The 110,188-nt window shown below is 71.9% G+C and carries 92 protein-coding genes, 2 pseudogenes and 1 riboswitch; of the genes and pseudogenes, 61 read left to right on the forward strand and 33 right to left on the reverse strand.

Annotation, left to right across the window (positions count from 1 at the left end):
- Window positions 1-2: 2 nt before the first annotated feature.
- Window positions 3-443 (reverse strand): annotated as a pseudogene (gene bldD / locus ACZ6I3_RS32710) (transcriptional regulator BldD); the annotation flags it as partial.
- Between the two features lie 266 nt (window positions 444-709).
- On the opposite strand from bldD, the gene pyrR reads away from it, so the two are divergent.
- The 14 genes from pyrR to ACZ6I3_RS32780 all read left to right on the forward strand — a co-directional run bounded on the left by pyrR (window position 710) and on the right by ACZ6I3_RS32780 (window position 17,303).
- Entirely contained in the window at window positions 710-1,276 is a 567-nt protein-coding gene (gene pyrR / locus ACZ6I3_RS32715; RefSeq protein WP_184597184.1) for a bifunctional pyr operon transcriptional regulator/uracil phosphoribosyltransferase PyrR, read from the forward strand.
- Window positions 1,277-1,374: 98 nt separating this feature from the next.
- A complete protein-coding gene (locus ACZ6I3_RS32720) occupies window positions 1,375-2,352 on the forward strand; it encodes an aspartate carbamoyltransferase catalytic subunit (protein ID WP_469419591.1) in 978 nt (325 codons plus the stop codon).
- Between the two features lie 5 nt (window positions 2,353-2,357).
- Entirely contained in the window at window positions 2,358-3,644 is a 1,287-nt protein-coding gene (locus tag ACZ6I3_RS32725; protein ID WP_469419592.1) for a dihydroorotase, read from the forward strand.
- The gene (locus ACZ6I3_RS32730) at window positions 3,641-4,210 is read left to right on the forward strand and encodes a PH-like domain-containing protein (protein ID WP_469419594.1); all 570 of its coding nucleotides are present in this window, start codon (window positions 3,641-3,643) and stop codon (window positions 4,208-4,210) included. Before ACZ6I3_RS32725 ends, ACZ6I3_RS32730 begins: the two co-directional genes overlap by 4 nt.
- Entirely contained in the window at window positions 4,207-5,349 is a 1,143-nt protein-coding gene (gene carA / locus ACZ6I3_RS32735; RefSeq protein ID WP_469419595.1) for a glutamine-hydrolyzing carbamoyl-phosphate synthase small subunit, read from the forward strand. Before ACZ6I3_RS32730 ends, carA begins: the two co-directional genes overlap by 4 nt.
- Window positions 5,342-8,650: a carbamoyl-phosphate synthase large subunit gene (gene carB, locus ACZ6I3_RS32740; protein ID WP_469419597.1), complete on the forward strand. Its 3,309-nt coding sequence runs from the start codon at window positions 5,342-5,344 to the stop codon at window positions 8,648-8,650. Before carA ends, carB begins: the two co-directional genes overlap by 8 nt.
- 70 nt (window positions 8,651-8,720) lie before the next feature.
- A complete protein-coding gene (locus ACZ6I3_RS32745; RefSeq protein WP_469419598.1) occupies window positions 8,721-9,827 on the forward strand; it encodes a quinone-dependent dihydroorotate dehydrogenase in 1,107 nt (368 codons plus the stop codon).
- Window positions 9,824-10,669, forward strand: a complete 846-nt coding sequence (gene pyrF / locus ACZ6I3_RS32750; RefSeq protein ID WP_469419600.1) for an orotidine-5'-phosphate decarboxylase — start codon at window positions 9,824-9,826, stop codon at window positions 10,667-10,669. The genes ACZ6I3_RS32745 and pyrF overlap by 4 nt, the downstream gene beginning before the upstream one ends.
- Before the next feature lie 277 nt (window positions 10,670-10,946).
- Window positions 10,947-11,270, forward strand: a complete 324-nt coding sequence (locus ACZ6I3_RS32755) for an integration host factor (RefSeq protein ID WP_003977346.1) — start codon at window positions 10,947-10,949, stop codon at window positions 11,268-11,270.
- 58 nt (window positions 11,271-11,328) lie between these two features.
- Window positions 11,329-11,922 (forward strand): guanylate kinase, encoded by a 594-nt coding sequence (gene gmk, locus ACZ6I3_RS32760; protein ID WP_382841061.1) that lies wholly within the window; start codon window positions 11,329-11,331, stop codon window positions 11,920-11,922.
- 70 nt (window positions 11,923-11,992) lie between these two features.
- Entirely contained in the window at window positions 11,993-12,265 is a 273-nt protein-coding gene (rpoZ, locus tag ACZ6I3_RS32765; protein ID WP_003988945.1) for a DNA-directed RNA polymerase subunit omega, read from the forward strand.
- A gap of 114 nt (window positions 12,266-12,379) precedes the next feature.
- Window positions 12,380-13,582 carry a bifunctional phosphopantothenoylcysteine decarboxylase/phosphopantothenate--cysteine ligase CoaBC gene (gene coaBC / locus ACZ6I3_RS32770; RefSeq protein WP_469419602.1) on the forward strand — a complete coding sequence of 401 codons (1,203 nt, stop codon included), beginning with the start codon at window positions 12,380-12,382 and terminating at the stop codon, window positions 13,580-13,582.
- A gap of 237 nt (window positions 13,583-13,819) precedes the next feature.
- Window positions 13,820-15,028 carry a methionine adenosyltransferase gene (metK, locus tag ACZ6I3_RS32775; RefSeq protein ID WP_469419603.1) on the forward strand — a complete coding sequence of 403 codons (1,209 nt, stop codon included), beginning with the start codon at window positions 13,820-13,822 and terminating at the stop codon, window positions 15,026-15,028.
- A gap of 121 nt (window positions 15,029-15,149) precedes the next feature.
- Window positions 15,150-17,303: a primosomal protein N' gene (locus ACZ6I3_RS32780; protein WP_469419605.1), complete on the forward strand. Its 2,154-nt coding sequence runs from the start codon at window positions 15,150-15,152 to the stop codon at window positions 17,301-17,303.
- Between the two features lie 87 nt (window positions 17,304-17,390).
- On the opposite strand, the gene ACZ6I3_RS32785 is transcribed toward ACZ6I3_RS32780, so the two are convergent.
- Window positions 17,391-17,942: a hypothetical protein gene (locus tag ACZ6I3_RS32785; RefSeq protein ID WP_469419607.1), complete on the reverse strand. Its 552-nt coding sequence runs from the start codon at window positions 17,940-17,942 to the stop codon at window positions 17,391-17,393.
- 325 nt (window positions 17,943-18,267) lie between these two features.
- Between ACZ6I3_RS32785 and fmt the strand changes: the two genes are divergently transcribed.
- Window positions 18,268-19,200: a methionyl-tRNA formyltransferase gene (fmt, locus tag ACZ6I3_RS32790; RefSeq protein ID WP_469419608.1), complete on the forward strand. Its 933-nt coding sequence runs from the start codon at window positions 18,268-18,270 to the stop codon at window positions 19,198-19,200.
- Between the two features lie 64 nt (window positions 19,201-19,264).
- Complete coding sequence (locus ACZ6I3_RS32795; protein WP_469419610.1) at window positions 19,265-20,692, forward strand: RsmB/NOP family class I SAM-dependent RNA methyltransferase; 1,428 nt, start codon at window positions 19,265-19,267, stop codon at window positions 20,690-20,692.
- Here the strand turns inward: ACZ6I3_RS32795 and ACZ6I3_RS32800 are convergent.
- Window positions 20,673-22,820 carry an MMPL family transporter gene (locus tag ACZ6I3_RS32800; protein WP_469419612.1) on the reverse strand — a complete coding sequence of 716 codons (2,148 nt, stop codon included), beginning with the start codon at window positions 22,818-22,820 and terminating at the stop codon, window positions 20,673-20,675. The two genes, ACZ6I3_RS32795 and ACZ6I3_RS32800, sit on opposite strands and share 20 nt — an antisense overlap.
- A gap of 161 nt (window positions 22,821-22,981) precedes the next feature.
- Here ACZ6I3_RS32800 and rpe point away from each other — a divergent pair, with 161 nt between their 5' ends.
- The 7 genes from rpe (at window position 22,982) to ACZ6I3_RS32835 (ending at window position 30,224) form a co-directional block, all read left to right on the forward strand.
- Window positions 22,982-23,668 (forward strand): ribulose-phosphate 3-epimerase, encoded by a 687-nt coding sequence (gene rpe, locus ACZ6I3_RS32805; RefSeq protein ID WP_189726416.1) that lies wholly within the window; start codon window positions 22,982-22,984, stop codon window positions 23,666-23,668.
- Window positions 23,669-23,746: 78 nt separating this feature from the next.
- Window positions 23,747-24,790 (forward strand): sugar-binding transcriptional regulator, encoded by a 1,044-nt coding sequence (locus ACZ6I3_RS32810; RefSeq protein ID WP_184597159.1) that lies wholly within the window; start codon window positions 23,747-23,749, stop codon window positions 24,788-24,790.
- Between the two features lie 24 nt (window positions 24,791-24,814).
- Window positions 24,815-25,168, forward strand: a complete 354-nt coding sequence (locus ACZ6I3_RS32815; RefSeq protein ID WP_469419614.1) for a barstar family protein — start codon at window positions 24,815-24,817, stop codon at window positions 25,166-25,168.
- A gap of 108 nt (window positions 25,169-25,276) precedes the next feature.
- The gene (locus tag ACZ6I3_RS32820; protein WP_469419615.1) at window positions 25,277-26,719 is read left to right on the forward strand and encodes a GuaB1 family IMP dehydrogenase-related protein; all 1,443 of its coding nucleotides are present in this window, start codon (window positions 25,277-25,279) and stop codon (window positions 26,717-26,719) included.
- A 307-nt stretch (window positions 26,720-27,026) separates the two neighbouring features.
- On the forward strand, window positions 27,027-28,493 hold the full coding sequence (locus ACZ6I3_RS32825; protein WP_469419617.1) for an amino acid permease: 1,467 nt from the start codon (window positions 27,027-27,029) through the stop codon (window positions 28,491-28,493).
- Window positions 28,494-28,503: 10 nt separating this feature from the next.
- Complete coding sequence (locus tag ACZ6I3_RS32830; RefSeq protein WP_003988931.1) at window positions 28,504-28,956, forward strand: Lrp/AsnC family transcriptional regulator; 453 nt, start codon at window positions 28,504-28,506, stop codon at window positions 28,954-28,956.
- A 116-nt stretch (window positions 28,957-29,072) separates the two neighbouring features.
- Complete coding sequence (locus tag ACZ6I3_RS32835) at window positions 29,073-30,224, forward strand: MFS transporter (protein ID WP_469419725.1); 1,152 nt, start codon at window positions 29,073-29,075, stop codon at window positions 30,222-30,224.
- Here the strand turns inward: ACZ6I3_RS32835 and ACZ6I3_RS32840 are convergent.
- Window positions 30,196-30,420: pseudogene (locus tag ACZ6I3_RS32840) on the reverse strand (Repetin); the annotation flags it as partial. The gene ACZ6I3_RS32835 and the pseudogene ACZ6I3_RS32840 sit on opposite strands and share 29 nt — an antisense overlap.
- Before the next feature lie 398 nt (window positions 30,421-30,818).
- Between ACZ6I3_RS32840 and ACZ6I3_RS32845 the strand changes: the two are divergent.
- Both ACZ6I3_RS32845 and ACZ6I3_RS32850 read left to right on the forward strand, forming a co-directional pair.
- Window positions 30,819-31,607 (forward strand): carbon-nitrogen hydrolase family protein, encoded by a 789-nt coding sequence (locus ACZ6I3_RS32845; RefSeq protein WP_469419619.1) that lies wholly within the window; start codon window positions 30,819-30,821, stop codon window positions 31,605-31,607.
- A gap of 44 nt (window positions 31,608-31,651) precedes the next feature.
- On the forward strand, window positions 31,652-33,364 hold the full coding sequence (locus ACZ6I3_RS32850; RefSeq protein WP_469419621.1) for a flavin monoamine oxidase family protein: 1,713 nt from the start codon (window positions 31,652-31,654) through the stop codon (window positions 33,362-33,364).
- Here ACZ6I3_RS32850 and ACZ6I3_RS32855 read toward each other — a convergent pair.
- Window positions 33,361-34,095 carry a DUF5995 family protein gene (locus ACZ6I3_RS32855; RefSeq protein WP_469419622.1) on the reverse strand — a complete coding sequence of 245 codons (735 nt, stop codon included), beginning with the start codon at window positions 34,093-34,095 and terminating at the stop codon, window positions 33,361-33,363. The two genes, ACZ6I3_RS32850 and ACZ6I3_RS32855, sit on opposite strands and share 4 nt — an antisense overlap.
- A 175-nt stretch (window positions 34,096-34,270) precedes the next feature.
- On the opposite strand from ACZ6I3_RS32855, the gene ACZ6I3_RS32860 reads away from it, so the two are divergent.
- Window positions 34,271-35,401 (forward strand): glycoside hydrolase family 6 protein, encoded by a 1,131-nt coding sequence (locus tag ACZ6I3_RS32860; RefSeq protein WP_469419726.1) that lies wholly within the window; start codon window positions 34,271-34,273, stop codon window positions 35,399-35,401.
- 20 nt (window positions 35,402-35,421) lie between these two features.
- Here ACZ6I3_RS32860 and ACZ6I3_RS32865 read toward each other — a convergent pair whose 3' ends face one another.
- A complete protein-coding gene (locus ACZ6I3_RS32865) occupies window positions 35,422-36,804 on the reverse strand; it encodes a uracil-xanthine permease family protein (protein ID WP_469419624.1) in 1,383 nt (460 codons plus the stop codon).
- 119 nt (window positions 36,805-36,923) lie between these two features.
- A complete protein-coding gene (locus ACZ6I3_RS32870) occupies window positions 36,924-38,135 on the reverse strand; it encodes an MFS transporter (protein ID WP_469419626.1) in 1,212 nt (403 codons plus the stop codon).
- A gap of 133 nt (window positions 38,136-38,268) precedes the next feature.
- On the opposite strand from ACZ6I3_RS32870, the gene ACZ6I3_RS32875 reads away from it, so the two are divergent.
- Window positions 38,269-39,648: an ROK family transcriptional regulator gene (locus ACZ6I3_RS32875; RefSeq protein ID WP_469419628.1), complete on the forward strand. Its 1,380-nt coding sequence runs from the start codon at window positions 38,269-38,271 to the stop codon at window positions 39,646-39,648.
- A gap of 16 nt (window positions 39,649-39,664) precedes the next feature.
- Here the strand turns inward: ACZ6I3_RS32875 and ACZ6I3_RS32880 are convergent, their stop codons facing one another.
- Both ACZ6I3_RS32880 and ACZ6I3_RS32885 read right to left on the reverse strand, forming a co-directional pair.
- On the reverse strand, window positions 39,665-40,441 hold the full coding sequence (locus ACZ6I3_RS32880) for an SDR family oxidoreductase (RefSeq protein ID WP_469419630.1): 777 nt from the start codon (window positions 40,439-40,441) through the stop codon (window positions 39,665-39,667).
- A gap of 125 nt (window positions 40,442-40,566) precedes the next feature.
- Complete coding sequence (locus ACZ6I3_RS32885) at window positions 40,567-41,454, reverse strand: RNA polymerase sigma-70 factor (protein ID WP_469419631.1); 888 nt, start codon at window positions 41,452-41,454, stop codon at window positions 40,567-40,569.
- Between the two features lie 253 nt (window positions 41,455-41,707).
- Window positions 41,708-41,838: riboswitch (FMN riboswitch) on the forward strand.
- Between the two features lie 145 nt (window positions 41,839-41,983).
- On the opposite strand from ACZ6I3_RS32885, the gene ACZ6I3_RS32890 reads away from it, so the two are divergent.
- The 9 genes from ACZ6I3_RS32890 (at window position 41,984) to ACZ6I3_RS32930 (ending at window position 49,358) form a co-directional block, all read left to right on the forward strand.
- A complete protein-coding gene (locus tag ACZ6I3_RS32890; RefSeq protein WP_469419633.1) occupies window positions 41,984-42,592 on the forward strand; it encodes a riboflavin synthase in 609 nt (202 codons plus the stop codon).
- Window positions 42,589-43,233: a nicotinamide mononucleotide transporter family protein gene (locus ACZ6I3_RS32895; protein WP_469419635.1), complete on the forward strand. Its 645-nt coding sequence runs from the start codon at window positions 42,589-42,591 to the stop codon at window positions 43,231-43,233. The genes ACZ6I3_RS32890 and ACZ6I3_RS32895 overlap by 4 nt, the downstream gene beginning before the upstream one ends.
- Window positions 43,230-44,522 carry a bifunctional 3,4-dihydroxy-2-butanone-4-phosphate synthase/GTP cyclohydrolase II gene (locus tag ACZ6I3_RS32900; protein WP_469419638.1) on the forward strand — a complete coding sequence of 431 codons (1,293 nt, stop codon included), beginning with the start codon at window positions 43,230-43,232 and terminating at the stop codon, window positions 44,520-44,522. Before ACZ6I3_RS32895 ends, ACZ6I3_RS32900 begins: the two co-directional genes overlap by 4 nt.
- 19 nt (window positions 44,523-44,541) lie before the next feature.
- Window positions 44,542-45,027: a 6,7-dimethyl-8-ribityllumazine synthase gene (gene ribH, locus ACZ6I3_RS32905; RefSeq protein ID WP_215122671.1), complete on the forward strand. Its 486-nt coding sequence runs from the start codon at window positions 44,542-44,544 to the stop codon at window positions 45,025-45,027.
- Window positions 45,028-45,061: 34 nt separating this feature from the next.
- Window positions 45,062-45,334: a phosphoribosyl-ATP diphosphatase gene (locus ACZ6I3_RS32910; RefSeq protein WP_003988914.1), complete on the forward strand. Its 273-nt coding sequence runs from the start codon at window positions 45,062-45,064 to the stop codon at window positions 45,332-45,334.
- Between the two features lie 55 nt (window positions 45,335-45,389).
- The gene (gene hisG / locus ACZ6I3_RS32915) at window positions 45,390-46,238 is read left to right on the forward strand and encodes an ATP phosphoribosyltransferase (RefSeq protein ID WP_469419639.1); all 849 of its coding nucleotides are present in this window, start codon (window positions 45,390-45,392) and stop codon (window positions 46,236-46,238) included.
- A 13-nt stretch (window positions 46,239-46,251) separates the two neighbouring features.
- Complete coding sequence (locus ACZ6I3_RS32920) at window positions 46,252-46,704, forward strand: PH domain-containing protein (RefSeq protein WP_469419641.1); 453 nt, start codon at window positions 46,252-46,254, stop codon at window positions 46,702-46,704.
- A gap of 246 nt (window positions 46,705-46,950) precedes the next feature.
- Complete coding sequence (locus ACZ6I3_RS32925) at window positions 46,951-48,285, forward strand: hemolysin family protein (protein ID WP_469419643.1); 1,335 nt, start codon at window positions 46,951-46,953, stop codon at window positions 48,283-48,285.
- The gene (locus ACZ6I3_RS32930; RefSeq protein WP_469419644.1) at window positions 48,282-49,358 is read left to right on the forward strand and encodes a hemolysin family protein; all 1,077 of its coding nucleotides are present in this window, start codon (window positions 48,282-48,284) and stop codon (window positions 49,356-49,358) included. Before ACZ6I3_RS32925 ends, ACZ6I3_RS32930 begins: the two co-directional genes overlap by 4 nt.
- Window positions 49,359-49,380: 22 nt before the next feature.
- On the opposite strand, the gene ACZ6I3_RS32935 is transcribed toward ACZ6I3_RS32930, so the two are convergent.
- Window positions 49,381-51,243 carry an AAA family ATPase gene (locus ACZ6I3_RS32935; protein WP_469419728.1) on the reverse strand — a complete coding sequence of 621 codons (1,863 nt, stop codon included), beginning with the start codon at window positions 51,241-51,243 and terminating at the stop codon, window positions 49,381-49,383.
- A 433-nt stretch (window positions 51,244-51,676) separates the two neighbouring features.
- Window positions 51,677-52,333: a uridine kinase family protein gene (locus ACZ6I3_RS32940; RefSeq protein ID WP_469419729.1), complete on the reverse strand. Its 657-nt coding sequence runs from the start codon at window positions 52,331-52,333 to the stop codon at window positions 51,677-51,679.
- Between the two features lie 195 nt (window positions 52,334-52,528).
- On the opposite strand from ACZ6I3_RS32940, the gene ACZ6I3_RS32945 reads away from it, so the two are divergent.
- From ACZ6I3_RS32945 to ACZ6I3_RS32955, 3 genes are all read left to right on the forward strand, one after another.
- Window positions 52,529-53,914, forward strand: coding sequence for a peptidase C39 family protein (locus tag ACZ6I3_RS32945; RefSeq protein ID WP_469419646.1), 1,386 nt, complete (start codon window positions 52,529-52,531; stop codon window positions 53,912-53,914).
- A 91-nt stretch (window positions 53,915-54,005) separates the two neighbouring features.
- Window positions 54,006-54,146, forward strand: a complete 141-nt coding sequence (locus tag ACZ6I3_RS32950; protein WP_469419648.1) for an SCO1431 family membrane protein — start codon at window positions 54,006-54,008, stop codon at window positions 54,144-54,146.
- 97 nt (window positions 54,147-54,243) lie between these two features.
- Window positions 54,244-54,903 (forward strand): TetR/AcrR family transcriptional regulator, encoded by a 660-nt coding sequence (locus ACZ6I3_RS32955; RefSeq protein WP_469419650.1) that lies wholly within the window; start codon window positions 54,244-54,246, stop codon window positions 54,901-54,903.
- Between the two features lie 57 nt (window positions 54,904-54,960).
- Here ACZ6I3_RS32955 and ACZ6I3_RS32960 read toward each other — a convergent pair whose 3' ends face one another.
- The gene (locus ACZ6I3_RS32960; protein WP_469419652.1) at window positions 54,961-56,193 is read right to left on the reverse strand and encodes a glycoside hydrolase family 18 protein; all 1,233 of its coding nucleotides are present in this window, start codon (window positions 56,191-56,193) and stop codon (window positions 54,961-54,963) included.
- Window positions 56,194-56,524: 331 nt separating this feature from the next.
- On the opposite strand from ACZ6I3_RS32960, the gene ACZ6I3_RS32965 reads away from it, so the two are divergent.
- Window positions 56,525-57,697, forward strand: a complete 1,173-nt coding sequence (locus ACZ6I3_RS32965; protein ID WP_469419654.1) for an acyl-CoA dehydrogenase family protein — start codon at window positions 56,525-56,527, stop codon at window positions 57,695-57,697.
- Here ACZ6I3_RS32965 and ACZ6I3_RS32970 read toward each other — a convergent pair.
- Both ACZ6I3_RS32970 and ACZ6I3_RS32975 read right to left on the reverse strand, forming a co-directional pair.
- Window positions 57,660-57,908: a hypothetical protein gene (locus ACZ6I3_RS32970; RefSeq protein ID WP_382840741.1), complete on the reverse strand. Its 249-nt coding sequence runs from the start codon at window positions 57,906-57,908 to the stop codon at window positions 57,660-57,662. The genes ACZ6I3_RS32965 and ACZ6I3_RS32970 overlap by 38 nt on opposite strands.
- A 207-nt stretch (window positions 57,909-58,115) precedes the next feature.
- A complete protein-coding gene (locus ACZ6I3_RS32975) occupies window positions 58,116-58,550 on the reverse strand; it encodes a hypothetical protein (RefSeq protein ID WP_469419655.1) in 435 nt (144 codons plus the stop codon).
- Window positions 58,551-58,818: 268 nt separating this feature from the next.
- Between ACZ6I3_RS32975 and ACZ6I3_RS32980 the strand changes: the two genes are divergently transcribed.
- The 4 genes from ACZ6I3_RS32980 to fxsA all read left to right on the forward strand — a co-directional run bounded on the left by ACZ6I3_RS32980 (window position 58,819) and on the right by fxsA (window position 62,920).
- Window positions 58,819-59,259, forward strand: coding sequence for an Lrp/AsnC family transcriptional regulator (locus tag ACZ6I3_RS32980; protein WP_039932055.1), 441 nt, complete (start codon window positions 58,819-58,821; stop codon window positions 59,257-59,259).
- A gap of 66 nt (window positions 59,260-59,325) precedes the next feature.
- Complete coding sequence (locus tag ACZ6I3_RS32985) at window positions 59,326-60,930, forward strand: amidohydrolase (protein WP_469419656.1); 1,605 nt, start codon at window positions 59,326-59,328, stop codon at window positions 60,928-60,930.
- 533 nt (window positions 60,931-61,463) lie between these two features.
- Window positions 61,464-62,267 (forward strand): polyprenol monophosphomannose synthase, encoded by an 804-nt coding sequence (locus tag ACZ6I3_RS32990; protein ID WP_469419658.1) that lies wholly within the window; start codon window positions 61,464-61,466, stop codon window positions 62,265-62,267.
- Between the two features lie 77 nt (window positions 62,268-62,344).
- A complete protein-coding gene (fxsA, locus tag ACZ6I3_RS32995; RefSeq protein WP_469419660.1) occupies window positions 62,345-62,920 on the forward strand; it encodes an FxsA family membrane protein in 576 nt (191 codons plus the stop codon).
- A 134-nt stretch (window positions 62,921-63,054) separates the two neighbouring features.
- On the opposite strand, the gene ACZ6I3_RS33000 is transcribed toward fxsA, so the two are convergent.
- The 4 genes from ACZ6I3_RS33000 to yczE all read right to left on the reverse strand — a co-directional run bounded on the left by ACZ6I3_RS33000 (window position 63,055) and on the right by yczE (window position 66,524).
- Window positions 63,055-63,432: an RNA polymerase-binding protein RbpA gene (locus tag ACZ6I3_RS33000; protein WP_184597099.1), complete on the reverse strand. Its 378-nt coding sequence runs from the start codon at window positions 63,430-63,432 to the stop codon at window positions 63,055-63,057.
- Window positions 63,433-63,710: 278 nt separating this feature from the next.
- Window positions 63,711-65,057, reverse strand: a complete 1,347-nt coding sequence (locus ACZ6I3_RS33005; RefSeq protein ID WP_469419661.1) for an MFS transporter — start codon at window positions 65,055-65,057, stop codon at window positions 63,711-63,713.
- A gap of 49 nt (window positions 65,058-65,106) precedes the next feature.
- Complete coding sequence (locus ACZ6I3_RS33010; protein ID WP_469419663.1) at window positions 65,107-65,874, reverse strand: glycerophosphodiester phosphodiesterase; 768 nt, start codon at window positions 65,872-65,874, stop codon at window positions 65,107-65,109.
- Entirely contained in the window at window positions 65,871-66,524 is a 654-nt protein-coding gene (gene yczE, locus ACZ6I3_RS33015; protein ID WP_469419665.1) for a membrane protein YczE, read from the reverse strand. The genes ACZ6I3_RS33010 and yczE overlap by 4 nt, the downstream gene beginning before the upstream one ends.
- A gap of 100 nt (window positions 66,525-66,624) precedes the next feature.
- On the opposite strand from yczE, the gene ACZ6I3_RS33020 reads away from it, so the two are divergent.
- Window positions 66,625-68,124: an SCO1417 family PLP biosynthesis transcription factor gene (locus ACZ6I3_RS33020; protein WP_469419667.1), complete on the forward strand. Its 1,500-nt coding sequence runs from the start codon at window positions 66,625-66,627 to the stop codon at window positions 68,122-68,124.
- A gap of 105 nt (window positions 68,125-68,229) precedes the next feature.
- On the opposite strand, the gene ACZ6I3_RS33025 is transcribed toward ACZ6I3_RS33020, so the two are convergent.
- Window positions 68,230-69,915 carry a hypothetical protein gene (locus ACZ6I3_RS33025; RefSeq protein ID WP_469419668.1) on the reverse strand — a complete coding sequence of 562 codons (1,686 nt, stop codon included), beginning with the start codon at window positions 69,913-69,915 and terminating at the stop codon, window positions 68,230-68,232.
- Between the two features lie 52 nt (window positions 69,916-69,967).
- Window positions 69,968-70,162, reverse strand: coding sequence for a hypothetical protein (locus ACZ6I3_RS33030; protein ID WP_030843336.1), 195 nt, complete (start codon window positions 70,160-70,162; stop codon window positions 69,968-69,970).
- A 298-nt stretch (window positions 70,163-70,460) separates the two neighbouring features.
- Here ACZ6I3_RS33030 and ACZ6I3_RS33035 point away from each other — a divergent pair, with 298 nt between their 5' ends.
- From ACZ6I3_RS33035 to ACZ6I3_RS33055, 5 genes are all read left to right on the forward strand, one after another.
- Window positions 70,461-70,853: an ankyrin repeat domain-containing protein gene (locus ACZ6I3_RS33035; RefSeq protein WP_184597089.1), complete on the forward strand. Its 393-nt coding sequence runs from the start codon at window positions 70,461-70,463 to the stop codon at window positions 70,851-70,853.
- 300 nt (window positions 70,854-71,153) lie between these two features.
- Window positions 71,154-72,572, forward strand: coding sequence for a HEAT repeat domain-containing protein (locus tag ACZ6I3_RS33040; RefSeq protein WP_469419671.1), 1,419 nt, complete (start codon window positions 71,154-71,156; stop codon window positions 72,570-72,572).
- Window positions 72,573-72,758: 186 nt separating this feature from the next.
- A complete protein-coding gene (locus ACZ6I3_RS33045; RefSeq protein ID WP_469419672.1) occupies window positions 72,759-73,886 on the forward strand; it encodes a glycosyltransferase family 4 protein in 1,128 nt (375 codons plus the stop codon).
- Window positions 73,883-75,061, forward strand: coding sequence for a glycosyltransferase (locus ACZ6I3_RS33050; RefSeq protein ID WP_469419673.1), 1,179 nt, complete (start codon window positions 73,883-73,885; stop codon window positions 75,059-75,061). The genes ACZ6I3_RS33045 and ACZ6I3_RS33050 overlap by 4 nt, the downstream gene beginning before the upstream one ends.
- Complete coding sequence (locus tag ACZ6I3_RS33055) at window positions 75,058-75,924, forward strand: SGNH/GDSL hydrolase family protein (protein ID WP_469419674.1); 867 nt, start codon at window positions 75,058-75,060, stop codon at window positions 75,922-75,924. The genes ACZ6I3_RS33050 and ACZ6I3_RS33055 overlap by 4 nt, the downstream gene beginning before the upstream one ends.
- A gap of 27 nt (window positions 75,925-75,951) precedes the next feature.
- Here ACZ6I3_RS33055 and ACZ6I3_RS33060 read toward each other — a convergent pair whose 3' ends face one another.
- The 5 genes from ACZ6I3_RS33060 to ACZ6I3_RS33080 are packed head-to-tail and all read right to left on the reverse strand — an operon-like array spanning window position 75,952 to window position 80,340.
- The gene (locus tag ACZ6I3_RS33060) at window positions 75,952-76,821 is read right to left on the reverse strand and encodes a 5-oxoprolinase subunit C family protein (RefSeq protein ID WP_469419676.1); all 870 of its coding nucleotides are present in this window, start codon (window positions 76,819-76,821) and stop codon (window positions 75,952-75,954) included.
- Window positions 76,818-77,435, reverse strand: coding sequence for a 5-oxoprolinase subunit B family protein (locus tag ACZ6I3_RS33065; protein WP_469419677.1), 618 nt, complete (start codon window positions 77,433-77,435; stop codon window positions 76,818-76,820). The genes ACZ6I3_RS33060 and ACZ6I3_RS33065 overlap by 4 nt, the downstream gene beginning before the upstream one ends.
- Window positions 77,432-78,190 carry a LamB/YcsF family protein gene (locus ACZ6I3_RS33070; RefSeq protein ID WP_469419679.1) on the reverse strand — a complete coding sequence of 253 codons (759 nt, stop codon included), beginning with the start codon at window positions 78,188-78,190 and terminating at the stop codon, window positions 77,432-77,434. The genes ACZ6I3_RS33065 and ACZ6I3_RS33070 overlap by 4 nt, the downstream gene beginning before the upstream one ends.
- Before the next feature lie 15 nt (window positions 78,191-78,205).
- Complete coding sequence (locus tag ACZ6I3_RS33075; RefSeq protein WP_469419681.1) at window positions 78,206-79,042, reverse strand: putative hydro-lyase; 837 nt, start codon at window positions 79,040-79,042, stop codon at window positions 78,206-78,208.
- Window positions 79,039-80,340, reverse strand: coding sequence for an MFS transporter (locus ACZ6I3_RS33080; protein WP_469419683.1), 1,302 nt, complete (start codon window positions 80,338-80,340; stop codon window positions 79,039-79,041). Before ACZ6I3_RS33080 ends, ACZ6I3_RS33075 begins: the two co-directional genes overlap by 4 nt.
- Before the next feature lie 126 nt (window positions 80,341-80,466).
- Here ACZ6I3_RS33080 and ACZ6I3_RS33085 point away from each other — a divergent pair, with 126 nt between their 5' ends.
- The 4 genes from ACZ6I3_RS33085 (at window position 80,467) to ACZ6I3_RS33100 (ending at window position 88,363) form a co-directional block, all read left to right on the forward strand.
- A complete protein-coding gene (locus ACZ6I3_RS33085; RefSeq protein ID WP_469419684.1) occupies window positions 80,467-81,162 on the forward strand; it encodes a GntR family transcriptional regulator in 696 nt (231 codons plus the stop codon).
- Between the two features lie 80 nt (window positions 81,163-81,242).
- Window positions 81,243-82,769, forward strand: coding sequence for a hypothetical protein (locus ACZ6I3_RS33090; RefSeq protein WP_469419685.1), 1,527 nt, complete (start codon window positions 81,243-81,245; stop codon window positions 82,767-82,769).
- A gap of 40 nt (window positions 82,770-82,809) precedes the next feature.
- On the forward strand, window positions 82,810-83,688 hold the full coding sequence (locus ACZ6I3_RS33095) for a hypothetical protein (protein ID WP_469419687.1): 879 nt from the start codon (window positions 82,810-82,812) through the stop codon (window positions 83,686-83,688).
- A 37-nt stretch (window positions 83,689-83,725) separates the two neighbouring features.
- Window positions 83,726-88,363, forward strand: coding sequence for a hypothetical protein (locus ACZ6I3_RS33100; RefSeq protein WP_469419688.1), 4,638 nt, complete (start codon window positions 83,726-83,728; stop codon window positions 88,361-88,363).
- A gap of 51 nt (window positions 88,364-88,414) precedes the next feature.
- Here ACZ6I3_RS33100 and ACZ6I3_RS33105 read toward each other — a convergent pair whose 3' ends face one another.
- The 7 genes from ACZ6I3_RS33105 to ACZ6I3_RS33135 all read right to left on the reverse strand — a co-directional run bounded on the left by ACZ6I3_RS33105 (window position 88,415) and on the right by ACZ6I3_RS33135 (window position 98,861).
- Window positions 88,415-89,965, reverse strand: a complete 1,551-nt coding sequence (locus ACZ6I3_RS33105; protein WP_469419690.1) for a GMC family oxidoreductase — start codon at window positions 89,963-89,965, stop codon at window positions 88,415-88,417.
- A gap of 10 nt (window positions 89,966-89,975) precedes the next feature.
- Window positions 89,976-91,538: an APC family permease gene (locus ACZ6I3_RS33110; protein ID WP_469419691.1), complete on the reverse strand. Its 1,563-nt coding sequence runs from the start codon at window positions 91,536-91,538 to the stop codon at window positions 89,976-89,978.
- 39 nt (window positions 91,539-91,577) lie between these two features.
- On the reverse strand, window positions 91,578-93,044 hold the full coding sequence (locus ACZ6I3_RS33115; RefSeq protein WP_469419692.1) for an aldehyde dehydrogenase family protein: 1,467 nt from the start codon (window positions 93,042-93,044) through the stop codon (window positions 91,578-91,580).
- Window positions 93,025-94,167: an aromatic ring-hydroxylating oxygenase subunit alpha gene (locus ACZ6I3_RS33120; RefSeq protein ID WP_469419694.1), complete on the reverse strand. Its 1,143-nt coding sequence runs from the start codon at window positions 94,165-94,167 to the stop codon at window positions 93,025-93,027. Before ACZ6I3_RS33120 ends, ACZ6I3_RS33115 begins: the two co-directional genes overlap by 20 nt.
- A gap of 34 nt (window positions 94,168-94,201) precedes the next feature.
- On the reverse strand, window positions 94,202-96,652 hold the full coding sequence (locus tag ACZ6I3_RS33125) for a GcvT family protein (protein ID WP_469419696.1): 2,451 nt from the start codon (window positions 96,650-96,652) through the stop codon (window positions 94,202-94,204).
- 64 nt (window positions 96,653-96,716) lie between these two features.
- Window positions 96,717-97,802, reverse strand: a complete 1,086-nt coding sequence (locus ACZ6I3_RS33130; protein ID WP_469419697.1) for an S-(hydroxymethyl)mycothiol dehydrogenase — start codon at window positions 97,800-97,802, stop codon at window positions 96,717-96,719.
- Between the two features lie 216 nt (window positions 97,803-98,018).
- Window positions 98,019-98,861 (reverse strand): IclR family transcriptional regulator, encoded by an 843-nt coding sequence (locus ACZ6I3_RS33135; protein WP_468198867.1) that lies wholly within the window; start codon window positions 98,859-98,861, stop codon window positions 98,019-98,021.
- 316 nt (window positions 98,862-99,177) lie between these two features.
- Between ACZ6I3_RS33135 and ACZ6I3_RS33140 the strand changes: the two genes are divergently transcribed.
- Window positions 99,178-99,501: a bifunctional 3-phenylpropionate/cinnamic acid dioxygenase ferredoxin subunit gene (locus ACZ6I3_RS33140; protein ID WP_469419699.1), complete on the forward strand. Its 324-nt coding sequence runs from the start codon at window positions 99,178-99,180 to the stop codon at window positions 99,499-99,501.
- Window positions 99,502-99,700: 199 nt separating this feature from the next.
- Window positions 99,701-100,891, forward strand: a complete 1,191-nt coding sequence (locus ACZ6I3_RS33145) for an NAD(P)/FAD-dependent oxidoreductase (RefSeq protein ID WP_469419700.1) — start codon at window positions 99,701-99,703, stop codon at window positions 100,889-100,891.
- Window positions 100,892-100,969: 78 nt separating this feature from the next.
- Here ACZ6I3_RS33145 and ACZ6I3_RS33150 read toward each other — a convergent pair whose 3' ends face one another.
- Complete coding sequence (locus ACZ6I3_RS33150; protein ID WP_469419701.1) at window positions 100,970-101,575, reverse strand: hypothetical protein; 606 nt, start codon at window positions 101,573-101,575, stop codon at window positions 100,970-100,972.
- A gap of 378 nt (window positions 101,576-101,953) precedes the next feature.
- On the opposite strand from ACZ6I3_RS33150, the gene ACZ6I3_RS33155 reads away from it, so the two are divergent.
- From ACZ6I3_RS33155 to ACZ6I3_RS33175, 5 genes are read left to right on the forward strand one after another with little or no spacing between them, the layout of a single operon-like run.
- Entirely contained in the window at window positions 101,954-105,004 is a 3,051-nt protein-coding gene (locus ACZ6I3_RS33155; protein WP_469419703.1) for a sensor histidine kinase, read from the forward strand.
- Window positions 105,001-105,435, forward strand: a complete 435-nt coding sequence (locus tag ACZ6I3_RS33160; protein ID WP_468198859.1) for a roadblock/LC7 domain-containing protein — start codon at window positions 105,001-105,003, stop codon at window positions 105,433-105,435. Before ACZ6I3_RS33155 ends, ACZ6I3_RS33160 begins: the two co-directional genes overlap by 4 nt.
- 9 nt (window positions 105,436-105,444) lie before the next feature.
- Window positions 105,445-105,840 (forward strand): DUF742 domain-containing protein, encoded by a 396-nt coding sequence (locus ACZ6I3_RS33165; protein ID WP_469419704.1) that lies wholly within the window; start codon window positions 105,445-105,447, stop codon window positions 105,838-105,840.
- A gap of 24 nt (window positions 105,841-105,864) precedes the next feature.
- Entirely contained in the window at window positions 105,865-109,515 is a 3,651-nt protein-coding gene (locus tag ACZ6I3_RS33170; protein ID WP_469419706.1) for a hydantoinase B/oxoprolinase family protein, read from the forward strand.
- Complete coding sequence (locus ACZ6I3_RS33175) at window positions 109,496-110,101, forward strand: GTP-binding protein (protein ID WP_469419707.1); 606 nt, start codon at window positions 109,496-109,498, stop codon at window positions 110,099-110,101. The genes ACZ6I3_RS33170 and ACZ6I3_RS33175 overlap by 20 nt, the downstream gene beginning before the upstream one ends.
- Window positions 110,102-110,188: the final 87 nt, after the last annotated feature.

A 110,188-nucleotide genomic window follows, 5' to 3' on the forward strand; every position in this document is an offset into this window, starting at 1 on the left:
ATCAGCTGCTCGGTGAGGACGGACGGCGACTGGTCGTAAATGACGGCGAGGGTGCGCAGGTCGTCCTGGCGGATCGAGAGCACCTTGCCGTTGTAGTCACCGCGCTGCGACTGGATCGTGGCCGCGTAGCGCTGCAGGGGGCCCGCCTTCTCGGCCGGCACCGTGGCCAGCCGCTCCAGGTCGAGGACCAGCTTCGGCGGCGGCTCGGCGGCGCCGCCCGGGGTGGTGCCCGGGAGCAGCTCCTGCACGGGGACGCCGTAGAAGTCCGCCAGCTCGGCGAGGCGCTGTACGGTCACGGCGCGGTCGCCGCGCTCGTACGAACCGACCACGACCGCCTTCCAGCGTCCCTGGGACTTCTCCTCGACACCGTGGAGGGAAAGGCCCTGCTGGGTGCGGATCGCCCGGAGCTTGGCCCCGAGCTGTTTGGCGTATTCGCTGGACATATAGCTCCCCGGCACTGTGTCGACGCGGTCAGCTGTGTTGCCGGACCGCGCGGCTGGTAACTCACTGTGAGGTTACGCAGCGTTACTCTGCCGCGTCAAGCCGAATGGTCCGCACCGACTCTTCCGTGGTATCAGCACTCGGTTAGGCCGAACGGGTGATCCGAAGGGGCTGTCGGAATGATCGCGGGGGCCTGCTACCGTGTATGGCGCAATCCCGACGTCCTTTAAGGTCCGTCCCGTGAGGCGGAGAAGGAGGTCCGTTTCATATGGACACGCACGACACGCAGTCCGATGCCCGGCCCGTTCTCGAAGGGCCCGACATCGCGCGGGTGCTGACCCGCATCGCCCATGAGATCGTCGAGCGCGCCAAGGGCGCCGACGACGTGGTGCTCCTCGGCATTCCGACCCGGGGCGTCTTCCTCGCCCGGCGGCTCGCCGACAAGCTCGAGCAGATCACCGAGCGCAAGGTTCCGTGCGGCTCGCTCGACATCACCATGTACCGCGACGACCTGCGCATGCACCCACCGCGCGCGCTGGCCCGCACCGAGATCCCCGGTGACGGCATCGACGGCAAGCTGGTCGTCCTCGTCGACGACGTGCTCTTCTCCGGCCGCACCATCCGGGCCGCCCTCGACGCGCTGAACGACATCGGGCGCCCGCGCGCGGTGCAGCTCGCCGTCCTCGTCGACCGCGGTCACCGCGAACTGCCCATCCGCGCCGACTACGTCGGCAAGAACCTCCCCACGTCGTTGCGGGAGACGGTCAAGGTCCAGCTCGCCGAGGAGGACGGTCGCGACACCGTGCTGCTCGGTGCCAAGCAGACCTCCCAGTAGCGCCTCAGGCGTACGCCGCTGTCGTACGCCGGCTCAGTGCGCCCCCGAGCGCACCCGTCTGCCCGAATTCTCCTGAACTGCCTTACGGAGCCTGACAGATGCAGCGTCATCTCATCTCGGCCGCCGACCTCACCCGCGACGACGCCGTCCTGATCCTCGACACCGCCGAGGAGATGGCCCGGGTCGCCGACCGGCCGATCAAAAAGCTGCCGACCCTGCGCGGCCGCACGATCGTCAACCTCTTCTTCGAGGACTCCACCCGGACCCGGATCTCCTTCGAGGCCGCCGAGAAGCGGCTGTCGGCGGACGTCATCAACTTCTCCGCCAAGGGCTCCAGCGTCTCCAAGGGCGAGTCCCTGAAGGACACCGCCCAGACCCTGGAGGCCATGGGCGTCGACGCCGTGGTCATCCGGCACGGCGCCTCCGGAGCCCCGTACCGGCTGGCCAACTCAGGCTGGATCGACGCGGCCGTGGTCAACGCGGGCGACGGCACCCACCAGCACCCCACGCAGGCCCTGCTGGACGCCTTCACCATGCGCCGCCGTCTGGTCGGCCCGGACGCCGGGCTCGGCCAGGACCTCGCCGGCCGGCGCATCACGATCGTCGGCGACATCCTGCACAGCCGGGTCGCCCGCTCCAACGTCGACCTGCTGCACACCCTGGGCGCCGAGGTCACCCTCGTCGCCCCGCCGACCCTGGTGCCCGTCGGCATCGAGACCTGGCCCTGCGAGGTGTCGTACGACCTCGACAGCACGCTGACCAAGTCCGACGCGGTGATGATGCTGCGCGTGCAGCGCGAGCGCATGAACGCCGCCTTCTTCCCGACCGAGCGCGAGTACTCCCGCCGCTACGGCCTCGACGGCGACCGCATGGCGCGGATGCCCGAGCACGCCGTCGTGATGCACCCGGGCCCGATGGTCCGCGGCATGGAGATCACCGCCGAGGTCGCCGACTCCGACCGCTGCACCGTCGTCGAGCAGGTCGCGAACGGAGTGTCCATCCGGATGGCCGTCCTGTACCTGCTGCTCGGTGGCAACGAACCCGCCGTCACCCAGTCCCGTACCGAGGAGAAGTAAGACCCATGAGCAAGATCCTGATCCGTGGTGCGAAGGTGCTGGGCGGCGAGCCGCAGGACGTGCTGATCGACGGCGGGACCATCGCCGAGGTGGGGGCCGGGCTGAGCGCCGAGGGCGCCGAGATCGTCGAGGCCGACGGCAAGGTGCTGCTGCCGGGCCTGGTCGATCTGCACACCCATCTGCGCGAGCCCGGCCGCGAGGACTCCGAGACCGTCCTGACCGGCACGCGGGCGGCGGCGAGCGGCGGCTACACCACCGTGTTCGCCATGGCCAACACCTTCCCGGTCGCCGACACCGCCGGTGTCGTCGAGCAGGTCTGGCGGCTCGGCAAGGAGCACGGCTACTGCGACGTCCAGCCGATCGGTGCCGTCACCGTCGGCCTGGAGGGCAGGAAGCTCGCCGAGCTGGGCGCCATGCACGAGTCGGCCGCCGGCGTCACCGTCTTCTCCGACGACGGCAAGTGCGTCCACGACGCCGTGATCATGCGCCGCGCCCTGGAGTACGTGAAGGCCTTCGGCGGTGTCGTCGCGCAGCACGCGCAGGAGCCGCGGCTGACCGAGGGCGCCGAGATGAACGAGGGCATCGTCTCCGCCGAGCTGGGGCTCGGGGGCTGGCCCGCGGTGGCCGAAGAATCGATCATCGCCCGGGATGTCCTGCTCGCCGACCATGTCGGCTCCCGCGTCCACATCTGCCACCTCTCGACCGCCGGGTCCGTCGAGATCGTCCGCTGGGCCAAGTCGCGCGGCATCGCGGTCACCGCCGAGGTCACCCCGCACCACCTCCTCCTCACGGATGAGCTGGTGCGCACCTACAACCCGGTCTACAAGGTCAACCCGCCGCTGCGCACCGAGCGCGATGTGCTGGCCCTGCGCGAGGCGCTCGCCGACGGCACGATCGACATCGTCGCCACCGACCACGCCCCGCACCCGCACGAGGACAAGGACTGCGAGTGGGCCGCGGCCGCCATGGGCATGGTCGGCCTGGAGACCGCGCTGTCAGTGGTGCAGGAGACCATGGTCGACACGGGTCTGCTGGACTGGGCCGGCGTCGCCGACCGGATGTCCGTCAAGCCCGCGCAGATCGGACAGGCCACGGGCCACGGACGTCCCGTCTCGGCAGGTGAGCCCGCCAACCTCACCCTGGTCGACACGGCATACCGTGGGCTCGTGGAACCCGCGGGCTTCGCCTCGCGCAGCCGCAACACCCCCTACGAGGGGCGCGAGCTGCCGGGCCGTGTGACGCACACGTGGCTGCGGGGCAAGGCCACGCTCGTCGACGGGAAGCTCACGTGACACCTGCACTCCTGCTGGCCGCCGAGAAGGAATCGGCGCAAGTGACCGACTGGGCCGCCCGCATCGGCTGGGTCGTCGGCCTCGCCCTGTTCGTCGCGCTCGTCTACTGGCTGATGCGCGAGGGCTGGAAGTGGCGCGGCACCCTCCAGGGCGACCTGCCCGAGCTGCCCACCGCCCCGGACGACCCGGGCCCCGGGAAGCTGGCCATGAGCGGCCGCTACCACGGCTCCACCACGGCCGGTCAGTGGCTCGACCGCATCGTGGCCCAGGGCCTGGGCACCCGCAGCCGTGCCGAGCTCACCCTCACGGACGCCGGCCTCGACGTCGTACGCCCCGGGGCGAGCGACTTTTTCGTCCCGGCCGCGCAGCTCCGTGAGGCCCGGCTCGACAAGGGCATCGCCGGCAAGGTCCTCACCGAGGGCGGCCTGCTGATCGTCACCTGGGCGCACGGCGACCGGCTGATCGACTCCGGGTTCCGCTCCGACCACGCGGCCGAGCACAACGAGTGGGTCGAAGCCCTCAACTCCATGATCGAAACGAACACCAGGGAAGGCGTCGAACGATGACCACCTCCACAAGGGGAGCAGCCAGGACTCCCGCCGTACTCGTCCTGGAGGACGGCCGGATCTTCCGCGGCCGTGCCTACGGGGCCGTGGGGGAGACCTTCGGCGAAGCGGTGTTCTCCACCGGTATGACCGGCTACCAGGAGACCCTCACCGACCCGTCGTACCACCGCCAGGTCGTGGTGATGACCGCCCCGCACGTCGGCAACACCGGCGTCAACGACGAGGACCCCGAGTCGAAGAAGATCTGGGTCTCCGGATACGTCGTGCGCGACCCCGCGCGCGTGCCGTCCAACTGGCGCTCCCGGCGCTCGCTGGACGAGGAGCTGGCGAAGCAGGGCGTCGTCGGCATCTCCGGCATCGACACCCGGGCCCTCACGCGTCACCTGCGCGAGCGCGGCGCCATGCGCGTCGGCATCTTCAGCGGGGAGGCCGTGGGGGAGGACGGCGCACTGCTGGCCCGCGTCCAGGAAGCCCCCCAGATGAAGGGCGCGAACCTCTCCGCCGAGGTCGCCACCACCGAGCCGTACGTCGTGCCCGCGATCGGCGAGAAGAAGTTCACCGTCGCCGCCGTCGACCTCGGCATCAAGGGCATGACCCCGCACCGCATGGCCGAGCGCGGCATAGAGGTGCACGTGCTCCCGGCCACCGCGACCGTCGAGGACGTCTACGCGGTGAACCCGGACGGCGTGTTCTTCTCCAACGGCCCGGGTGACCCGGCCACCGCCGATCACCCCGTCTCCGTGATGCGGGGCGTCCTGGAGCGCGGCACCCCGCTCTTCGGCATCTGCTTCGGCAACCAGATCCTGGGCCGCGCGCTCGGCTTCGGCACCTTCAAGCTGAAGTACGGCCACCGCGGCATCAACCAGCCGGTGCAGGACCGTACGACCGGCAAGGTCGAGGTCACCGCGCACAACCACGGCTTCGCCGTCGACGCACCGCTCGACCAGGTCTCCGAGACCCCGTTCGGCCGCGCCGAGGTGTCGCACGTCTGCCTGAACGACAACGTGGTGGAGGGGCTGCGGCTTCTCGACCGCCCCGCCTTCAGCGTCCAGTACCACCCCGAAGCGGCAGCCGGCCCGCACGACGCCGCCTACCTGTTCGACCGCTTCGTATCCCTGATGGAGGGCCAGCGTGCCTAAGCGCACCGATATCCAGTCCGTCCTGGTCATCGGCTCCGGCCCGATCGTCATCGGCCAGGCCGCCGAGTTCGACTACTCCGGCACCCAGGCGTGCCGCATCCTGCGCGCCGAGGGTCTGAGGGTCATCCTCGTCAACTCCAACCCGGCGACGATCATGACCGACCCGGAGATCGCCGACGCCACCTACGTCGAGCCGATCACCCCCGAGTTCGTCGAGAAGATCATCGCCAAGGAGCGCCCGGACGCCCTGCTGCCCACCCTGGGCGGCCAGACGGCCCTCAACACGGCCATCTCGCTGCACGAGGCGGGGACCCTCGACAAGTACGGCGTCGAGCTCATCGGCGCCAACGTCGAGGCGATCAACAAGGGCGAGGACCGCGACCTCTTCAAGGAGGTCGTCGAGGCCGTACGCCAGAAGATCGGTCACGGCGAGTCCGCCCGCTCGGTGATCTGCCACTCGATGGAGGACGTCCTCGGCGGCGTCGAGACGCTCGGCGGCTACCCGGTCGTCGTCCGCCCCTCCTTCACCATGGGCGGCGCCGGCTCCGGCTTCGCCCACGACGAGGAGGAGCTGCGCCGCATCGCCGGCCAGGGCCTCACCCTCTCGCCGACCACCGAGGTGCTCCTGGAGGAGTCCATCCTCGGCTGGAAGGAGTACGAGCTGGAGCTGATGCGCGACAAGCACGACAACGTCGTGGTCGTCTGCTCCATCGAGAACTTCGACCCCATGGGCGTGCACACCGGCGACTCGATCACCGTCGCCCCGGCGATGACGCTGACCGACCGCGAGTACCAGACCCTGCGCGACGTCGGCATCGCCGTCATCCGCGAGGTCGGCGTCGACACCGGCGGCTGCAACATCCAGTTCGCGGTGAACCCCGAAGACGGTCGCGTGATCGTCATCGAGATGAACCCGCGCGTGTCGCGTTCCTCGGCGCTCGCCTCCAAGGCGACCGGCTTCCCGATCGCCAAGATCGCCGCCAAGCTCGCCGTCGGCTACACGCTCGACGAGATCCCGAACGACATCACGCAGGAGACCCCGGCCTCCTTCGAGCCGACGCTCGACTACGTGGTCGTGAAGGCCCCGCGCTTCGCCTTCGAGAAGTTCCCCCAGGCCGACTCCACCCTCACGACCACCATGAAGTCGGTCGGCGAGGCCATGGCCATCGGCCGCAACTTCACCGAGGCCTTCCAGAAGGCCCTGCGCTCGCTGGAGAAGAAGGGCAGCCAGTTCACGTTCGTCGGCGAGCCCGGCGACAAGGCTCTCCTCCTGGAAGAGGCCGTCCGTCCCACCGACGGCCGTATCAACACCGTCATGCAGGCCATCCGCGCGGGCGCCACCCCCGAGGAGGTCTTCGAGTACACGAAGATCGACCCGTGGTTCGTCGACCAGCTCTTCCTGATCAAGGAGATCGCGGACGAGCTGGCCGAGGCGCCCGAGCTGACCGCCGACCTGCTCGCCGAGGCCAAGCGGCACGGCTTCTCCGACACGCAGATCGGCGAGATCCGCGGTCTGCGCGAGGACGTCGTCCGCGAGGTCCGGCACGCGCTGGGCATCCGCCCGGTCTACAAGACGGTCGACACCTGCGCCGCCGAGTTCGCCGCGAAGACGCCGTACTTCTACTCCTCCTACGACGAGGAGAGCGAGGTCGCGCCCCGCGAGAAGCCGGCCGTCATCATCCTGGGCTCCGGCCCGAACCGCATCGGCCAGGGCATCGAGTTCGACTACTCCTGCGTCCACGCCTCCTTCGCGCTGAGCGACGCGGGCTACGAGACCGTGATGGTCAACTGCAACCCGGAGACCGTCTCCACGGACTACGACACCTCCGACCGCCTGTACTTCGAGCCGCTGACGCTCGAGGACGTGCTGGAGATCGTCCACGCCGAGCAGCAGGCCGGACCCGTCGCGGGCGTCGTCGTCCAGCTCGGCGGCCAGACCCCGCTGGGCCTGTCGCAGGCGCTCAAGGACAACGGCGTGCCGATCGTCGGCACCTCCCCGGAGGCCATCCACGCCGCCGAGGACCGGGGCGCCTTCGGACGGGTCCTGGCGGAGGCCGGCCTCCCGGCCCCCAAGCACGGCACTGCCACCACCTTCGCCGAGGCCAAGGCCATCGCCGACGAGATCGGCTACCCGGTCCTGGTCCGCCCGTCGTACGTCCTCGGCGGGCGCGGCATGGAGATCGTCTACGACGAGACGCGCCTGGAGGCGTACATCGCCGAGTCGACCGAGATCAGCCCGTCCCGGCCGGTCCTGGTCGACCGGTTCCTCGACGACGCGATCGAGATCGACGTCGACGCGCTCTACGACGGCCAGGAGCTCTACCTCGGCGGCGTCATGGAGCACATCGAGGAGGCCGGCATCCACTCCGGCGACTCGGCGTGCGCCCTGCCCCCGATCACGCTCGGCGGCTTCGACGTCAAGCGCCTGCGGGCCTCCACGGAGGGCATCGCGAAGGGCGTCGGCGTCCGCGGTCTGATCAACATCCAGTTCGCGCTCGCCGGCGACATCCTCTACGTCCTGGAGGCCAACCCGCGCGCGTCGCGGACCGTGCCCTTCACCTCGAAGGCGACGGCGGTGCCGCTGGCCAAGGCCGCCGCCCGGATCTCGCTGGGCGCGACCATCGCCGAGCTGCGCGCCGAGGGCCTGCTCCCGGCCACCGGCGACGGCGGCGAGCTCCCGCTCGACGCGCCGATCTCCGTCAAGGAGGCCGTCATGCCGTGGTCGCGCTTCCGCGACATCCACGGCCGCGGCGTCGACACGGTCCTCGGCCCGGAGATGCGCTCCACGGGCGAGGTCATGGGCATCGACTCCGTCTTCGGCACGGCGTACGCCAAGTCGCAGGCGGGCGCCTACGGCCCGCTGCCCACCAAGGGCCGCGCCTTCATCTCGGTCGCCAACCGCGACAAGCGCTCGATGATCTTCCCGGCGCGCGAGCTGGTCGCCCACGGCTTCGAGCTGATGGCCACGTCCGGCACGGCCGAGGTGCTCAAGCGCAACGGCATCAACGCCACCGTCGTGCGCAAGCAGTCCGAGGGCACCGGCCCGAACGGCGAGAAGACCATCGTCCAGCTCATCCACGACGGCGAGGTCGACCTCATCGTCAACACCCCGTACGGCACGGGCGGCCGCCTCGACGGCTACGACATCCGTACGGCGGCCGTGGCACGGTCCGTGCCCTGCCTGACGACGGTCCAGGCGCTCGCGGCGGCGGTCCAGGGCATCGACGCCCTCAACCGCGGCGACGTGAGCGTCCGGTCGCTCCAGGAACACGCGGAACATCTGACCGCGGCCCGCGACTAGCAGCCCCGAGGGGGACACCGGAAACGGTGTCCCCCTCTTCGTGAGGACGCCACGTCTTCGTGAGGACAACATGTACAAGATCTTCTTCAGTCTCGTCTTCAAGCGGCTGGACCCGGAGCAGGCGCACCACCTCGCCTTCCGCTGGATCCGCCTGGCCGCCCGCGTCCCCGTGCTGCGCACCTTCCTCGCGGCCGCCCTCGCGCCCCGCCACAAGGAGCTGCGCACGGAGGCCCTCGGGCTGCGCATGCACGGCCCCTTCGGGCTCGCCGCGGGCTTCGACAAGAACGCCGTGGGCATCGACGGCATGGCGATGCTCGGCTTCGACCACGTCGAGATCGGCACCGTGACCGGCGAGCCGCAGCCCGGCAATCCCAAGCAGCGGCTGTTCCGCCTGGTCAAGGACCGGGCGCTGATCAACCGCATGGGCTTCAACAACGACGGCTCGCTCCGCGTCGCCGCCCGTCTGGCCTCCCGTACGCCGGTCCTCAGGACCGTCGTCGGCGTCAACATCGGCAAGACCAAGGTCGTACCCGAGGAGGAGGCCGTCGCGGACTACGTGAAGTCCGCCGAGCGGCTGGCTCCCTACGCCGACTACCTCGTGGTCAACGTCTCCTCCCCGAACACCCCCGGTCTGCGCAATCTGCAGGCCACGGAGGCGCTGCGCCCGCTGCTGAGCGCGGTCCGCGAGGCCGCCGACGGCGCGGTGTCCGCACGGCGCGTCCCGCTCCTGGTCAAGATCGCGCCGGACCTCGCCGACGAGGACATCGACGCGGTCGCCGACCTCGCCGTGGAACTCGGCCTGGACGGTATCATCGCCACCAACACCACCATCGCGCGCGACGGACTCGGCCTGAAGTCCGACCCCGCCCTGGTCAAGGAGACCGGCGGCCTGTCCGGGGCACCCCTGAAGGAACGCTCCCTGGAGGTCCTGCGCCGCCTCTACGCGCGCGTGGGCGACCGGATCACCCTGGTGGGCGTGGGCGGCGTCGAGAACGCCGAGGACGCCTGGCAGCGCATCCTGGCCGGTGCCACGCTGGTCCAGGGCTACAGCGCCTTCATCTACGAGGGGCCCTTCTGGGGCCGCGCGATCCACAAGGGGCTCGCCGCGCGCCTGCGCACCAGCCCGTACGCCACGCTCGCCGACGCGGTGGGCGCCGACGTGAGGAAGACGGCATGAGCGGTCTCGAACCCTTCGGCGCGCGTCTGCGCCGGGCCATGGACGAGCGCGGCCCGCTCTGCGTCGGCATCGACCCGCACGCCTCCCTGCTCGCCGAGTGGGGCCTGAACGACGACGTGGCGGGCCTGGAGCGGTTCAGCCGCACGGTCGTCGAGGCGCTGGCCGACCGGGTCGCCGTGCTCAAGCCGCAGAGCGCGTTCTTCGAGCGGTTCGGCTCGCGCGGCCTTGCCGTCCTGGAGGCGTCGGTGGCCGAGGCGCGGGCGGCGGGCGCCCTGGTCGTGACGGACGCCAAGCGCGGCGACATCGGCTCGACCATGGCCGCGTACGCCGAGTCGTTCCTGCACAAGGACGCGCCGCTGTTCTCCGACGCGCTGACCGTCTCGCCCTACCTCGGCTACGGCTCGCTCAGCCCGGCCGTCGCACTGGCCCGGGAGAACGGCGCCGGGCTGTTCGTGCTGGCGCTCACCTCCAACCCGGAGGGCGGCGAGGTCCAGCACGCCGTACGGTCCGACGGCCGGAACATCGGAGCGACGATGCTCGCGCACCTGTCCGCCGAGAACGCGGGGGAGGAGCCCCTGGGGTCCTTCGGCGCGGTCGTCGGTGCCACCCTCGGTGACCTGTCGTCGTACGACCTGGACATCAACGGCCCGCTCCTCGCGCCCGGCATCGGCGCCCAGGGGGCCACGCCGGCCGATCTTCCGGCGGTCTTCGGGGCGGCGGTGCGCAATGTCGTGCCGAACGTCAGCCGGGGAGTGCTACGCCACGGTCCCGACGCGGTCGCGCTGCGTGACGCCGCGGAACGTTTCGCTCAGGAGATCCGTCACGCTGTGACCTCCTCCTGACCACTTCCTGACCTTCTTGTGAGTCCTCCGATGAGTGGCCGGGGACGGGCTTGAGTCTGAATACATCCTCAAATCCGGGGCAGTATGTCCTAAATGTCTGTTCAGATGAAGGCTGACCAGGACTTTTCCGCTGTTCTCGCTGACTCTGGCGGACTTGCCCGCTAGTCTCCGACGAGAGTCACCGGGCAAGCGTGTTGCTCGTGGCTCCCCAGGTGTGGGGCGACTAGGTTCCTCACCGGTCCGTATCCGACAGTTCGACATCCGAGGTGACGTAGGCGTGGCTCTTCCGCCCCTTACCCCTGAACAGCGCGCAGCCGCGCTCGAAAAGGCCGCCGCGGCTCGCCGGGAGCGGGCCGAGGTCAAGAATCGACTCAAGCACTCCGGCGCCTCCCTTCACGAGGTCATCAAGCAGGGCCAGGAGAACGACGTCATCGGCAAGATGAAGGTCTCCGCTCTTCTTGAGTCCCTGCCGGGCGTGGGCAAGGTCCGCGCCAAGCAGATCATGGAGCGACTCGGCATCTCCGAGAGCCGTCGTGTGCGCGGCCTCGGGTCCAACCAGATCGCCTCCCTGGAGCGCGAGTTCGGCAGCACCGGTTCCTGAACCGGGCACTCCGGGGTAGCGAGTCCCGGGCACTCCGGGATTGCTGGATAATCGCTGCATGGCTGCAACACCCCGGGGGACGTCCCCCGTACCCCCGGACGTACGTCCGCGGCTGACCGTGCTCTCCGGCCCCTCCGGGGTCGGCAAGAGCACGGTCGTCGCCCATATGCGCAAGGAACATCCCGAGGTCTGGCTCTCCGTGTCGGCGACGACCCGCAAGCCCCGCCCCGGCGAGAAGCACGGAGTCCACTACTTCTTCGTCACCGACGACGAGATGGACAAGCTGATCGCCAACGGCGAACTGCTGGAGTGGGCCGAGTTCGCCGGCAATCGCTACGGCACGCCGCGTGCGGCCGTGCAGGAGCGCCTGGAGGCCGGTGAGCCGGTCCTCCTCGAGATCGATCTGCAGGGCGCCCGTCTGGTCCGGGAGTCGATGCCCGAGGCCCAGCTGGTGTTCCTGGCTCCTCCCTCCTGGGAGGAGCTGGTGCGCAGACTCACCGGGCGGGGTACCGAACCGCCCGAGGTGATCGAGCGCCGGCTCGAGGCTGCGAAGATCGAACTCGCCGCCGAGCCGGAGTTCGACACCACCCTGGTCAACACCTCCGTCGAGGACGTGGCTCGCGAGCTGCTAGCCTTGATGGACGTGGTGTGACCATCGCTGATCGATCCGATCCTCGCTGATCACCCCGACAGACTCTTTCCCACCCATCGGAAGGTAGAGCGTGTCCTCTTCCATCTCCGCGCCCGAGGGCATCATCAACCCGCCGATCGACGAGCTCCTCGAGGCCACCGACTCGAAGTACAGCCTCGTGATCTACGCGGCCAAGCGGGCCCGCCAGATCAACGCGTACTACTCGCAGCTCGGCGAGGGCCTCCTCGAGTACGTCGGTCCCCTCGTCGACACCCACGTCCACGAGAAGCCGCTCTCGATCGCCCTCCGCGAGATCAACGCGGGGCTGCTCACGTCCGAGGCCGTCGAGGGCCCGGCGCAGTAAGTAGTATTTCCAGCTTGACGCTGACTTTTCCACAGGCCCGGCAGGTCGACTGCCGGGCCTGTGGTGTGTCATGGAGTCGTACGTCGTGCCCGTTGCCGAGGTCCGGGGAGAAGCGTGGACAAGCCGAAGGTCGTTCTGGGGGTCAGTGGCGGCATCGCCGCGTACAAGGCCTGTGAGCTGCTGCGGCGGCTGACGGAGTCGGGCCATGACGTGCGCGTGGTGCCCACGGCCTCCGCGCTGCACTTCGTCGGCGCCGCCACCTGGTCCGCGCTCTCCGGGCACCCGGTCTCCACCGAGGTGTGGGACGACGTGCACGAGGTCCCGCACGTCCGCATCGGACAGCAGGCCGACCTGGTCGTCGTCGCCCCTGCCACGGCCGACCTGCTCGCCAAGGCGGCCCACGGCCTCGCCGACGACCTCCTCACCAACACCCTGCTCACCGCCCGCTGCCCGGTCGTCTTCGCCCCCGCCATGCACACCGAGATGTGGGAGCACCCGGCCACCCGGGAGAACGTGGCGACGCTGCGCCGCCGCGGTGCCCTCGTCATCGAACCGGCCGTGGGCCGACTCACCGGCGTCGACACCGGCAAGGGCCGGCTGCCCGACCCCGGCGAGATCTTCGAGGTGTGCCGCCGGGTGCTGGCCCGGGGCGTGGCCGAGCCGGACCTCAAGGGGCGGCATGTAGTGGTGAGCGCCGGCGGCACCCGCGAGCCCCTGGACCCGGTCCGGTTCCTGGGCAACCGCTCCTCCGGCAAGCAGGGCTACGCCCTCGCCCGCACCGCTGCCGCCCGCGGCGCCCGCGTCACACTGATCGCGGCCAACAGCACCCTGCCGGACCCGGCCGGGGTGGACGTCGTCCCCGTAGGCACGGCCGCGCACCTGCGCGAGGCGGTGCTGACAGCCGCCGCCGACGCCGACGCCGTGGTCATGGCGGCGGCGGTGGCGGACTTCCGTCCGGTGGCCTACGCGGCCGGGAAGATCAAGAAGAAGGACGACCAGGAGCCGGAGCCGATCGCCCTGGTGCGGAATCCGGACATCCTCGCGGAGATCTCCACCGACCGGGTCCGCCCCGGACAGGTGATCGTCGGCTTCGCCGCGGAGACGGACGACGTGCTCGCCAACGGCCGCGCCAAACTGAAGCGCAAGGGCTGCGATCTGCTGGTGGTGAACGAGGTCGGAGAGCGCAAGACCTTCGGCTCCGAGGAGAACGAGGCCGTCGTGCTCGGTACCGACGGCAGCGAGACCGCCGTGGCGCACGGCCCCAAAGAAGCCCTGGCCGAAACCGTATGGGACCTGGTGGCCGGGCGCCTGCGCTGACGGTCCAGTCGCTGTGCGTCCCCTCGAATCCCGCCTGATCCAGGCGTGGCGCCTCTGGTCAACGCCGCTCCGTATTGGGCAGAATGCCCGTGCCGCAGGTCACAGCTCTCCCGAGTGGCGAGACAGGGGGACCGTGTCCGAAGCGTGACCCGTAAACTGTTCCACGGACGGCGCGAGGTGCAGCCCCCGCCGTCCGCCAATGATCAGACAGCAGCCGCTGCAACCCCAGGGAGCGTTGTGTCCCGTCGCCTGTTCACCTCGGAGTCCGTGACCGAGGGTCACCCCGACAAGATCGCTGACCAGATCAGCGACACCATTCTCGACGCGTTGCTCCGCGAGGACCCGACCTCTCGGGTCGCCGTCGAGACTCTGATCACCACCGGCCTGGTTCACGTGGCCGGCGAGGTCACGACCAAGACGTACGCGGACATCGCGACGCTGGTCCGGAACAAGATCCTCGAAATCGGCTACGACTCCTCGAAGAAGGGCTTTGACGGCGCCTCCTGCGGCGTCTCGGTGTCGATCGGCGCACAGTCCCCGGACATCGCCCAGGGCGTCGACACGGCGTACGAGTCCCGTGTCGAGGGCGACGAGGACGAGCTCGACAAGCAGGGCGCGGGCGACCAGGGCCTGATGTTCGGCTACGCGACGGACGAGACCCCGACGCTCATGCCGCTGCCGATCTTCCTGGCCCACCGCCTGTCCAAGCGCCTGTCCGAGGTGCGCAAGAACGGCACCATCCCCTACCTGCGCCCGGACGGCAAGACCCAGGTCACCATCGAGTACGACGGTGACAAGGCGGTCCGCCTGGACACCGTCGTGGTCTCCTCCCAGCACGCCTCCGACATCGACCTGGACTCGCTGCTGGCTCCGGACATCAAGGAGTTCGTCGTCGAGCCGGAGCTCAAGGCGCTGCTCGACGAGGGCATCAAGATCGACACGGAGAACTACCGTCTCCTGGTCAACCCCACCGGCCGCTTCGAGATCGGCGGCCCGATGGGCGACGCCGGCCTGACCGGCCGCAAGATCATCATCGACACCTACGGCGGCATGGCCCGCCACGGCGGCGGTGCCTTCTCCGGCAAGGACCCGTCCAAGGTCGACCGCTCCGCCGCGTACGCGATGCGCTGGGTCGCCAAGAACGTCGTCGCCGCGGGCCTCGCCACCCGCTGCGAGGTCCAGGTGGCGTACGCGATCGGCAAGGCCGAGCCGGTGGGCCTGTTCGTCGAGACCTTCGGCACCGCCAAGATCGACGCCGAGAAGATCGAGAAGGCGATCGACGAGGTCTTCGACCTCCGTCCGGCCGCCATCATCCGCGACCTCGACCTGCTCCGCCCGATCTACGCCCAGACCGCGGCGTACGGCCACTTCGGCCGTGAGCTTCCCGAGTTCACGTGGGAGCAGGCGGACCGGGTGGACGCGCTGCGCAAGGCGGCGGGCCTGTAGGTCCGACGCCCTTACGGCACCGAGCGAGGCCCGGCACCCTTCGGGGAGCCGGGCCTCGTCGTGTCCCCAGGGACCTCGCCGGGGCCGCCGGGTGTCAGTGGTGTTTGGTAAGAATGCAAGCGTGAGCAGCGAGAACGGACAGGCGGACGGCGGTGCGGAGAGTGCGCCGCCCGAGCAGCTCGCGCTCATCCGGGAGAGCGTGCGGAAGGCCAAGACGCCCCGGGCCAAGCCGCGGACCTGGCGGGGAGCCGCGCTCGCCAAGGAGCGGCCCGTCGCGCGCGTCCTCGTCGACAAGGGCGTGCTCCATCTCGACCGGTACTTCGACTACGCGGTGCCCGAGGAGCTGGACGCCGAGGCGCAGCCGGGCGTGCGGGTGCGGGTGCGGTTCGGGGCCGGGCGGCACCGGGTGCGGGACGGGCGGCGTGAGGGCGGCGGGCTGATCGACGGGTTCCTCGTCGAGCGACTGGCCGAGTCCGAGTACTCCGGGCCGCTGGCCGCCCTGGCCCAGGTCGTGTCGCCCGAGCGGGTGCTGAGCGAGGAACTGCTGGGGCTGGCCCGGGCGGTCGCCGACCGGTACGCGGGCAGCCTCGCGGACGTCCTGCAACTCGCGGTGCCACCACGTAACGCGCGCGCCGAGCAGCGCGCCTCGCCCGCCCCCCTGCCGCCGCCCCCGGCCCCCGAGCCGGGATCCTGGCAGCGGTACGAGCGGGGAGCGGCCTTCGTGGAGTCCCTGGCGTCCGGCGGCGCGCCACGGGCCGTGTGGAACGCCCTGCCGGGGCCGCAGTGGAGCGAGGAACTGGCCCGGGCCGTCGCGGCGACCCTGGCCTCCGGGCGCGGGGCGCTCGCCGTCCTGCCCGACGGGCGGGCCGTGGCGCGGGCCGACGCCGCACTGACCGCCCTGCTGGGGGAGGGGCGGCACGCGGTGCTCACCGCCGACGCGGGTCCCGAGAAGCGGTACGCGCAGTGGCTCGCGGTGCGACGCGGTTCCGTACGGGCCGTGATCGGGACCCGGGCCGCGATGTTCGCGCCGGTCCAGGACCTCGGGCTCGTGGCCCTGTGGGACGACGGGGACGACAGCCACAGTGAGCAGCACGCCCCGCAGCCCCACGCACGGGAGGTGCTCCTGCTGCGGGCGGCCCAGGACAAGTGCGGCTTCTTGCTGGGCAGCTGGGGCTGCACCGTGGAGGCCGCACAGCTCGTCGAGAGCGGGTGGGCCCGGCCGCTCGTCGCCGCGCGGGAGCAGGTGCGGGGAGCCGCTCCGCTCGTGCGCACCGTGGGGGACGGCGACCTCGCCCGGGACGAGGCCGCCCGGGCCGCCCGGCTGCCGACCCTCGCCTGGCAGGCCGTCAGGGAGGGCTTGAAGCACGGACCGGTGCTGGTGCAGGTGCCCCGGCGGGGATATGTGCCCCGCATGGCGTGCGCCAACTGCCGGGCGCCCGCGCGGTGCCGGCAATGCTCCGGGCCGATGGAGACGAGGGACGGCGGGGCCCTGTGCTGCGGGTGGTGCGGCCGCGAGGAGAGCGGCTGGCACTGCCCGGAGTGCGGTGCCTTCCGGCTGCGCGCCTCGGTGGTGGGCGCCCGGCGGACCGCCGAGGAACTCGGGCGCGCCTTCCCGGCGGTCCCGGTGCGGACCTCGGGGCGTGAACACGTGCTCGACACGGTTCCGGGGGCGCCCGCGCTGGTGGTGAGTACGCCGGGGGCCGAGCCCGTCGCCGAGGGCGGGTATGCGGCGGCGCTGCTGCTGGACGGCTGGGCCATGCTCGGGCGGCCCGACCTGAGGGCCGGGGAGGACGCGTTGCGGCGGTGGATCGCGGCCGGGGCACTCGTCCGGCCGCAGTCGGCCGGCGGCACGGTGGTGGTCGTCGCCGAGCCGACGCTGCGGCCCGTCCAGGCGCTCGTACGGTGGGATCCCGTGGGTCACGCGGTGCGGGAACTGGCGGAGCGGGCCGAGCTGGGGTTTCCGCCGGTGTCGCGGATGGCGGCCGTGTCGGGGCCGGCGGAGGCGGTGGCCGAGTTTCTCCGTACGGCCGAACTGCCGCCGGAGGCCGAGGTGCTGGGGCCGGTGCCGTTGCCCGTCCCGGCCGCGGGGCGACCGCGGCGGGTGGGGGCGCCGCCGCCGGGCGAGCAGTGGGAGCGCGCGTTGCTGCGGGTGCCGCCGGGGAAGGGGGCCGCGCTGGCCGCCGCGCTCAAGGCGGCGCAGGCCGCGCGGATGGCCCGGGGGAGCGCGAACGGGGCCGGGGTCTGGGTGCGGATCGATCCGGCCGACATCGGGTGAGCCGCCGCGGAAGGTCCGGCGGGCGGCGCCCGGATGTGCGGCTGCCCTCCCGAAGGCGTCCCGGGAGGGCAGGGCAAGGGGAGCGGTTCAGCCGTTGCGCGGGCCGGGGAACGCCGTCGGCCGTGCCTCGTCGCGGAGTGCCGGGCTGCCTGCCGTCGGCTGCGTGGGCATGGAGCGGGCCGCGGGGACCGTCGGGACCGTGGGCAGACCGGTGGGCATACCGACCGTGCGACTGCCTGTCGGCTCCGGTGTGCGCTCCGGCTCGGGCGCCGGCGACTGGGCCGTGGCGGCGGCACGGCGTGCGCCGTAACGGCGGTGCACCGCCTGTTTGGTGACTCCGAGCGCGGAGCCCACCGCGTCCCAGGAGAAGCCGAGCGAGCGGTCGAAGTCCACGGCCGCGGTGACCAGGGTCTCGACACTGTCCCGCAGCTCCTGGGCGAGACGTACCGTCGGGGCGGGGGCGCGTCCGTAGACGACGAAGCCCGTGGAGGGGCCGGAGCGGCGCGGGCGGTAGACATTGCCCAACTGGGCGGTGAGTGTGCGCAGTGCGTCCACCTGCCGGCGGACCCGCTCGATGTCCCGCACCAGCAAGTGCAGGCTGGCCCGAGCCTGGGCGTCGTGGGTTGCGTGGTCGGCCATGAACAAGCCTCTCGAACCGGCGTTGAAAGGAATGGGCCGTGATCACGGCCCGTTGTGGTCAACTCTGTCTTGACCAACGCGGATTCGCTCCGCGGGTCACGGTGTGGGGGCGTGGGGGCATATGCGTGCGCCCGTTTGCGCGGGGTGTGCGCCTCGGCCTTCGGCCTTTGCTTTGGTCTCCCACCCGCGCACCGCCCGTAGCTGTTGGTCGAGAGGCTGAGCTCTCCTGTGGGGGCTGGGCGCCGTCGGCGGCTTTCCCCGGCGGGGCTCATAGACTTGTGTGCTGCCCGTCGTTCATCACCGCCCGAGAGGCCCCCACCACCCCATGAAGCTCGTCTTCGCCGGTACACCCGAGGTCGCCGTTCCCGCTCTGGACGCTCTTCTCGCCTCCGGGCGGCACGAGGTGGCCGCCGTCGTCACGCGGCCCGACGCGCCGGCCGGGCGCGGGCGCAGGCTGGTCGCGTCGCCAGTCGCCGAGCGGGCTGAGGAGGCCGGGATCGAGGTGCTGAAGCCCGCGAAGCCGAAGGACCCCGAGTTCCTGGAGCGGCTGCGGGAGATCGCGCCGGACTGCTGTCCCGTCGTCGCGTACGGGGCGCTGCTGCCGCGCGTCGCCCTCGACATCCCCGCCCACGGCTGGGTCAACCTGCACTTCTCCCTGCTGCCCGCCTGGCGCGGGGCCGCGCCCGTGCAGCACTCCATCATGGCCGGGGACGAGATCACCGGGGCTTCGACCTTCCTGATCGAGGAGGGGCTCGACTCGGGGCCGGTGTACGGGACGGTGACCGAGGAGATCCGGGCCACCGACACCAGCGGGGACCTGCTGACGCGGCTCGCCTTCGCCGGTGCCGGGCTGCTCGCGGCGACCATGGACGGGATCGAGGACGGCACGCTGAAGGCCGTACCGCAGCCGGCCGACGGCATCAGCCAGGCCCCGAAGGTCAACGTCGAGGACGCCCACCTCGACTGGGGCGCTCCCGCGCTGCGCGTCGACCGGATGGTGCGGGGCTGCACCCCGGCTCCCGGTGCCTGGACCACGTTCCGGGGTGAGCGGCTCAAGCTCATCCAGGTCGCCCCCGTGCCCGACCGGGGGGACCTCGCCCCGGGGCAGATCTCGGCGGGGAAGAACAACGTGTACGTCGGCACCGGTTCGTACGGTGTCGAGCTGCTGTGGGTGCAGGCCCAGGGCAAGAAGCCGATGAGGGCGGCGGACTGGGCGCGCGGCGTGCGGATCAGCGAGGGGGAGCGGCTCGGGGGCTGATGCCCCCGCTCCGGCGGCGTAGGCTGGACGGCGCACTTCTTCTCACACCCGGAGCACCTTTTTCGTGAGCGAACAGCCCCGTCGGCCGCGCCCGTCCGGCAAGCCCTACCGCCGGCCCAAGAAGGACCCCGTCCGCGTCCTCGCCTTCGAGGCGCTGAGGGCCGTGGACGAGCGGGACGCCTACGCCAACCTCGTCCTGCCGCCGCTGCTGCGCAAAGCGCGGGAGAACGAGGGACCCGAGAAGTTCGACGCGCGGGACGCGGCGCTCGCCACCGAACTGGTCTACGGGACGCTGCGCCGGCAGGGGACGTACGACGCGGTCATCGCGACCTGCGTGGACCGGCCGCTCGGGGACGTCGACCCGCCGGTGCTGGACGTGCTGAGCCTCGGTGCGCACCAGTTGCTCGGGACGCGGATCCCGACCCACGCGGCCGTGTCCGCCACCGTCGAACTCGCGCGGGTCGTGCTCGGCGACGGGCGGGCCAAGTTCGTCAACGCCGTGCTGCGGAAGATCGCGCAGGACGATCTGGACGGCTGGATCGAGCGGGTCGCGCCGCCCTACGACGAGGATCCCGAGGACAACCTCGCCGTCGTCCATTCGCATCCGCGGTGGGTCGTGTCCGCGCTGTGGGACTCCCTCGGCGGCGGGCGCGCCGGCATCGAGGAGTTGCTGCGCGCCGACAACGAGCGGCCCGAGGTGACCCTGGTGGCGCGGCCCGGACGGGCCACCGCCGAGGAACTGCTCGACGAGGACGCCGCCGTGCCGGGGCGCTGGTCGCCGTATGCCGTGCGGCTGACCGAGGGCGGCGAGCCGGGCGCCATCGAGGCCGTCCGGGACGGGCGCGCGGGTGTGCAGGACGAGGGCAGCCAGCTCGTGGCGATCGCCCTCGCCAACGCGCCGCTGGACGGGCCCGACCGGCGGTGGCTGGACGGGTGCGCGGGGCCCGGCGGCAAGGCCGCGCTGCTCGGCGCCCTCGCCGCCGAACGGGGTGCGCTGCTGCTCGCCTCCGAGAAGCAGCCGCACCGGGCCGGGCTCGTGGCGGGCGCGCTGGACGGCAATCCCGGGCCTTATCAGGTGATCACCGCGGACGGGACCCGCCCGGCGTGGCGGCCCGGCAGCTTCGACCGGGTCCTGGTCGATGTGCCGTGCACCGGTCTCGGCGCCCTGCGGCGCCGCCCCGAGGCACGCTGGCGGCGCCGGCCCGGCGACCTGGAGGGGTTCGCGCCGTTGCAGCGCGGGCTGCTGCGCACCGCCCTGGAGTCGGTGCGGGTCGGCGGCGTCGTGGGCTACGCGACGTGCTCGCCGCACCTCGCCGAGACCCGGGCCGTGGTCGCCGACGTGCTCAAGCAGCTCCCGGACACCGACCTCCTCGACGCGCGGCCGCTGCTGCCCGGCGTCACGGATCTGGGCGACGGACCCGACGTACAGCTGTGGCCGCATCTGCACGGGACCGACGCCATGTACCTGGCACTCATTCGTCGGACCGGCTGACCCCCGCTCCGACGCTCTCCTGGTTCGCCGCACCGCCGTCCTCCCTGGCCAGCCGGTGCGGCCACCACACCTTCGGTCCCATGTCCAGGAACAGGGACGTCACCAGGACCGAGCGCACGATGAACGTGTCGATGAGGACGCCCAGGGCGACCGCGAAGCCGATCTCGGCGAAGGCGACCATCGGGAGGGTGCCGAGGGCGGCGAACGTGCCGGCCAGCACCAGGCCCGCGGAGGTGATCACCGCGCCGGTGGCGGCGAGCCCCGTGACCACGCCCCGTCTGGTGCCGTGGCGGGACGCCTCCTCGCGGATGCGTGTGGTGAGGAAGATGTTGTAGTCGATGCCCAGGGCGACCAGGAAGACGAAGACGAACAGCGGGAAGTCGGTCGCCTCGCCCGCGTAGTCGAAGATGTACCGGAAGGCCAGCGCGCTGAGGCCCAGTGCCGCCGCGAACGACAGGATCACCGTGCCGACCAGCACCAACGGGGCGATCAGGGCGCGCAGCAGGACGCAGAGGATCAGCAGGACGACCAGCAGCACCAGCGGGATGATCAGCACGTTGTCGTGCGTGGTCGCCCTGTCCATGTCGAGCAGGGCCGCCGTACCGCCGCCCACCTGGGCGTCGGCGCCCGGCACCGCGTGCACGGCGTCCCTGACCCGCTCCACGGTCTGTTTGGCGGCCTCGCTGTCCGCCGGGGCGGTCATGGTGGCCTCGAAGAGGACCTTGCCCTCGTAGATCGGTTTCGTGCCCGGCGGCAGTCCCAGAGAGGTCGGGACCACGCCTGGCGTCTCCGCGACCGTTCGGCCCACCTGCTCGGCCTGCGCCCGGTTGCTCACGATGACCAGGGGATCGCCGCTGCCCGCCGGGAAGTAGCGCGCCGACACCTCCTGGCCGGTGATCGAGTCCGGTTTCCCGGTGAACGCGTCCGCGTTGCTGATGCCCTCCGCGCGCAGCTGGATCAGGCCCAGCGAGCAGATCGCCAGGGCGAGCGCCGTCACGGCCCAGGTGATCCGCGGGCGGCCGGCGATTCGGCTGCCCGTGCGCGCCCAGATGCCGCGCTCGGTCGGGTCGGGGCTGCCGTAGTGCGGGATCGCCGGCCAGAAGATCCACCGGCCGCAGATCACCAGCAGGGCGGGGAACAGGCTCATCATCGCCAGCAGGGCGACGGCGACACCGATCGCGGCGACCGGGCCCAGACCGCTCGTGGAGTTCATCTCGGCGGCCAGCAGCACCAGCATGCTCAGGACGACCGTCGCGCCGGAGGCGAGCACGGCCGGCCCGGCCCGGTGCAGCGCCAGGGCCATCGCCTCGTGCCGGTCCTCGTGCCGGCGCAACTCCTCCCGGTAGCGGGCGACCAGCAACAGGGCGTAGTCCGTCCCCGCGCCGAAGACGAGCACCGTGAGGATGCCGGCGCTCTGGCCGTTGACCGTCAGGCCCGCGTGCTCGGCCAGCAGGTAGATCAGAGCCTGGGAGGTGAACAGCGCGCAGACCACCGCGATCAGCGGCACCACCAGCAGGGTCAGGCTGCGGTAGGTGATGAGCAGCATGACGATGACGACGACCATCGCCGAGAACAGCAGAGTCGAGTCGATGCCCTCGAAGGCCTCGGCGAAGTCCGCGGAGGTGCCGCCCGGGCCGGTGATGTGCACGGCCAAGCCGCCGCCGCCTTCGCCGACGTCGTCCCTGATGGAGTCGACGGCGGGCGAGATCCGCTCCCAGCCCTGCTCGTCCATCGTGATCGGCACGAGGACCTGCGCGGCCCGCGGGTCGACCTGCCGGTCGTAGACCGGCCCGCGTGTCTCCGCGCCCCGGATGCCGTGGTCCCGCAGTTCCTTGAGCTGCCGCACGTCCTCGGCGATCTGCGCCCGGTCCTGAGCCGTCAGCCCGCCGTCCCGGGCGTAGATCACGACCGCCGGGATCTGCTCCGGCCGGAAGTCCTCGGAGATCTCCAGCACCTGCGTCGACTCCGCCGAACCCGGCAGCCAGGACGCCGCGTCGTTGTCCTGCGCATCGGTGAGCTTCATCGCGAACGGCGCCGCCACGAACAGCACGATCAGCCACAACACCAACACCAGCCACTTGGCCCGCCGCCCGCAGACCAAATGACCGATACCGCGGTTGCTTGTCATGGGGACCTCCGCACCGATGCCCTGAAGGGGCGCGGGGCTGTGCTCGATATTCGGCTACCGCCGCGTGGGCGCGACCAGCCACACACGACCCGCGCTCGACGGGAACCGCCAATCCCCGGACCCCCACCGCCCAAGCCCAGCGCAGCGCATAGGCTTAGGCCATGGCCGCGCAGATCAACCCCAGCATCCTGTCCGCCGACTTCGCCCGTCTCGCGGACGAGGCGAAGGCCGTGGAGGGAGCCGACTGGCTCCACGTCGACGTCATGGACAACCATTTCGTCCCGAACCTCACGCTCGGGGTGCCGGTCGTAGAGTCGCTCGCCCGTGCGACGGACACTCCGCTGGACTGCCATCTGATGATCGAGGCCCCCGATCGGTGGGCGCCCCAGTACGTGGAGGCGGGGGCCGGTTCCGTCACCTTCCATGTCGAGGCGGCCGCCGCTCCGGTCCGGCTCGCCCGGGAGATCCGTGCCAAGGGCGCCCGCGCCTCCATGGCGCTGAAGCCCGCGACACCCATCGAGCCGTACGAGGACCTGCTCCCCGAGCTCGACATGCTGCTGATCATGACGGTGGAACCGGGCTTCGGGGGACAGGCCTTTCTCGACATCATGCTTCCGAAGATTCGCCGCACCCGCGAGTTGATCAGCAAGCACGGACTGGAGCTCTGGCTCCAGGTCGACGGCGGAGTTTCGGCGTCCACCATCGAGCGCTGCGCCGACGCCGGAGCCGACGTCTTCGTGGCCGGATCGGCGGTCTACGGTGCAAAAGACCCGGCCGAGGCGGTACGTGCACTACGCACGCAGGCTGAGGCGACGACGGCCAAGGCATCCTGGGCCTGCGACCACTGAGCCACAGCAAAGTGAACGGCTCCGATCAGGGCTGATCAAGTGCGCCGGATCTGCAAGGATGAACGGCGAATCCAGAGTGTGAACAGCAGTGAGGAGATCGCCGTGTCGGGTATGTCGGCGGGCCGGTCAGCCATGCGGATGGGACCCGCTGAGCTGGTGCAGGCGGCGGCCATGGCCCGCCGCTTCTACCTCGAGGGCAAGTCCAAGATCCAGATCGCGGAGGAGTTCGGCGTCAGCCGCTTCAAGGTGGCCCGGGTCCTGGAGACCGCCCTCGAACGGGATCTCGTGCGTATCGAGATCCGTGTGCCGGCCGAACTGGACGCGGAGCGCTCGGACGCGCTCCGCGCCCGCTACGGCCTCAGGCACGCTGTCGTGGTCGAGTCCCCGGCCGAGGCCGAGGAGACACCGGACCCCGAGAACCTGGGAGAAGTGGCCGCCGACCTGCTCGGCGAACTGGTCAACGAAGGTGATGTGCTGGGACTGGCCTGGGGCCGTTCCACGATCCACATGGCGGCGGCGCTCGACCGGCTGCCGCCGTGCACGGTGGTGCAGCTGACGGGCGTGTACGACGCCGGGACCGCCGAGCGCGGCTCGGTCGAGGCCGTACGCCGCGCCGCCCAGGTGTCCGGGGGCGACGCCCACCCCATCTACGCCCCGATGCTGCTGCCCGACGCGGCCACGGCCACGGCGCTGCGCAACCAGACGGGGATCGCCCGGGCCTTCGAGCACTTCGACAAGGTCACCGTCGCCTGTGTCTCCATCGGCTCCTGGGAGCCCGGCATCTCCACGGTGCACGACATGCTCAGTGACGAGGAGCGCGCGCACTACGCCTCCCTCGGGGTCGCCGCCGAGATGTCCGCGCACCTCTTCGACGCCGAGGGCCGCAGGGTCGGCCGGGACCTGGGCGAGCGGTGCATCACCGTCAAGACCCACCAGCTCCGCCGCGTCCCCGAGGTCGTCGCCATCGCGGGCGGGCAGCGCAAGGGGCCCGCGATCGACGCGGTGCTGCGGTCCGGGCTGGTCACCAGCCTGGTCACGGACACGTCGGCGGCGGACTACCTGATGACGGCGGGCCCGGCACCGAAGTCCGCGCTCAACAGGACCGACCCGGACGGAGTCTGACGGATGGTGAGGGAGTCGCATCAGGTGCCGGACGACCCGGCGGGCCGGATCGTGGTCGTTCTGGACCTCGACGGCGTCACGGACAAGGCGGGCCTCATGGACCGCTGCGCCCGTGACCTGGCCCTGCCCGACTGGTTCGGCCGCAACTGGGACGCCCTCGCCGACTGCCTGGCCGACCCCGCCCTCTGGCCCGAGGGGTCCGAGGAGCGGGGGCTGCTGGTCGTCGTACGGGGCTGGCGGACGTACGCCGAGGCGCGGCCGGAGGAGTGGCAGGTCGCGGAGGAGATCTTCGCCGAGGCGACGGACCGGGGCCCGGGCTTGTTCGTGACCCTCGGGCTTGGAGCATCCTCCGAGAGGGCCCCTGACCAGCCTGGATGATCTGCTCAGGGACGTCCGGGCCCTCGTCGTGGGAGAATGAAGTACGTGCTCTTTCCCCCGGACCGTCCGGTTCGGGGGTCACCTCTGAACGACTGGGATGTGCAGCACGTGCGTTTCCTCAATGACATCCAGCCCGGGTACGACCTGACGTACGACGACGTCTTCATGGTGCCGAGCCGCTCCTCGGTGGGCTCGCGGCAGGCCGTCGACCTCAGTTCCCCGGACGGCACGGGCACCACCATCCCGCTCGTCGTCGCGAACATGACCGCCATCGCCGGGCGCCGCATGGCCGAGACGGTGGCCCGCCGCGGCGGCCTCGTCGTCATACCGCAGGACATTCCGATCGACGTCGTCACCGACGTCGTCTCCTGGGTCAAGAGCCGCCACCTGGTCCTGGACACCCCGATCATCCTGGCCCCGCACCAGACCGTCGCGGACGCGCTGGCGCTGCTGCCCAAGCGCGCGCACAACGCCGGCGTCGTCGTTGACGAGAACCACCGGCCGGTCGGCGTGGTCACCGACTCCGACCTGTCCGGCGTGGACCGCTTCACACAGCTGACGGAGGTCATGTCCCGGGACCTGCTGCTCATCGACGCGGACATGGACCCGGGCGAGGCCTTCAACACCCTCGACCACGCCAACCGCCGCTACGCCCCCGCGGTGAACAAGGACGGCACGCTCGCCGGCATCCTCACGCGCAAGGGTGCCCTGCGCGCCACGCTGTACAAGCCGGCCACCGACGGGCAGGGGCGGCTGCGGATCGCCGCCGCCGTCGGCATCAACGGCGACGTCGCGGGCAAGGCCCAGCAGCTGCTGGACGCGGGTGTCGACGCGCTCGTCATCGACACCGCGCACGGCCACCAGGAGTCGATGATCAGCGCCCTGAAGCTGGTGCGCGACCTCGACCCGCAGGTGCCGATCGCCGCAGGCAACGTCGTGGCCGCCGCGGGCGTGCGCGACCTGATCGAGGCGGGCGCGGACATCGTCAAGGTCGGTGTCGGACCCGGTGCCATGTGCACCACCCGCATGATGACCGGCGTCGGCCGGCCGCAGTTCTCCGCCGTCCTGGAGTGCGCCGCCGAGGCGAGGAAGTACGGCAAGCACGTGTGGGCCGACGGCGGTGTCCGCCACCCGCGCGACGTGGCGATGGCGCTCGCGGCCGGCGCGTCCAACGTGATGGTCGGCTCCTGGTTCGCGGGCACCTACGAGTCCCCGGGCGACCTCCAGCACGACGCGCAGGGACGCGCGTACAAGGAGTCCTTCGGCATGGCGTCCGCGCGTGCCGTGCGCAACCGCACGTCGGAGGAGTCGGCGTACGACCGCGCCCGCAAGGCGCTGTTCGAGGAGGGCATCTCCACCTCCCGCATGTTCCTCGACCCGGCCCGCCCGGGCGTCGAGGACCTGATCGACTCGGTCATCGCGGGCGTCCGCTCCTCCTGCACCTACGCCGGCGCCGGCTCCCTGGAGGAGTTCGCCGAGAAGGCCATCGTCGGCATCCAGAGCGCCGCCGGCTACGCCGAGGGCAAGCCCCTGCACGCCAGCTGGAGCTGACCCCCCAACGCCCTTTCGTACGGCCCCCGGTTGTCCCGCCCCGCGGAAGATCCGGGGGCCGTTTCGGCCCTCCGACGGCTCGTTGCGCAACGGTCGACAGCCGTCCCGCAACGAACACCCACCGAGCCCCGAGGAACGCAACGATCTTGCGGGGGTGCGCAAGGTTGCTGCATTTCACCAGCAACGCCGATCCTCGTAGGCTGTCGCCTCGTACGTGGCGTGGCAGGGACCCCGCTCGGTGGGTCTCTGCTCCAGAGGTGCCGCCGGTCCCTGCCGCCCTGACCGGCAGCGATAAGGAGCCCAGCACGTGCTCGACCAAGGCGCACCCCCGCACAGCAGTAGTCCGACCACCCCGCCCGCCCCGGGCGTCGGTGCGCGCCTCATGCGTCGCAAGCCGGTGGAGAACCTGGTCGAGGAGGGTGGCCAGGGCGAGGGAGGATCGCTGCGGCGCTCCCTCGGCCTGTGGCAGCTCACCATGATCAGCATCGGTGCCACCCTCGGCACGGGCATCTTCGTCGTCCTCGGCGAGGCCGTTCCCAAGGCGGGCCCGGCCGTCACGCTCTCCTTCGTCATCGCCGGCCTCACCGCCCTGTTCTCGGCCCTGTCGTACGCCGAGCTGGCGGGCACCATCCCGGTCGCCGGGTCCTCGTACTCGTATGCGTACGCAACGATGGGCGAGCTGATCGCCTGGATCTGCGGCTGGTGCCTGGTCCTGGAGTACGGCGTGTCCGTCGCCGCCGTCGCGGTCGGCTGGGGCGAGTACCTCAACGAACTGCTCGACGGGACCATAGGCGTCACCATCCCGGCCGCCCTGTCCGCCCCGCCCGGCGACGGCGGCGTGTTCAACCTGCCCGCGCTGATCGTGGTCCTGCTCGCGATGGCGTTCCTGCTGGGCGGCGCCAAGGAGTCCGCCCGCGCCAACACCGTCATGGTCATCGTGAAGATCGCCGCGCTGGTGATGTTCTGCGCCATCGGCGTCCAGGGCTTCCGCTCCGGCAACTACGAGAACTTCATGCCGCTGGGCATGGCGGGCGTCAGCGCCGCCGGAGCCACGCTGTTCTTCTCCTACATCGGCTTCGACGCCGCCTCCACCGCCGGCGAGGAGGCGAAGAACGCCCAGCGCGACCTGCCCCGCGCGATCATGCTGTCGCTGGTCATCGTCACGGCGCTGTACGTCCTCGTCGCCGCCGTCGCGGTCGGCGCCAAGCCCTGGAAGAACTTCACCGACTCCGAGGCCGCCCTCGCCCAGATCATGCGCGAGGTCACCGGGCAGACCTTCTGGGGCACGCTGCTGGCGTTCTGCGCGGTCATCGCCATCGCGAGCGTGGTCCTGACCGTGCTGTACGGCCAGACCCGCATCCTCTTCGCCATGTCCCGCGACGGGCTGGTGCCGAAGGTCTTCTCCAGGGTCCACCCGAAGACCAAGACCCCCCGCGCCAACACCCTGATCGTGTCGCTGTTCTGCGGTGTGCTCGCCGCCGCGATCCCGCTCGGGCAGCTCGCCGACGCCACCAGCATCGGCACCCTGTTCGCCTTCGCCCTCGTCAACGTGGCCGTCGTGGTGCTGCGCCGGACCCGCCCGGACATGCCCCGCACCTTCCGGGTGCCGCTCTCCCCGGTCATGCCGGCGCTCGGCTTCGGCTTCTGCCTCTGGATGATGGGCAGCCTGTCGGCCGTGACCTGGGTGGTCTTCGGTGTCTGGATGGCCGCCGGGCTCGTGTTCTACTTCGGGTACGGCTACCGCCGTTCCCGACTCGCACCATCCGAGAAGTGATCTACCCACTGTGCTGAACGATCTCGACGAACGCATCGTGCACGCCCTCGCCGAGGACGCCCGCCGCTCCTACGCCGACATCGGCCAGATCGTCGGCCTGTCCGCACCCGCCGTGAAACGGCGCGTGGACCGGCTGCGCGCCACCGGAGCCATCACCGGCTTCACCGTCCGGGTGGACCCGGGCGCCCTCGGCTGGGAGACCGAGGGGTTCGTCGAGATCTACTGCCGGGGCAACACCTCCCCGGAGACCATCCAGCGGGGCCTGGAGCGCTATCAGGAGGTCGTGGCCGCGTCCACCGTCACCGGGGACGCGGACGCGATCGCCCAGGTCTTCGCCTCCGACATGCGGCACTTCGAACGGGTCCTGGAGCGGATCGCCGGGGAGCCGTTCGTCGAGCGGACCAAGTCCGTGCTCGTGCTGTCGCCGCTGCTGCGGCGCTTCTCGTCGGGATCGCCCACGTAAATCCGGCGCGTGATCCGCCCGACCGGCCTACCATCGGTGTCATGACCTGGCGACATTGATCCCCGTCCGCGTCCTCCGAGGAGCGCCCTGGGCGCCGTACGTCAGCCGTCCGACGGCTGACCAGGACGCTCTACGGCTACGCGTTCCTCGACGAGTTCGTCCTGCTGTACCCGGTGTACGCGCTGCTGTTCCGCGACACCGGCCTGTCGGTCTGGCAGATCTCCTCCCTGTTCGCCCTGTGGTCGGCCACCGGCGTGCTGCTGGAGATCCCCTCCGGCGCCTGGGCCGACGCCGTGTCGCGTCGGCGGCTGCTGTGGATCGGCCCGCTGCTCACCGCCGCCGGCTTCGCCCTGTGGACCCTCTTCCCGTCGTACGGCGCCTTCGCGCTGGGCTTCGTGCTGTGGGGCACAGGCGGCGCCCTCGCCTCCGGCGCGTACGAGGCGCTGGTCTACGACGAACTGGAACGGCTCGGCGCGGCCGACCGGTACGCCCGTGTCATGGGCCGGGCCCGTGCGGCCGGCCTGGTGGCCGTGATGGCGGCGACCGGACTGGCCGGACCCGTGTTCGCCTGGGGCGGCCACACCGCCGTCGGCGCCGCCAGCGTGCTGGTGTGCCTGCTGGCGGCGGCGACGGCGACCCGCCTCCCGGAACACCGGACCCCGGCGGCCGGGCAGGACGGCTGGACCGCGACCCTGAGGGCCGGGCTCGCCGAGGCCCGCGCCGACCGGTCCGTACGCGGAGCGATCCTGCTGGTCCCGGCCGTCACCGCCGTGTGGGGCGCCCTCGACGAGTACACGCCGCTGCTGGTCCGGGACACCGGCGTCTCCGACGCGCTGGTGCCCTACCTTCTGCTGCTGATCTGGGCGGGGGCCACAGCCGGAGGACTGCTGGCCGGGGCGGGCGAACGCCTCGGCCCGAAGGGCCTCGCGGCGCTGCTCGCGGGCGCGGCACTCGCCCTGGCCATGGGCGCCGGTGCCGGCACCGTGGCCGGAATCGCCCTCGTGGCGCTCGCGTTCGGCGGCTTCCAGGCGGCGAGCATCCTGGCCGACGCCCGGCTCCAGCAGCGCATCGACGACTCCGGCCGCGCCACTCTCACCTCGGTCGCCGGGCTGGGCACCGAACTCGGCACCCTCGCCGTGTACGGCGGCTACGGGGCCCTGGGCACGGCCACCGGACACGGCACGGCCTTCGCGTGGTTCGCCGTGCCGTACCTGGTGACCGCGCTGCTGCTGGTGGCTGGAGCTTCGGCTGCCACGGCACGACGTTGAAGTCTCCGGTGCCCTTCTTGACCTTCTCGAAGGGCGCCGAGCCCACGCACCTGGGCAGGTCCTTCGTCTCGACCGGAGTGCCGGTCGAGGCCCAGCTGTAGCCGAGCCGGTCGCGGTGACCGAGGTCGTGCACGGTGATCCCGACGCGCTTGCCCTTCGCGCCGGGCAGGTCGGAGGAGGTGATGACACCGGAGCGGTACAGCTTGGCCTCGCCGGTGAGCGCGGCGGCCTCACGCGCGCGGCCCCGAACACGGCGGTCTTCGTACGGCGGTTCATGGCGGTCCTTTCCGCAGATGTGCGGGAGAGGTGCAGGTCACTGGAACGCACACCACTGTCCTGGCGCGGCGCCCGCGCCACATCGCTCCGGGGACGTGACCCCGCCTCCGCCGCCCGGCGGGGAGCACCGCACGGGCCTGCGCCCAGGGGATGACGGAACGTACGACCGCGGGGCTTGCAACGAATCGCCGTCGGCCCCCCGAGGGACGCAATGATCAGCTCATCGGCGCGCAACGGCTGCTCCTTGTCCGCCCGAGCCCGCCGACCGTACCGTCTATCAGGCCCCCGAAATCCCCCGCGTCCCGATGAGGAACACGCATGCGCACCGCCCTGCTCCAGAGCTCCGGCCGCCCCGGCTCCACCGTCGAGAACCTCAAGGTCCTCGACGAGGCCGCGGGCCGGGCCGCCGCCGCGGGCGCCGGGCTGCTCGTCACGTCGGAGATGTTCCTGACGGGGTACGCGATCGGCGACGACATCGGCCGCCTCGCCGAGCCCGCCGACGGAGACTGCGCGGACGCCGTCGCCGAGATCGCGACCGGCCACGGCCTGGCGATTGCCTACGGCTACCCGGAGCGGGCGGGCGAGGCCGTGTTCAACTCCGCCCAGCTGATCTCCGCCGACGGCACCCGCCTCGCGAACCACCGCAAGACCCACCTCTTCGGCTGCTTCGAGCGCGACCACTTCACCCCGGGGGACCAGCCGGTCGTCCAGGCGGAGATCGACGGTCTGCGCGTCGGCATCCTGATCTGCTACGACGTGGAGTTCCCTGAGAACGTCCGCGCCCACGCCCTCGCCGGCACCGACCTGCTGCTCGTCCCGACGGCCCAGATGCACCCGTTCCAGTTCGTCGCCGAGTCGATGATCCCGGTGCGTGCCTTCGAGAACCAGATGTACGTGGCGTACGTCAACCGGGTGGGCCGGGAAGGCGAGTTCGAGTTCGTGGGGCTGTCCACGCTCGCCGGGCCCGACGGGGTCGCCCGCACCCGGGCCGGACGGGGTGAGGAGCTGGTGCTCGCCGATGCCGACCCGGTCCTCCTCGCCGCGTCCCGCGAGGCCAACCCGTATCTGCTGGACCGGCGCCCGGGCCTGTACGGGTCGCTCGCCTGATCCCCCCACACCTGTCTGTTTCTTCTGCAAGGAGTCCGTACCCCATGACGTCCACCGTGCCCAACGCCGTCGAGCACGCAGACGCGCAGCAGCCGCCGATCACCATGTTCGGCCCGGACTTCCCGTACGCCTACGACGACTTCCTCGCCCACCCGGCGGGTCTCGGGCAGATACCCGCGACCGAGCACGGCACGGAGGTCGCGGTCATCGGCGGTGGCCTGTCCGGCATCGTCGCCGCGTACGAGCTGATGAAGATGGGCCTCAAGCCGGTCGTGTACGAGGCGGACCAGATCGGCGGCCGGCTGCGGACGGTGGGCTTCGACGGGTGCGACGAGTCCCTCACCGCCGAGATGGGCGCGATGCGCTTCCCGCCGTCGTCCACGGCGCTCCAGCACTACATCGACCTGGTCGGCCTTCAGACGCAGTCCTTCCCCAACCCCCTCGCGGAGGCGACCCCGTCGACCGTCGTCGATCTCAAGGGCGAGTCGCACTACGCCGAGACGGTCGCCGACCTCCCCCAGGTCTACCGGGACGTCGCCGAGGCGTGGAACAGGTGCCTGGAGGAGGGCGCCGACTTCTCCGACATGAACCGGGCCCTGCGCGAGCGGGACGTCCCGCGCATCCGCGAGATCTGGTCGCGGCTCGTCGAGAAGCTCGACAACCAGACCTTCTACGGCTTCCTCTGCGACTCCGAGGCGTTCAAGTCCTTCCGGCACCGCGAGATCTTCGGCCAGGTCGGCTTCGGCACGGGCGGCTGGGACACCGACTTCCCCAACTCCATCCTGGAGATCCTGCGCGTCGTCTACACCGAGGCCGACGACCACCACCGCGGCATCGTCGGCGGCTCCCAGCAGCTGCCGCTGCGCCTCTGGGAGCGTGAGCCCCAGAAGATCGTCCACTGGGCGCAGGGGACCTCGCTCGCGAGTCTGCACGAGGGCGGCGAGCCGCGTCCGGCGGTGACCCGGCTGCACCGCACGGCCGGCAACCGCATCACGGTGACCGACGCGGACGGCGACATCCGCACCTACCGGACGGCGATCTTCACCGCCCAGTCCTGGATGCTGCTGTCGAAGATCGACTGCGACGACTCGCTCTTCCCGATCGACCACTGGACGGCGATCGAGCGGACCCACTACATGGAGTCCTCGAAGCTCTTCGTGCCTGTGGACCGGCCTTTCTGGCTGGACAAGGCCGTCGACGACAGGGGAAATCCGACCGGCCGGGACGTCATGTCGATGACGCTCACCGACCGCATGACGCGCGGCACCTACCTGCTCGACGACGGCCCGGACAAGCCCGCCGTCATCTGCCTCTCCTACACCTGGTGCGACGACAGCCTGAAGTGGCTGCCGCTGTCCGCGAACGAGCGGATGGAGGTCATGCTCAAGTCGCTCGGCGAGATCTATCCCAAGGTCGACATCCGCAAGCACATCATCGGCAACCCGGTGACCGTCTCCTGGGAGAACGAGCCCTACTTCATGGGCGCGTTCAAGGCCAACCTGCCCGGCCACTACCGCTACCAGCGGCGCCTGTTCACGCACTTCATGCAGGAGGAGCTGCCCGAGGACAAGCGCGGCATCTTCCTCGCCGGCGACGACATCTCCTGGACGGCCGGCTGGGCCGAGGGAGCCGTCCAGACCGCCCTCAACGCGGTCTGGGGCGTCATGCACCACTTCGGCGGCACGACCGACCCGACCAACCCGGGGCCCGGCGACGTCTATGACGAGATCGCGCCCGTCGAGCTGCCGGAGGACTAGGGGGACCAGGAGGACTGGCGGGACCAGCGGGGCCGGGGCGGCGGCTCGGGCAGGGGCGTGAGCAGCATGCGCCCCGCGAGGCCCGCCGCCGCGTCCAGGTGCTCGGTGAACTCCTGGGCCACGTCGGGGAGTCCGCGCAGTGCCCACAGGGCCCGGGCCGCCGTCCAGGTGGCGTCCCGGGCGCGGTCCAGGCTCCAGGAGCCGAGCAGATGGGTCAGCGGGTCGGCGATCTGGAGAAGATCGGGGCCCGGCATCAGATCTTCGCGGATGCGCTCCTCCAGCGAGACGAGGAGATCACCCACCGCGTCGAACTCGTCCTCCAGCTCGGCGGGTGCGCAGTCGAGCGTACGGCAGGTGTCCACGACGGCCAGCGCGAGATCGTGCCCGATGTGCGCGTTGATGCCCGAGAGGGCGAACTGCAACGGCCGTACCCCGGGATGGCGGCGGAACTGGAGGAGCGGTCTCCAGCAAGCCGGTGGACGCCGTTCGTCCGCCACCGCGTCCAGGTACCGCTCCGCGAACCGTACGTCCAGCGTGATCGCGGCATACGGGTCCGCGAACCGCCCCGTGTCGATGCACCGGTCCACCGCCTCCGTCACGGCGAGGTAGACGCGGTTGAAGACGGCCACTCCGTCCCGGGGGTGCAGGGCCGCGTCGAGGGCGCGCATACGGGAGATGACTCCGTCGACCGGAGTGTCCACGGCTGGGGGGACTTGTTCGCATCGCGGCATGCGGGCAGAGTCCCAGCTCTAGGCTGGCGGGAGTACCGGCTGGCCCGGCTCTTCCCCGAAACGGGGGAACGCCGCCCGCCGCAGGGGGAGGGGGAGCAGCACCGTGTCAGGCTTACGTGCCCAGCGCCTGGCCGCCCGCAGGGCCGAGCGCAGGCGCGCCGCCCGGCGCGGCGCGATGGTCGTGGCGGCCTCCGTCGTGGTAGCGGCCGGCGTGGTCGCCGGGGCGTTCTCCGCGGTCGACGACCGGCGTTCCTCGGACGAGGCCCGGCCCCCGGAGGTGTCGGCCTCGCACCGCTTCGCGCCCCTGCCCGCGGTGCCCTCGGTGTCCCCGTCGGTCTCCGACTCCGCCTCGCCCACACCGTCACCGACGAAGAGGGCCGTCCCCGCGTCTTCACCCCCGAGGACGGAGACCAGGAAGCAGAAGGCGTCCGGTGCCGTGGCCGGACGGCTCTACCGCCACCCCGACTCCCAGGTGCTGGACTGGATCCGGGCCCACGACGGCGACCCGCGCCACGCGGTCATAGCGTCCCGGATCGCCGAGCGGCCGGCCGCCGTCTGGTTCGCCGACTACTCCCCGGACACGCTCACCGCCCGGGTGGCCGCGGTGACGTCCGGCGCGGTGGAACAGGGCCGGGTGCCCGTCGTCGTGCCGTACGCGATACCCGGCCGGGACTGCGGCGGCCACTCCCAGGGCGGTGCGCCCGACCTGGACGCGTACGACGCCTGGATCGACCGGTTCGCGGCCGGGCTGGGATCCGGCGAGGTCATCGTCGTCCTGGAGCCGGACTCGGTCGCCCAGACCGAGTGCCTCTCCGCCGGCGCACGCACGGACCGCTTCGCCTCACTGGCCCGGGCCGGCCGCGTCCTGAAGGCCGCCAACCCCCGGGCACGCGTGTACTACGACGCGGGACACTCGGGCTGGAACGCGCCCGGCAGACAGGCGGCATGGCTGCGGCAGGCCGGTGCCGCCTCGCCCGAGTCCTCCGACGGGATCTTCAGCAACGTCTCCAACTTCCACACCACGGCCGCCGAGGTCGCCTACGACCGGCGGGTCCTCGACGCCCTCGGCGGCCCGGCGAGCCTGGGCGCCGTCATCGACACCAGCCGCAACGGCAACGGCGCCCCGGCAGACGGGGAGTGGTGCGACCCGTCGGGCCGCAAGCTCGGCCGGACACCGGCTCTCGGCACCGGCGAGGCCCGGATCGACGCCTACCTGTGGGTGAAACTGCCCGGGGAGTCGGACGGCTGCAAGGGCAGGCCCGGGACCTTCACGCCGTCGTACGCCTACGAGCTGGCCTCGCCGTAGGGACGCCTCGCCTTCGGACGCTACGACTTGGCGTCTTCGTCGTAGGAGGAGGTGCCCTCGTCCAGCAGCGGATGCTGTGTCTTCAGATGGGCCGGGGCGAAGGCCCGCAGGGCGTGGTAGCCGGTGATGACGACGATCGTGCCGAGCGCGATGCCGCTCAGCGAGAAGGTGTCCGTGAATTTCATGGAGACGTTGCCGACGCCGATGATGATGCCCGCCGCCGCCGGGACCAGGTTCAGCGGATTGCGCAGATCCACCCGGGCGTTGAGCCAGATCTGGGCGCCGAGCAGGCCGATCATGCCGTACAGGATGACGGTGATGCCGCCGAGGACCCCGCCCGGGATCGCCGCGACGACCGCGCCGAACTTCGGGCAGACGCCGAACAGCAGGGCGAAGCCGGCGGCGGCCCAGTAGGCGGCCGTCGAGTAGACGCGGGTCGCGGCCATCACGCCGATGTTCTCGGAGTACGTGGTGTTGGGCGGGCCGCCGACCGCGGTGGACAGCATCGAGCCGACGCCGTCGGCCGAGATCGCCGTGCCGAGCCTGTCGTCCAGGTTGTCGCCGGTCATCTCGCCGACCGCCTTCACATGCCCGGCGTTCTCCGCGACCAGCGCGATGACGACCGGCAGGGCGACCAGGATCGCCGACCACTCGAAGGACGGGCCGTGCAGCGTCGGCAGCCCGATCCAGTCGGCCTGGCCCACGCCGGACAGGTCCAGCCGCCAGTGGTCCGTGACCTTGCCGCTCCCGTCCGCCGAGTGGATCCTGCCGAAGACCAGGTCGGACAACCAGGAGACGCCGTAGCCGAAGACCAGACCGAGGAAGATCGCGATCCGGGACCAGAAGCCGCGCAGACAGACGACCGCCAGACCGGTGAACAGCATCGTCAGCAGGGCCGTCCACTGGTCCTGCGGCCAGTACGTCGAGGCCGTCACCGGTGCCAGGTTGAAGCCGATCAGCATCACCACGGCGCCGGTCACGATCGGCGGCATCGTGGCGTGGATGATCCGTGCCCCGAACCGCCGCACGGCGAGCCCCACCAGGAACAGCGCGGCGCCGACGACGAAGACCGCGCCGGTGACGGTGGCGCTGCTGCCGCCCTGCGCGCGGATGACCGCCGCCACCCCCACGAAGGACAGCGAGCAGCCCAGGTAACTGGGCACGCGGCCGCGCGTGGCCAGCAGGAACACGACGGTCGCGACGCCCGACATCATGATCGCGAGGTTGGGGTCCAGGCCCATCAGGACCGGAGCCACGAAAGACGCCCCGAACATGGCCACCACGTGCTGGGCACCGAGCCCGGCCGTGCGGGGCCACGAGAGCCGCTCGTCGGGGCGGACCACCGCGCCGGGCGCCGGGGTGCGTCCGTCGCCGTGCAGTTTCCAGCGGACGCCGAGATCCATGGTGCGGTATCGCTTTCGTCGTGCGTGCGAGTATCCGGACCATTGTCCGGGTGCGCCGGCGATGCCGGTGACCGGGGCCGATCAGGGCCCCCGCGTGTCCACCCGGACCGGGTGCCGGCTCAGGGCCGCAGGTCGGGAACCGCCGCCGCGGCGTCCGGCCGGCTGATCTTCGCCCGGTCGCCCGGGCGCAGCACCCGCGCGAAGGTCACCAGGCCGCAGGACAACAGCGTCACCAGGCAGAACGACACCATCAGGCTGGTCGCCTGGGCCAGCATGCCGATCGCGCTCGGCGCGATCAGGCCCGAGGTGTACGTGATGGTCGCGACGCCCGCGATGGCCAGGCTCGGGTTGGAGCCGCTGCGGCCCGCCGCCGCGAAACACAGCGGTACGACGACCGCGATGCCGAGGCCCATCAGCGCGAACCCGCTCATGGCCACCGCGGGACGGTCCGCGACGACGATCAGCAGACCGCCGAGAACGGCGAGCACCCCGCTGACCCGTACGGTCCGTACGGCGCCGAAGCGGTCCACGACCCTGTCGCCGGCGAACCGGGCGATGGCCATGGTGAGCGTGAAGCCCGTCGTGCACGCCGCCGCGAGACCCGCCGAGGTCTCCAGCTGCTCACGCAGATAGACCGCCGACCAGTCCAGGCTCGCGCCCTCGGCGAACACCGCGCAGAACCCGATCGCGCCGATGAGCAGCGCCGACCGGGGCGGCAGCGCGAACCTCGGGGGCGGCTCCTCGTCCTCGGCGGGCTGGAGATCGAGCACCCACCGGCAGGCCACCACCCCGATGACGGTGAGGACCGCGGCGGCCAGCAGGTGGTGCAGCCGGGCGTCCGAGCCGAGGTGCGCGGCGAGCGTGCCGGCCGCCGAGCCGATCAGGGCACCCGCGCTCCACATGCCGTGCAGGCCGGACATGATCGACCGGCCGAGGCGGTTCTCGACCTCGACGCCCAGCGCGTTCATCGCCACGTCGGCCATGCCCGCCGTCGCGCCGTAGACGAACAGGGCCAGGCAGAGCGTGAGCAGGTTCGGGGCGAGGGACGGCAGGACCAGCGCGAGGGTCCACAGGGCGATCAGTCCGCGCAGCGCGTCGCGGGCTCCGAACCGGTGGCTCACACTGCCGGCGAGCGGCATCGCGACGGAAGCGCCGAGCGCGGGGAAGGCGAGCGCGATCCCCAACTGCCCGGCGCTCACGCCCGCGTGGTCCTGGATCCAGGGCACGCGGGTGGCGAACGAGCCGGTCACGGCGCCGTGCACGGCGAAGACCGCGGCCACGGCGTACCGGGACCGTTTCACCTCGCGCAGTTCGTCGACCACGTTGCCCATTCTGCGGTCCCCCTCCAGGTCTCTGCCGCGCTCACGTCAGGCGGCCGTAAACTATCAGGAACCCTGCCTGATAATAAGAGGGTTTCCCGGCGGGCCTCGGCCGACGGACCCGCCGATCTGGAAGGATCCCGGCATGCCCGCATCCCCGAGCACCGCCCGGGCCATCAACGACCGGCTCGCCCTGCGTCTGCTCCAGCAGGAGGGCCCGCTGACGGCAGGGCAGTTGAAGAAGCTGACCGGTCTGTCCCGGCCGACCGTCGCCGACCTCGTCGAACGTCTCACCGCCGCGGGTCTGATCACGGTCGTCGGGGAGGCGGGGGAGCAGCGGCGCGGGCCCAACGCCAAGGTGTACGGCATCGTCGCCGACCGGGCGCACCTCGCCGCGCTGGACGTACGCACCGAGGGCGTCTCCGTGGCCGTCGCCGACCTGGTGGGCCGGGTCCTGGCCGAGGCGTCGGTGCCCATCACGGGTGACATGGGAACGGGTCCCGCCGTGGAACAGGCGGTCGCGCTGGTCGAACGCGTGGTGAAGGAGGCCGGCGCCGACCGGCCGCACACCGTCGGCATCGGGGCGCCCGGCCTGATCGACCCGGCCAGCGGCGAACTCCGTGACTCCTCCGGGCTGCCGGAGTGGCACCGGCGTCTGGTCGCGGCGCTCCAGGAGCGGCTGCCCGAGGCACGGGTGAGCGTCGAGAACGAGACCAACCTCGCGGCGCTGGCCGAGCAGCGCGACGGCGCCGCCCGGGACCGGGACACCTTCGTCCTGCTGTGGCTGGGCCACGGCACGGGCGCGGCCGTGGTCCTCGACGGCGCGCTGCGACGCGGCGCCTCCGGTGGCACCGGCGAGATCGGCTTCCTGCCGGTCCCGGGTGCGACCACGCTGCCGTCCGCGACGGACTGCGAGGGCGGCTTCCACGGCCTGGCCGCGGCGACCGCGGTCGTGGACCTGGCCGCGGAGTACGGGATTCCGGCCGAGTCGGGGGAGGAGCCGTCGGCGGTGGGGGGCGTGCGGGCGGCGGTCCGTGTGGTGGCGGCCGCGGTGGGTCAGGTGCGGCGGGCGGAGCGCGAGGGGGCCGGGTCCGCGGGTGCGGTGGAGGCGTCCCGGCCCGAGAGCCCGGGCGGGGCCGGGCCCGCGCGTGAGGTCGAGAGCCAGGGCGGGACGCCCGGGCCCGCAGGTGACGGCGAGGTGTTCCCGGTTCCGTCCCCGTCCGCCGCCCCCGCCGCCCGTTTCCTCGACGCCCTCGCCGATCGTCTGGCCGTCGGAGTCGCCTCCGTGGTGGCGATTCTGGACCCCGGGTGCGTGGTGCTCGGGGGTGAGGTCGGGCAGGCCGGGGGTGAGGAGCTCGCCGGCCGGGTGCGGGACCGTATCGCCCGGATGACGCCGCTGCCCACGGAGGTACGGTCCACCACCCTGGGCGGCGGCGCGGTCCTGCGCGGCGCCCTCCTCACGGCCCGTGACCGCGCTCAAGAGGAACTCTTCACTCCCGGGGAGCGGCCGATCCAGCGCTGGTAGGGCGCCCGGGCCCCCGCTACGCCCGGGACCGCCCGCTCCCCGTCCGCACCTGCCCGCCCCCGAACCGCCGCGCCAGATACGCCTCGAACGTCCCCGTGCCGACCGCCCGCCGCGGCGTCAGATGACCCCCGCTCCGGAAGCCCCGGTACACCGCTCCCCACAGCGGCACGTTCACCACCGCACGACGCCGCCCGGAGGCCTTCAGATACGCGCGAGCCAGCGACTCGAACGTCCGCACCTCCGGCCCGCCCATGTCCTCGACCCGCCCCGCCGGTTCACCCGCCGCCAGCTCGACCAGCCGGTCCGCGACCTCGGCCACCTCGACCGGCTGGTCCCGGACACCGGCCGGCAGGAACAGGACAGGCAGTTTCGACAGCCCCCGCAACACCATGACCAGCAGGTCGTGGAACTGCGTCGCCCGCAGCACGGTCCAGCCGAGCCCCGACTCCTCGACCAGCCGCTCCACGGCGAGCTTGCTCCTGTAGTAGCCGAAGGGCACCTGGTCGACGCCCACGATCGAGATGTGGACGAGGTGCCGTACCCCGGCACCGCGCGCCGCCCCGATCAGGTTCGCCGCCGCCCGCTCATCGCCCTTCTGCGCCGACGCGCAGTGCACGATCGTGTCCACACCGGCGACGGCCGCGTCCAGTGCGCCCCCGCCCTCCATCAGGTCGACCGCGTACGGCTGGGCGTGCCGACTGAGCACCCGCACCTCGTGCCCGTCCGCGCGCAGCCGCTCGGCGACGAGCCGGCCGAGTGTTCCGGTGCCGCCGGTCACCAGGATCGTGGTCATGCTGGTCAGTCCCTTCGAAGGCCCGGGGGCTCCGGCTGGAGCGCCCCTCGTCAGCTGAGACCGAACACCCCCCGCCGAATGTGACAGACACGCCCGGCGATCCCACGACCCGCGCCCGAGGCGTCCTACGGGCGGGCGAGCTGACGCCGTGCGAACGCCAGCTTCTCCGGGTTGACCACGGCCCGCACCCCGGTGACCAGCCCGTCGCGCACCTCGAAGGCCGCCAGGCCGACGAGCGTGTCGCCCGCCCAGGTCGCCAGCCCTGTCGCACCGTTCACCTCGACGGGCACGAAGTCCAGGCCCACCGTGAACTTCGGGCCCCCGCCCGCCAGGAACCGGGCGATCCTGAGACCACCCTCGATCGGCCACCGGGCCGTAGTGACCTTGCCGCCACCGTCGCTCCACCAGGTGGCGTCGGCCGCGAGCAGCTTCTCCAGACCGGCCAGGTCACCGTCGCGGGCCGCCGTGATGAACGACGTGACGAGTTCCTCCTGCTGCGCGGACGCGGGCTCGAAACGGGCCTGGGGCTCGCCCACCCGTCGCACGGCCCGGCGGTACAGCTGACGGCAGTTCGCCTCGCTCAGGTCCAGGACCCCGGCGATCTCCCGGTGCCCGTACCCGAAGGCCTCCCGCAACACGTACACCGCCCGCTCGGTCGGCGTGAGCCGCTCCAGCAGCACCAGCATCGCCATCGACACGGCGTCCCGCTGCTCGGCCGACTCCAGAGGGCCGAGCGTGTCGTCCCCGGTGACCACGGGCTCCGGCAGCCAGGTCCCGACATACCGCTCACGCCGGACGCGAGCGGACGTCAGCCGGTTCAGGCAGAGGTTGGTGACGACCTTGGCGAGCCAGGCCGCAGGGTGCTCGATTCCCGTACGGTCGGCGCCGCTGTAGCGCAGATACGCGTCCTGGACCGCGTCCTCGGCCTCCGCGGCGGAGCCCAGCAGCCGGTAGGCGAGCGAGAACAGCCGGGGCCGGTGGACCTCGAACTCGTCGGCGATCGTCGTGGTCATGGGGCTCACCCTGCCAGAACGCCGTCCGTCCGGCGTGGGAAGGCCCGGCGACGGGCAAGGGCCGTCGTCACCGTCGCCGGGCCGGTCCGCGGGGTCGCCTCAACCCTGCAGCCGACCCTAGAAAGGACTAGACCACACCGTCAATAGGTGCGTACCAACCCGGTGGCTGCGGCGACATCGTCTGTGAGGTAGCCCACACTCTTCGCCTCTTTGAACGACGATCAGGCGTGGCAGACTGGCCGTGTACCAGTAGCAGCGCACTCCGGGGTCGGTGAAAGTCCGAACCGGCGGTTACAGTCCGCGACCCGGTCGCCTCCAGCGATCGGTTGACCAGGTGAAATTCCTGGACCGACGGTTAAAGTCCGGATGGGAGGCAGTGCGCGGCGGGCAGGCATACGTGCGTGCCGCCGAAGAAGTCCGTCCCCTCGGGGCGGGCTCCGTCCGGCGTCGCCCCCGGTGTCCTGCTCGTACATCTGTCGTCATCGACAGCCCCGGAGTCCGTGCCCCAAGAGGCAGGAGGACCCGGGAAGTGTTCACCGGAATCGTCGAAGAGCTGGGCGAGATCACCGCCGTCGAGACCCTCGACGACGCCTGTCGCTTCCGCCTGCGCGGTCCCATCGTCACCCAAGGCGCCAAGCACGGCGACTCCATCGCGGTCAACGGCGTCTGCCTCACGGTCGTCGACCACGAGGGCGACGAGTTCACCGCCGACGTGATGGCCGAGACCCTGAACCGCTCCAGCCTGGGCGCCCTCGCGGTCGGCACCCGCGTCAACCTCGAACGCCCCATGGCCGTCGGCGAACGCCTCGGCGGGCACATCGTGCAGGGCCATGTCGACGGCACCGGCGAGATCCTGGAGCGCAAGCCGTCCGAGCACTGGGAGATCGTGAAGATCTCCCTGCCCGCGGACCTCACCCGCTACGTGGTCGAGAAGGGCTCCATCACCGTCGACGGCATCAGCCTCACCGTCGTCGACGCCGGCCCCGACCACTTCACCGTGAGCCTCATCCCCACCACCCTCGCCCTGACCACGCTCGGCCACAAGGGACCCGGCGACCGGGTCAACCTCGAGGTGGACGTCATCGCCAAGTACGTCGAGCGGATGCTGGGCGACCGTGTGCAGGGAGCGGCCAAGTGAACTGGCTCAACTCCGAGGCGTTCACGCTGTTCGGCCAGCACATCAAGTGGTCGGACATGATCGGCAACGTGATCGGTCTGATCGGCCTCGCCTTCGGCTGGCGACGCTCCCTGTGGACCTGGCCCGCCCAGTTCCTCTCCGGCCTCATCCTCTTCGCGGCCTTCGCCACCGCCCACCTCGCGGGCAGCGCCGGCAAGCAGATCGTCGTCATGCTCGTCGCCACGTACGGCTTCTGGCAGTGGAACCGCGGCCGGCAGCAGGCCCAGGACGGCTCCATCGCCGTACGCTTCGCCACCTGGCGCGAGCGCGGGGCACTGGCCGGCGCGGCCGTCGTCGGCACCCTCGCGGTCGGCGGCCTGTTCACCGCCTTCCCGACCCTCTCCTGGGACCCCTGGCCGGACGCGTACATCTTCGTCGGCACCGTCGTCGCGATGTACGCCCAGGCCCGCGGCATGGTCGAGTTCTGGTTCGCCTGGCTCCTGGTCGACCTGGTCGGCGTCCCGCTGAACTTCGCCAACGGCTTCGCCTTCTCCGGCTTCGTCTACATCATCTACGGCGCGCTCGTCCTGTGGGGCATGCGCGACTGGTGGCTGCGCTCGCGCGCGGCAGCACAGCCCACCCTGGAAGGAGCGCCGGCATGAGCGCCCACCCGTCAACCGTCCTCTACACCGACGACATCGAGGACTTCGCGCTCGACCCCGTCGAGCAGGCCATCGCCGACATCGCGGCCGGCCGCCCGGTCGTGGTCGTCGACGACGAGGACCGGGAGAACGAGGGCGACCTCGTCATCGCCGCCGAGAAGGCGACCCCCGAGATCGTCGCCTTCATGATGAGCGAGTGCCGCGGCCTGATCTGCGCCCCCATGGAGGGCGACGAACTCGACCGGCTGCGCCTGCCGCAGATGGTCGAGGACAACACCGAGTCGATGCAGACCGCCTTCACGGTCTCCGTGGACGCCTCCGCCGCGCACGGCGTGAGCACCGGCATCTCGGCCTCCGACCGCGCCACCACGCTCCGGCTGCTCGCGGACGGCGTCACGGGGCCCGACGACTTCGTCCGCCCCGGCCACATCTTCCCGCTGCGCGCCCGGCCCGGCGGGGTCCTGACCCGCAACGGCCACACCGAGGCCGCCGTCGACCTCGCCCGCCTCGCGGGCCTGCGCCCGGCCGGAGCGATCGTCGAGATCGCCGGCGAGGACGGCACGATGCTGCGGCTGCCCGAGCTGATCCCCTTCGCCCGCAAGCACGGCCTGACGATCATCTCCATCGAGGACCTGATCGCCTACCGCCGCGGCAGCGAGCCCACCGTCCGCCGCGAGGCCAAGACCCGACTGCCCACCGCCCACGGCACGTTCACGGCGTACGGCTACCGCTCCACCGCCGACGGCGTCGAGCACGTCGCCCTCGTGCACGGTGAGATCGGCGACGGCCAGGACGTCCTCGTCCGCGTCCACTCCGAGTGCCTCACCGGCGATGTCTTCGGCTCCGCCCGCTGCGACTGCGGACCCCAGCTGGACGCCTCCCTGGCCCGTATCCAGGCCGAGGGCAGGGGAGTGGTGGTCTATCTGCGCGGACACGAGGGCCGTGGCATCGGCCTGATGTCCAAGCTGCGCGCCTACGAACTCCAGGAACGCGGCCGCGACACCCTCGACGCCAACCTCGAACTCGGCCTGCCCGCCGACGCCCGCGACTACGCGGCCGGCGCCCGGATCCTCGCCGACCTCGGTGTGCACGGCGTGCGGCTGCTGACCAACAACCCCGACAAGACCGACGCGCTCGTCCGCCACGGCATCGCCGTCACCGCACGCGTGCCGATGCCCGTGAGCGCCGGCGAGCACAACCTCCGCTACCTGCGCACCAAGCGGGACCGGATGGGCCACGACCTGCCCTGGCTCGACACGACCACCGTGCCGGCCTGCAGCAACCAGTAAGAGAGCAAGAGGGAGAGACGTGAGCGGCAAGGGTGCACCGGAACTGTCCGTACGCAATGTGGGTGACCTCAGGGTCGCCGTCATCGCGGCACAGTGGCACGAGAAGGTGATGGACGGTCTGGTCGACGGCGCCCTGCGCGCCCTGCACGACCTGGGCATCGACGAGCCGACCCTGCTCAGGGTCCCCGGCAGCTGGGAGCTGCCGGTGGTCGCCAAGGTCCTCGCGGGCCGCGGCTACGACGCGATCGTGGCCCTGGGCGTCGTCATCCGCGGTGGCACGCCCCACTTCGAGTATGTGTGCCAGGGCGTGACCCAGGGCCTGACCCAGGTGTCGGTCGAGACCGGCGTCCCCATCGGCTTCGGCGTGCTGACCTGCGACACCGACGAGCAGGCCCTGGACCGCGCGGGCCTGCCCGGCTCGAACGAGGACAAGGGACACGAGGCGGTGACGGCGGCGGTGGCGACCGCGGCCACCCTCCGCTCGGTATCCGAACCCTGGCGCTGAGGCGCCCCCTACACCGCGTAGGCTAGGCGTCACCATGTCCAAGAAGACGTTCGAGGAGCTCTTCACCGAGCTCCAGCACAAGGCCGCCCAAGGCGATCCCGCCACTTCCCGCACCGCAGAGCTGGTCGAGAAGGGCGTCCATGCCATCGGCAAGAAGGTCGTAGAAGAGGCCGCCGAGGTCTGGATGGCCGCCGAGTACGAGGGCAAGGAGGCTGCCGCCGAGGAGATCTCGCAGCTGCTCTACCACGTCCAGGTGATGATGGTCGCCCGCGGCATCTCCCTCGACGACGTCTACGCCCACCTGTAAGCCGCGGTCAGCCGCACCCGTTCCCGTAAGACACCACGCAAAGGAAGCCGACCTCATGCTGCGCATCGCCGTCCCCAACAAGGGTTCCCTGTCCGGCCCTGCGGCGGAGATGCTGCATGAGGCCGGCTACCAGCAGCGCCGGGAGTCCAAGGAGCTGCGGATCGTCGACCCGGTGAACGAGGTCGAGTTCTTCTACCTCCGCCCCCGCGACATCGCCATCTACGTCGCCTCCGGCCAGCTGGACATCGGCCTCACCGGACGCGACCTGCTCATCGACTCGGGCGCCGACGCCGAGGAGATCCTCCCGCTCGGCTTCGCCCGCTCCACCTTCCGCTACGCCTGCAAGCCCGGCACCGTCGGCGGCCTGGCGGACCTCGCCGGCAAGACCGTCGCCACCTCCTACGAGGGCATCGTCGCGGCGCACCTCGCCGACCACGGCATCGACGCCTCCGTCGTCCACCTCGACGGCGCCGTCGAGACCGCCATCCAGCTCGGCGTCGCCCAGGTCATCGCGGACGTCGTCGAGACCGGCACCTCACTGCGCAACGCGGGCCTCGAGGTCGTCGCCGAGCCGATCATGAAGTCCGAGGCCGTCGTGATCCGCCGCACCGGCGCGGACGCCGACGACCCCAAGGTGCAGCAGTTCCTGCGCCGCCTCCAGGGCGTCCTGGTCGCCCGGACGTACGTGATGATGGACTACGACTGCCGCGTGGAGCAGCTGGAGAAGGCCGTCGCCCTCACCCCCGGTCTTGAGTCGCCGACCGTCTCCCCGCTGCACAACGAGGGCTGGGTCGCCGTCCGCGCGATGGTCCCGTCCAAGGAGGCGCAGCGGATCATGGACGACCTCTACGACATCGGCGCCCGGGCCATCCTGACCACGGCCATCCACGCCTGCCGTCTCTGAGGGGCGTACACCGATGTCCGATCTGCCCACCCTGCCCGTCACGTTCCGGCCGGGCAGCACCCGGGCGGTGCTGCTCACCGCCGCCGTCGCGATCCTGGTCGTCATCACGGCCGTCGCGATGCTGCTGAAGCAGCTCAGCCCCGCCGAGCGCCTCAGCTTCGTCCTCACGGCGCTGCTGCTGGACGCGGTGCTGCTCCTGCTGGCCCGGCCCAAGGTCGTCGCCGACGAGTCGGGCGTCACCGTGGTGAACCTCACGAACAAGCGCCGGCTGGACTGGGCGGAGATCCTTCAGGTGACCCTCCGGCCCGGCGACCCCTGGGTGTTCCTCAACCTCAGCGACGGCACCAGCCTGCCCGTCCTCGGTATTCAGCCGGGTATCGCCAGGCAGCGGGCCATCGCCGACGCCCGGGCCCTGAGGGCGCTCGCCGAGGCCCGTTCCGTGGCGCACGAGCGGCATCAGAGCTGACTCGGGACATCCACAGGGCGGCCGCCACTGCCGCACCGGGCCGTGTCTTGATTAATCTGTTGGCGGAGGCGTGAACGGATGCGCCTCCGCCTCTGCTGCCCCGCCCGGTGCACAGAGGCTCCTGCTAACCGAGGAGTGACCCTCTCCGGCGATGGACGGATCGTCCTGTAGTACCTGCGCCGCCCCCTGCCGACATAGCGCGTACCCCGTTCTCGAGGTACGCGGCCTTGCGGAGGCGGCGGCATCATGACCACCCCCCTGCTGCTCCTGGCAGCCGCGTTCCTGTTGATTCTCGCCAACGGATTCTTCGTGGCGGCCGAGTTCGGACTCGTGACGGTCGAGCGGCCCGAAGCCGAGAAGGCCGCCGCCGAGGGCGACCGGCGCGCCCACCGCGTCGTCGAGTCGCTCAAGGAACTGTCCTTCCAGCTCTCCGGCACCCAGCTCGGCATCACCATCACCTCCCTCGTCGTCGGCATGCTCGCCGAACCGGCGCTCGCGGAGCTGCTGCACGGCCCGTTCACCTCGATCGGCATCCCCGAGGGAGCCGTCTCCGGTGTCACGGTCGTCGTCGGCATGCTGCTGGCCTCCGCCGTGCAGATGGTGATCGGCGAGCTCCTGCCCAAGAACTGGGCGGTGTCCAGGCCGCTTCAGGTCGCGCGCTTCGTCGCCGGCCCGCAGCATGTCTTCGCCCGGCTGTTCCGCCCGGTCATCGCCGGCCTCAACGCCGTCGCGAACCGGCTCGTACGTGCCCTGGGCATCGAGCCCGCCGAGGAGCTGGCCTCCGCCCGCACCCCCGGTGAACTCGTCTCCCTGGCCCGTCACTCGGCCCGGGCCGGTGCCCTGGAACAGGACACGGCCGACCTCTTCGTCAGAACCCTGTCGCTGGGTGAGCTGACCGCGCAGCACGTGATGACGCCGCGCGTGAAGGTCAGCGCCCTGCAGTCCTCGGCCACCGCCGAGGACGTGGTCAACCTGACCCGCGCCACGGGCCTGTCCCGCTTCCCCGTCTACCGGGAGAAGATCGACGAGGTGGTCGGCATGGTCCACCTCAAGGACGCCCTTGCCGTGCCCGTGCGGGACCGGCTGCGCACCCCCGTCGGCCGCATCGCCCGCCCGGCGCTGCTCGTCCCCGAGACGCTGCCCGTACGTCCGCTGCTCGCCCGCCTGCGCAGCGAGCAGCCCATCGCGGTCGTCGTCGACGAGTACGGCGGCACGGCCGGCGTCGTCACACTGGAGGACATCGTCGAGGAGATCGTCGGCGAGGTCCGCGACGAGCACGACGGACACGACCTGCCCGAGCTGGCCTCCGCACCGCCGGAGGACGGCAGTCCCGCCTGGGACGTCGACGGCAGCTGCCGTGTCGACATCCTGCTGCGCATAGGCCTCGATGTGCCGGAAGGCCCGTACGAGACCGTCGCGGGCCTGATCGCCGACCTGCTGGGCCGTATCCCGGCCGTCGGCGACAAGGCGGAGCTGCCCGGCTGGCGGCTGTCGGTGCGCCAGGTCGGCCACTACCGCGCGGAGCGGGTCCGGCTCGTGCGGACGGCCCCGGTGGCCGCCATGGTGGAGGCCGTCCGATGAGCGTGCTCCAACTTCTCTTCGCCGCGCTGCTCGTGCTCGCCAACGGCTTCTTCGTCGGCGCCGAGTTCGCGCTCGTCTCCGTGCGCCGCAGCCAGATCGAACCGCTCGGCACCGCCCGCGCCCGGCAGGTCCTCTACGGGCTCGAGCGGCTGCCGCAGATGATGGCGGCGGCCCAGTTCGGCATCACGATCTGCTCCCTCACCCTGGGCGCGGTCGCCGAACCGACCGTCGCGCATCTGCTGGAGCCGGTCTTCGAGTGGGTGCACCTGCCGCACGGCATGATCCACCCGCTGACCTACGTCATCGCCCTCGCCGCGGTGGTCTTCTTCCACCTCGTCATCGGCGAGATGCTCCCGAAGAACCTGGCCATGGCGGCCCCCGAGAAGGTCGCGCTGTGGCTCAGCCCCGGCCTGGTCTGGTTCGCCCGCTTCTGCAAGCCGATCACCGCCGCGCTCGGCGCCGTCTCCCAGGGCATCCTGCGGCTCTTCCACGTCGAGCCCAAGGACGAGGTCGAGGCCGTCTTCACCAGCGAGCAGCTCAACCGGCTGGTGGAGGACGCCGGCCAGGCGGGCCTGCTCGACCCCGAGGAGGCCGAACGCCTGGAGGACGCCCTGGAGCTGGGCTCGCGCCCGGTGACGGACGTGCTGCTGCAGCGCGAGTCCCTGGTGACGGTCAGCCCGTCCGTCACCCCCGGGCGCATCGTCGAGCTCACGGCCCGTACCGGGTACTCCCGGTTCCCGGTCGCGGCGGAGAACGGGGTGTTCATGGGCTATCTGCATGTGAAGGACGTCCTGGACCTGGAGCACTCCGACCGGGCCGTTCCGCAGCAGCTGTGGCGGCCCATGACGACGCTGCGGTCCGAGCTGCCGCTGGACGACGCGCTGACGGTGATGCGGCGGGCCGCGACGCACCTGGCCCAGGTGGCCGACGGGTCGGGGAAGGTGCTAGGGCTGGTCGCGCTGGAGGATGTGCTGGAGCTGCTGGTGGGAGAGGTGCGAGATCCCGCGCACCGGCAAGTCCCCGAGATCAGGCTGACCGAGCCGAGGTCCGGCGAGGAGGTACTGGCGACGTAGGCCCAGCCCTCCACGCCAGTTCTCACAGTCCGGGCGGAGCCTGCGGACCCCGCCCGGACAGCACCTCCCCGTACGCCTGCATCAGATCCGGCAACCGCAACGTCGCCAGGTCCTCCCTGCCCAGCACCCCGGGATACACGGACAGCCGCAGATCCCGGTACGCACAGCTCTTCTCGTACAGGGTCCGCAGGAACCGCCCGTTGCCCAGTTCGTCGATCCACCCCTGGTCGACCACATGCCCGGCGATGGACCGCAGCTCGTCGAGGGACTCCTCGTCCCACAGGTCGCCGTTCTCCGCGGCGAGCACCTTGCCGATCTCGGTGAGTTCGAGGGGACGGTAGGAGGGAAAGTCGACGCGGGTGGTGAAGCGGGAGGACAGCCCCGGGTTCGCGGCGAGCAGGCGGTCCATGCCCTCCGGGTAGCCGGCCAGGATCACCACGAGATGGTCGCGGTTGTCCTCCGCCCGCTTCAGCAGCACCTGGAGCGCCTCGTCGCCGTACGCGTCGCCCTTGCCGTAGCCCGAGTTGGACAGCGAGTACGCCTCGTCGACGAAGAGGACGCCGCCGAGGGCCGAATCGATCAGCTCGTTGGCCTTCACGGCCGTCTGCCCGAGGTACTCGCCGACCAGGTCGGCCCGCTGCGCCTCCACCAGATGGTCACCGCCGAGCAGCCCGAGGGCGTAGAAGACACGGCCGAGGATGCGGGCGACGGTGGTCTTGCCGGTGCCGGAGGGGCCGGAGAAGACGAAGTGCCGCTTGGGCGGCTGGACCGGCAGGCCCTGCCCGGCTCGCAGCCGGGCCATGTTCAGCTGCGCCGACAACGCCTTGACCTGGCGTTTCACCGGCTCCAGCCCCACCATGCGCTCCAGCTCGGCGAGTGCCTCCTCCAGTAAGGCGGGATCGGTGGGCCCGGCGGGCAGGGACGGTGCCGGGGAGAACCTCTCGCGCACGGCCGGGTCCGTCTCCGGCGGCAGGGGAGCTGAGGCAGGCGGCTCCAGGTCGGGCAGCCTCAGGTCGCGGCCCTCGGTGCCGAAGAGCGGGTCGAACCCGTCCGGCCCGTCCACGGTGTCCTGGCCGAGGCCAGGGAGCGTGATCGCCGCGAGGTCGGTGGAGTCGTCGTACCCGTCGCCCTCGGCGATCGCGGCGAGCCGGGCCGAGGTGTCCATGAAGGCCGGGTCGACGCGGTGCACGGCCCGGTACAGGGGGAGCGCGGCGGCGCTGCGGCCGGTGCCCTCGTGCGCCCGGGCCAGCCAGTAGCGCAGCTCCTTGCGCTGGGGCTGCTCGCTGCGGCAGCGCATCAGCGCGGCGGACAGCAGCGGTTCGGCCTGGCCGTACATCTCCAGACGGACCCGGGCCATGCCGCCGAAGAGCCCCGCCTCGATGCCGAGCATCGGATCGTCGAGGAGCGGGTCGGTGTGGCGGACGAGCTGCTCCCAGTCCTTGACCAGATAGGCGCGGCAGGCGTGCAGGAAGCGGACCTGGGCGTCGGTGTCCACCGGCGGCAGCCCGGCGAGCGCCCGGTCCAGCTCGGGGACATGGCGGCCGTCCAGCCAGTGGGAGGCGTGCGCGAGCAGCAGGTCGCGGGGGCTCTCCAGCACCGGCTGCACCCACCAGCCCAGCCAGTACCAGGAGTTGAGGGTGCGGCGATAGCGGGAGCGCTGCTCCCCGAAGCGGTCCCGGTGCCGGAACATCCTGAGCAGCGCGGTCGTCGTGTCGACGCGCAGCGCGTGCAGCCCGAGCCAGCCGTCGGCCATCCCGGGGTCCATCCGCACGGCGGCGTGGAACTCCTCCTCCGCCTGCGGGTAGGCGCCCATGGTGTAGGCATCGACGCCTCGCAGCCAGGCGAGGTCGGCCGGGGCCTGCGGGCCCTGCGTGCCGAAGTCCATCACGTCCCCCACGAACCGTGCCCCCGTCGGTATGCCAACGAGCCGTCCCACCAGCCGGCTGCCCTGCTCGAACCGCTGTGCCACGGACCGGAGTTGCGCGGTGCGCGGAGCAACCGTCCGTAGGTCGCGACGAGGGCATCGTACCTGCGGCGGCGGCGCCCCCGAAGGGTGCCGCACGGGCCGTTCGGCGAGGTGGGAGCGGATGCGGCGCACTCGCGCACGGTGACCGAGGGTGAGCGTTCAACGCCTCGCGGGGCCCGGAAAAACGGAAGAAGACAGAACGAAGCCCCCGATCACGGGGGAACAACCGGGGGCTTCGCGTCTGTGGGCGGCTCCGAATGGCCGCACATTGAGAACGTAAGTCCTGTACGGCCCACCGGTCAAGCCGAGTTGAAGCACTCCGGCAAGTTCCACCGCAAGCGCCTTCACAAGTTCAGCACACTGCGGGCGGTCCGTCACCGTGCGTGAGGAACTGGTCCGGTCCAACCGGCCCAGCAGGTCCCGGAAACACCTCGTACCCCTTGTCTCCCTGCCGTACCAGGAGATCGGCGAAGGGCCGCGAGGGATCGTCGGCGAAATGCCGGCGCTCCGCCGGGACCCATCCGTCCCAGAACTCCCGCTGTTCCTCCCCGTCCCGCGACCGCCCCCGCGCCCAGGCCTCCTGGCGCGGCAGCTCCATCCACAGCAGCAGGGCCAGGCGGGGGCGCAGCGCCCGGCGTCCCGCACCGACGCCCTCGACGAGGATCACCGGTGCGGGCGGCAGCGGCCGCGGCGGGCCGAAGTGGCGGGCCCGCCAGTCGTAGGGGGCGTAGTGCGCGGTCCGGCCGCCGGCCAGCGGCTCGATCACCTGGTCCAGCAGCCGTCCGGTCCAGCCGAACAGTTCCTCGTGGCTGGCGATGTCGTCGAGGCGCAGCACCGGCGCGCCGCCGAGCGCCCCGGCCAACTGCTCGGCGAACGTGGTCTTCCCGGATCCGGCGTGCCCGTCGACGCCGACGAGCCGGACCGGGCCGCAGGAGGGGGAGAGGCGGCGGATCCGGGAGGCCAGGTCACGGACGGCGGGCCCCGGCGCGGGGCGGAAGGACGGATTCATCTCGCGCAGCACTCTAACGAGACAGTTCACGGCTCCTGCCACTGGTCGACGCCAATATTGGTGGGCGTGGCGCGGGCCGAAGTGCTGGCAGGACCCGGCGGGCTGTGCTCATATGTGGCGCACACGCATGTGCGACCGACCGTGCAACGGACCTGCCCCGCCCCTGCCCGACTCCGACATCCGGGGGTCCCCGCCATGAGCAGAGCCGAACAGCCGTCCCGCAGAACCGTCCTGGCCGCCGCGGTCGCCGCCGCCGTCACCGCGAGCGCGGGTCCGGCGGCCGCCGACACCGAGATCTCCATGACGACCGACACCGACACCGCGGGCCCCGCCCGGGCGGTCCCGGCCCGCACCGTGGACAACCGGGCCTGGGTCTCGTACGGCGACTGGCGCGGCGGCACCGCCCGGGGTACCCGTGCCGTCGCGGGCGCCCGCCCGGGCCTGGCGATCGCGAAGCCCGCCGGAACCGCCGACTACCGGGACCCGCACACCGGCACCACCGCCTCCTGGGAGTACGGCACCTGGACGTCCCCCGTCCACCGCCTCACCGTCCCCGCGACCGAGGCGATCGTCTCCTGGAACGCGCGCACTCCGGCCGGCACCTGGATCCAGGCCGAGCTCAAGGCCACCTACACCGACGGCACCAGCAGCCCCTGGTACGTGATGGGCCGCTGGGCGTCCGGCGACAAGGACATCAAGCGCACCTCGGTCGACGACCAGAGCGACGGCAAGAGCACTGTCTGGACGGACACGCTGGCCGTGGACGACCCGGCGACCGGCCTGCGTCTGGCCTCATACCGCCTGCGTCTGACCCTGTACCGCAAGCCGGGCACCAAGGCCACGCCCACCGTGTGGCGGCTCGGCGCGATGGGGTCCGACGTCCCCGACCGGTTCACCGTCCCGGCGTCCGCGCCCGGCCTCGCGAAGGAACTGGTCGTCCCGCGGTACTCGCAGGAGATCCACAAGGGCCAGTACCCCGAGTACGACAACGGCGGCGAGGCCTGGTGCAGCCCGACCTCCTCCCAGATGATCATCGAGTACTGGGGCGGCCGGCTCACCCCGGAGCAGCTGGCCTGGGTGGATCCCTCCTTCGCCGATCCACAGGTGTGCCACGCTGCCCGGTTCACCTACGACCACCAGTACGCGGGCTGCGGCAACTGGCCGTTCAACGCCGCCTACGCGGCCACGTTCAAGGACCTCCAGGCCGTGGTCACCCGGCTCGGCTCGCTCACCGACCTGGAGAGGCTGATCGCGGCGGGCATCCCGGCCATAACGTCCCAGTCCTTCCTGAAGGAGGAGCTGACCGGCGCCGGGTACGGCACCGCCGGCCACCTGATGACGGTCATCGGCTTCACGGCAGGCGGCGACGTGATCGCGAACGACCCCGCCTCGGCGAGCAACGAGGCCGTGCGGCGCGTCTACCGGCGGCGCGAGTGGGAGAACATCTGGCTGCGGACCAAGCGGTACAACGCCTCCGGCAAGGTCGTCTCCGGCACCGGCGGCGTCTGCTACCTGTACTTCCCGGCGCGCCCGACCGCTGCCCAGCGCAAGGCGCTGACCGCCGTGGGCGTCCGCGTGTGACCAAGCTCTCGGCCGCAAAAGCCGCTCCGGGTGGCAAGGTGGGCGGAACTTCGGGGGAAGTCCGCCCGCCCCACCGGATCAGCGAGAAGCCATGACCGCACACTCAGCCACCGCCGCCGGCGTCCGCACGGGCGGCCCCAAGGACGACGGGCCGAAGATCGCCGAGCATGTCATGGGCTGGACGCTCGTCGTGGTCGTCGCGATGCTCGTGACGCAGCTCGGGCTGCTGTGACCCCGGCCCGGAGCGATGTGACCTGACCCACGCCCCGGCCCTCCGACCTGCCATACTGCGGATGTCCCGCCTCGCCCGCCTGGAACCAGGGTCGAAATTGAATATCAGTCAACAGCCTGCCGCGCGCCCCAGAGCCCGCGGCACCGAGCGCTCGCTGGCGCGCCGTGCCGAACTCATCGCCATCGGCCGGAGGTTGTTCGCCGACACGTCCTACGACGCCCTCTCGATGGACGACATCGCCCGGCAGGCGCACGTCGCCAAGGGGCTCATCTACTACTACTTCCAGTCCAAGCGGGGCTATTACCTGGCCATCATCCAGGACTCGGTCACCGACCTGGTCACCCTGGCGGCGGGCGGACTCGAACTGCCCCCGGTCGACCGCGTCCAGCGCACGATCGACAGCTATCTGCGCTACGCCGAGCACCACCAGGCCGCGTACCGCACGATCGTCAGCGGCGGGGTCGGCTTCGACACCGAGGTGCACGCCATCCGGGACGGTGTGCGCGAGGCCATCGTCGCCACCATCGCCGAGGGCGCGTACGGCCGCGTCGACATCACCCCGCTGGCGAGGATGGGCCTGCTGGCCTGGGTGTGCAGTGTCGAGGGAGCCACCCTCGAATGGATCGACCGCCCCGAACTGCCCCGCGAGACCATGTGCGAGCTGCTGGTGAAGGGCCTCGGCGGCGCCCTGCGGGCGATCGAGGACCTGGACCCCGCCTACCCGGCCCCGCAGGCGGCCGCCCGCCAGGGCGCGTGAGAACGGGGGCGGAGGGCCCGTCACGGCCCGTCCGCCCCCGGGGGGTGTCGCCCCGCCTTACTTGATGGCCTTGATCAGCTCACCGTTCGCCGTGTCACCGCTCAGCTCCCAGAAGAACGTGCCGCCCAGACCCTGCTGGTTCTTGTACGTCATCTTGGTCCCGATGGTCGCCGGGGTGTCGTAACTCCACCAGTTGTTCCCGCACTTGGCGTACGCCGTGCCGGCCACCGTCCCCGTCGCCGGGCACGTGCCCTTGAGCACCTTGTAGTCCTCGATGCCGTTCTCCCACGTCCCCTTCGCCGGCCCGGTGGCCGTTCCACCGGGGGCCGACTGGGTGACACCCGTCCAGCCGCGGCCGTAGAAGCCGATGCCGAGCAGCAGCTTCGAGGCGGGGATGCCGAGGCCCTTGAGCTTCGCGATGGTCGCGGAGGTGTGGAAGTTCGCCTTCGGAATGCCGGAGTACGAGGTCAGGGGAGAGTGCGGGGCCGTCGGGCCGGCGGCGTCCCAGGCGCCGAAGAAGTCGTACGTCATCGGGTTGTACCAGTCGACGTACCGGGCGGCGCCCGCGTAGTCCGCCGCGTCGATCTTGCCGCCCGGGGTGGCGTCGGCGGTGATCGCCGCGGTGACGAGGTTGCCGGAGCCGAACTTGGCGCGCAAGGCCTGCGCCAGGTTGCGGAAGGCCGCCCTGCCGCTGGTGTCGCAGGTGGCGCCGCAGGCGTTCGGGTACTCCCAGTCGATGTCGATGCCGTCGAAGACATCGGCCCACTTGGAGTTCTCGACCAGGTCGTAGCAGGACTGGGCGAAGGCGGCCGGGTTCCTCGCGGCCTCGCCGAAGCCGCCCGACCAGGTCCAGCCGCCGAAGGACCACAGGACCTTGAGGTTCGGGTGCTTCTGCTTCAGCTTGCGCAGCTGGTTGAAGTTGCCGCGCAGCGGCTGGTCCCAGGTGTCGGCCTTGCCGTCGACGGACTCGGCGGCGGTGTACGCCCGGTCGGTGGCCGCGTAGGCGTCGCCCATCGCGCACTTTCCGCCGGTGACGTTGCCGAAGGCGTAGTTGATGTGGGTGAGCTTCGCCGCCGAGCCGGACGTCTCGATGTTCTTGACGTGGTACTTGCGGTCGTAGGTGCCCCATTCGGTGAAGTACCCGATGACCTTGGAGCCGGCGGCCTCCTGAGCCGAGGTCGCCGCGGTGGCGGTCGAGGTGCCCGCGCCGGCCAGGAGACCGGCGCCGAGGACGGCGCAACAGGCCGCGGACACGATGGCCCGGAAGCGGGAGCGGTGGGGGGTGTGCATCCGGTGTCTCCTCGTGGGGAGAGGGAACGCGCGCCGATTGGCATGAACGCGATGACTCGGTGAACCGAAACGGTAGGAGGACTAGACCAGTTCGGTCAATGGTGCGGACCAATTTCGATTCGGCGGATGTGCTCGGGTATTACCTGAAGTAAGCGGTCGTTAACTGGTGACTGCATGCCTCCGATCGGGCATACTCACTGCGCACAGCCGCTGGTCAGCAGCTTCCGAGACCCGGGACTGCAAGCATCGGCCAGGCAGCAGAACGACCCGGCGGCGCCGCCCCCACCCATGGGCCCGTCCGCCAGTGCCCGACAGGGAGGAGAGCGTCGCCATGCCCGACCGCGCCCCGCAGCCGGTGGACCGACAACTGCCCACGGAGGAGGCCCGGGAACTGATCTCACTCGTCCGTGACATCGCGCGGCAGGAGATCACCCCGAAAGCGGCCGAGGAGGAGGACGCCGGCCGCTTCCCGCGGGACCTGTTCACCCTGCTCTCGCACTCCGGCCTGCTCGGCCTGCCGTACGCGTCCGAGTACGGCGGCGGCGACCAGCCGTACGAGGTCTATCTCCAGGTCCTCGAAGAGCTCTCCGCGGCCCGCCTCACGGTCGGTCTCGGCGTCAGCGTGCACACCCTGTCCTCCTACGCGCTCGCCGCCTACGGCACCAAGGAGCAGCAGGTCGAACACCTGCCCGGGATGCTCGGCGGCGGCATGCTCGGCGCCTACTGCCTCTCCGAGCCGCACTCCGGATCCGACGCGGCGGCCCTGCGCACCAAGGCCGTGCGGGACGGTGACGGCTGGGTGATCACCGGTACCAAGGCCTGGATCACCCACGGCGGGATCGCCGACTTCTACACGGTCATGGCGCGCACGGGCGAGGAGGGCCCGCGCGGGATCACCGCGTTCCTGGTGCCCGGCGACGGGCCGGGGGTGAGTGCGGCGGTGCCCGAGAAGAAGATGGGCATGAAGGGCTCGCCCACCGCCCAGGTCCACTTCGACGGCGTGCGGATCTCCGACGACCGGCGTATCGGCGAGGAGGGCCAGGGCTTCGCGATCGCCCTGTCCGCACTCGACTCGGGGCGGCTCGGCATCGCGGCGTGCGCGATCGGCGTGGCGCAGGCGGCGCTCGACGAGGCGCTGGCGTACGCGGCCGAAAGGCGGCAGTTCGGCAAGGCGATCGCCGACTTCCAGGGGCTGCGCTTCATGCTCGCCGACATGGCGACGCAGATCGAGGCGGGCCGTGCGCTCTACCTCGCGGCGGCGCGGCTGCGGGACGCGGGCCGGCCGTTCGCCCGGCAGGCGGCCATGGCCAAGCTGCACTGCACCGACACCGCGATGCGGGTCACCACCGACGCCGTGCAGGTCCTCGGCGGCTACGGCTACACCGCCGACTTCGCGGTCGAGCGCTACATGCGCGAGGCCAAGGTGCTGCAGATCGTCGAGGGCACCAACCAGATCCAGCGGATGGTCATCGCCCGCCATCTCGTGGGTCCAGAGGAACGCTGAACTGGTCGAGGCCCCGCCAGGGCGCCGCGAGCCGCATCCACTCCGGGTCGTGCCGGCCCGGCAGGGTGCGGCCGCCCTCGGCCCAGGTCCGCATCAGGTCGCGGTAGATCGGCGGGTCCTGGTAGCGCGGCGCGGGCGGCCGAACCGATTCTGCGGGTGCCGGGACGAAGAGGAGGCGCTGACGCCCGGTCACTGAGGAGATGGGGGTCATACCAGGCCAACGCGGCGAAGGCCGGACAGGTCACCGGACGGTGGAATCGGGCGTGCGTTCAGGGCTGCCCCCTCGCCGCTCCGCAAAGGCCCGGGGAGTGCGCGCCGCCCGGGTGCTCCGGACACACCGAACCGCGCCACGGCACACTGCGAGCCGTGGCGCGGTTCACTCACCGGGGTGGAGCGAGCGGACCGGGAAGGCCCGCGCTCAGGCTGCTTCGGGGCGCATGACGGAGACCCTGATCGGGCGCGAGCCCGGGCCGCCGACGTGCGAGAAGGGCTGGGTCCGCCAGTCGAGCCCCTGAGGGAGCGTCAACAGCAGGGCGGTGTCCTGCTCCTGCGGATCCGCGGACTCGTCCGCGGGGCGGGCGTCCGTGGCCCTGCGGCCGGTGCCGGCGCAGACCGTGAGTCCGAACGGGTTCCACGGCGAGGCGCACAGCGCGTGCTCCGGCAGAACCTCTTCGTCCGCCAGCAGCGCGATGGGCTGAGCGCAGTCCGGGCAGACGACCCGGAACATCTCGAAGGTGTCGTAGAAGTCGAGTTCGTCGTCGAAGGTGTCGGGTTCGACGCCCTCCGGCTCGGGCTCGACGACGAGCTGCGGCCGCTTGGGCGCGGTGCGACCAGGGCGCTTAAGACTCTGCATTGGGTTCTCCCCCTCGGACTGGGCCGTTCAGGCACTGAGGCCTCGGCCACAGCAAGCACTTCCCGTCCCCTCTCGGCGGTAATCACGAGAACATCACGGAGAACGTTCGAGCTGTGTGGCGTTCGTCACATGCCGCGCGCAGGTGCCCACTGCGGTGGATTTGTCCCCCGGACGGCTGACCATCGGCTTCCGGCCACATCACGAACGGTGCATGACCTGCGCTGCTCAGGTATCGGAGGAGATCAACGGCACTGTAGGTTCTTGCGCCATGGAGGAGCTGGACCGACAGATCGTGCAGCTGCTCGTCAAGGACGGGCGGATGAGTTACACCGACCTGGGCAAGGCCACGGGGCTGTCCACGTCGGCCGTGCACCAGCGGGTGCGCCGGCTGGAGCAGCGCGGCGTCATCCGCGGCTATGCCGCGGTCGTCGACCCCGAGGCCGTCGGACTGCCCATGACCGCGTTCATCTCGGTCAAACCGTTCGACCCCAGCGCGCCCGACGACATCGCGGAGCGGCTCGCGGGCGTGCCGGAGATCGAGGCCTGCCACAGCGTCGCGGGCGACGAGAACTACATCCTCAAGGTCCGCGTGGCAACGCCGCACGAGCTGGAGGAACTGCTCGCCCGGGTGCGGTCGTTGGCCGGGGTCTCGACGCGGACGACGGTGGTGCTGTCCACACCGTACGAGGCGCGGCCGCCACGGATCTGATCGCCGTCGGGCGTGGAAGGCGACCCTTGTTCGAAGTGATCGGGGTCAGGCGCGAGACTGTTGTCCATGAGTAAGTCCAGCGCCCCGTCGAAGACCGTCCTGCTCCGTCGTGGAGAGGTGCACAGCCCTGCCGATCCGTTCGCCACCGCGATGGTCGTGGAACGCGGGCAGATCGCCTGGGTGGGGTCGGAGGGGGCCGCCGACGCCTTCACGGACGGGGTCGACGAGGTGATCGACCTCGACGGCGCGCTGGTAACTCCGGCGTTCACCGATGCGCATGTGCACACCACTGCCACCGGCCTCGCGCTCACCGGCCTCGATCTGTCGGCCGCTCCCTCTCTCGAGGCCGCCCTGGCCCTCGTACGGGACTTCGCCGCCTCCCGTCCGGACGACCGCGTCCTGCTCGGACACGGCTGGGACGCCGCCCGCTGGCCCGGCGGCCGCCCCCCGACGCGTGCGGAGCTGGACGAGGCGGCCGGACACCGGCCCCTCTACCTCAGCCGGATCGACGTCCACTCGGCGGTCGTCAGCACGGCTCTGCTCGACCTGACCCCCGGCCACGTCACTCGCGAGGACGGGCCCCTCACCGCCGACGCCCACCACGCCGTACGGGCCGCCGCGTTCGCGGGCGTAACGCCTCAGCAGCGCGTCGACGCACAGCGCGCGGCGCTCGCGCACGCCGTCTCGCTCGGCATCGGCACGGTCCATGAGTGCGCCGGCCCGGAGATCTCCTCCGAGGACGACTTCACCGGCCTGCTGCGCCTCGCCGCCCAGGAGCCGGGACCGCGCGTCGTCGGCTACTGGGCCGAGCGGGACGTCGCCAAGGCGCGGGAGCTGGGCGCGATCGGCGCCGCGGGCGACCTGTTCGTCGACGGTGCCCTCGGCTCGCACACGGCCTGCCTGCACCAGCCGTACGCCGACGCCGGCCACACGGGCAACGCCTACCTGGACGCCGCCGCCGTGGCCGCCCATGTCGTCGCCTGCACCGAGGCGGGCCTCCAGGCCGGCTTCCACGCCATCGGCGACGCGGCGGTGGACGCCGTGGTCGAGGGCGTGCGCGCCACCGCCGAGAAGCTGGGCCTCGCCCGCGTCCGCGCCGCCCGCCATCGCGTCGAGCACGCCGAAATGCTCACCCCGGACGCGATCACGGCCTTCGCCGAACTCGGCCTCACCGCCTCCGTGCAGCCCGCCTTCGACGCCCTGTGGGGCGGCGAGGACGGCATGTACGCGCAGCGGCTGGGCGCCGAGCGGGCGCGTGCGCTGAACCCCTTCGCCGCCCTGCTGCGCGCCGGTGTCCCGCTCGCCTTCGGCTCCGACAGCCCCGTCACCCCGCTCGACCCGTGGGGCACGGTCCGGGCCGCCGCCTTCCACCGCACGCCGGAGCACCGCGTCTCCGTGCGCGCCGCGTTCACGGCGCACACGCGCGGCGGCTGGCGGGCCGTGGGACGGGACGACGCGGGCGTCCTGGTGCCGGGCGCCCCCGCCGACTACGCGGTGTGGGGCACCGGCGAGCTCGTGGTGCAGGCCCCGGACGACCGGGTCGCCCGCTGGTCGACGGATCCCCGCTCCGGCACCCCGGGTCTGCCCGACCTGACCCCGGGCCGCGACCTGCCCGTCTGTCTGCGCACCGTGGTGGGCGGACGCACGGTCTTCGTACGGCCGGGCGAGTGATCTACGGGGGTGGCGCGCACGCGATCGTGTGCCGCGCCCCCGGCGCGCGACCTGGGCATCCTCCGCACTGACCAGGCCTTTGCCGGACAATGCGCAGGTCAAACGGCTGTTGACAGGCGGGCGCAGGTGGCCGGTAGGTTCGGCGGAGTCCACCACCGGACGCCCGACCGGGAACGTCCGCGCACTCGCCGCAGCGCCGCCGGGTCAGGGACGGTGTGCCGCACCGGGCACCGCCACTGGGAGCCAGGCTCAGGCCGGTACAGCGCCGAGGGAACGTTCCGGCCGGTCGGGGAGGTGTGACCCGGGAGGGGCCCGGTCGCTCAGTAGACAACGGCTTTCGGTCGATCCGCAGCCAGCGGGTCCCAGGTCGGCCCGAAGGGCGCCGGGCCCCCAACCGCCCGTACGCTCGCACCCGAAAGCGCATTCTTACCCGCGCCTCGCGGATTCGACACCACCGTTCGAACGTCCTGTCGCGTCATCGCAGGCCGGGCCCACTATGGTGGATCCCTGCGTACGGACTTGAAGGGGCATCAGTGAACGACGGCGACGGAACCCTCGCGGCAGGAGCCCAGGGGAGGAAGTTCGGCCCGCTCGGCACGGCCTTGGTGATCATCCCGACCTACAACGAGGCGGAGAACATCAAGAGCATCGTCGGCCGGGTGCGCGAGGCCGTCCCCGAGGCGCACGTACTCGTGGCCGACGACAACAGCCCGGACGGCACCGGCAAGCTGGCCGACGAGCTGACGGTCGACGACGACCACGTCCACGTGCTGCACCGCAAGGGCAAGGAGGGCCTCGGCGCCGCCTACCTGGCGGGCTTCCGCTGGGGCCTGGAGCACGACTACGGCGTGCTGATCGAGATGGACGCCGACGGCTCCCACCAGCCCGAGGAACTGCCCCGTCTGCTCACCGCCCTCAAGAGCGCCGACCTGGTGCTCGGCTCGCGCTGGGTGCCCGGCGGCCGGGTGGTGAACTGGCCGAAGTCCCGTGAGGTGATCTCCCGGGGCGGCAGCCTCTACTCCCGCCTCGCGCTCGACCTGCCGCTGCGCGACATCACCGGCGGCTACCGGGCCTTCCGCCGCGAGACCCTGGAGGGCCTCGGCCTCGAGGAGGTCGCCTCGCAGGGCTACTGCTTCCAGGTCGACCTCGCCCGTCGCTCGGTCAAGGCCGGCTACCACGTCGTCGAGGTGCCGATCACCTTCGTCGAGCGCGAACTCGGCGACTCCAAGATGAGCCGCGACATCCTCGTCGAGGCGCTCTGGCGGGTCACGGCGTGGGGCGTGGGGGAGCGGGTCGGCAAGGTCACGGGGCGCGGCGGCAAGCCGGCCAAGCCCTAGCGGACCTCCAAGGCGCTCAAGGGGCTGGCTGATCTGCCCTTATCCCGGACTGAGCCGGGTCCAGGCACACTGGAGGCATGACGACTGGCGCTCAGACCCCCAGCACCCCTGCCCGGCCCCGGCGCTCCCGGCTGCGTACGTTCCTGCCGTTGGGGCTCGCCGCCTGGCTGGTGCTGGAGATCTGGCTGCTCACGGTGGTCGCGGGGGCGTCCAGCGGGCTGGTGGTCTTCCTCGTCCTGCTCGCGGGCCTCGTCCTCGGCTCGGTCGTGATCAAGCGGGCCGGCCGGCGCGCCTTCCGGAACCTCTCGGAGGCGCTGCAACAGCAGCAGGGCGGTGCGATGCCGGCGGCGGCCCGGCCGAACAGCGAGGGCAACGGCCTGATGATGCTGGGCGGCCTGCTGCTGATCATCCCCGGCCTGGTGTCGGACGCGGTGGGTCTGCTCCTGCTGCTGCCGCCGGTCCAGAAGGCCGTGAGCCGCTCCGCGGAGCGCACCTTCGAGCGCAAGCTCCGCGAGGCCGACCCGGGCAGCCTGGGCGGGGCGTTCCAGCAGGCCCGTATGCACCGGCCCGACGGCAAGGTCGTCCAGGGCGAGGTCATCAGGGACGAGCCGGGCGACGCCCCCAAGGAGCCGCGCCCGCCGCTGACGCACTGAGCGTCCCGGCGGCCGGGCACACGAGGCACCAGCCGGGCACACGAGGCACACGGACACGACGAAAACCGCGGGCGCCGTACGTGACGTACGGCGCCCGCAGTTCTGATGCGCTGTTCGGCCGGGCCCGGAGGGGCTCAGGCCGACTTGCGGCTGCTGTCCCGGGGATGAATCGCGATGTTCATCGCACCGGAGCGCAGCACCGCCAGGCGCTCCTCGAGGACCTCTTCGAGCTCCTCACGGGTGCGCCGCTCCATCAGCATGTCCCAATGCGTACGCGCGGGCTTGCCCTTCTTCTCTTCCGGGACATCGCCGTCCACGAGGAGTGCCTGGGCCCCGCAGACCTTGCACTCCCACTCCGGCGGGATCTCCGCCTCGACCGAGAAGGGCATCTCGAACCGGTGCCCCTTCTCGCATGCGTACTCCACGGCCTGGCGCGGAGCCAAGTCGATGCCGCGGTCCGTCTCGTAGCTGGTCACCACGAGGCGCGTGCCGCGAAGAGCTCGCTCACTCATGAATCGTGCCTCCCGGGCTTGTCGCCCACAGGACAGGTGTCGCTGTCGTCGTCATCCGGTCAACGTCCGGTCGGCGGTAAAGATTCCCGTTCCGAGTCCCGTTCCGGGTCATGCGTCGCCGTCGTAGCCGCAGCCTTGTCAACCCTTGCAGTACCCACCAGCGCCCGGTTTGTCACATCTGCTAGCAGATGTGACCCAGCGTTTCGGCATCTTTGACGCGCAGTAACGGTACGCCTGGCAGGCCAAACGCGTACACTACAGCCCTTTCGCGCCGAGTGCTAAATCTTGTCAGGAACCGGATTCCCCGCTTCGCGGATCGCACGCCCCACGGGTACCCGGGCGAGCAGGACGAATCCGATGACGAAGAAGCCCACCAGCGAGATGATCGCGTCCCGGTAGCTCCCGGTCAGCTGGTAGGTGAGTCCGAACAGCAGCGGCCCGAGCCAGCTCATGCCGCGGTCGCTCATCTCGTACGCCGAGAAGTATTCGGCCTCCTTCCCGGGCGGGACGAGATGGGAGAACAGGGAGCGGGACAGCGCCTGGCTGCCGCCGAGGACCAGGCCGATCCCGGCGGCCAGGACGAAGAACCACACCGGCGCCCCGGCCGGCAGGAAGTATCCGGCCGCCAGCGTCAGGGTCCACGCGACGAGCGAGCCGAGGATCGTGCGCTTGGCCCCATACGTCCGGGCCAGCCTGCCCATCGTCAGCGCGCCCGCCACCGCCAGCACCTGCACCAGCAGGATGGCGCCGATCAGCGTGGACTGCCCGAGGCCCAGTTCCTTGGAGCCGTAGACCGAGGCCTGGGAGATCACCGTCTGGATGCCGTCGTTGTAGACCAGGTACGCGAGCAGGAAGGCCAGGGTCAGCGGGTGGCGGCGCATGTCGCGGACGGTCGCCGCGAGCTGCCGGAAGCCGGGGAGGGCCGCCTCGCGCGCGGCGGACCTCCGGTCGCGCAGCCGCCGCAGCGGAATGAGGGCGAACGCCCCCCACCACAGGCCGGCCGACGCCAGGCAGATGCGGACCGCCGTGCTCTCGGAGATGCCGAAGCTCTCGTGTCCGGTGTAGAGGACGAGATTGCCGACCAGGACCAGCGATCCCGCCGCGTAGCCGAAGGCCCAGCCCCGGGAGGAGACGGCGTCCCGTTGCTCGGGCGGGGCGATCTGCGGCAGGTAGGAGTTGTAGAGCATCATCGCCACGGACTGCGCCGCGTTCGCGACGACCAGGAGGGCCCCGCCGAGCAGGTAGCGGTCGCCGTCCAGGAAGAACATGGCCGCTGTGGCCGTGGCGCCCGTGTAGGCGGCGATCGCGAGGAGGGGCTTCTTGCGGCCGGTGCGGTCGGCGGCTGCGCCCACCAGGGGCATCACCAGCACGGCCACGATCACCGACAGGGACACCGAGTACGCGAAGAAGGACCCGGCGCGCACCGGGATCCCGAGCGGGTGGACGTACCCGTCGCTGTCGGCCGCCGACTCGGCGACCGAGGTCAGGTAGGGGCCCAGGAAGACGGTGAGCACACTCGTCGAGTAGACGGAGCACGCCCAGTCGTAGAAGTACCAGCCGCGCTGCTCGCGTCTGAGATCCGCCGCCCCGTCGTCCTGCGGTGTCCGCACGGTGTCGGTGCCCACCCGTGCCCTCGCTTCCCCGTGAACGCACGGAGGGGGCGGGGCGGGGGTGTCAGACCCAGACGCCGCGGTCCTCCATGACCTTGCGCAACGTGTCGATGTGATCGGTCATGATGCCATCCACACCCAGGTCCAGGAGCCGGTGCATGCCCTCGGGGTCGTTGACGGTCCAGACATGCACCTGGAGCCCGCGCGCGTGGGCGGCGTGCAGGAAGCGGCGGTCCACGACCTGGATGCCGGACTGCATCTCGGGGACCTGGGCGGCGACCGCCGAGCGGCGCACCGTCGCGGGCAGCCCCCAGGAGCGCAGCCGCAGATTGAGCACGCCCCGGGTGCCGTACGACGTGGCCAGGCGCGGGCCGGCCAGCCGCTGGGCGCGCACCACGCGTGCCTCGGAGAACGAGCCGAGGCAGATCCGGTCCCAGGAGTCCGTCCGCCCGACCAGGTCCAGGAAGGGCAGCAGGGCGGCCTCCGCCTTGACGTCGACGTTCCAGCGCACGTCGGGGAAGGTCTCCAGGAGCTCCTCGAAGAGGGGCAGCGGTTCCTCGCCCGCCACGCGCGCGTGCCGTACCTCCTGCCACGGCAGGTCCGCGATCCGGCCCGCGCCGTCCGTCACCCGGTCCAGGGTCGCGTCGTGAAAGGCGACGAGTTTTCCGTCCCGGGTCGTATGGACGTCGGTCTCGATGTACCGGTAGCCCGCCTCGACGGCGCAGCGGAACTGCCGCACGGTGTTCTCCAGGCCGTCAGCCGCCCCGCCCCGGTGGGCGAAGGCGATCGGGCCGGGGTGGTCGAGATAGGGATGGCGTATCCGCGGGGTCACGGACGCAGTATCGCTCCTCGGGGTTGACCGGTGGCAACGATCGTGCTGCCGCCGGATGCCGCGGGGACGGCGAACACGCGCAGGAACAGCTGGGCGAGCGGGCCGATCGAGACCGCGTACAGCAGGGTGCCGATGCCGACGGTGCCGCCCAGGGCGAAGCCCGTCGCCACGACCGTGAACTCGAGGGCCGTGCGCACCAGGCGGATCGACACGCCCGTGCGCTGGTGCAGGCCCGTCATGAGGCCGTCGCGCGGACCCGGGCCGAAGCGCGCCGCGATGTACAGGCCGGTCGCCGCGCCGTTCAGGACGATCCCCGTCACCATGAGCGTCACGCGCACCACCGGGCCGTGCGCGTCGGGCACCAGGGCCAGCGTCGCGTCCATCGCCATGCCGATGACCAGCACGTTGGAGACCGTGCCCAGGCCCGGTCGCTGGCGCAGCGGGATCCAGGTGAGCAGCACCGCCGCGCCCACGATCGTCAGGACCACGCCGATCGACAGACCCGTCCGCTCGGCGAGGCCCTGGTGCAGCACGTTCCACGGCTCCAGCCCGAGCCCCGACCGGACGAGCAGCGCCGAACTCGCGCCGTACAGCGCGAGACCGGCGTAGAGCTGGGTCAGCCGCCGGGTGAGATGGCGCCGCGTGGACATGATGTGCTCTCCTCTGGTGCAAGTGGACTGATGCATGACACCCTGTGGCTTGGATGGAGACGTCATCCATGGCCAATTCGGGAAAGGTGGACTGATTCCGATGGCTCAGTGGACTTCGGCCGTGGGTGCGGCGCAGCTCGCCCGGCTGCTCAACTCCCAGCAGGAGCGCCCCGCAGGGCCCGGTACGCGCAGGCCGCCCGCCTATCGCGCACTCGCCGACGGCATCCGCCTGCTGGTGCTCGAAGGACGGATCCCGGTGGCCGCCCGGCTGCCCGCCGAGCGGGAACTCGCCCTCTCCCTGACCGTCAGCCGTACGACGGTCGCCGCCGCGTACGAGGCGCTGCGCGGTGAGGGCTTCCTGGAGTCCCGGCGCGGCGCGGGCAGCTGGACCGCCGTACCGGCCGGGAATCCGCTGCCCGCGCGCGGCCTTGAACCGCTGCCGCCCGAGACCCTCGGCTCGATGATCGACCTGGGCTGTGCGGCGCTGCCCGCCCCCGAGCCGTGGCTGACCCGGGCCGTGCAGGGTGCCCTGGAGGAGCTGCCGCCGTACGCGCACACGCACGGCGACTATCCCGCAGGGCTGCCGGCGCTGCGGTCGATGATCGCCGAGCGGTACACCGCGCGCGGGATCCCGACCATGCCCGAGCAGATCATGGTGACGACCGGGGCGATGGGCGCGATCGACGCGATCTGCCATCTGTTCGCCGGGCGGGGCGAGCGCATCGCCGTCGAGTCGCCCTCGTACGCCAACATCCTCCAGCTGATGCGGGAGGCCGGGGCCCGGCTGGTGCCCGTCGCGATGGCCGAGGGGCTCTCCGGCTGGGACATGGACCGCTGGCGGCAGGTCCTGCGGGACGCCGCGCCCCGGATCGCGTACGTCGTCGCCGACTTCCACAACCCGACCGGTGCGCTCGCCGGCGAGGACCAGCGGCGGCAGCTGGTGGACGCGGCGCGCTCCGCGGGGACCGTGCTGATCGCCGACGAGACGATGAGCGAGCTGTGGCTCGACCCGGAGGTGAGCATGCCGAAGCCGGTGTGTTCCTTCGACCGGGCCGGGTCCACGGTGATCACGGTGGGGTCGGCGAGCAAGGCGTTCTGGGCCGGGATGCGCATCGGCTGGGTGCGGGCCGCGCCGGACGTGATCCGCAGTCTGGTCGCCGCGCGGGCCTACGCCGACCTCGGCACTCCCGTGCTGGAGCAGCTGGCCGTCAACTGGCTGTTCGGGACGGGGGGCTGGGAGCAGGCCGTGGAGGTGCGGCGGGAGCAGGCCCGGGGCAACCGCGACGAACTCGTGGCGGCGGTGCGGCGGGAGCTGCCCGGGTGGGAGTTCGAGGTGCCCCGGGGCGGTCTGACGCTGTGGGTGCGGACCGGGGGGCTCTCCGGGTCGCGGCTCGCCGAGGCGGGGGAGCGGGTGGGGGTGCGGGTGCCGTCCGGGCCCCGGTTCGGCGTGGACGGGGCGTTCGAGGGGTATGTGCGGCTGCCGTTCACCGTGGGGGGTGCGGTGGCCGAGGAGGCGGCGGTGCGGTTGGCCGCGGCGGCGCGGATCGTGGAGGAGGGCGGTGCGGGGGCCGGAGAAGCGCCGCGGACGTTCGTGGCGTAGTGCTCCGCGGCTCGGCCGCGCGGGGCGTTCAGCTGCCGCCGGGCCGGTCGCGGCGGCCCGCCGTTGTGACCGGGTCGCGCGGTGCGACCGGGGCGCCCGGCGTGGCTAGGTGGCCTTCGCCTTCGTCTTCGCCGGCTTGGTCAGAACCGGTACCGGATTCGGAATCGAGTCCTTCGCCTTCGTCGGGACCGGCACCGGATCCGGCACGGACTCCGTCTTCGGCTCCGTGAGCGGCACCGCTTCCGTGCCCTCCGGCTCGGGGACCGTCTCCCCGTCCGCCGGTGTCGTGCGCGGCGGGAGGAGGTCCAGGACCGCCTGGCGGTGGGCGTCGGACGTGGCGTCGTCGTAGGGGTTCGGCGTGGCCGGGACCTGGAGGCGGTGGACCGGGCCCATGCCGAGCCGGGCGTAGCCGCGGCCGGGCGGGACATCCTCGACGGGGGTGGTGTGCGGGGGCGCTCCCAGGACGGACTCGAGCTGCTCGGCCGTCGCCGGGCCGAGGACCACACGCGCGCGGGTGTGCTGGCGTACCGGTTCGCCGAGGGCCTCCATGGTGTCCAGCTGCTCGGCCACGACCACCGTCACGTTCGCCGGGCGGCCGTGCCGCAGCGGGACCTGGAGGAGGGACTGCGGGTCCTTGCGGTCCTGGGCGGCGGCCAGGTGGGTGAACGCCGTCGGGCGGTCCAGGAGGATCCACAGGGGACGCTTGGTGTCGTCCGGCGGCGGCTCGCCCGCCTGGTGGGCACGGTTGGCGGCGATCAGCCGGCGCTCGGTCTCGGTCGCGGCCCACTCCAGGCTCGCCATCACCCCGGGGAGGCCGCATTCGACGGCCAGCACGCCGTCCCGGCCGGTCAGACAGGCGTACTCGCCGGTCCCGCCGCCGTCGACGATCACCACGTCGCCGTGCTGGAGGGCCTGCAGGGCGATGGACCGCAGCAGGGTCGAGGTGCCGGTGCCCGGCTGGCCGAGGGCGAGCAGATGGGGCTCGGTGGAGCGCAGGCCCGTGCGCCACAGGACCGGGGGCACGTCCCGTCGCTGGTCGCCGTGGGTCAGGGGGAGGGTGCGCTGGACCCGGGTGGGGTCGGTGAAGCCGAGGACCGTCTCGCCCGGAGCGGTGACGAAGCGCTGGGCGGCGATGTCGACGGCGAGCGGCATGAACACGCTGACCGTCAACTGGTTGCCTTCCTCTTCCCACGAGAAGTGGTACTCGCGGCCGCGGCCCGACTTGGCCGCGAGCAGGCCCTCGATCCGGGCGCGGGCCTCGGCCTCGCCGTCCGCGAAGTACGCCGGGTAGTGGATCACCAGGTGCGAGATCCGGCCGGTGCCGTCGAAGGCGTAGGTGGGGAAGGCCTTCTCCCAGGTGCCGCCGTGGGAGTACAGCGGCTCGGGGTCCTCGGCGGTCGAGAAGTACGGCACGAGCGCCTCGTACAGGGACTGAAGGCGCTGGGCCTGTGACTCGTCGGGCCCGTCGGAGGCCGACGCGGCCCGTTCCCGGCCCTGCCATGCGGCCGCCGCCATCAGGGTGATGGCGGCGAGCAGCGGTCCGTACGGCATCAGCGCCACGACCAGGAAGACGGAGGCCACCAGGAACAGCAGCGCTCCCCGTTTCTCCCTCGGGGTCTCGCTCCATCTGCGCCGTCCGGCCGCTGCCAGCCGGCGCAGACCGCGGCTGATCGTGATCAGCGGGTGGAGGACGTCGGTGGCGCTGTCGGCGGCCGTCCGGGCCAGCTCCCGGCTCCGGACGAGCTGCGCGCTGCCGTTGCTCAGAATGCGGGGGAGGGGGCGCCGGGCCACTGCTGCCTCCAGAGAGTGCGTACGGGCGGGATGCGTACGGGGTGCGGGGCCGTCAGAACTTGATTCCGCCCAGGAGGCTCGCCAGGCTCTCGCCGCCTGCCTTGATGCTCGGGGCGATGGCCGTGCTGGCCAGGTAGAAGCCGAAGAGCATCGCGACCACGGCGTGCGACGCCTTGAGGCCGTCCTTGCGGAAGAAGATGAAGACGACGATGCCGAGCAGGACCACGCCTGAGATGGAGAGGATCATTTGGGTTCTCCTGGTTCGCGGGGACAGTCACCATGAGTACTTCCAGGCTCACAGGATGTATCCATACGATAAAAGGTGCAACTGGGTGGAAAAGGGATGGTTTCCCCCGGGCTGCGGAGTGGTCCCGGAACCGGTCGAGCTGGGGTGTTGTGCCCGCCCGGGTCCGTAGTGATCTTTACCTCGGGCACATCGGGTCATGTGCCGCGCGAGCCAGTACCCTGGCGATTCACTCGTACGGCTGCACCACTGGCAGACGTGCGCACCCGACGTGATGAGCACTGGAGAGGCGGTCCGGCCGATGACCGAAGTCCCCGACCCCGAGGTCGTGGAGCTGGCGACCAAGATCTTCGATCTGGCCCGGCGGGGACGGACCGAGGCGCTCGTGGCGTATGTCGACGCGGGTGTTCCGGCCAACCTCACCAATGACCGCGGCGACTCGCTCGTGATGCTCGCCGCCTATCACGGCCACTCCGACGCGGTGCGTGCGCTGCTCGCCCGTGGCGCCGAGGCCGACCGGGTGAACGACCGAGGCCAGACCCCGCTCGCGGGAGCGGCCTTCAAGGGTGAGACGGACGTGATCAAGGCCCTCCTGGAGGGCGGCGCCGACCCGTCCGCCGGCACGCCCTCGGCCGTGGACACGGCCCGGATGTTCGGCCGGACGGAACTGCTCGAACTGTTCGGCGAGCGCTGAGCCGACCAGGCTGACCTGGAACGACACAAAAAACGGGGGAGGCGGTACGAGGCCGCCGAAATTTCGGTCGCGGCAGACGGAAGAGCCGAGTCATCATGACGACGTGGTTCACGGACGTGATGGTTGGGCAGGTGTTGCCGCACCGCGCGGGCCGTGACGCGGTCCGCAGGGGCCACCGACGAGAGGCAGAGGAAGATGGTCTACAGCAAGCAGGAAACGGCGGGCACTCCGACGTGTTGTCACGCGGCCAGGTAGTACACGTCCCCGGTTGCGTCGACGCTTGATGTGAGGCTGTTTCCCATGTTCGATCCGGTCATAGCGCCCAGCGGTACGCTGCTCGGCCTGCTCCAGCGGGGCCGCGGCGACGGCACGCTGCACGCGCTCACCGCCCCGCGCCCCGAGGCGCTCGCGGCGCTGAACCACTGTGTGCTGCGCGATCCCCGCAACGACTGGCAGGTGGAGAACCGCTCCCTCTACTACGCCCGCCTCTACCTCGACCTGAACGGCGAGCTGGACGCGATCCAGGCCCATCTCTTCGACGCCGAGGACGTCCTCGACACCGAGGAGTCACGCACCGGGCTCGCTCTCGCCGTCCTCGGGCACCTCGCCTCCTACGGCAGGCGGGACGCGCTCGAACTGCTGCGCAGGTACGCCGCCCACGGCTCGAACTGGGCCTGGGCCCTGGACGAACTCGCCCTCAGGGACGACGACGCCGGCCTGCGTGCCCTCGCCGCGCCCGTCCTCGCCCGGTTCCCGGCCGATCCGGAGGGCGAGGCCGAGCTGGCCGCCACCGTCCGCGACGCCTTCGAGCCCCGGCCGTGGCGGCTGTGGGCCGAGGATCCACGCGAATCCATCGCCACACGCGTGCGTGCCGCGCTTGAGACCGGCAGCTTCGACCGCTGGCAGCGGCAGATGCGGCCGACGGGCCCGCGCCCGGGCTGGAGTGTGCAAGCCGTCTTCGAATGGGCCCAGCAGGGCCTCGACCGGGGCGCCGCACTCCATGTCCCGGCCGCCCGCTGCCTCACCGCCGTGGCGGGGCCCGAGGACCGGGCCGAGATCGTCCAGGCCGCGAAGGACGGCGGCGACGGAGCGCGGTGCACCGCCCTGCGCTACCTCGCCGACGGCAACGATCCCGACGCCCTCGACCTGATCGAGGCCGCCGTGGCCACCGGCTCGACGGTCGTCGTGGAAGCCGCCGTCGACGCCTTCGAACGGATGCGCAGTCTCGTCGCCGTGGACCGGGCGCGCGGCTGGGCGCACCGGCCCGACGAACTGGGCGCCGCCGCCGGGCGCGTCCTCGCCTGTCTGGGCGGGGTGCACGACCGGGACCTGGTCCTCGCGGCGCTACGGGAGGCGGTGCGCGGCGAAGGCCCCGACGCGCCGACCCTGTGGACCCTGGTCGACGGCGCCGGACGGCTCGGCATCGCCTGCGCCGCGCCCGTGCTCCGCCACGTCTACCGCGAGACCGCCTCGTCCCATCTGCGCGGCCGGGCCGCCCGGGCCCTCGCCGCCACCGACCCCTCCTTCGCCACCGGCTTCGCCGTCGAATGCCTGTGGGACTGCGAGGAGACCACCCGCGAGATCGCCGCCCGGCACGCCGAGACCGGCGACACCCGGGTCGTGGAGCGACTGCGCCGGCTCGCCGCCGACCCGGCCGAGGAGGCCGAGGTCCAGACAGCCGTCCGCAGCCGGATCGGTCCCGAGGAGACCGCCGTATGAACCCCTCCGTTCCAGGACGCCAGGGCGGAATCAGGCCGCCCGGGTGAACGAGGGGTGACTCGCGGGTCAGGAGCGTATGGACGCGGCCTGACCTGCGCGGGTGCACCTCAGAACGCTCATAGGACGTTCCTCGTTCGGAAAGATCCACGTTGACGCGGCCACGTCCGGCCCGGCGACAACACCGGTATGCGTGTCGTCATCGTGACCGAATCCTTTCCCCCCGACGTGAACGGCGTGGCCCACTGCGCGCTCCAGACCGCCCGGCACCTCGTCGATCGCGGTCACACTCCCGTCGTCGTGGCCCCGGCCCCGGCGCCCGGCAACAAGCCCGACGCCTCCGCGCCGTGCCGGGTCGTCCACGTCCCCTCCCTCCCGCTCCCCGGCTACCCCCAGGTCCGTGTCGCCCTCCCCAGCCGCCGCCTGGCCGCCACCCTCATCGAGCACCGTGCCGATGTCGTCCACCTCGCCAGCCCCTTCGTCCTCGGCGTGCGCGGCATGGCCGCCGCCGCCCGCCTCGGCATCCCCGCCGTCGCCGTCTACCAGACCGACCTGGCCGGATACGCCCGTACGTACATGGGCGCCGGAGAGGCCGCCGCCTGGCGGCGCATCCGCTCCGTCCACGGCGCCGCCGACCTCACCCTCGCCCCGTCCAGCGCTGCCCTCAACGACCTGGAGACGCACCAGGTGCCCCGGGTCAAGCTGTGGCCGCGCGGCGTCGACACCGAACGTTTCCGGCCGGACCGCCGCGATGAGGCCCTGCGCCGCGAGCTGGCCCCGGGCGGCGAGCTGATAGTCGGCTACGTCGGCCGGCTCGCTCCCGAGAAGCACGTCGAACTCCTCGCCGGTGCCTGCGGCCTGGAGGGCGTCCGGGTCGTGATCGTCGGCGACGGCCCCAGCCGGCCCGGGCTGGAGCAGGCTCTGCCCGGCGCGGTCTTCCTCGGCCGCCGCACCGGTGACGATCTCGCCCGGGTCTTCGCCTCGTTCGACGTCTTCGCGCACACGGGCCCCTTCGAGACCTTCTGCCAGACCGTGCAGGAGGCCATGGCCAGCGGCCTGCCGGTCGTGGCGCCCGCCGCGGGCGGGCCGCTGGACCTGGTCGCGCACGGGCACACCGGGCTGCTGGTGCCGCCGCGCGACGCGACCGCCGTACGGGACGCGGTGCGGTCCCTGGCCGCCGATCCCGGGCTGCGGGCCGCCTACGGCGCCGCCGGGCGCGCCACCGTCGAGGGCCGCACCTGGGCCGCCGTCGGCGACCAGCTCATCGGGCACTACGCGAACGTGCTCGCCGGACGCAGGACGGTGGTGGCGGCATGAGCGCGCGGAACGGGACCGGCCCCTCGCTGCGGATCGTCCGGCTCGCCAACTTCGTCGCCCCCGCGTCCGGCGGTCTGCGCACCGCCCTGCGGGAACTCGGCAGGGGCTTCAAGGAGGCGGGGCACCAGCCCGTCCTCGTCGTCCCCGGCGAGCGGACGAGCGACCGCGAGACCGAGCAGGGGAGGGTGATCACCCTCCCCGGGCCGCTGCTGCCCGGCACCGGCGGCTACCGCGTCCTCGCCGACAAGCGGCGGGTGGCCCGGCTCCTGGAGGAACTCGCGCCGGACCGTCTCGAGGTGTCCGACCGTACGACCCTCAGGTGGACCGGCAAGTGGGCGCGGCGCGCCCGGGTCCCGGCCGTGATGGTCTCCCACGAGACCGCCGACGGCGTGCTGCGCACCTGGGGCCTGCCCGAGGGCGCCGCCCGGCGTGCCGCCGACGCCCTCAACGTCCGTACCGCCCACACATACGCGCGCGTGGTGTGCACCACCGAGTTCGCCGAGCGGGAGTTCGTACGGATCGGGGCACGCAACGTCGTCCGGGCCCCGCTCGGCGTCGACCTGGTGCAGCGGCACCCGGCGCTGCGCGATCCGGAGCTGCGGGCGCTGCACGCGCGCGGGGACGAGACGCTGCTCGTGATGTGCTCACGGCTGTCCGTGGAGAAGCGGCCCGGCACGGCGCTGGACGCCCTGGAGACGCTACGGCGGCGCGGGCGGCGGGCGGTGCTGGTGGTGGCGGGCGACGGTCCGCTGCGCGCGCGGCTCGAACAGCGGGCACGCGAGAGCGCCTTGCCGGTCACCTTCCTCGGGCATGTCACGGACCGCGGGCTGCTCGGCGCGCTCCAGGCGTCCGCCGACGTCGCCCTGGCGCCGGGGCCCGCCGAGACGTTCGGGCTCGCCGCGCTGGAGGCCATGGCGTGCGGCACTCCCGTGGTGGCGAGCGCGTCGTCCGCGCTGTCCGAGGTCATCGGCTCCGCCGGGTCCGTCGCGGCGGATCACGGGGAGGCCTTCGCGGACGCCGTGGACCTGCTGCTCGAAGGCCTGGAGGCGGACCGGCGCGAGGCCGCACGCGCGCGTGCGGAGTGCTTCGGCTGGAACGCGGCGGTCGACGCCTTCCTCGCCGCGCACGACGCGGCCGTCCCCGTGCGCCCGTATGTGCCCGGGGGCGTGGCATGAGACCCCCGCGGTTCGTGGGAGCCCCGCGTTTCGTGGCCCTCGGCGACTCGCTGACCGAGGGCGTGGGCGATCCCGTCGGCGACGGGTGGCGCGGCTGGGCCGCGCTGCTCGCCGACGGGCTCTCCGAGGGCCCCGCCCGGTTCACCAACCTCGCGGTGAGCGGGGCGCAGACCCGGGACGTGCTGGAGCGGCAGCTGCCCGCCGCGCTGGAGCTGCGGCCCGAGCTCGTGTCCGTCGTCGTCGGCGTCAACGACACCCTGCGCTGCACCTTCGACATCCAGGCCGTGGCGGCCCGGCTCGACCGGGTGTACCAGGCCTGCACCGAGCGGGGCGCGGTCCTGCTCACCGCGTGCCTGCCCGACCCGGGCACGATGCTCGGGCTGCCGGGGGCGCTGGCCCACCCGCTGGCGCGGCGGCAACGGGCCGTGAACGCGGTCGTCCATGCCCTGTCCGACCGGTACGAAGCCCTGCATCTGCACGCGTGCGAGGGCGACTGGACCACGGACCGCGCCATGTGGAGCGCGGACCGGCTGCACCCCGGCGAGCGGGGACACCGGCAACTGGCCCTGCGCTTCCACGCACTGCTCGCGGAGCACGGCCTCGCGACGGGCCCCGTGCCCTCGCCCGAGCCCGACTTCCCCGTCCCGACGAAGTCGGCGAGCCTGTGGTGGCTGGCCACGGCCGGCACCGGCTGGGTGGCCCGCCGCTGCACCGACCTGCTGCCCCAGCTCCTGACCCTGGCCACCGACGAACTGCGGCACCGCGCCCGGGGGACCAGCGCCCGGCTCGACCTGAGGGCCTCCGCGGCGGTCTCGGCGGCGCTGGCCGCGCTGTCGGTGGTGGAGCAGGCGGATGCGGCCTGACCCGGTCGGCGGCCTGCTCCGAAGGGTTCAGCGCCGCCGTACGGCCACGAAGCGCACCGGCGTACCCGGGACCGCCTGGGCGGCGGCCGGCAGGTCGGCGGCCCGGACCACCGCGATCACCGGGTAGCCCCCGGTGGTCGGATGGTCGGCCAGGAACACCACCGGCCTGCCGTCGGGCGGCACCTGGACCGCGCCCAGCACCATGCCCTCGCTGGGGAGTTCACCGTGCCGGGCCCGCTCCAGGGCGGGGCCCTCCGTGCGCAGCCCGATACGGTTGCCGGCGGCGGACACCCGGTAGGGGCGTGAGAGGAAGGCGCGAACGGCCTCCGGCGTGAACCAGTCGTCGCGCGGGCCGAGTGTCACCCGCAGGACCAGTTCGGACGGCGGCGCCGGCTGCGGGGCGACGTCCACGCGCGCGTGCACACCGGTCGGCCGGCCCAGCGGCAGCACCGTGCCGTCCGTGAGCGGGGCCGGGCCGAGCCCAGACAGCAGGTCCGTCGAACGGCTGCCGAGCACGGGCTCGACGGCGACGCCCCCGGAGAGCCCCACGTACGCGCGCACGCCCGACAGCGCCGGACCGACGTCCAGCAGCGCCCCGGCGGGCACGCGCACCGGCGCGCTCCAGGGGACGGGCCGGCCGTCCACCATGACCCGGCAGTGCGCGCCCGCCACCGCGATCGTGACCGTCGAACGGGGGCGCACGGCACAGCCGTTGAGCGTCGTCTCCAGTACTGCGGCCCCGGGCGGATTGCCGACCAGCCGGTTGACGAGGTCCGCGGCCGGCCCGTCCAGGGCACCGGAGCGGGGGACGCCGAGATGGGCGTGCCCGGGGCGGCCGAGGTCCTGCACGGTGGTCAGGGCCCCGGCCCGTACGACGGCCAGGGCGCGATCCGTCATGACCCCGCCTCGGGTACGAACCGCACGCGCGTGCCCGGCGACAGCAGCGCGGCCGGCACACGCGCGTGGTCCCACAGGACGGTGTCCGTCGTGCCGATCAGCTGCCAGCCGCCCGGCGACGAGCGCGGGTACACGCCCGTGTACGGGCCCGCCAGCGCCACCGACCCGGCGGGGACGGCCGTGCGCGGGGTGGCCCGGCGCGGGACGTCGTAGCGAGAGGGCAGCCCGGTGAGATAGCCGAAGCCGGGCGCGAAGCCGCAGAAGGCGACCCGGAACTCCGTCTCCGCGTGGATACGGGCGACCTCCCGCTCCGGCACGCCCCAGTGCGCGGCGACATCCGCCAGGTCCGGGCCGTCATACCTCAGGGGGATCTCGACCACCTCAAGCGCGCGTGGGGGAGCGGGCGGCAGTTCGGCGGCGGTCAGTTCGGCGGCCAGCCGGGCGGGGGAGTCGAGGCCGTCGAGGAGGACCGTGCGGGCCGCGGGGACGATCTCACGGGCCGACAGCGAGCCCTCCGCGCGGCGTCGCAGCAGCTCCGCGTGCAGGGCCTGGGCCTCGTCGCCCGAGGCGACCTCGACGAGCAGCGCGTCCTCGCCGACGGGCCGGACCTTCATGCGAAGGCCTCCACCCGGATCCCCGACGACTCCAGCCGTGCCCGCACCCGGCGCGCCAGCTCCACCGCGCCGGGTGTGTCGCCGTGCAGGCACAGGGAACGCGCGCGTACCTCGATCCGGGTCCCCGAGTGGGAGGAGACCTCGCCGGAGCGGGCCAGGCTCAACGACCGCTCCACGACGGCCTCCGGGTCGGTGACCACGGCCCCCTCCCGCGCGCGCGGCACCAGGGTGCCCGCGTCGGTGTACGCCCGGTCCGCGAACGCCTCCGTGACCACCGGCAGTCGAGCCTTCCCTGCGAGGTCCAGCAGGCGTGATCCGGGCAGGCCCAGCACCGGCAGCGCGGCATCCGCGAGGAGCACCCCGTCGACGACCGCGGCGGCCTGCTCCTCGTCGTGCACGACCCGGTTGTAGAGCGCGCCGTGCGGCTTGACGTAGGCCACGCGGGAGCCGGCGGCGCGGGCGAAGACCTCCAGGGCGCCGATCTGGTAGGCCACTTCGGCCGCCAGCTCGGCGGACGGCACGTCCATCGCGCGCCGCCCGAAACCGGCCAGGTCCCGGTAGGACACCTGGGCGCCGATCCGTACCCCGCGCTCGGCCGCCAGCTCGCACACTCGGCGCATGGTGGCCGCGTCCCCGGCGTGGAAGCCGCACGCCACATTGGCGCTGGTTACCACGGACAGCAGCCGTTCGTCGTCGGTAAGTTGCCAGCGGCCGAAGCCCTCGCCGAGGTCGGCGTTCAGGTCGATCGAGGTCACGTGTCGCATCTCCTGTCAGGCCACGCGGTACTGCTCGTCGCGGGCGTCGGTGAGGAACATCTGCCCCGGGGCGTGCGTGAGGGCGAACGGCGGGCGCGAGGCCATCACGGCCGCCTGCGGGGTCACCCCGCACGCCCAGAACACCGGGATGTCGTCCGGTTCGGTGTCCACCGGGTCGCCGAAGTCGGGACGGCCGAGGTCGTCGATGCCGAGCCCCGACGGGTCGCCGCAGTGCACGGGGCTGCCGTGCACCGCCGGCAGCAGACCGCTCTCCCGGATCGCCGCGGCCAGGTGCGGCGGCGGCACCGGCCGCATGGACACCACCAGCGGTCCGTGCAGCCGCCCGGCCGGACGGCACTGCCGGCTCGTCACGTACATCGGGACGTTGCGGCCCTGCTCGACATGGCGGATCGGGACGCCCGCCTCGCTGAGCGCCCACTCGAAGGTGAAGCTGCAGCCGATCAGGAACGACACCAGGTCGTCCCGCCAGTGGGCGCGCACGTCCGTCGGCTCGTCCACCAACTCGCCGTCCCGCCACACCCGGTAGCGCGGCAGATCGGTGCGCAGATCCGCGCCGTCGGCGAGCACGGTGGTCCAGGATCCGGCGTCCGTGACGTCGAGGACCGGGCACGGCTTGGGGTTGCGCTGGCAGAACAGCAGCATGTCGTAGGCCCAGTCGGCGGGCACCGAGATGAGGTTGGCCTGGGTGTGACCGGCCGCGACCCCGGCCGTAGGACCCGTCAGGCCCTCCCGGAAGCGGGCGCGGGCCGTTCTCGGGCTCCACGCGTGCGCGTGCTCGTCGACGAGCACCACGGGGCGGTCCTCGGTGTCGGTGGTCGGCGTGCGGTTCACGTGAGCTCCTTCCCGCGCGTCTCCGGCAGCCCGAGCAGCGCCAGCGCCGCGAGGCCGTAGCCGATCGCCCCGAAGACCAGCGCGCCGCCGACGCCCCAGCTGTCGGCCAGGAAACCGACCATCGTCGGGAACACGGCGCCCACCGCGCGCCCGGTGTTGTACGTGAAGCCCTGCCCCGTACCGCGTACCGCCGTCGGGTACAGCTCGCTCAGGTAGGAGCCGAATCCACTGAAGATCGCCGACATGCAGAAACCGAGCGGGAAACCGAGCATCAGGAGCAGGGTGTTGGCGCCGCTCGGGATGTTCGCGTACGCCAGGATGCAGATCGCCGACAGCAGGGCGAAGAGCCAGATGTTGCGCTTGCGGCCCAGCTTGTCGGTGAGGTAGCCGCCGGTGAGGTAACCGATGAAGGCGCCCGATATCAGGAACGTCAGATAGCCGCCGGTGCCGACGACGGACAGCTCGCGCTCGGACTTCAGATACGTCGGAACCCAGGTGGCCAGCGTGTAGTAGCCGCCCTGGACACCGGTCGAGAGCAGCACGGAGAAGAGCGTGACACGCAGCAGACCCGGCTTGAAGATCGCCTTGAAGGAACCCTTCTCCGCGCTCTGCTCACGGGCGGCGGCGGCCTCGGGCGCGTCCTGCACACTGCGCCGCAGCCAGATGACGAGCAGCGCGGGCAGCGCGCCGGTCCAGAACATGATGCGCCAGGCCAGATCGTCGCCGGCCACCGAGAAGACCAGCGTGTAGACGATCACGGCGAGGCCCCAGCCCACGGCCCAGGAACTCTGGATCGCGCCGAGGGTGCGGCCCCGGTGCTTGGCGCTCGCGTACTCGGCGACGAGGATCGCGCCGACCGCCCACTCGCCGCCGAAACCGAGGCCCTGGAGGGCGCGGAAGACCAGCAGCGTCTCGTAGTTGGGCGCGAAGCCGCAGGCGACGGTGAAGACCGCGTAGGTGATCACCGTGATCATCAGGGCCTTCACCCGGCCGATGCGGTCCGCGAGGACGCCCGCGAGGGCGCCGCCGATCGCGGAGACCACCAGCGTGACCGTGGTGAAGAGACCGGTCTGGCCGCTGTTCAGGCCGAAGTAGGCCGACAGCGCGACCATGCTCAGCGGCAGCGTGAAGTAGTCGTACGAGTCGAGGGCATAGCCGCCGAAGGCGCCGCCGAACGCGCGGCGGCCGCGCGGTCCGAGGGCGCGCAGCCAGCCGAACGCCCCGTCGTCGGAGGTGCGTTCGGCCGCCACGGGGCGTGTGTCGTCGGTCAGGGCTTGCGGTGGAGGGGGCGTGCTCATGGGCACCTCGCAGAGGGGGGACGGAGAGTGCTTCGGGCCGAGCCGTGCCCAGCACCGTAGGGGATTGTTCAACGATCCCTCAATACCCATGTTGGTTCTTCGTGTGATCTGCGATTGAATTCCGGCATGGCAGAGCAGCTGAAGGACCTCTCCGACGACCGGGCTCTCCTGGGGCGCACCAGCACCGCCGAACGGGTCTCGGACATCCTCAGGAGCCGGATCGCCGAGGGCTACTTCCCGCCCGGCACGCGCCTGTCGGAGGACAGCATCGGTGGCGCGCTCGGCGTCTCCCGCAACACGCTGCGCGAGGCGTTCCGCCTGCTCACCCATGAACGCCTGCTCGTTCACGAGCTGAACCGGGGCGTCTTCGTCCGGGTCCTGACCGTGGAGGACGTCGAGGACATCTACCGCACCCGCCGGCTCGTCGAGTGCGCCGTCGTCCGCGGCCTCGGCGAGCCGCCCTACGGCCTCGACGGGCTCGCCGGTGCCGTCGCCGAGGGGCGGGGGGCGGCCCGGGAAGGTGACTGGAAGGCGGTGGGTACGGCCAACATCCACTTCCACCGGGAGCTGGTCGCCCTTGCCGCGAGCGAGCGCACCGACGAGTTGATGCGCAGCGTCTTCGCCGAACTGCGTCTCGCGTTCCATGTGGTGGACGAGCCGCAGCGGCTGCATGAGCCGTACATCGCGCGAAATGTCGCGATTCTTGAGGCTCTTCAGGGCGGGGAGCGCGGCAAGGCCGAGCGTCTGCTCGCCGGCTATCTGGACGACTCGCTGGAGCGGGTCGTCGAGGTGTACCGACGGAGGGTCGGCGAGGACGGCTGAGGAGGCCGCGGAAGGCCTGCCGAGGGGGCGTACCCGCGTCGTTTGGGTGGTTGTCAGACCCAGGACCTAGTCTGTGCACCGTGACTTCGCCTGCATCGACGGACAGCGTTCCGCCCCAGCTCAGCGCGGGGCCGCGCCCCGCGCCGGGGCCGGCCGCCGACGAGGGCCTGGCGCGGCGCCTGCGCGCGCTCGCCTGCACCGCGCCGCTGCACGATCTGGACGCGCGCAAGGCCAACCTCGCGGGTGAGTACTCGGTGTACGGCATGGCGGAGGTCGCGCTCGCGGCCATCGACCTGGTCACCCTGAACATGGACTTCGACACGGGCGCGGACCACGACCAGATCGTCGCCCGCCTCATCCCGCGCATCGCCGCGCAGGCGTCGCGGCGGCCCGCCGCCGAGCACGAGCGGGTGGCCCGCTGGGTCCTGGAGAACCTGATCAACGTCGGCAGCGTCGACCGCGGCTTCCGCGCGGTGTACGGCACGTTCGGGGCGGACGGCACCTATGTGCGCCGTGACTACGACTTCAAGCTGATCGAGGAGGTCCCGGGCCCCGGCGGCACGGTCTATCTCCGTACGACGGACGAGGCGGTCAACGTTCTCGTCGGCGCCCTCGACACCGATGTCACCAGCGCGCAGATCGCCGCCGAGGTCAAGCTGGAGGTGCTGATCAGCCGCGGCCGGCTCGCCGACGCCCAGCTCGCGGCCGAACAGGCCCGCTACCGCACCGTGCAGTACTCGGAGACCCTGCGCAGGGCCCTCGACGCGACCCGGCGCAATGTGCGCGCGGTGGACTGGCTGACGACCGTGCCCGACATGATCGCCGAGGCCCTGGAGCACGTCGCCGACCGCTATCGCCACGAGAACGCGATCCTGACCAACATCCGCAAGGCCCGTGACGAGTCCGAGGACCCCGAGCAGAAGCGCCGGGCCGCCGAGCTCGTCGACATCGTCAAGGACTGCATCCGCCGGCACACGCAGTTGCAGTCCCGGCTGCTCGAGGCCGGACCGCTGTTCCGCGCCGAGCAGGACCGGCAGGCCTTCGCCACCCCGATGACCACCTCGGGGATCGACCTCTACGGCCATCTCGTCGCCCCCGTCCTGCCGCTGTCGCTCGAGAAGGCCGTCCGCGTCACGGACGCCTTCTTCGCCCGCGGCACCGGGCTGCGCACGCCCGTGTCCGTCCGGGTCGGGGACCTCGTCGACATACTGCTGACGCCGCCGGTGGAGCGGGAGCACCTGGGCGCGGAGATGCCCGAGCCGGATGTCATCGCCACGCCCGACGACAGCCGGTTCAGCGAGGAGCAGCTGGCGGCCGCGCAGGAGCTGCTCGACCTGCCGGCCGACGCCCCGCGCCGGCTGTCCGGGCTGCTCGCCGAGGCCCGTCGCCGGGATCCCGAACTGCCGTATCTGGTGGCCCTGCTGGCGGTGCACGCGGCCAGTCCGCCGGTCGGTACGGCTTATCGGCAGGGCGAGCAGAAGCTGCTCTTCGCCGTGGACGACGGAGCCGAGCTCGACGATCCGGAGTTCGGCGGTGCGGACCTGATCGTCGGGACGGCGCTGCTGGACGCGGCGGGGATGGCGGCGGATCGGACCGAAGCGGCATGAGTGAGCACCACAGGAACGAGAACGACAAGGAGCCCCGACCGTGAGCGAGCACGTCGAGTGGAGTGAGCCGGAGGGACCGGCCCCGACGGCCACCGCCGTCACCCCCGCCGACGCCGCCGACGCGGCGCGGCTCGTGTCCTTCGGGCTGCAGCCCAAGCTGCAGCCCGCCCGCGACCAGGAGTACGCGGACCTGCTGCGGCGCTACCGCGAGGACCCGCCGTTCGCGCGGCTCGCCGACGCCGTGGCCACCGGTCTGGGGCTCATCGTGCTGGAGGTGTCGCCGCGCGCGGGCATGGCCGTCACCGCCGCCGAGGACTCGGTGTTCGCCGTGCGCATGGGTGACTACGCGCGTCGTACGTCCGCCGACGGCGGCGACCGGTTCCTGCACGGGCTCGCCCATCTCGCCGTCGCCGCCATGGCCTTCCCGCGTCCCGAGGACCTCGCCGACGACGGCTACATCGGCCGGGTCACGGTCAACGGCGTGGACGCCTTCGTGCGCCAGGCCTGCCGCCGCCTGGAGGAGCGCGCCGCCGAGCAGGGCGAGAACACCGACCCCGCCACCGACACGCCCGGCCTGGAGGCCGCCTGGCGGATCTGGGTACGGCGCAGCGCGACCGGCGCCACCAAGGACGCGCGCCGGCTCGCCGGTTCGACCACCGGCATCGTCGCCAAGGCCGTCGTCTTCCTCACCGAATCCGGCTTCCTCCAGCGCACCGGCGACGACAACGGCGGCACGTACCGCACCACCGCCCGCTACCAGCTCCAGGTGCGCGACATGGCCGGCAGCGCGGCGATGGCCGAGCTGCTGGAGCTGGGCGTCGTCCCGGTCACCGACGGCACCCCGACGCTGCTGCCCGCCGAGGAGAGCGACGACCTGGAGCTGGTGGCCGACGCCGGGCTGCCGTTCCACTCCTCCTGACACCCCCACACTTCACGAAGGCTTACGAGAGTCCGCCATGTACGAGCTGTCCCGGGTCCGCCTCTACTCCATCGGGCCCGCCGGTGCGCGCTACGCCGACACCGTGCTTGACCTGCGCGGTGTGGGCGAGGCCGTGCCCGACCCCGCGCCCACGCAGGCGGAGTTCTTCGAGGAGGAGCCCGTCGGCCCGCCGCGCCGGCCCGCGCCCGCGGGTGTGCTCTTCCTGGAGAACGGCGGCGGCAAGTCGGTGCTGCTCAAGCTGATCTTCTCGGTGATGCTGCCGGGCCACCGGAACACGCTCGGGGGCGCCAGCTCCGGTGTGCTGCGCAAGTTCCTGCTCGCCGACGACTGCGGACATGTCGCGCTGGAATGGCAGCATGTGCTGACCGGCGAGTGCGTCGTCGTCGGCAAGGTCAGCGAGTGGCGCGGACGGCAGGTCTCCAACGACCCGCGGAAGTTCGCCGAGGCCTGGTACTCCTTCCGCCCCGGGCCCGGACTGAGCCTCGACAACCTTCCCGTGGCCGAGTCCACCGCCGTACGGGCCCCGGTCGAGGGCCAGTCGGGCGCACGCGGCCGGCGTCGCACGATGAAGGGTTTCCGCGACGCCCTCACGGAGGCGGGCAAGACCTACCCGCACCTGGAGGTGCACTGGGAGGAGATCCACGACCGCTGGATCGAGCACCTGGGCGATCTCGGCCTCGACCCGGAACTCTTCCGCTACCAGCGGGAGATGAACGCCGACGAAGGCGAGGCCGCCGGTCTCTTCGCGGTCAAGAAGGACGCCGACTTCACCGATCTGCTGCTGCGCGCCGTCACCGACACCCGTGACACCGACGGACTCGCCGACCTGGTCGGCGGCTTCGGCAACAAGCTCGGCCGGCGCGCCGAGCTGATCGCCGAACGAGACTTCACCGCCGGATCGGTCGACCTGCTCGGGCGGATCGTCGAGGCCGCCGAGGCCCGCACCCGCGCGCGGGACATCCACGCCGGAGCCGAGCGGCGTACGCGGAACCTGGCCCGCAAGCTGTCCGCGCGCGGTGTCCGGGAGCGGACCCGGGCCGCCGACCTGGCGCAACGGGTCACCGCCGCCGCGTACGCGGTCACGCACGCCGAAGAGGCCCGCGAGCGCAGCGCGCTGATCTCCGCCGAACTCGCCTATCGGCACGCCTCGCTGGCCCTCGCGGCGGCCGAGAAGTCCGCCGCCGCGCAGAAGCGCGAGCTCGCCGACGCCCGCACGCTGTACTCCGCGTGGCAGGCCGCCGAGGCCGTACTGCGCCACCGTGCAGCCTCCGACCGTGTCGCCCGGGTGTCCGCCGCGATCCAGGAGGCGGAGCGCGACGCCGCCCCCGCGCTGGCCGCCCGCTCCAGGGCCGCCGTCGATCTCGTACGGGCCCTGCACGCCGCCGCGGGGAACGCCGAGAACCTCGCCAACGAGGAGGAGGAGCGCTCCGCCGCCCTCCAGGAGGTCAGCGACTCGGCCTACCGTGACTCCACCGCCGCCGCCACCGAGGCACAGCGCGCCCGCAGTGAGGTCGGGCACCTCAAGCAGCGCCTCGCCGAGGTCGAGCAGGAGACCGCCGAGGCGGTCCGGGCCGGCTGGCTCGACGACAGCGCGCCCGACGCCGACCCGGCCCGCGCGGCCCTCGCCGCCAGCGACGCCGAGAAGACCGCCGTCGCGGCCTGGGACGCGGCCCGCGAGGCGTCCCACCGGGCCACGGAGCACGCGCGGGAGGCAGCCGCCACCGAGACCCGCGCCGAACTCACCGCGGCCCGCGCGGCGGACGCGGCCACGGCGGCGGAGCGGTCGTACGAAGCGGAGCGCCGCACCGCCGAGGCCCTGGCGGGGGAGGAGCGCCTGGCGGAGCTGCTCAGCCTCACCTCCGAGACCCGCCCGGGCATCCCGCAGCCCCGCCACGGCTCGGACGGCGAGCCGGCCCTCCCGCCCGCCTCCGGCGAACAGGGGCTCAGCCCCGAGGAACTCGACCGTTTCGCCGACGACCTGCGCGACCTGCTCGACGACGCCGTAGGCTCCGCCGAACGCCAGCTCTTCGACCTGCGTACGGCCGCCGCCGACGACTCCCGGATCCTCGGCGCGCTCGGTGACGGCGGGCTGCTGCCGCCCGGCCCGGACGTGCTGGCCACGGTCGAGTACCTCGGCGAGCACGGCATCCCCGCGCTGCCCGGCTGGCGCTATCTCGCCCAGGCCGTCGACCCGGCCGACCACGCGCGCGTGCTGGCCGCCCGGCCCGAACTCGTCGACGGCGTGATCATCACCGACCCCGACTCCCACGCACGCGCCCGCGAGGCACTCGGCGACGCGGCGCTGCTGCCCCGTTCCGCCGTGGCCGTGGGCACGGCGGCCGCCCTGCTCGCCCCGACCCCCGCCCCGGACGCCGACAGCGGCGACGTGTTCCTCGTCCCGCCGAACCCGGCCATGCACGACGAGCACGCCGCCGACGAGGAGCGGCAGGCGCTGCGCACCCGGGCGACCGAGCGGGACGAGGAGATCCGCGCGCTCGCCGCCCGCCTCGGCAAGGACCGCGAGCTGGCCGCCCGGCTCGCCTCCTGGCGCACCGGCTGCCCCGCCGGCCGGATGGACGAACTGGCCCGGACAGCACACGACACCCGCGCGTTCGCCGAGGAGTCGGAGGCCGAGCTGGCCGAGGGACGCACGGTGCGGGCCGAGGCCGACGAGACCGCCACCGAGGCCGCCCGGGTCAGGGACGAGCGGCAGGAGGCAGCCCAGAAGGCCCGCCGCTCCGCCGACGCCCTCGCCGGGCTAGCCTTCCGGCTGCGCGAGCGGGCCGGCTGGCAGGTCAGGCTGCGGGAACTGGCAGACGAGGCGACCGAGGCCGAGGCGGGCGCCCAGACCTGCCTGGAGCGCGCCCGCGCCGCCGACGAGGACCGGCGCGGCGCCCAGCGCGCCGCCGACGACGCGCGCCGCACGGCCCGCGCGCTGCGCGCCGAGCGCTCCGAGATCGCGGGCGCCCCCGACGACGTGCCCGAGGACGAGACCCAGACCCCGAAGGCCTCCCTGCCCGCCCTGCGCGAGGCCTACCGGGCCGCCTCCCAGCTGTACGAGAAGGTCGGCGTGGGCGCCGACCTGCGAGCCGAACAGGCCCGCGCGGAGAGCGACGAGAGCGCGGCGCGTGCGGAGCTGGACCGCCTGAGCAACAAGGTCCGCACGCGCGCGGAGCAGCTCCTCGAATCCCCCGACGGCTCCGACGGACCCAGCCGCCAGGCCGCCGCCGCCCGGGCCGAGGAGCTGGTGCAGCTCCTGGAGACCCGTATGTCGAACGCGAGCGAGCAGCTCGGGCGGCTGCGCGGCGAGGCCGAACGGCACGCGCCCGAGGACGGCGAGGCCCACACCGAACTCCCCGAGGAAGCGCAGCCCCGCGACGCCGAGCACGCCCAGACCCTGCTGCGCACCGCCACGGGCGAACTCGCCTCCCACACCGAGGCGCTGAACCAGGCACGGGACGCGCACACCGAACTCCTCGACGCCCACCGCGCGGCCGAGGACGCGGCGGGCGGCTTCGACGAGATCGCCGCCATGCTCCGCGACCTGCTGCGCGAGCACGCCACGGACGAGGAACACGAAGAGCCCGAGCCCTACCCCGGCAGCCCGGAGGAGGCCCGGCAGTCGGCCGCCGAGGCCCGCCGCTCCCTGCGCGGCTGCGCCGCCGACCTGTCCGCCGCCGAGGCCGCCGTCCGCGAGGCCGGCGACATCCTCGTCCGGCACGCCAACTCCACGCGCTACGAGCAGGTCCGCACCCCGGCGCGGCAGCAGATCCGCGAACTGCCGGCCTCCACGCTGCCCGAGCACGCCCAGAAGTGGGCGGACGCCTTCGCGCCCCGGCTCCGGGTCCTGACGGACGAACTGGAGCAGCTGGAGCGCAACCGCGACTCGATCGTGGACCGTCTGCGTGGCCTGGTCGAGTCGGCCCTGGCCACCCTGCGCTCCGCCCAGCGCCTCTCCCGGCTCCCGGAGGGGCTCGGCGAGTGGTCGGGACAGGAGTTCCTCCGCATCCGCTTCGAGGAGCCCGACCAGGCCACGCTCACCGAGCGCCTGGGCGAGGTCGTCGACGAGGCGACCCGCGCGGCCGTCAAGAAGAACTCCGACCTGCGGCGTGACGGCATGTCCCTGCTGCTGCGGGGCGTCGCCGCGGCCCTGCAGCCCAAGGGCGTCGCCGTCGAGATCCTCAAGCCCGACGCGGTGCTGCGCGCCGAGCGCGTCCCTGTCGGGCAGATGGGCGACGTCTTCTCCGGCGGCCAGCTCCTCACCGCCGCCATCGCCCTGTACTGCACGATGGCCGCGCTGCGTTCGAACGACCGGGGCCGGGACAAGCACCGGCACGCCGGCACCCTGTTCCTCGACAACCCCATCGGCCGCGCCAACGCCACATACCTGCTGGAACTCCAGCGGGCGGTGTCGGACGCGCTGGGTGTCCAACTCCTCTACACCACGGGCCTGTTCGACACCACCGCGCTGGCCGAGTTCCCCCTCGTCATCCGCATGCGCAACGACGCCGACCTGCGGGCCGGCCTGAAGTACATCAGCGTCGAGGAACACCTCCGCCCGGGCCTGCCGCAGCAGCCCCAGGCAGGCGAGGCGGTCCACAGCGAGATCACGGCGACCAGGATGTACAAACGCCCGGCGTCCTCAACGCCCTAGGGGCGCGGGGAACTGCGCGACCAGCCACAACGGTCGCGCAGTCACCCACGGTCAGGCGGCTCCCCGCAGCAGATCCGCGCACTTCTCGCCGATCATCATGGTCGTGATGCACGGGTTGACGGTGACGAGATCCGGCATCACCGACCCGTCAGCCACCCGCAACCCCTCGACACCCTTGACCCGCAACCGCGCGTCCAAGGGGGCCGAAAGGTCGTCGTCCGCACCCATCCTCACCGTGCAGGACGGGTGATAGACGGTGTTGTGCGTCTGCTGGATGTATCCGAGCAGTTCCTCGTCCGTCCGCAGGTCCGGCCCGGGCGCCAGCTCCGCCCCCGCCCAGCCGCTCAGCGCGGGCTGCTCGGCGATCCGCCGGGCCAGCCTCAGCCCGTACGTCATCACCCGCGCGTCGTGCTCGTGCGTGAAGTACCGCGGATCGACCCTCGGCTTGTCCCGGTAGTCCCGCGTCCGCAGCCGCACCGTCCCCCGCGACTTCGCGCGCGTCACATTGGGCGTGAGGCAGAAGGCGTTCTCGGAGGTGGGGTAGCCGTGCCGGGCGGTGTTCATGTCGAACGGCACGGACCCGTAGTGGAACATCAGGTCAGGCCGGTCGAGCCCCGGCTCGGTGTCGTAGAAGATGCCCGCCTCCCACCACTGGCTGGAGGTGGTGGTCATCGGCTGCCGGGCCTCCCACATGATCACGCCCTCGGGGTGGTCCTGGAGGTTCTCGCCGACGCCCGGCGCGTCCACGACCGTCTCGACGCCGACCTCGCGCAGGTGCCCGGCCGGTCCGATGCCCGAGAGCAGCAGCAGCTTCGGCGAGTCGATCGCCCCGCAGGACACGATCACCTCCCGCCGGGCCCGTACGGTCCGGGTGTGGATCAGGTCCGGGTCGAGGTACTCGGCGCCCACGCAGCGCCTCCCGTCGAGCACCAGCTTCTTGGCGCGTACTCCCGTGCGTACGTCCAGGTTGGGCCGCTTGCCGAGAACCGGGTGCAGATAGGCGACCGAGGACGACTGGCGGATGTTGTTCTCGTCGGAGTTGATCTGGAACCAACCGGCGCCCCGGACGACCGTCCGGCCCGTGTTGAAGGCGACCGTGGGGATGCCGGCCTGCGCGCACGCCTCCAGCAGGGCCGTGCCGCACGGGTCGTCGCTCTTCAGCGTGCGCAGCTTCACCGGGCCGGTGCGGCCGTGGTGGTCGCCGGGCGCGTCGTTGTTCTCCAGCCGCCGGTACAGCGGGTACAGGTCGGCCGCGCTCCAGCCCGTACAGCCCGCGGCCGCCCAGTCGTCGAGGTCCTCGGCGGGTGCCCAGAAGGCGATGCAGGAGTTGTGGGAGGAGCAGCCGCCGAGCACCTTCGCCCGGGCGTGCCGCATGAAGCTGTTGCCGCCGGCCTGCGGTTCGACCGGATAGTCCCAGTCGTAGCCGGACTCCAGCAGCCCCATCCAGCGCTCCAGCCGCAGGACGTCGTCGTCGCCGACGTCGCTCGGTCCGGCCTCCAGCACGCACACCGTGACGGAGGGGTCCTCGGACAGCCGGGCCGCCACCACGTTGCCCGCGGTGCCGCCGCCGACCACGACGTAGTCGAACTCATGCGTACTCATGGGCCCTCCTTCAGTCGGCCGCCGGGGCGGTGAGGGGAGACGAGGCCGTGGTGTCCGAGCGGTGCTCGGCGAGCACGCCGGTCCGGTGCCGCTGGACGAACCAGTAGTAGGCGAAGCCCCCGCCCGCGATGACGGCCACGAACAGCACCGCGCCCCAGCGCAGGTACCAGTGGTAGGGCGCCGCCGCGTTGTAGACCGCGGCCCGCGGCCAGATGAGGTTGAGCGTCATGGCCCCGCCCCACAGCACGGCCAGGATGTTGACCGGCAGCCCCCAGCGGCCCAGGGAGAAGCGGCCCTCGCTCGCGGGCTGCCACTTCCCGCGCAGCCGGGCGACCAGCAGCGGCACCGTGACACCCAGGTACGCGAGGTAGATCATGATGATGCCGATGCTGGTGACGACGGTGAAGATCTGCGGCTGACGGATGTTGACCACCAGGATCGCCAGCGCGAGGATCCCGATGATCACGGTCGGCAGGACCGGCGTCTGGAACTTCGGGTGGCACTTGGCCAGCTTCGAGGACGCGGGCAGGTTGTTGTCGCGGGCCATCGCGAACGCCAGCCGGACGGCCGCCGTGTGGACCGCCAGGGCGCACACCGTCACCGCGATCAGCACGCACCACAGCATCGCCTTGCCGGCCGTCGGGCCGAGCACGTCCAGGACGATGTACTGCAGACCGTCCGTGGACAGCTTCTCGCCCTTGAGGCTGGACACGCTCATCAGCGCCAGCAGCAGGATCAGACCGCCGAGCACGAAGGACGCGACGATCGCCCGGATGATCGCGCGCGGTGCGTTCCGGGTCGGGTCCAGGGACTCCTCGCCGAGCGAGGCGGCGGTGTCGAAGCCGTACATGACGTACGCGGAGGCCAGCGAGGCCACCAGGAAGGCACCCAGGTACCCGTTTCCGTACCCGGCGCCGGTGCCGTGCGTCTCCATGACGACCTGCGGACCACGCGTGATGTGGACCGCGAGCAGGACGATCAGTACGACAGTGGCGATCAACTCGATGAACACGCCCGCCGTGTTGATCCTCGCCATCAACTTGACGCCGAAGGCGTTCACCAGGGTGGTGAACAGGATCAACACCGCGGCCAGGATGACCGCGTTGGTCGCCACGTCGTACGTACCGGTGCCGTCCCCCACGAACTGGAAGAACGACGAGATCTGCGGCAGCGTCAGCTGGTAGGCCAGCGCCACGGCCGCGATGGACACGATCGAGGCGATCAGCATCATCCAGCCGGCCAGCCAGCCCAGATGCGGATTGCCTATCTTCTTCGACCAGTTGTATACGGAGCCCGCGACGGGATAGCGGGCGGCGAGCTCCGCGAAGCAGAGCGCGACCATGAACTGGCCGACGAAGACCATCGGCCACGACCACCAGTAGGCGGGGCCGCCGCTGCCGTAGCCGAAGTAGAACAGCTGGAAGGTCCCGGTCAGGATCGAGATGTAGCTGATCCCGGCGGCGAAGGTGTGGAAGTTGCCGAGGGTGCGCTTGAGCTCGGGTCTGTAGCCGAACTCGGTGAGTTCGGCGTCGTCCTGGCCGGGGGCGTCTGTGGACTGCGCGGTCGGTCTCATGGGCGGTTCCTCAATGGGTGTTCCTCGGGGCGGATTCGATCAGTCGAACCAACCCTGGGGGGTGGGACGGGTATTGCGCCAGATGTGCTTCGTCTCGCGATACTCGGCGAGCCCCGCGGGCCCGAGTTCGCGTCCGAAGCCGGACTGCTTGAAACCGCCCCATTCCGCCTGCGGAACGTAAGGGTGGAAGTCGTTGATCCAGACCGTTCCGAGGCGCAGCCGGTCCGCGACCCGCGCGGCCCGGGCCTCGTCGCTCGTCCACACGGCGCCCGCGAGGCCGTAGATCGTGTCGTTGGCTAGGCGTACGGCCTCCTCCTCGCCCGTGAACCGCTCGACGGTGAGGACGGGGCCGAAGGACTCCTCCTGGACCACGGACATGCCCGCGGCGCACTCGTCCAGCACGGTGGGCGGGTAGTAGAAGCCGCCGGCCAGGTCCTGCCGGTCCGGGCGCGAGCCGCCACAGCGCAGCACCGCGCCCTCCGCCATGCCCTTGGCCACATAGGCCTCGACCTTGGCGCGGTGAGCGGCCGAGATCAGCGGACCGGTCCGGGCCCGCTCGTCGAACGGCCCGCCCAGGCGGATGTCCCGTGCCCGCCGTACGACCTCGTCGACGAAGCGGTCGTGCAGGGAGTCCTCGACGAGCAGCCGCGTCCCCGCCGAGCACACCTGCCCCGAGTGCAGGAACACCGCCGTCAGCGCCATGTCGACGGCGGCCTCGAAGCCGGCGTCGGCGAAGACGATGTTGGGGTTCTTGCCGCCGAGTTCGAGGGCCACCTTCTTCACCGTCGGAGCGGCGGCGGCCATCAGCCGGCGGCCGGTTTCCAGGCCGCCGGTGAAGGAGACGAGGTCCACGTCCGGATGGTCGCCCAGCGGAGCGCCCGCCTCCGGGCCCGCGCCGAGGACCAGATTGCCGGCGCCCGGCGGAAGCCCGGCCTCCGCCAGCAGCCGCACCAGGTGGATCGCGGTGTGCGGAGTCAGCTCGCTCGGCTTGAGCACGAAGGTGTTGCCGGCCGCCAGAGCCGGGGCGACCTTCCAGGCCGTCTGCAGGAGCGGATAGTTCCAGGGCGTGATCAGCCCGCACACGCCGACCGGCTCGTGCACCACCCGGCTGTCGACGTCCGCCCTGCCCGTGTCGACGACCCGGCCGGACTCGCTCGCCACCAGCCGCCCGAAGTAGCGGAAGCAGTTCGCGACGTCGTCGATGTCGTACTCGCTCTCCACGAGCCGCTTGCCCGTGTCCAGGGACTCGGCGCGGGCGAGAGCCGCCTTGTCCCGGATGAGGAGGTCCGCGACGCGCAGCAGCAGGTCGCCGCGTTCGAGCGCCGGGGTCCGCGGCCAGGGCCCGTCGTCGAAGGCCAGGCGGGCCGCGGCGATCGCCTCCACCGTGTCCTTGCCGCCCGCCTCGTCCACGACCGCGACCAGGGACCCGTCGGCCGGGCAGCGGATCTCACGGGTGCGTTCGTCGAGGGCGCCCCGCCACTCACCGTCAATGAACAGGTCCGGCATGCGCGCCTCCCAGCCGTTCGACGAGCCACTCGTGGAAGATCCCGATGTGGTGCTCGTTGGGCACGAGTACACCCCCTTTTCGGTACGCCCGGGAAGCCATCGCCGGCTGCGTTCGTTCGCAGGCGTCGAAATCTTGGAGGTTCACCCGATGGAAGAGCTCCACGGACCTCGACACGTCCGCCCCCGACTCGACCACCTCGGGCGCGTACAGCCAGTCACACTCGACGACCGTGCGGTCCTCGGCGAGCGGGAACATGCGGTGCAGGATGACGTGGTCCGGGACGAGGTTCACGAAGACCGCCGGTTTGATCGTGATGGCGTAGTAGCGGCGGTCCTGGTCGGCGCCCACGGCCGGGAGCCTGCCGAAGCCCTCGCCGCCGTCGACGGTGAAGCCCTTGACCTCGTCGCCGAACTCGGCGCCGTGGCCCACGTAGTACTGGGCGGCGTACCCGTCGGCGAACTCCGGTAGCACCTCGGTCAGTTCGGGGTGGATCGTCGCGCAGTGGTAGCACTCCATGAAGTTCTCGACGATCAGCTTCCAGTTCGCCTTCACGTCATAGGTGATGCGTTTTCCGAGCGCGAGGTTCTCCGTGCCGTAGTGCTCGATCGCCGCGACGTCACCGAGCCGCTCGACGGCGGCCCGCACGACCGTCTCCTCGAAGGACGGCGGTTCGTCCGCCAGGCACACCCAGGCGTAGCCGAGCCACTCACGCAGAGCGACATTGATCAACCCGTACGCGACACGATCGACGTCCGGCATCTTGATCAAGTTGGGTGCGGCGATCAACTTGCCGTCGAGGTCGTACGTCCACGCGTGGTACGGGCACTGGAGCGTGCGGCGGTTCTCGCCCGACTCCTCCGTGCACAGGCGCGCCCCGCGATGGCGGCAGACATTGAGGAAGGCGCGCAGTGCGCCCTTGCGGGTACGGGTGATGATGACGCTCTCGTGGCCGACCTGGACGGTGCGGAAGGCGCCGGGCCGGTCCAGGTCGGAGCCGCGGACCGCGCAGAACCACATCGACTCGAAGATGTGCTCCTGCTCCTGCCGGAAGACGTCCGGGTCGGTGTAGTAGCGCCCGGGGAGGGTGGCGATCAGGCTCGGGGTGATCGGGGTGGTCGTCACGTGCGTGCTCCTCGGAGAGGCCAGGGCATGCCTGCTAGCGGCGGATGCGCGTCATCTTCGGGTCGAACAGCGGCTCGTCGGCCACCGTCGCGGGGACCTTCTCGCCGAGGTACTCGATGTGCACGCCCGTGCCCGTGGCGAGACGGGCGGGCAGCCAGGCGTACGCGACGCAGCGGCCGAGGGTGTAGCCGTACGACGCGCTGGTGACGTAGCCGGCGGGGGCACCGTCGACGTACACGGGCTCCTTGCCGAGGACGACGGCGGCGGGGTCGTCGAGGAGGAGGGGGGTGAGGCGGCGGCCGGGCTCGCCGGCCTCGGCCAGCGCGGCCTTGCCGACGAAGTCCTCCTTGTCCATCCGCACCGCGAAGCCGACGCCCGCCTCGAACGGATCGTGCTCGTCGGTCATGTCGACGCCCCAGGCCCGGTAGCCCTTCTCCAGCCGCAGGGAGTTGAAGGCCGAGCGGCCCGCCGCGACCACACCTAGGTCCTGGCCTGCCTCCCACAGCGTGTCCCAGAGCCGGAGCCCCAGATCGGCGGTGGTGTACAGCTCCCAGCCGAGCTCGCCGACGTAGCTCAGCCGCATGGCGGTCACCGGGACATGCCCGATGTACGTCTCCTTCGCGCGGAAGTAGCCGAAGGCCTCGTGCGAGAAGTCGTCGGGGGTGAGCTGCTGGACGAGGTCACGGGCGAGCGGGCCCCACACACCGACGCAGCACGTTCCGGAGGTGATGTCCCGGATGTGGACGTCCGCCGGCGCCTGGCGCAGCAGCCGGTCGAGGTCGGCGGGGGAGTTGGCGCCGACCTGGAAGCGGTCCGGGGCGAGGCGCGCCACGGTCAGGTCGGAGCGGATGCCCCCCGTCTCGTCGAGGAGGAGGGTGTAGGTGACCGCGCCGGGCTTCTTGCGGAGGTTGTTGCTGGTCATACGGTCCAGGAAGCCGAGGGCTCCGGGGCCGGTGACCTCGAGGCGGCGCAGGGGCGTCATGTCGTAGAGAGCGACGCCCTCACGCGTCGCCCTGGCCTCGGCCGCCGCGATGGGCGACCAGTGGCGGGCCGACCAGGCGTCGCGCTCGGGGAGAGGACCGAGGGCGTCCACGAGCGGGGCGTTCGCCTCGTACCAGTGCGGACGCTCCCAGCCGCCACCCTCCAGGAAGTACGCGCCGAGCTGCTGCTGACGGGCGTGGAAGGGGCTGACCCGCAGGGGCCGGGGCCGCTCCATCGGCTGGAGCGGATGGATGACGTCGTACACCTCGACGAACTGCTGTGAACCCCGGTCACGGACGTACGACGGTGAGCGCTGCGCCTCCTCGAAGCGCGTGAGGTCGCACTCGTGCAGGTCGATCGACGGCCGCCCGTCCACCATCCACTCGGCGACGGCCTTGGCGACACCGGCCGAGTGCGTGACCCAGACGGCCTCGGCCAGCCAGAAGCCGCGCAGCACCCGGGACTCGCCGACAACCGGCATGCCGTCCGGCGTGAAGGAGAAGACGCCGTTGAAGCCTGACTCGATCTCGGCGTCGCGCAGGGCGGGCATCAGGCGGCGGCAGTCGGCCCAGCTGGGCGCCCAGTCCTCCTCCGTGAAGGGGTAGGAGGACGGCATGTCCAGGTGCCGGGCGCGGGCCTCGTCGTAGGGCAGGACCGCGAAGGGGTCGACGGGCAGGGGCCGGTGGGCGTAGGAGCCGATGCCGATGCGGTCGGTGTGCTCCCGGAAGTAGAGGTCGCGGTCCTGGAAGCGGAGGATCGGCTTCGAGGCCTCCGCGGTGGCACCGTTCAGCTCGGGGAGCGGCCTGGTCCTCGCGTACTGGTGGGCGAGCGGCTGCAGAGGGACGTCGACCCCGGCCATGCGGCCGATGACCGGGCCCCAGAAGCCGGCCGCCGAGACGACGTGGTCGGCCGGGAAGGTGCCCCGGTCGGTGACGACTTCGCTGACCCTGCCGTTCTGCCGCTCGATGCCGGTGACCGTGTGCCGGTCCAGGAACCGGGCGCCCCGCGCGGTGGCCCGTGCCATCTGGGCGCGGGCGGCGAGCAGGGCGCGGGCCAGGCCGTCGTCCGGGGTGTGGAAGCCGCCGAGGACCACCGACTCGTCGATGAGCGGCCACAGTTCCTTGCAGCGCGCGGCGCCGACGATCTCGCCGCGCACGCCCCAGGCGGCGGCGTAACCGGCCCTGCGGTGCAGCTCGGCGAGACGCTCGGGGGTGGTGGCCAGCTCAAGGCCGCCGACCTGGTTGAAGCAGGAGACGCCGTCGACGTCGAGCGAGGTGAACTTCTCGACCGTGTACCGGGCGAGGGCGGTGAGCGTCTTCGAGGGGCTGGTCCGGAAGACGAGGCCGGGAGCGTGCGAGGTGGAGCCGCCCGGGGCGGGCAGGGGCCCCTGTTCGAGAACGGTGACGTCGGTCCAGCCGCGGGCGGTCAGCTCGTCGGCGAGGGAACAGCCGACGATGCCGGCGCCGATGACGACCACGCGGGGGGTTTCGGGTGTGCTGGACATGCCCCTCCTTGCTGGGACGGGATGAACGCGTCGGGGGGAATGGGACGTCGGGTCTACGCGGCGCTCACAGCACTACCACCGAGCGCAGCACCTCACCGCGGTGCATCCTCGCGAAGGCCTCCTCCACCTGGTCCAGCGCGATGGTCTCGCTGACGAAGGCGTTCAGGTCCAGCAGCCCGTACAGGTACTGGTCGACGAGGAACGGGAAGTCGCGGCTCGGCAGACAGTCGCCGTACCAGGACGACTTGATCGCGCCGCCCCGCGAGAACACGTCGATCAGCGGCAGTTCGACCTTCATCTCGGGGGAGGGCACGCCGACCTGGACCAGCAGGCCCGCGTGGTCGCGCATGTAGAAAGCCTGCGTGAACGTCTCCGGGCGGCCCACCGCGTCGATGGCGATGTCGACGCCGAAGCCGTCGGTGAGTTCCCGCACCGCCTCGACCGGGTCGGTGCCCCGGGAGTTGACGGTGTGCGTGGCGCCGAACTTCTCCGCCCGGTCGAGCTTCCGGTCGTCGATGTCCACGGCGATGACCTTCATGGCGCCGTTGAGGCACGCACCCGCGATCGCCGCGTTTCCGACGCCGCCGCAGCCGATCACGGCGACCGAGTCGCCCCGGCCGACCTTGCCGGTGTTGACCGCGGCGCCGTAGCCCGCCATCACCCCGCAGCCGATGAGCCCCGCGGCCTCCGGGCGCGCGGCCGGGTCGATCTTCACCGCCTGGCCCGCCGCGACCAGCGTCTTCTCGGCGAAGGCGCCGATACCGAGGGCGTTCGTGAGCGGCGTGCCGTCCAGCAGGGTCATCGGCTGGGCGGCGTTGCGGGAGTCGAAGCAGTACCAGGGGCGGCCCCGGCGACAGGAACGGCAACGGCCGCAGGGAGCACGCCAGGCCAGCACCACGTAGTCACCGGGTTTGAGGTCGGTGACGCCCTCGCCGACCGCCTCGATCGTGCCGGCCGCCTCATGGCCGAGCAGGAACGGGAAGTCGTCCGTGATCGCGCCCTCCCGGTAGTGCAGATCCGTGTGGCACACCCCGCACGCCTGCACGGTGACCAGGACCTCTCCGGGACCGGGATCGGGAACCACGATCGTCTGCACCTCGACGGGTGCGCCCTTCTTGACAGCGACTGCGGCACGGACCTCGTGTGGCACGACCAAGCTCCTCTGCTGTTGCGCAGTGCACGATGGGTTGCGCGATGAGGAACATAGTGGGAATCGCATCAAGGAGCCGTCAAGAGGTACGAGTCAAGCCCTGGAAAACGGAACGGGACGGGCGAAACACATCGGACACACAACAGCGCGGAACCAGGGATTCCACCTGTTCCCGCGCTGTGTTCCCTACGTCCCGGCCGACCGGACCGGGCTACGTCAGAAGCCGTATCCCATACGACGGGACAGTTCAGCGGCCGCCGCCTCCGTGCGCTTCGCCAGCTCGGGCAGCCGCTCCTGGCTCAGCCGGTACACCGGCCCCGAGACACTCAGCGACGCGATGACCTTGCCGTCGTGCGAGCGGATCGGCGACGCCGCCGCCGCGAGGCCGATCTCCAGCTCCTCGACCGTGATCGCGTAGCCCTGCTGCACGACGGTGTCCAACTCGCCGCGCAGCATGGACGCGACCGTGACCGTGCGCTCCGTGAAGCGGTGCAGCGGGCGCGCCAGCAGGCCCTCGCGCAGGGTCGGCGGCATGTGGGCGAACAGCACCTTGCCGCTGGACGTGGCGTGCAGCGGGGTGCGGCGGCCGAGCCAGTTCTGCGCGGTGACGGAGGCGGTGCCGCGGGCCTGCATGATGTTGACCGCCGCGTCGTCGTCCAGGACCGCGATGTTGACCGTCTCGCCCAGTTCGTCGGCGAGTTCCCGGCAGACCGGGACGCCCTCCTGGGAGACGTCCAGCCGCACTGCCGCCGCCCCCGCGAGGCGCAGTACGCCGGCGCCCAGGTAGTACTTGCCGCGGTCCTTCGCCTGGGCCACCAGGCCGCGGTTCTCCAGGACGCCGAGGAGCCGGAACGCCGTGGACTTGTGCACGTCCAGCTCGTCGGCGATCTCGGTGACGCCCGCCTCGCCGTGCCGGGCGAGGATCTCCAGGACGCTCACGGCGCGATCCACCGACTGCACGGCACTCGCCGCGCCTCTGCCCCCCGGCTTCGCCGTGCTCTCCGAGGGGTTCTCCGGCGGGTTCTCATCGCGGTCGGACTGCTTCTGCGTGCGGGTCATGGCTGAACTCTCACCACCTGTGGGCCCTCTTTGGGCCGCATCTTCGGGAACCCCTTGACGCGACGGTCGCCCCGCCCGGATTCTGTTGCGTATAGCGCTTGCCGATGCGCCATGTGAAACATCATGTTACCGAAGCGTCCGGATCTCGGAAGGGGGCGAGCTCCCGGCAGGGGGACTCGGTCCTGACGGCGCGACCGGACGACGGCACCAACACACACCTCTCCGTGCCCGGACCCGCCCCGGCCCGTGGCACTCCATGAACTGCCTACAGTCTGGCCGAACGGTCCGGTCACGTCCCGGACCGAAAGGGGGGCCCGTGATTCCCGTCTGCCGCCTCGAAGACCTCCCCAAGGGCGAATCCGTCCGCCTCGAGACGACACCGCCCGTCGCCGTGTTCCACACCGACGACGGTGACCTCTACGCCATCGACGACACCTGCACCCACCAGGACGCCTCCCTCTCCGAGGGCTGGCTGGAGGGCTGCCTGGTCGAATGCCCGCTGCACGCCGCCTCGTTCGACCTGCGCACGGGCCGCCCGACCTGCCTCCCGGCCCGCCGCGCCGTCCGCACCCACAGCGTCACCGTCGAGGACGGCCTCATCCGCGTCCACCTCGCAGCGGAGGAGGGGACGGCCGCGTGAACGCGAAACGCGAAGGCGACCCGAGCGCTGCGGCCCGCCCGTCGGCAGCCGGGAACAGGCGCGTCACCGCCGGCGGAGCCGTCGCCCCGGACACCGGCAACGGGCCCGCAGGGGGCGGAGCCGGCAGGGCGGATGCCGTGATCAGGCGTGCCGCGACCGATGAGGCGAGTGCGCGGAACACCGCGAGGAGGCATGCCGCATGCGAACCGTGACCATCGTCGGCGCCTCCCTCTCCGGCCTGTACGCGGCCCGGGAACTGCGTGCCCAGGGCTACGACGGACGTCTGGTGATCGTCGGCGACGAACCTCACCACCCCTACGACCGGCCTCCCCTCTCCAAGGACTTCCTCACCGGCCGAGCCGACGAGACCCAACTCGCCCTCACCGACAGCGAGGAGACCACCGAACTCGGCGCCGAATGGATCCTCGGCGTCCGTGCCCGCGCCCTCGACGCCCGCGGCCGCACCGTGCTGCTCGACGACGGCCGCACCGTGTCCACCGACGGTGTCGTCATCGCCACGGGCGCCTCGGCCCGCCGTCTCCCGGGCGACACCCTCGCCGGCGTGCACACGCTGCGCACCCTCGACGACGCCCGTGCCCTGCGCGAGGAACTCACCCGTGGCCCGTGCCGCGTCGTCGTCATCGGCGGCGGCTTCATCGGCGCCGAGACCGCCTCCTCCTGCTCCTCCCTCGGCCACTCCGTCACCGTCGTCGAGGCCGCCCCGCTCCCACTCGTGCCCCAACTCGGCGCCGAGATGGCCGCCGTGTGCGCTGCACTGCACCACCGTGGCGGGGTGGACCTGGTCACCGGCACCGGAGTGACCGGACTGCGGGGCGCCACCACCGTCACCGGCGTGGACCTCACCGACGGCCGCACGCTCCCCGCCGACATCGTGATCGTCGGCATCGGCGCCACCCCCAACACCGCGTGGCTGGCCGGTTCGGCCCTGGCCCTGCACGACGGCGTCCTGTGCGACGACGGCTGTGCGACGCCCCTGCCCCAGGTGGTCGCCGTCGGCGATGTCGCCCGCGTCGGCGGCACCCGCGCCGAGCACTGGACGTCGGCCACCCAGCAGCCCAGAGCCGCCGTGACCAACCTGCTCGCCGGACGAACCGTCGAGACCGCGACCGCCGTGCCCTACTTCTGGTCCGACCAGTACGGCGCCCGCATCCAGTTCGCCGGCCGGCGCACGGACGGCGACACCGTCCGCGTCACCGAGGGCGAACTCTCCGGCGGCGCACCGGCCGAGGGCGGCTTCCTCGCCCGGTACGAGCGGGACGGCCGGACGACCGCGGTGCTCGCCGTGGACCGCCCGCGCCCGTTCATGCGGGCGCGACGCGAACTCGCTCGGGGCGCGGGGGAGGAACGGGTGCAGTCCGCGGCACGGTGAGGGGCGCCGGCAAGGGCACATCGGCCGGGCGTCCTCGCCCAAGCCCGGACGCCCCGCCAGGGTCCCGGCCGTCACTCCTCACGAGTGGGACAACTGCCCGGCCCCGCCCCGCCGGCGTATCCGCTCCTGGGCCCGTACGGCCGCGCGTGCCTGCCGTCGGGCCCGGCGCCGCTCGCGGCGCAGGGCCCGGGCCGTGCTGCTCGGCATGGACACCACGCCGTTGCGCTGGTTCCAGACCTGACGCGTCACCCACACGTCGAGGGCTCCCCAGGTGGCCGCGATGGTACTGACCACGCTGCTGATCACCATGGGGAACGCCAGCCAGGACCCGGCCATCGTGCAGAGGAAGGCCACCATCGCCTGGATCAGCGTCAAGGCTATGAGGAACACCGCCCGCACGGCCGCCGTCCGTACCGGATCCGGCAATCGCCGTCGCCGGGCCGGCTCCTCGACCCACAGGGGCCGGTTGTACTGCTGCTCGCGTCCGCCGCCGCCCACCTCGTGAGCCAGGGCTGCTCTTTCGTGAGCCCTGGTCTCCTTGTCCTCGGCCGGAATGTCGCGATCAGTCGCCTCGCGATTCCGATGCCCCGGCACGTGCGCCCCACCAGCCCTGGGCGTCCCGCGCCGCTCCGCCGTGCCCATCAACGTGTCACTCCCCACCGCCAGCAGACCGCTCGCTCGCATCCGAAGACCCGTGCTCCCCAGTGGCTGCCCGGCTTGCGCTGTCTTACGCCGCCCAGGTGCGGGATGCGGCTCCTGTGGCCGATTCCGTCCCCGTCTCCCACAGAGAAGGACGAACAACCCATCACGAAGATTCCCAAGAACCGAAAAATTTCAGCCAACCGCCCTGGCGGGTCACGGCGATCGGCCCGCACGGCCGCCATCGATTTCGGGGAGACAACTCCTGTAATGCCCGGACAACTCACCATGCCTCGTGGCTGGCGCGGAAGTTCACCTTCCGGACCGGTCTTCGAGTTCCCTGTGGGTCGGTAGTAGGCTCGCGCCGTTTGTTGACGCACATGTGTACCCCCGGTAGGCCGGGGGCCCGAGCTGGGGGAGGCCATGCGCTTTCGCGGGAAGTCCATCCGCCGGAAGATCGTGGCGCTGCTCCTCGTGCCGCTGGTGTCCCTGAGCGCGATCTGGGCCTTCGCCACGGTGCTCACGGGGCGTGAGGCGGCCGACCTGTTCAATGTGTCGTCCGTGGTGGAGAAGATCGGCTACCCCATGGAGGACACCGTCCGCGTCCTCCAGGAGGAACGCCGCCAGACCCTGGTCCACCTCGCCGACCCCCGCGGCTCCGACGGGCTCGCAGCGCTCCGGCGCAGCAGGTCCGCCACCGACAAGGCCGTCGGCAGCATCCGCGAGAACGCCCGGAATCCGGACGTGCGCGACGCGATGGGCGAGGACACCGACGAGCGGCTGACCGCGGTACTGGACGCCTTCGAAGGCATCGAGTCCCTGCGCAGCAGTGTCGAGGACGGCACCGTCAACCGTTCTCAGGCCCTCGACCTCTACAACCGGCTGGTCGACCCCTGCTACGTCCTGCTGGCCAACCTGCACGTGGTCGACAACGTCGAACTGGACAAGCAGTACCGCGCGCTGGTCAATCTCGCCCGCGCCCGCGAACTCCTCTCCCGTGAGGACGCCCTCCTCGGCTCCGCCCTGATCGTCGGCGAGATCTCCCACTCCGAAGAGCGCGACATCTCCGACCTCGTGGCCCAGCGCACCCTGATGTACGACGCCAACCTGCCGCTGCTGCCTGTCGCGGAGCGCGACCGCTACGAGAGCTTCTGGAAGAACGCCTCCTCCGCTCCGCTGCGCGTGGCCGAGGAAGCGGCCGTCTCCTCCGGGACCGGAGCCCCCCGCGGTGTCTCCGCGAAGAGCTGGGACAGCGCCGCCGGCAACGTGCTCGACGAGCTCGGCACCCTCAACGACCAGGCCAACGACCGCTACCAGGACCGCGTCGATCCGGTGGCCATGGGCGTCATCGCCAAGGCGGTCGTCGCCGGCGTACTCGGCCTGCTCGCGCTCCTGGTCTCCCTCGTCCTGTCCGTGCGCGTCGGCCGCACCCTCATCCGCGATCTGCGGCAGCTGCGCCTGGAGGCCCACGAGGCGTCCGGGGTACGACTGCCCAGCGTGATGCGCAGGCTCTCCGCGGGCGAACAGGTCGACGTCGAGACCGAGGTCCCGCACCTGGAGTACGACAAGAACGAGATGGGCGAGGTCGGCCAGGCCCTCAACACCCTGCAGCGCGCCGCCGTCGAAGCCGCCGTCAAGCAGGCCGAGCTGCGCGCCGGCGTCTCCGAGGTCTTCGTCAACCTCGCGCGCCGCAGCCAGGTCCTGCTCCACCGCCAGCTCACCCTGCTCGACGCCATGGAGCGCAGGACCGAGGACACCGAGGAACTCGCCGACCTGTTCCGCCTCGACCACCTGACCACCCGCATGCGGCGGCACGCCGAGGGCCTCGTGATCCTCTCCGGCGCAGCCCCCTCCCGTCAGTGGCGCAAGCCCGTCCAGCTCATGGACGTCGTACGGGCCGCCGTCGCCGAGGTCGAGGACTACGAACGCATCGAGGTCCGCCGCCTTCCGCGTATCGCCGTCACCGGTCCGGCCGTCGCCGACCTCACCCATCTCGTGGCCGAACTCCTGGAGAACGCCACGGTCTTCTCGCCGCCGCACACCGCCGTCCAGGTCGTGGGTGAGCGGGTCGCCAACGGCTTCACCCTGGAGATCCACGACCGCGGCCTCGGAATGGCCGCCGAAGCGCTCCTGGACGCCAACCTCCGGCTCGCCGAGACGCCGGAGTTCGAGCTGTCCGACACCGACCGGCTCGGTCTGTTCGTGGTCAGCCGGCTCGCCCAGCGACAGAACGTCCGGGTCTCCCTGCAGCCCTCCCCGTACGGAGGCACGACCGCCGTCGTGTTCATTCCCGACGCGCTGCTGACGGACGACATCCCGGACACGAACGGCATCGGGTTCCGCCTCGACCGTCCCCAGCTGGCCACCGAGAGCGAGCCGCAGGACAGCCGCCGCGCCGCCCTGTCCCAGGCAACCGCACAGCGTCCCGGCCTGCCCGCCTCCCTCCTGGACGGCCCGGTCGAGCTGGAGGCCCCGGTGGACCTGGACGCCATCGGCCGCTTCCCCGGCTCCCTCGAGGACGAGAACAGCGGACACGGCGCCCTGTTCCGCCCCCGCCACTCCCTCATCCGCGCCCAGGACGAGACAGCCGGCCGCCCCGATCCGCAGCAGCAGAGCGACGCCCGCGGCGGACGGGACCGGACCGACACCGACGACGAGCTCGGCGCTGCCGCCGTCCCGCCCCGCCGCCACACCCCCAAGCTGGTCAGCTCGCACGGGCGTCCCGTCACCGAGCAGCGCCCCCGTCGGGGGCAGACCGACGAGGAGCCCACCACGGCCACCGGCCGAGCGGAATCGGGGGCCACATCCTCGCTCCCCTCGCGTCGCCGGGGCGACGGCTCCGCGGATGGCCGGGCCGCGGGCCGGCCGGGACCGGACCCCGCGCTTCCGGTCCGGCGCCGCAGCGAGGACTCCGCGGCCGGCACCCGGCGAGGCGAGGCGCCGACCGATGCACCGCCGCCCCTGCCGGCCCGTCGCCGGGGGACGGAACCCGCTCGCCCGGCCATCGGCGCGGCCGGCCGCGCCGCCGACCGCACCGAGTCCCCGGCCACGCCGGGCAGCGCCACCGGCGACCGGTCGGAACCGCCCACTCTGCCCAAGCGCACCCGTCGCGCGGAGATCGCGTCCAGCGGCCCGGACGCACCCGACCACCACTCCGGACCCGCGCCGGAGAGCACCAGCCGGCCCACGCGCCACGAGGCCGGCTCCGAACCCGCGCCACAGGACACCGGCTCCGGCACCACGCCGCTGCCCCGGCGCGTTCGGCAGGCCAACCTGGCTCCGCAGCTGAAGCGGGGGGCCGAGCCGCGTACGGAGGACAAGGCCGAGCCCGTCGAACGCGACGCCGAGGAAGTACGCAGCCGCATGGCCTCGCTCCAGCGCGGCTGGCAGCGCGGCCGTGATGAGAACGCCGCGGGCGATGCCGCCCACAACGGCGCAGCACGACAAGGAACGACAGAGGGGGACGGTCGATGACCGCACCGAAGGCGACCGGCCACACCGCGACCATCAAGGGGGAGCTGAACTGGCTCCTCGACGACCTGGTGGACCGTGTCGCGAGCATTCGCAAGGCACTCGTGCTTTCCAGCGACGGTTTGCCGACGGGGGTGTCCAGGGACCTGACCAGGGAGGACAGCGAGCACCTGGCCGCCGTCGCCTCCGGTTTCCACAGCCTCGCCAAGGGTGTGGGACGCCATTTCGAGGCCGGCAACGTTCGCCAGACCGTCGTCGAGCTCGACGACGCCTTCCTGTTCGTGACCGCCGCTGGTGACGGCAGCTGCCTCGCCGTCCTCTCGGACGCCGACTCGGACGTCGGCCAGGTCGCCTACGAGATGACGCTCCTCGTGAAGCGGGTCGGTGTGCATCTGGGTGCCGCTCCGCGCACCGATCTGCCCGCAGGCGGGTAGTGGGATGACATGAGCGCTGACGGTCAGGGAAGAAGCCACTGGTTCGACGACGAAGCCGGACCGGTCGTCCGTCCGTACGCCATGACACGCGGCCGCACCAGCAGCCAGGGCCAGCACCGCCTGGACCTGATCGCGGTCGTGGTCACGGAAACGCACGCGGACGACCCGGAAGCCGACCACATGCTCTCCCCGGAGCACGTGGACATCGTCGAGCTGTGCCGTGACGTCCCGCAGTCGGTCGCCGAACTCGCAGCGGAACTCGACCTGCCGATCGGGGTGGTACGGGTCCTTGTCGGAGATCTCGTGGACTCGGAATTCGTCCATGTGAACCGGCCCGTACCCCCTGCCGAACTGCCGGACGAGAGTATTCTGCGCGACGTGATCAACGGCCTCCGGGCGCTGTGAGCAGCGCGGAAGCGGGGTACTGACGTGACAGGCTGGCAGTTCTGGGTCGACCGAGGCGGCACCTTCACCGACGTCGTCGCGCGACGCCCGGACGGCCGGCTGCTCACGCACAAGCTCCTGTCGGACAACCCGGCCCGCTACACCGACGCGGCGGTCGAGGCCGTCCGCACGCTGCTGGCCGACTCGGGCGACCCCGTCGAGACCGTGCGTATGGGGACCACGGTCGCCACCAACGCCCTCCTGGAGCGCAAGGGCGAGCGCACCCTGCTGGTCATCACCCGCGGCTTCCGCGACGCCCTGCGCATCGCCTACCAGAACCGCCCGAGCATCTTCGCCCGCCGCATCGAACTGCCCGAGCTGCTGTACGAACGAGTCGTCGAGGTCGACGAGCGCATCGCCGCCGACGGCACCGTCCTGCTCGCACCCGGCCTCGACGCCCTCGCCGAGCCCCTCCGGGAGGCGTACGGCGACGGGATCCGGGCCGTGGCCGTGGTCTGTATGCACAGCCACCTCCACCCCGCCCACGAACAGGCCGTCGGGGAACTCGCCGCCCGTATCGGCTTCCCGCAGATCTCGCTCTCCAGCGAGGCCAGCCCCCTGATGAGACTCGTCCCCCGCGGGGACACCGCCGTCGTCGACGCCTACCTCTCGCCCGTACTGCGCCGCTACGTCCGGCACGTCGCCGACGAACTCGAGGGCGTACGGCTGATGTTCATGCAGTCCAACGGCGGTCTCACCGAAGCCGGGCAGTTCCGGGGCAAGGACGCCATCCTGTCCGGTCCCGCCGGTGGCATCGTCGGCATGGCCCGCATGTCGCAGCTGGCCGGCTTCGACCGCGTCATCGGCTTCGACATGGGCGGCACCTCCACCGACGTCTCCCACTTCGCGGGCGAATACGAACGCGTCTTCACCAGCCGGATCGCCGGCGTCCGGCTCCGCGCCCCCATGCTCGACATCCACACCGTGGCGGCCGGCGGGGGCTCGGTGCTGCACTTCGACGGCTCCCGCTACCGCGTAGGGCCGGACTCGGCGGGCGCGGACCCCGGGCCCGCCTGCTACCGGGGCGGCGGCCCGCTCGCCGTCACCGACGCCAACGTCGTCCTCGGACGCATCCAGCCCGCCCACTTCCCGAAGGTGTTCGGCGCGAACGGCGACGAGCCCCTCGACGAGGCACTCGTCCGGGACCGCTTCACCGCCCTCGCGCGCGAGATCCGCGAGCAGACCGGCGACGACCGCACCCCCGAACAGGTCGCCGAGGGGTACCTGCAGATCGCCGTCGCGAACATCGCGTCGGCCGTGAAGCGGATCTCCGTCCAGAAGGGCCACGACGTCACCCGCTACGCCCTCACCACCTTCGGCGGCGCCGGCGGCCAGCATGCCTGCATGGTCGCCGACTCCCTCGGCATCCGCACCGTCCTCGTGCCGCCCCTGGCCGGTGTCCTCTCCGCACTCGGCATCGGCCTCGCCGACACCACCGCCATGCGCGAACAGTCCGTCGAGGCCCCACTGGAACCCGCCTCCATGCCCGGCGTCCGCAAGACCGCCGAAGACCTGGAAGCGGCGGCACGCGCCGAACTCCGGGCCGAGGACATCCCCGAGGAACACATCGAGATCACCCGCCGCGCGCAGCTCCGCTACGACGGCACCGACACCACCCTCACCGTCGAGCTGACCGAGCCCGGCACGATGCGGCACGCCTTCGAAGAGCGTCATCGCGCCACGTACTCCTTCACGCTCGACCGGCCGATCGTCGTCGAAGCCCTCTCCGTAGAAGCCACCGGCATCACCGAACCCCCCGATCTCTCCGCTCTCGCCCCTTACGAAGCCACCGCCGACGGCAGCCCCGCAGCGCCGCAGACCGTCCGCCTCCACACGGGCGGCGCCTGGCGCGACGTACCCCTCCACCGCCGCGAGGGCCTTCCCCCCGGCGGCACGCTCACCGGTCCGGCGATCATCACCGAAGCAGGCGCGACGACCGTCGTCGACGAGGGCTGGCAGGCCACGGTGACCGACGACGGGCATCTGGTCATGGAACGCGCCGCGATTACGCAGAGTTCCGATCTCGACACGAAAGTCGACCCGGTTCTGCTGGAGGTCTTCAACAACCTCTTCATGTCCATCGCCGAACAGATGGGCGCCCGCCTCGAGTCCACCGCCCAGTCCGTCAACATCAAAGAGCGCCTGGACTTCTCCTGCGCCCTCTTCGACCCCGACGGAAACCTGGTGGCCAACGCCCCGCACATCCCTGTCCACCTGGGCTCGATGGGCACGAGCGTCAAAGAGGTCATCCGCCGGCGCGGCTCCCGCATGCGCCCGGGCGACACCTACGCCGTCAACGACCCGTACCACGGCGGCACCCACCTGCCCGACGTCACCGTGATCACCCCGGTCTTCGACACCACGTCGTCGGACGTCACGCAGAGTGACCCGACTCTCCTCTTCTACGTCGCCTCACGCGGCCACCACGCCGAGATCGGCGGCATCGCCCCGGGCTCCATGCCCGCCGGCAGCCGCACCATCGAGGAGGAGGGCGTCCTCTTCGACAACTGGCTGCTCGCCGAGGACGGCCGCTTCCGCGAGGACGAGACCCTCCGCCTCCTCACCGGGGCGCCGTACCCCTCCCGCAACCCGAAGACCAACCTCGCCGACCTGCGCGCCCAGATCGCCGCCAACCAGAAGGGCGTCGACGAGGTCGGCCGCATGATCGAGGACTTCGGTCTCGACGTGGTCCAGGCCTACATGAGACACGTCCAGGACAACGCGGAAGAGGCCGTACGCCGCGTCATCGACGCCCTCGACGACGGCGACTACGCCTACGAGACCGACTCGGGCGCCGTCATCCGCGTACGCGTGCGCGTGGACCGCGAGAACCGCGCGGCCACCATCGACTTCACCGGCACGTCGGCGCAGCTGTCCACCAACTTCAACGCGCCCTTCTCGGTCGTCAACGCGGCCGTCCTGTATGTCTTCCGCACCCTCGTGGCCGACGAGATCCCCCTCAACGACGGCTGCCTGCGCCCTCTGAGCATCGTCGTGCCACCCGGCTCCCTGCTCGCCCCCGAGCCCCCGGCCGCCGTCGTCGCCGGCAACGTGGAGACCTCCCAGGCCATCACCGGTGCCCTCTACGCCGCGCTCGGCGTCCAGGCAGAGGGCTCCGGGACCATGAACAACGTCACCTTCGGGAACGAACGCCACCAGTACTACGAGACTGTCGCCTCGGGCTCCGGCGCGGGCGACGGCTTCCCCGGCGCACCCGTTGTCCAGACCCATATGACCAACTCGCGCCTCACCGACCCCGAGGTCCTGGAGTGGCGGCTCCCCGTACGCCTCGAGGAGTTCGCGGTCCGGCGCGGCAGCGGTGGCGCCGGCCGGTGGCGCGGCGGGGACGGCGCCGTGCGCCGCATCCGCTTCCTGGAGCCCATGACCGTCTCCACGCTGTCCCAGCACCGACGTGTCGCCCCGTACGGCATGGCGGGCGGCGAGCCGGGCTCTCTCGGTGCCAATCGGGTGGAACACACCGACGGCACCGTGACCGCACTCGGCGGCAGCGACTCCGCGGACGTCGTCACCGGCGATGTACTCGTCATCGAAACCCCCGGCGGCGGAGGCTACGGCCCGCCGTCGCCCGACCCCCATCAAGCAGGAGAAGAGATCGATGATCTTCGGGCGTTCTGAGCGCGGCAAGCCTCCGGTCGAGCCCGTCACGCTCAAGATCCTGGTGGCCGGCGGCTTCGGCGTGGGCAAGACCACGCTCGTCGGCGCGGTCAGCGAGATCAGGCCGCTGCGCACCGAGGAACTGCTCACCGAGGCCGGTCGCCCCATCGACGACACCAGCGGCGTGGAAGGCAAGCACACCACGACCGTGGCCATGGACTTCGGCCGCATCACACTCCGCGAGGACCTGGTGCTGTACCTCTTCGGAACGCCCGGCCAGGAGCGGTTCTGGTTCATGTGGGACGAACTCTCCGAAGGCGCGCTCGGCGCCGTCGTGCTCGCCGACACCCGCCGCCTGGAGGACTGCTTCGCCGCCGTCGACTACTTCGAACGGCGCTCGATCCCCTTCCTCGTCGGCGTCAACTGCTTCGAGGGCGCCCCGCGTTACCCGATCGAGGACGTCCGCCAGGCCCTCGACCTCGACGACGACGTCCCGCTCCTGATGACCGACGCCCGCGACCGCGAGTCGGTGAAGGAGACGCTCATCGGCGTCGTCCAGCACGCCATGGCGTACGCGGCCGGCCAACGCCCCACGGTGACCACCTGACGCGGGCCCGGGGGGGGGGGGGGGGGGGGGGGGGGGGGGGGGGGGAGGGGGAGGGGGGGGGGGGGGGGGGGGGAGGGAGGAGGGGAA

The sequence above is a fragment of the Streptomyces sp. NPDC041940 genome (assembly GCF_055589465.1).

Coding starts and splice junctions, on each gene's coding strand:
- pyrR (WP_184597184.1), top strand. CDS start 710: ATGGACACGCACGACACGCAGTCCGATGCCCGGCCCGTTCTCGAAGGG.
- ACZ6I3_RS32720 (WP_469419591.1), top strand. CDS start 1,375: ATGCAGCGTCATCTCATCTCGGCCGCCGACCTCACCCGCGACGACGCC.
- ACZ6I3_RS32725 (WP_469419592.1), top strand. CDS start 2,358: ATGAGCAAGATCCTGATCCGTGGTGCGAAGGTGCTGGGCGGCGAGCCG.
- carA (WP_469419595.1), top strand. CDS start 4,207: ATGACCACCTCCACAAGGGGAGCAGCCAGGACTCCCGCCGTACTCGTC.
- ACZ6I3_RS32745 (WP_469419598.1), top strand. CDS start 8,721: ATGTACAAGATCTTCTTCAGTCTCGTCTTCAAGCGGCTGGACCCGGAG.
- pyrF (WP_469419600.1), top strand. CDS start 9,824: ATGAGCGGTCTCGAACCCTTCGGCGCGCGTCTGCGCCGGGCCATGGAC.
- gmk (WP_382841061.1), top strand. CDS start 11,329: ATGGCTGCAACACCCCGGGGGACGTCCCCCGTACCCCCGGACGTACGT.
- ACZ6I3_RS32785 (WP_469419607.1), bottom strand. CDS start 17,942: ATGGCCGACCACGCAACCCACGACGCCCAGGCTCGGGCCAGCCTGCAC.
- fmt (WP_469419608.1), top strand. CDS start 18,268: ATGAAGCTCGTCTTCGCCGGTACACCCGAGGTCGCCGTTCCCGCTCTG.
- ACZ6I3_RS32800 (WP_469419612.1), bottom strand. CDS start 22,820: ATGACAAGCAACCGCGGTATCGGTCATTTGGTCTGCGGGCGGCGGGCC.
- rpe (WP_189726416.1), top strand. CDS start 22,982: ATGGCCGCGCAGATCAACCCCAGCATCCTGTCCGCCGACTTCGCCCGT.
- ACZ6I3_RS32845 (WP_469419619.1), top strand. CDS start 30,819: ATGCGCACCGCCCTGCTCCAGAGCTCCGGCCGCCCCGGCTCCACCGTC.
- ACZ6I3_RS32850 (WP_469419621.1), top strand. CDS start 31,652: ATGACGTCCACCGTGCCCAACGCCGTCGAGCACGCAGACGCGCAGCAG.
- ACZ6I3_RS32855 (WP_469419622.1), bottom strand. CDS start 34,095: ATGCCGCGATGCGAACAAGTCCCCCCAGCCGTGGACACTCCGGTCGAC.
- ACZ6I3_RS32860 (WP_469419726.1), top strand. CDS start 34,271: ATGGTCGTGGCGGCCTCCGTCGTGGTAGCGGCCGGCGTGGTCGCCGGG.
- ACZ6I3_RS32865 (WP_469419624.1), bottom strand. CDS start 36,804: ATGGATCTCGGCGTCCGCTGGAAACTGCACGGCGACGGACGCACCCCG.
- ACZ6I3_RS32870 (WP_469419626.1), bottom strand. CDS start 38,135: ATGGGCAACGTGGTCGACGAACTGCGCGAGGTGAAACGGTCCCGGTAC.
- ACZ6I3_RS32875 (WP_469419628.1), top strand. CDS start 38,269: ATGCCCGCATCCCCGAGCACCGCCCGGGCCATCAACGACCGGCTCGCC.
- ACZ6I3_RS32880 (WP_469419630.1), bottom strand. CDS start 40,441: ATGACCACGATCCTGGTGACCGGCGGCACCGGAACACTCGGCCGGCTC.
- ACZ6I3_RS32885 (WP_469419631.1), bottom strand. CDS start 41,454: ATGACCACGACGATCGCCGACGAGTTCGAGGTCCACCGGCCCCGGCTG.
- ACZ6I3_RS32900 (WP_469419638.1), top strand. CDS start 43,230: ATGAGCGCCCACCCGTCAACCGTCCTCTACACCGACGACATCGAGGAC.
- ACZ6I3_RS32910 (WP_003988914.1), top strand. CDS start 45,062: ATGTCCAAGAAGACGTTCGAGGAGCTCTTCACCGAGCTCCAGCACAAG.
- hisG (WP_469419639.1), top strand. CDS start 45,390: ATGCTGCGCATCGCCGTCCCCAACAAGGGTTCCCTGTCCGGCCCTGCG.
- ACZ6I3_RS32920 (WP_469419641.1), top strand. CDS start 46,252: ATGTCCGATCTGCCCACCCTGCCCGTCACGTTCCGGCCGGGCAGCACC.
- ACZ6I3_RS32925 (WP_469419643.1), top strand. CDS start 46,951: ATGACCACCCCCCTGCTGCTCCTGGCAGCCGCGTTCCTGTTGATTCTC.
- ACZ6I3_RS32930 (WP_469419644.1), top strand. CDS start 48,282: ATGAGCGTGCTCCAACTTCTCTTCGCCGCGCTGCTCGTGCTCGCCAAC.
- ACZ6I3_RS32935 (WP_469419728.1), bottom strand. CDS start 51,243: ATGGACTTCGGCACGCAGGGCCCGCAGGCCCCGGCCGACCTCGCCTGG.
- ACZ6I3_RS32940 (WP_469419729.1), bottom strand. CDS start 52,333: ATGAATCCGTCCTTCCGCCCCGCGCCGGGGCCCGCCGTCCGTGACCTG.
- ACZ6I3_RS32945 (WP_469419646.1), top strand. CDS start 52,529: ATGAGCAGAGCCGAACAGCCGTCCCGCAGAACCGTCCTGGCCGCCGCG.
- ACZ6I3_RS32950 (WP_469419648.1), top strand. CDS start 54,006: ATGACCGCACACTCAGCCACCGCCGCCGGCGTCCGCACGGGCGGCCCC.
- ACZ6I3_RS32960 (WP_469419652.1), bottom strand. CDS start 56,193: ATGCACACCCCCCACCGCTCCCGCTTCCGGGCCATCGTGTCCGCGGCC.
- ACZ6I3_RS32965 (WP_469419654.1), top strand. CDS start 56,525: ATGCCCGACCGCGCCCCGCAGCCGGTGGACCGACAACTGCCCACGGAG.
- ACZ6I3_RS32970 (WP_382840741.1), bottom strand. CDS start 57,908: ATGACCCCCATCTCCTCAGTGACCGGGCGTCAGCGCCTCCTCTTCGTC.
- ACZ6I3_RS32975 (WP_469419655.1), bottom strand. CDS start 58,550: ATGCAGAGTCTTAAGCGCCCTGGTCGCACCGCGCCCAAGCGGCCGCAG.
- ACZ6I3_RS32980 (WP_039932055.1), top strand. CDS start 58,819: ATGGAGGAGCTGGACCGACAGATCGTGCAGCTGCTCGTCAAGGACGGG.
- ACZ6I3_RS32985 (WP_469419656.1), top strand. CDS start 59,326: ATGAGTAAGTCCAGCGCCCCGTCGAAGACCGTCCTGCTCCGTCGTGGA.
- fxsA (WP_469419660.1), top strand. CDS start 62,345: ATGACGACTGGCGCTCAGACCCCCAGCACCCCTGCCCGGCCCCGGCGC.
- ACZ6I3_RS33000 (WP_184597099.1), bottom strand. CDS start 63,432: ATGAGTGAGCGAGCTCTTCGCGGCACGCGCCTCGTGGTGACCAGCTAC.
- yczE (WP_469419665.1), bottom strand. CDS start 66,524: ATGTCCACGCGGCGCCATCTCACCCGGCGGCTGACCCAGCTCTACGCC.
- ACZ6I3_RS33020 (WP_469419667.1), top strand. CDS start 66,625: ATGGCTCAGTGGACTTCGGCCGTGGGTGCGGCGCAGCTCGCCCGGCTG.
- ACZ6I3_RS33030 (WP_030843336.1), bottom strand. CDS start 70,162: ATGATCCTCTCCATCTCAGGCGTGGTCCTGCTCGGCATCGTCGTCTTC.
- ACZ6I3_RS33035 (WP_184597089.1), top strand. CDS start 70,461: ATGACCGAAGTCCCCGACCCCGAGGTCGTGGAGCTGGCGACCAAGATC.
- ACZ6I3_RS33040 (WP_469419671.1), top strand. CDS start 71,154: ATGTTCGATCCGGTCATAGCGCCCAGCGGTACGCTGCTCGGCCTGCTC.
- ACZ6I3_RS33045 (WP_469419672.1), top strand. CDS start 72,759: ATGCGTGTCGTCATCGTGACCGAATCCTTTCCCCCCGACGTGAACGGC.
- ACZ6I3_RS33050 (WP_469419673.1), top strand. CDS start 73,883: ATGAGCGCGCGGAACGGGACCGGCCCCTCGCTGCGGATCGTCCGGCTC.
- ACZ6I3_RS33055 (WP_469419674.1), top strand. CDS start 75,058: ATGAGACCCCCGCGGTTCGTGGGAGCCCCGCGTTTCGTGGCCCTCGGC.
- ACZ6I3_RS33060 (WP_469419676.1), bottom strand. CDS start 76,821: ATGACGGATCGCGCCCTGGCCGTCGTACGGGCCGGGGCCCTGACCACC.
- ACZ6I3_RS33065 (WP_469419677.1), bottom strand. CDS start 77,435: ATGAAGGTCCGGCCCGTCGGCGAGGACGCGCTGCTCGTCGAGGTCGCC.
- ACZ6I3_RS33080 (WP_469419683.1), bottom strand. CDS start 80,340: ATGAGCACGCCCCCTCCACCGCAAGCCCTGACCGACGACACACGCCCC.
- ACZ6I3_RS33085 (WP_469419684.1), top strand. CDS start 80,467: ATGGCAGAGCAGCTGAAGGACCTCTCCGACGACCGGGCTCTCCTGGGG.
- ACZ6I3_RS33100 (WP_469419688.1), top strand. CDS start 83,726: ATGTACGAGCTGTCCCGGGTCCGCCTCTACTCCATCGGGCCCGCCGGT.
- ACZ6I3_RS33105 (WP_469419690.1), bottom strand. CDS start 89,965: ATGAGTACGCATGAGTTCGACTACGTCGTGGTCGGCGGCGGCACCGCG.
- ACZ6I3_RS33110 (WP_469419691.1), bottom strand. CDS start 91,538: ATGAGACCGACCGCGCAGTCCACAGACGCCCCCGGCCAGGACGACGCC.
- ACZ6I3_RS33115 (WP_469419692.1), bottom strand. CDS start 93,044: ATGCCGGACCTGTTCATTGACGGTGAGTGGCGGGGCGCCCTCGACGAA.
- ACZ6I3_RS33125 (WP_469419696.1), bottom strand. CDS start 96,652: ATGTCCAGCACACCCGAAACCCCCCGCGTGGTCGTCATCGGCGCCGGC.
- ACZ6I3_RS33135 (WP_468198867.1), bottom strand. CDS start 98,861: ATGACCCGCACGCAGAAGCAGTCCGACCGCGATGAGAACCCGCCGGAG.
- ACZ6I3_RS33145 (WP_469419700.1), top strand. CDS start 99,701: ATGCGAACCGTGACCATCGTCGGCGCCTCCCTCTCCGGCCTGTACGCG.
- ACZ6I3_RS33150 (WP_469419701.1), bottom strand. CDS start 101,575: ATGCGAGCGAGCGGTCTGCTGGCGGTGGGGAGTGACACGTTGATGGGC.
- ACZ6I3_RS33155 (WP_469419703.1), top strand. CDS start 101,954: ATGCGCTTTCGCGGGAAGTCCATCCGCCGGAAGATCGTGGCGCTGCTC.
- ACZ6I3_RS33160 (WP_468198859.1), top strand. CDS start 105,001: ATGACCGCACCGAAGGCGACCGGCCACACCGCGACCATCAAGGGGGAG.
- ACZ6I3_RS33165 (WP_469419704.1), top strand. CDS start 105,445: ATGAGCGCTGACGGTCAGGGAAGAAGCCACTGGTTCGACGACGAAGCC.
- ACZ6I3_RS33175 (WP_469419707.1), top strand. CDS start 109,496: ATGATCTTCGGGCGTTCTGAGCGCGGCAAGCCTCCGGTCGAGCCCGTC.